76 protein-coding genes, 4 tRNA genes, 3 pseudogenes and 1 CRISPR repeat array (1 of these 84 running past the window's edge) are annotated in these 115,343 nt (G+C 61.9%); of the genes and pseudogenes, 63 read left to right on the top strand and 20 right to left on the bottom strand.

The genetic code is table 11. The features are described 5' to 3' along the window. The 5 genes from gatA to QRX41_RS02420 all read left to right on the top strand — a co-directional run. Positions 1-958: the 3' portion of an Asp-tRNA(Asn)/Glu-tRNA(Gln) amidotransferase subunit GatA gene (gatA, locus tag QRX41_RS02440; RefSeq protein ID WP_313838460.1), read on the top strand. Its footprint begins 596 nt before the window's first position; only the last 958 of its 1,554 coding nucleotides appear in the window; the start codon falls outside the window, past its left edge; its stop codon occupies positions 956-958. Between the two features lie 24 nt (positions 959-982). Next, complete coding sequence (gatB, locus tag QRX41_RS02435; protein ID WP_024626926.1) at positions 983-2,485, top strand: Asp-tRNA(Asn)/Glu-tRNA(Gln) amidotransferase subunit GatB; 1,503 nt, start codon at positions 983-985, stop codon at positions 2,483-2,485. Between the two features lie 245 nt (positions 2,486-2,730). Then, entirely contained in the window at positions 2,731-3,783 is a 1,053-nt protein-coding gene (locus QRX41_RS02430) for a GNAT family N-acetyltransferase (protein ID WP_253269556.1), read from the top strand. Beyond that, entirely contained in the window at positions 3,780-4,094 is a 315-nt protein-coding gene (locus QRX41_RS02425) for a DUF2469 domain-containing protein (protein WP_015022511.1), read from the top strand. Before QRX41_RS02430 ends, QRX41_RS02425 begins: the two co-directional genes overlap by 4 nt. Positions 4,095-4,232: 138 nt before the next feature. Continuing rightward, the gene (locus tag QRX41_RS02420; RefSeq protein WP_313838457.1) at positions 4,233-5,822 is read left to right on the top strand and encodes an NAD(P)/FAD-dependent oxidoreductase; all 1,590 of its coding nucleotides are present in this window, start codon (positions 4,233-4,235) and stop codon (positions 5,820-5,822) included. Between the two features lie 61 nt (positions 5,823-5,883). Here the strand turns inward: QRX41_RS02420 and QRX41_RS02415 are convergent, their stop codons facing one another. Further along, positions 5,884-6,546, bottom strand: coding sequence for a TetR/AcrR family transcriptional regulator (locus tag QRX41_RS02415; protein ID WP_313838455.1), 663 nt, complete (start codon positions 6,544-6,546; stop codon positions 5,884-5,886). 222 nt (positions 6,547-6,768) lie between these two features. On the opposite strand from QRX41_RS02415, the gene rho reads away from it, so the two are divergent. Next, the gene (gene rho, locus QRX41_RS02410; RefSeq protein ID WP_449495100.1) at positions 6,769-8,634 is read left to right on the top strand and encodes a transcription termination factor Rho; all 1,866 of its coding nucleotides are present in this window, start codon (positions 6,769-6,771) and stop codon (positions 8,632-8,634) included. Positions 8,635-8,795: 161 nt separating this feature from the next. Here the strand turns inward: rho and QRX41_RS02405 are convergent, their stop codons facing one another. Beyond that, complete coding sequence (locus QRX41_RS02405; RefSeq protein ID WP_313838705.1) at positions 8,796-12,335, bottom strand: RCC1 domain-containing protein; 3,540 nt, start codon at positions 12,333-12,335, stop codon at positions 8,796-8,798. 382 nt (positions 12,336-12,717) lie between these two features. Here QRX41_RS02405 and QRX41_RS02400 point away from each other — a divergent pair, with 382 nt between their 5' ends. Beyond that, positions 12,718-13,074 carry a chorismate mutase gene (locus QRX41_RS02400; protein WP_313838451.1) on the top strand — a complete coding sequence of 119 codons (357 nt, stop codon included), beginning with the start codon at positions 12,718-12,720 and terminating at the stop codon, positions 13,072-13,074. A 65-nt stretch (positions 13,075-13,139) separates the two neighbouring features. Here the strand turns inward: QRX41_RS02400 and QRX41_RS02395 are convergent, their stop codons facing one another. The 5 genes from QRX41_RS02395 to QRX41_RS02375 all read right to left on the bottom strand — a co-directional run bounded on the left by QRX41_RS02395 (position 13,140) and on the right by QRX41_RS02375 (position 24,812). Then, positions 13,140-18,623 carry an RCC1 domain-containing protein gene (locus QRX41_RS02395; protein ID WP_313838449.1) on the bottom strand — a complete coding sequence of 1,828 codons (5,484 nt, stop codon included), beginning with the start codon at positions 18,621-18,623 and terminating at the stop codon, positions 13,140-13,142. 320 nt (positions 18,624-18,943) lie between these two features. Continuing rightward, entirely contained in the window at positions 18,944-21,685 is a 2,742-nt protein-coding gene (gene valS, locus QRX41_RS02390; protein ID WP_313838447.1) for a valine--tRNA ligase, read from the bottom strand. Between the two features lie 44 nt (positions 21,686-21,729). Next, entirely contained in the window at positions 21,730-23,262 is a 1,533-nt protein-coding gene (locus QRX41_RS02385; RefSeq protein WP_313838445.1) for an ABC transporter substrate-binding protein, read from the bottom strand. Positions 23,263-23,272: 10 nt separating this feature from the next. After that, positions 23,273-23,920, bottom strand: a complete 648-nt coding sequence (gene nth / locus QRX41_RS02380) for an endonuclease III (protein WP_045925156.1) — start codon at positions 23,918-23,920, stop codon at positions 23,273-23,275. Between the two features lie 61 nt (positions 23,921-23,981). Next, positions 23,982-24,812 (bottom strand): winged helix-turn-helix transcriptional regulator, encoded by an 831-nt coding sequence (locus tag QRX41_RS02375; RefSeq protein WP_313838443.1) that lies wholly within the window; start codon positions 24,810-24,812, stop codon positions 23,982-23,984. Between the two features lie 160 nt (positions 24,813-24,972). Here QRX41_RS02375 and QRX41_RS02370 point away from each other — a divergent pair, with 160 nt between their 5' ends. Continuing rightward, positions 24,973-25,635 carry a hypothetical protein gene (locus QRX41_RS02370; RefSeq protein WP_313838441.1) on the top strand — a complete coding sequence of 221 codons (663 nt, stop codon included), beginning with the start codon at positions 24,973-24,975 and terminating at the stop codon, positions 25,633-25,635. Between the two features lies 1 nt (position 25,636). On the opposite strand, the gene QRX41_RS02365 is transcribed toward QRX41_RS02370, so the two are convergent. The 6 genes from QRX41_RS02365 to QRX41_RS02340 form a co-directional block, all read right to left on the bottom strand. Then, positions 25,637-26,200 (bottom strand): manganese efflux pump MntP, encoded by a 564-nt coding sequence (locus QRX41_RS02365; RefSeq protein ID WP_313838439.1) that lies wholly within the window; start codon positions 26,198-26,200, stop codon positions 25,637-25,639. A gap of 217 nt (positions 26,201-26,417) precedes the next feature. Next, positions 26,418-26,732 carry an addiction module antidote protein gene (locus QRX41_RS02360; RefSeq protein WP_101432916.1) on the bottom strand — a complete coding sequence of 105 codons (315 nt, stop codon included), beginning with the start codon at positions 26,730-26,732 and terminating at the stop codon, positions 26,418-26,420. 48 nt (positions 26,733-26,780) lie between these two features. Continuing rightward, positions 26,781-27,098, bottom strand: coding sequence for a type II toxin-antitoxin system RelE/ParE family toxin (locus tag QRX41_RS02355; RefSeq protein ID WP_313838436.1), 318 nt, complete (start codon positions 27,096-27,098; stop codon positions 26,781-26,783). A gap of 140 nt (positions 27,099-27,238) precedes the next feature. Further along, complete coding sequence (locus QRX41_RS02350) at positions 27,239-27,883, bottom strand: DUF421 domain-containing protein (RefSeq protein WP_313838434.1); 645 nt, start codon at positions 27,881-27,883, stop codon at positions 27,239-27,241. 3 nt (positions 27,884-27,886) lie between these two features. Then, positions 27,887-28,333, bottom strand: coding sequence for a DUF3290 family protein (locus QRX41_RS02345; protein ID WP_015022498.1), 447 nt, complete (start codon positions 28,331-28,333; stop codon positions 27,887-27,889). Positions 28,334-28,483: 150 nt separating this feature from the next. After that, the gene (locus tag QRX41_RS02340; protein WP_045924895.1) at positions 28,484-28,975 is read right to left on the bottom strand and encodes an inorganic diphosphatase; all 492 of its coding nucleotides are present in this window, start codon (positions 28,973-28,975) and stop codon (positions 28,484-28,486) included. 157 nt (positions 28,976-29,132) lie between these two features. On the opposite strand from QRX41_RS02340, the gene QRX41_RS02335 reads away from it, so the two are divergent. After that, positions 29,133-33,026 carry an LPXTG cell wall anchor domain-containing protein gene (locus QRX41_RS02335; RefSeq protein WP_313838430.1) on the top strand — a complete coding sequence of 1,298 codons (3,894 nt, stop codon included), beginning with the start codon at positions 29,133-29,135 and terminating at the stop codon, positions 33,024-33,026. Positions 33,027-33,811: 785 nt separating this feature from the next. On the opposite strand, the pseudogene QRX41_RS08465 reads toward QRX41_RS02335, so the two are convergent. Then, positions 33,812-34,088: pseudogene (locus QRX41_RS08465) on the bottom strand (aldo/keto reductase); the annotation flags it as partial. A gap of 1,156 nt (positions 34,089-35,244) precedes the next feature. Between QRX41_RS08465 and QRX41_RS02330 the strand changes: the two are divergent. Continuing rightward, on the top strand, positions 35,245-36,771 hold the full coding sequence (locus QRX41_RS02330) for a DUF2130 domain-containing protein (RefSeq protein ID WP_313838428.1): 1,527 nt from the start codon (positions 35,245-35,247) through the stop codon (positions 36,769-36,771). Between the two features lie 188 nt (positions 36,772-36,959). Here the strand turns inward: QRX41_RS02330 and QRX41_RS02325 are convergent. After that, positions 36,960-37,036 (bottom strand) — tRNA-Met (locus QRX41_RS02325). Positions 37,037-37,131: 95 nt separating this feature from the next. Between QRX41_RS02325 and QRX41_RS02320 the strand changes: the two genes are divergently transcribed. The 15 genes from QRX41_RS02320 to QRX41_RS02250 all read left to right on the top strand — a co-directional run bounded on the left by QRX41_RS02320 (position 37,132) and on the right by QRX41_RS02250 (position 50,351). Continuing rightward, complete coding sequence (locus QRX41_RS02320; RefSeq protein WP_313838426.1) at positions 37,132-38,178, top strand: homoserine O-succinyltransferase; 1,047 nt, start codon at positions 37,132-37,134, stop codon at positions 38,176-38,178. A 191-nt stretch (positions 38,179-38,369) separates the two neighbouring features. Further along, a complete protein-coding gene (gene atpB / locus QRX41_RS02315) occupies positions 38,370-39,185 on the top strand; it encodes a F0F1 ATP synthase subunit A (RefSeq protein WP_101432903.1) in 816 nt (271 codons plus the stop codon). A 130-nt stretch (positions 39,186-39,315) separates the two neighbouring features. After that, positions 39,316-39,543, top strand: coding sequence for an ATP synthase F0 subunit C (gene atpE / locus QRX41_RS02310; protein WP_015022486.1), 228 nt, complete (start codon positions 39,316-39,318; stop codon positions 39,541-39,543). Positions 39,544-39,593: 50 nt separating this feature from the next. After that, on the top strand, positions 39,594-40,136 hold the full coding sequence (locus QRX41_RS02305; protein ID WP_024626881.1) for a F0F1 ATP synthase subunit B: 543 nt from the start codon (positions 39,594-39,596) through the stop codon (positions 40,134-40,136). 51 nt (positions 40,137-40,187) lie between these two features. Beyond that, positions 40,188-41,015: a F0F1 ATP synthase subunit delta gene (locus QRX41_RS02300; RefSeq protein WP_198199621.1), complete on the top strand. Its 828-nt coding sequence runs from the start codon at positions 40,188-40,190 to the stop codon at positions 41,013-41,015. Positions 41,016-41,061: 46 nt separating this feature from the next. Beyond that, a complete protein-coding gene (gene atpA / locus QRX41_RS02295; RefSeq protein ID WP_313838420.1) occupies positions 41,062-42,720 on the top strand; it encodes a F0F1 ATP synthase subunit alpha in 1,659 nt (552 codons plus the stop codon). 3 nt (positions 42,721-42,723) lie between these two features. Beyond that, positions 42,724-43,674 (top strand): F0F1 ATP synthase subunit gamma, encoded by a 951-nt coding sequence (locus QRX41_RS02290; RefSeq protein WP_313838418.1) that lies wholly within the window; start codon positions 42,724-42,726, stop codon positions 43,672-43,674. An 8-nt stretch (positions 43,675-43,682) separates the two neighbouring features. After that, entirely contained in the window at positions 43,683-45,167 is a 1,485-nt protein-coding gene (atpD, locus tag QRX41_RS02285) for a F0F1 ATP synthase subunit beta (RefSeq protein WP_198187914.1), read from the top strand. A gap of 2 nt (positions 45,168-45,169) precedes the next feature. Beyond that, positions 45,170-45,466, top strand: a complete 297-nt coding sequence (locus QRX41_RS02280) for a F0F1 ATP synthase subunit epsilon (RefSeq protein WP_144084977.1) — start codon at positions 45,170-45,172, stop codon at positions 45,464-45,466. An 89-nt stretch (positions 45,467-45,555) separates the two neighbouring features. Beyond that, positions 45,556-46,359 (top strand): endonuclease NucS, encoded by an 804-nt coding sequence (gene nucS, locus QRX41_RS02275; protein ID WP_313838414.1) that lies wholly within the window; start codon positions 45,556-45,558, stop codon positions 46,357-46,359. Positions 46,360-46,585: 226 nt separating this feature from the next. Beyond that, positions 46,586-46,828: a glutaredoxin-like protein NrdH gene (gene nrdH / locus QRX41_RS02270; protein ID WP_024626874.1), complete on the top strand. Its 243-nt coding sequence runs from the start codon at positions 46,586-46,588 to the stop codon at positions 46,826-46,828. 345 nt (positions 46,829-47,173) lie between these two features. Continuing rightward, a complete protein-coding gene (locus QRX41_RS02265) occupies positions 47,174-47,827 on the top strand; it encodes an amino acid ABC transporter permease (protein ID WP_313838412.1) in 654 nt (217 codons plus the stop codon). Next, positions 47,814-48,488 (top strand): amino acid ABC transporter permease, encoded by a 675-nt coding sequence (locus QRX41_RS02260; RefSeq protein ID WP_313838410.1) that lies wholly within the window; start codon positions 47,814-47,816, stop codon positions 48,486-48,488. Before QRX41_RS02265 ends, QRX41_RS02260 begins: the two co-directional genes overlap by 14 nt. Then, on the top strand, positions 48,481-49,353 hold the full coding sequence (locus tag QRX41_RS02255) for an amino acid ABC transporter ATP-binding protein (RefSeq protein ID WP_313838408.1): 873 nt from the start codon (positions 48,481-48,483) through the stop codon (positions 49,351-49,353). Before QRX41_RS02260 ends, QRX41_RS02255 begins: the two co-directional genes overlap by 8 nt. Before the next feature lie 86 nt (positions 49,354-49,439). Then, positions 49,440-50,351, top strand: coding sequence for a cysteine ABC transporter substrate-binding protein (locus tag QRX41_RS02250; protein ID WP_313838406.1), 912 nt, complete (start codon positions 49,440-49,442; stop codon positions 50,349-50,351). 88 nt (positions 50,352-50,439) lie between these two features. On the opposite strand, the gene QRX41_RS02245 is transcribed toward QRX41_RS02250, so the two are convergent. Next, positions 50,440-51,375, bottom strand: a complete 936-nt coding sequence (locus tag QRX41_RS02245) for an FKBP-type peptidyl-prolyl cis-trans isomerase (protein WP_197071182.1) — start codon at positions 51,373-51,375, stop codon at positions 50,440-50,442. 112 nt (positions 51,376-51,487) lie between these two features. Between QRX41_RS02245 and QRX41_RS02240 the strand changes: the two genes are divergently transcribed. The 3 genes from QRX41_RS02240 (at position 51,488) to QRX41_RS02230 (ending at position 54,648) form a co-directional block, all read left to right on the top strand. Then, the gene (locus tag QRX41_RS02240; RefSeq protein ID WP_313838404.1) at positions 51,488-52,534 is read left to right on the top strand and encodes a hypothetical protein; all 1,047 of its coding nucleotides are present in this window, start codon (positions 51,488-51,490) and stop codon (positions 52,532-52,534) included. Continuing rightward, a complete protein-coding gene (locus tag QRX41_RS02235) occupies positions 52,534-53,565 on the top strand; it encodes a hypothetical protein (RefSeq protein WP_313838402.1) in 1,032 nt (343 codons plus the stop codon). The genes QRX41_RS02240 and QRX41_RS02235 overlap by 1 nt, the downstream gene beginning before the upstream one ends. A 117-nt stretch (positions 53,566-53,682) precedes the next feature. Next, positions 53,683-54,648, top strand: a complete 966-nt coding sequence (locus QRX41_RS02230) for a co-chaperone YbbN (protein ID WP_313838400.1) — start codon at positions 53,683-53,685, stop codon at positions 54,646-54,648. An 18-nt stretch (positions 54,649-54,666) separates the two neighbouring features. On the opposite strand, the gene QRX41_RS02225 is transcribed toward QRX41_RS02230, so the two are convergent. Continuing rightward, positions 54,667-55,296 (bottom strand): CYTH domain-containing protein, encoded by a 630-nt coding sequence (locus QRX41_RS02225; RefSeq protein WP_313838702.1) that lies wholly within the window; start codon positions 55,294-55,296, stop codon positions 54,667-54,669. A 364-nt stretch (positions 55,297-55,660) separates the two neighbouring features. Here QRX41_RS02225 and QRX41_RS02220 point away from each other — a divergent pair. The 8 genes from QRX41_RS02220 (at position 55,661) to QRX41_RS02185 (ending at position 65,520) form a co-directional block, all read left to right on the top strand. After that, positions 55,661-55,736, top strand: a tRNA-Arg gene (locus QRX41_RS02220). A 290-nt stretch (positions 55,737-56,026) separates the two neighbouring features. Beyond that, complete coding sequence (gene spxB / locus QRX41_RS02215; RefSeq protein ID WP_045924872.1) at positions 56,027-57,781, top strand: pyruvate oxidase; 1,755 nt, start codon at positions 56,027-56,029, stop codon at positions 57,779-57,781. Between the two features lie 104 nt (positions 57,782-57,885). Further along, complete coding sequence (locus QRX41_RS02210) at positions 57,886-58,275, top strand: Rid family detoxifying hydrolase (RefSeq protein WP_313838398.1); 390 nt, start codon at positions 57,886-57,888, stop codon at positions 58,273-58,275. A 43-nt stretch (positions 58,276-58,318) separates the two neighbouring features. Continuing rightward, on the top strand, positions 58,319-60,076 hold the full coding sequence (gene argS, locus QRX41_RS02205; protein WP_313838397.1) for an arginine--tRNA ligase: 1,758 nt from the start codon (positions 58,319-58,321) through the stop codon (positions 60,074-60,076). Between the two features lie 27 nt (positions 60,077-60,103). Beyond that, positions 60,104-61,675, top strand: coding sequence for a diaminopimelate decarboxylase family protein (locus tag QRX41_RS02200; RefSeq protein WP_396176777.1), 1,572 nt, complete (start codon positions 60,104-60,106; stop codon positions 61,673-61,675). A gap of 113 nt (positions 61,676-61,788) precedes the next feature. Further along, entirely contained in the window at positions 61,789-63,129 is a 1,341-nt protein-coding gene (locus QRX41_RS02195; protein ID WP_313838395.1) for a homoserine dehydrogenase, read from the top strand. Then, positions 63,129-64,181 carry a homoserine kinase gene (gene thrB / locus QRX41_RS02190; RefSeq protein WP_313838393.1) on the top strand — a complete coding sequence of 351 codons (1,053 nt, stop codon included), beginning with the start codon at positions 63,129-63,131 and terminating at the stop codon, positions 64,179-64,181. The genes QRX41_RS02195 and thrB overlap by 1 nt, the downstream gene beginning before the upstream one ends. Beyond that, positions 64,171-65,520 (top strand): Maf family nucleotide pyrophosphatase, encoded by a 1,350-nt coding sequence (locus QRX41_RS02185; protein WP_313838391.1) that lies wholly within the window; start codon positions 64,171-64,173, stop codon positions 65,518-65,520. Before thrB ends, QRX41_RS02185 begins: the two co-directional genes overlap by 11 nt. A gap of 22 nt (positions 65,521-65,542) precedes the next feature. On the opposite strand, the gene QRX41_RS02180 is transcribed toward QRX41_RS02185, so the two are convergent. Continuing rightward, entirely contained in the window at positions 65,543-66,487 is a 945-nt protein-coding gene (locus QRX41_RS02180) for an AEC family transporter (protein ID WP_313836355.1), read from the bottom strand. Between the two features lie 143 nt (positions 66,488-66,630). Here QRX41_RS02180 and dapE point away from each other — a divergent pair, with 143 nt between their 5' ends. The 12 genes from dapE to rplA all read left to right on the top strand — a co-directional run bounded on the left by dapE (position 66,631) and on the right by rplA (position 78,331). Next, positions 66,631-67,860 (top strand): succinyl-diaminopimelate desuccinylase, encoded by a 1,230-nt coding sequence (dapE, locus tag QRX41_RS02175; protein ID WP_313838389.1) that lies wholly within the window; start codon positions 66,631-66,633, stop codon positions 67,858-67,860. Between the two features lie 236 nt (positions 67,861-68,096). After that, the gene (locus QRX41_RS02170; RefSeq protein WP_313838387.1) at positions 68,097-70,742 is read left to right on the top strand and encodes an Rne/Rng family ribonuclease; all 2,646 of its coding nucleotides are present in this window, start codon (positions 68,097-68,099) and stop codon (positions 70,740-70,742) included. Positions 70,743-70,897: 155 nt separating this feature from the next. Next, the gene (gene rplU / locus QRX41_RS02165; protein WP_024626855.1) at positions 70,898-71,206 is read left to right on the top strand and encodes a 50S ribosomal protein L21; all 309 of its coding nucleotides are present in this window, start codon (positions 70,898-70,900) and stop codon (positions 71,204-71,206) included. A 32-nt stretch (positions 71,207-71,238) separates the two neighbouring features. After that, the gene (gene rpmA / locus QRX41_RS02160; RefSeq protein ID WP_015022457.1) at positions 71,239-71,490 is read left to right on the top strand and encodes a 50S ribosomal protein L27; all 252 of its coding nucleotides are present in this window, start codon (positions 71,239-71,241) and stop codon (positions 71,488-71,490) included. 129 nt (positions 71,491-71,619) lie between these two features. Next, positions 71,620-73,278 (top strand): GTPase ObgE, encoded by a 1,659-nt coding sequence (gene obgE / locus QRX41_RS02155; protein WP_313838385.1) that lies wholly within the window; start codon positions 71,620-71,622, stop codon positions 73,276-73,278. Next, complete coding sequence (gene proB, locus QRX41_RS02150) at positions 73,275-74,417, top strand: glutamate 5-kinase (RefSeq protein WP_313838383.1); 1,143 nt, start codon at positions 73,275-73,277, stop codon at positions 74,415-74,417. Before obgE ends, proB begins: the two co-directional genes overlap by 4 nt. Before the next feature lie 43 nt (positions 74,418-74,460). Next, positions 74,461-75,669, top strand: a complete 1,209-nt coding sequence (locus tag QRX41_RS02145; RefSeq protein ID WP_313838698.1) for a pyridoxal phosphate-dependent aminotransferase — start codon at positions 74,461-74,463, stop codon at positions 75,667-75,669. A gap of 120 nt (positions 75,670-75,789) precedes the next feature. Next, positions 75,790-75,865: transfer RNA gene (locus QRX41_RS02140), tRNA-Trp, on the top strand. A gap of 44 nt (positions 75,866-75,909) precedes the next feature. Then, complete coding sequence (secE, locus tag QRX41_RS02135) at positions 75,910-76,134, top strand: preprotein translocase subunit SecE (protein ID WP_024626851.1); 225 nt, start codon at positions 75,910-75,912, stop codon at positions 76,132-76,134. 30 nt (positions 76,135-76,164) lie between these two features. Continuing rightward, on the top strand, positions 76,165-77,007 hold the full coding sequence (gene nusG, locus QRX41_RS02130) for a transcription termination/antitermination protein NusG (protein WP_313838381.1): 843 nt from the start codon (positions 76,165-76,167) through the stop codon (positions 77,005-77,007). A gap of 138 nt (positions 77,008-77,145) precedes the next feature. Next, positions 77,146-77,577 carry a 50S ribosomal protein L11 gene (gene rplK / locus QRX41_RS02125; protein WP_015022451.1) on the top strand — a complete coding sequence of 144 codons (432 nt, stop codon included), beginning with the start codon at positions 77,146-77,148 and terminating at the stop codon, positions 77,575-77,577. Positions 77,578-77,641: 64 nt separating this feature from the next. Next, entirely contained in the window at positions 77,642-78,331 is a 690-nt protein-coding gene (gene rplA, locus QRX41_RS02120; RefSeq protein WP_029678147.1) for a 50S ribosomal protein L1, read from the top strand. Between the two features lie 90 nt (positions 78,332-78,421). On the opposite strand, the gene QRX41_RS02115 is transcribed toward rplA, so the two are convergent. Both QRX41_RS02115 and QRX41_RS02110 read right to left on the bottom strand, forming a co-directional pair. Beyond that, on the bottom strand, positions 78,422-79,654 hold the full coding sequence (locus tag QRX41_RS02115; protein WP_313838379.1) for a PucR family transcriptional regulator: 1,233 nt from the start codon (positions 79,652-79,654) through the stop codon (positions 78,422-78,424). After that, a complete protein-coding gene (locus QRX41_RS02110) occupies positions 79,651-81,543 on the bottom strand; it encodes a DUF6020 family protein (protein ID WP_313838378.1) in 1,893 nt (630 codons plus the stop codon). The genes QRX41_RS02115 and QRX41_RS02110 overlap by 4 nt, the downstream gene beginning before the upstream one ends. Positions 81,544-82,065: 522 nt before the next feature. On the opposite strand from QRX41_RS02110, the gene QRX41_RS02105 reads away from it, so the two are divergent. From QRX41_RS02105 to cas2e, 15 genes and pseudogenes are all read left to right on the top strand, one after another. Beyond that, positions 82,066-82,827, top strand: a complete 762-nt coding sequence (locus QRX41_RS02105; protein ID WP_313838377.1) for a biotin--[acetyl-CoA-carboxylase] ligase — start codon at positions 82,066-82,068, stop codon at positions 82,825-82,827. 64 nt (positions 82,828-82,891) lie between these two features. Next, on the top strand, positions 82,892-84,727 hold the full coding sequence (locus QRX41_RS02100) for an acetyl/propionyl/methylcrotonyl-CoA carboxylase subunit alpha (RefSeq protein WP_313838375.1): 1,836 nt from the start codon (positions 82,892-82,894) through the stop codon (positions 84,725-84,727). After that, the gene (locus tag QRX41_RS02095; protein WP_313838373.1) at positions 84,724-86,295 is read left to right on the top strand and encodes an acyl-CoA carboxylase subunit beta; all 1,572 of its coding nucleotides are present in this window, start codon (positions 84,724-84,726) and stop codon (positions 86,293-86,295) included. Before QRX41_RS02100 ends, QRX41_RS02095 begins: the two co-directional genes overlap by 4 nt. A gap of 51 nt (positions 86,296-86,346) precedes the next feature. Beyond that, positions 86,347-89,343, top strand: a pseudogene (locus tag QRX41_RS08460) (fatty acid synthase subunit beta domain-containing protein); the annotation flags it as partial. A gap of 606 nt (positions 89,344-89,949) precedes the next feature. Further along, positions 89,950-95,694: pseudogene (locus tag QRX41_RS08525) on the top strand (acyltransferase domain-containing protein); the annotation flags it as partial. A gap of 2,268 nt (positions 95,695-97,962) precedes the next feature. Further along, positions 97,963-98,036 (top strand) — tRNA-Gly (locus QRX41_RS02085). Between the two features lie 338 nt (positions 98,037-98,374). Then, positions 98,375-98,866: a holo-ACP synthase gene (locus QRX41_RS02080; RefSeq protein WP_313838369.1), complete on the top strand. Its 492-nt coding sequence runs from the start codon at positions 98,375-98,377 to the stop codon at positions 98,864-98,866. Positions 98,867-99,279: 413 nt separating this feature from the next. Then, positions 99,280-102,447 carry a CRISPR-associated helicase Cas3' gene (cas3, locus tag QRX41_RS02075; RefSeq protein WP_313838368.1) on the top strand — a complete coding sequence of 1,056 codons (3,168 nt, stop codon included), beginning with the start codon at positions 99,280-99,282 and terminating at the stop codon, positions 102,445-102,447. A 73-nt stretch (positions 102,448-102,520) separates the two neighbouring features. Then, complete coding sequence (gene casA, locus QRX41_RS02070; protein ID WP_313838366.1) at positions 102,521-104,278, top strand: type I-E CRISPR-associated protein Cse1/CasA; 1,758 nt, start codon at positions 102,521-102,523, stop codon at positions 104,276-104,278. Beyond that, a complete protein-coding gene (casB, locus tag QRX41_RS02065; protein WP_313838364.1) occupies positions 104,275-105,000 on the top strand; it encodes a type I-E CRISPR-associated protein Cse2/CasB in 726 nt (241 codons plus the stop codon). Before casA ends, casB begins: the two co-directional genes overlap by 4 nt. A 128-nt stretch (positions 105,001-105,128) precedes the next feature. After that, a complete protein-coding gene (gene cas7e, locus QRX41_RS02060) occupies positions 105,129-106,259 on the top strand; it encodes a type I-E CRISPR-associated protein Cas7/Cse4/CasC (RefSeq protein WP_313838363.1) in 1,131 nt (376 codons plus the stop codon). Positions 106,260-106,261: 2 nt separating this feature from the next. Next, on the top strand, positions 106,262-106,975 hold the full coding sequence (gene cas5e / locus QRX41_RS02055; RefSeq protein ID WP_313838361.1) for a type I-E CRISPR-associated protein Cas5/CasD: 714 nt from the start codon (positions 106,262-106,264) through the stop codon (positions 106,973-106,975). 9 nt (positions 106,976-106,984) lie between these two features. Then, on the top strand, positions 106,985-107,674 hold the full coding sequence (gene cas6e, locus QRX41_RS02050; protein WP_313838359.1) for a type I-E CRISPR-associated protein Cas6/Cse3/CasE: 690 nt from the start codon (positions 106,985-106,987) through the stop codon (positions 107,672-107,674). Next, the gene (gene cas1e, locus QRX41_RS02045) at positions 107,671-108,657 is read left to right on the top strand and encodes a type I-E CRISPR-associated endonuclease Cas1e (RefSeq protein ID WP_313838357.1); all 987 of its coding nucleotides are present in this window, start codon (positions 107,671-107,673) and stop codon (positions 108,655-108,657) included. The genes cas6e and cas1e overlap by 4 nt, the downstream gene beginning before the upstream one ends. Continuing rightward, a complete protein-coding gene (cas2e, locus tag QRX41_RS02040) occupies positions 108,657-109,040 on the top strand; it encodes a type I-E CRISPR-associated endoribonuclease Cas2e (RefSeq protein ID WP_313838355.1) in 384 nt (127 codons plus the stop codon). Before cas1e ends, cas2e begins: the two co-directional genes overlap by 1 nt. A 207-nt stretch (positions 109,041-109,247) precedes the next feature. After that, positions 109,248-114,831: a CRISPR direct-repeat array (repeat unit 28 nt; unit sequence GTGCTCCCCGCATCTGCGGGGATGATCC). Positions 114,832-115,343: the final 512 nt, after the last annotated feature.

The following is a 115,343-nucleotide window of genomic DNA, read 5'->3' as shown; positions in this document are numbered from 1 at the left end:
CACCTATGGCGGCGTCTCCAGGTTCGGGGCCATCGCCATGGCCTCCTCCCTGGATCAGATCGGTCCGGTCTCGAGATCAGTGCTGGACGCGGCCCTGCTGCAGGAGGTCATCGGCGGCTATGACCGCCGAGACTCCACCTCCATTCCCAAGCCGGTTCCCCCTCTGGCACAGGCTGCTCGTCAGGGCCAGAAGCGCGATCTGAAAGGCCTCAAGGTGGGTCTGGTCAAGGAGCTGGGCGGCGAGGGCTATCAGCCCGGCGTCGAGGCTCGCTTCAACGAGGCCGTCTCGCTGCTGGAATCCATGGGCGCCGAGGTGGTCCAGGTCTCTTGCCCGCACTTCCCCTACGCGCTGGCCGCCTACTACATCATTATGCCTTCCGAGGTCTCCTCCAACCTGGCTCGTTACGACGGCATGCGCTACGGCCTGCGGGTCATGCCCCCCGAGGGCGTCCCCCAGACGGCTGCCAACATGATGGCTGCCACCCGTGAAGCCGGGTTCGGCGACGAGGTCAAGCGCAGGATCATCCTGGGCATCTATGCCCTGTCTGCTGGCTACTATGACGCTTGGTACGGCTCGGCCCAGAAGGTCCGCACCCTGGTCATCCGCGACTTTGAGAAGGCCTTCGAGCAGGCCGATGTCCTGGTCTCGCCCACGTCGCCGACCACGGCCTTCCGCTTTGGCGAGAAGATGGACGACCCGTTGGCCATGTATCTGAACGACGTGGCCACCATCCCGGCCAACCTGGCTGGCACTCCGGCCATGTCGATTCCTGCCGGGCTCAGCGACGACGGGCTGCCTGTCGGCTTCCAGTTCTTCGCCCCCCAGATGCGCGACGAGGTCATGTACAGGCCTGCCGCCGCTCTTGAGGCGGTCCTGGAGGAGCAGTGGGGCGGGCCCATCTCCAAGAAGCTGTCCACCCCCTGGCTGGATGGCCTGGCTCAGGATTCGACCAAGTAGGCATCGGAAGGAAACGGAATCATAATGGCTGAAAAACTGATGAAGTACGCCGATGCCGTGGCCAAGTACGACCCGGTGTTCGGCTTGGAGGTCCATGTCGAGCTCTGCACCAACACCAAGCTCTTCTGCCCGGCTCATATCGAGTTCGGCGGCGAGCCCAACACCCAGCTGACCCCGGTCTCCCTAGGCCTGCCTGGCAGCCTGCCGGTGGTCAACAAGACCGCCATCGACTATGCGGTCAAGCTGGGCCTGGCTCTGCACTGCAAGGTCAACGAGTGGAGCCAGTTCGCCAGGAAGAACTACTTCTACCCGGACATGCCCCGCGACTATCAGATCTCCCAGTATGACAAGCCCCTGAATGGCGAGGGTTATCTGGACGTGGAGCTGGACGACGGCAGCATTTTCCGTGTGCCCATCGAGCGGGCCCATGTGGAGGACGATGCCGGCAAGAATACCCACGTAGGCGGGGCAGACGGCCGCATCGAAGGCGCCGACCACTCCCTGGTGGACTACAACCGTGCCGGTGTCCCCCTGGTCGAGATCGTGACCAAGCCCATCGAGGGCGCCGGGGCACGTACCCCCGAGGTGGCCGGGGCCTACGTGAGGGCCATCAGAGACATTGTCCGGGCCCTGGGCATCTCCCACGCCCGGATGGAGCAGGGCAACATGCGCGCTGATGTCAACGTTTCCCTGCACGCCGGGCCGGACGCCCCTCTGGGAACCCGGTCGGAGACCAAGAATGTCAACACCTTCAAGGGCATCGAGAAGACGCTGACCTACGAGATCCGCCGTCAGGCCGCCCTGCTGGAGTCCGGCGGGGAGGTGCTGCAGGAGACCCGCCACTGGGATGAGTCCACGCAGACCACTGCCGGCGGCCGGGTCAAGACCGATGCCAACGATTACCGCTACTTCCCCGACCCTGATCTGGTCATGGTCCATGTGACCAAGGACCATATCGAGGAGCTCAAGGCCCAGATGCCTGAGATGCCGCGCGAACGCCGCGCCCGTCTCAAGAAGGAGTGGGACTTCACCGACCGGCAAATGCAGGATGCGGTCAACGCCGATGCCGTGGATCTGATCGAGGACACGGTCAAGGCCGGCGCCACGGCTGCCGGAGCCCGCAAGTGGTGGCTGGGCGAGATTTCCCGCGAAGCCAACGCCCGCGGGGTCAGCCTGCAGGAGCTGCCCATCTCGGCTCAGGATGTCGCTGAAGTGGAGCAGCTGATTGCTGACGGCAAGCTCAATGACAAGCTGGCCAAGCAGACCGTCTCCGGCGTGTTGGCAGGCGAGGGCAAGCCCGCCGAGGTCGTCAAGAAGCACGGTTACCAGGTGGTTTCGGATGACGGGGCTTTGGACGCAGCCGTCGATCAGGCCCTCAAGGACAACCCGGACATCGTGGCCAAGCTCAAGGGCGGCAATATGAAGCCCATGGGCGCTATTATCGGAGCGGTCATGCGGGCTACCAAAGGTCAGGCCGATGCCAAGGCAGTCAGCAAGATCGTCATGGAGCGCATCGCTAAGTCCTGATCAGGCCCGGTCCGCCGGCCTGATTCCATCGGGCTCAGACCGGCGGACCTGCCCGGCTTCTCATGGTTTTCCCAGGGGCGAGGGATTACAATTGATTGCCATCGCAAGGTGGCGATCATGGAGGTGACGTGATGTCTATGAGCGGCAGGGGCAATGACCGACCGCAAACGCAAGCTGAGAGACCTGACGATGTGGCGAGCCGACAGCTGCCCGACCGAATCGAGATCCCCTATATCCGGGGCGAGATGTTGCACCTGCGTCCGGCGGTCATCGCCGATCTGACGGCAATGGATCAGCTGGAGGCCTTCTACAATTCCACCGGCATCACCGGTAAGGGACCGAACGCCGAACGAGCCGTCGTCAACGCCTGGGTGCGTAGGTCGGTGGCCTGGTCCAAGGGTCTGGCTGCCCGTGATTCTGGCGTGGGCGACCCCGAGTCCCGCCGCACCTTGGCCTGGGCCATGGTCACTGACGCGGACACCGACCAGGATGGCTCGCCCGATGCCGATGCCACCAAGGGAGTCATCGGCATGATCTTCCTGATCGACGTGGACGGCTGGTCGCGCTCAGCCAGGATCCAGGTGGTCCTGGGCAGGCACTTCCGCGGGCGCGGCTACTCCCGCGACGCCATGCCCAGAATCATGACCTACGGGTACGCGGCCGCTCCTACGGGTCTGGGCCTGCACCGGATCTGGGTGGCTGTGCCAGAGAAAAACACACGCTCCATCTCCGTCTACCAGTCCCTGGGATTCATGATCTCGGGCACCTCCCGTGATGCGCTCTGGGACGCCGAGAACGGCAAGTACCAGGATCAGATCGTCATGGATGCCTTGGTTGACGAGTATGATCCCATTCGTTCTCTGAATGCTTTCGGCATGCATGTCATCCGTGAAAATCCTGGCGTGGCCGAAGCCCTTGTTGCACACGGATACGCAGCGGATGAGGATGGCGGCATAAGCGAAGCCAAGTTTAAAGAGTCCACCTCGGCATCTCAGGATTCGCGGACATCAAGCGAACAGATCAGTCTGGCCCCGAAGAGTGGTTTGCATTCAGGAAAATCTGCTGATGGCCATGCGGGACCCGATGGCAGGAATGATGAGAAGGCGGGCCCTGGTCAGACGGACGCTGAGGATGCGGGGGAGGAGTCCGGTTCCGAAGAGTCTGTTGCCGGGCAGTCCGACGAGGAGCATACGGCCTCGGATTGGGCCTATGGGTCGGCTGAGGCCAAACGATCCAAACGCGCCTGGTGGCGTACGCTTGGCCATGGCCGTGATCGCGCGAATGGAGGTAGCCGATGAGTGCTGAGGATCTCGACAACTACGAGACCAACGCCGAACTGGCCCTGTACCGCGAGTACCGGGACGTGATCAAGCTGTTCACCTACGTAGTCGAGACCGAGCGGCGATTCTACCTGGCCAACAAGGTGGACTTCAACGTCCGATCCGCTGGTCAGGACGTCTACTTCGATGTCCGGCTGACCGATGCCTGGGTCTGGGATGTCTACCGGTCCAGCCGGTTCGTCAAGAACGTCCGGATCGTCACCTTCAAGGATGTCAATGTGGAGGAAGTGCAGAAGACAGACATCGATATCCCTGATTCGTTGGGTTAAGCGTCGCGCAAGGGCGAGCATCATCACGTTTGTTCCACGCAATGGCGGGAATTCGTGAGGGAAGTCCTTCAGCAGCTTCTGACTGGGGACGATCCGGATACAGTGGTGATGATTTTATATGGTTTTCAGGAGGTTGGCATGGAGCGCAAGCAGTCCGTGATCGTCATCGGCGGAGGGCCCGCCGGCTTGACAGCGGCATGGGAACTGGTCAAGGACGGCGGTGACGAGCGCTATGACGTCACTGTGCTGGAGGCCACTAACGCCTTTGGCGGCATCTCACGCACGGTTCGGCACAACGGCAACCGCATGGATATCGGCGGCCACCGGTTCTTCTCCAAGGATGACCGGATCATGGACTGGTGGAAGGAGGTCCTGCCCCTGCAGGGCGCGCCCTCCTATGATGATAAAAAACTGGGCCGCCACCATGATCTGGAGCCCGGCGGCCCCGACCCGGAGAAGACGGACCGGGTCATGCTCAAGCGTCATCGCGTCTCCAGGATTTACTGGAACCACCACTTCTTCGACTATCCCATCTCCTTGACGCCCAACACACTCAAGGCCATGGGCTTCAAGCTGACCATGCAGGCCGGGTTCAGCTATCTGAAGTCCGTCGTCCACAAGCTGCCTGAGGACAACCTGGAGAACTTCTATATCAACCGCTTCGGTCGCAAGCTCTATTCCATGTTCTTCGAGGGCTACACCGAAAAGCTCTGGGGCCGCCATCCCCGTGAGATCAGCGCCGACTGGGGCGCCCAGCGGGTCAAGGGGCTCAGCATCATGGGCGTGCTCAAGAACGCCTTCCAAAAGCTGCTGCCCAAGAAGCGCGACGCCCATCAGGTCGAGACCAGCCTGATCGAGGAGTTCTGGTACCCCAAGCTGGGTCCAGGCCAGCTTTGGGAGACCGTGGAGCGTCGCAATGTCGAGCACGGGGTCCACGTGATCACCGATGCGCGTGTGATCGGACTGACCCAGAGCGAGGGCCACATGACCGGAGTGATCTATCGCAACGCTGATGGCAAGGAAGTGACTCTGCAAGCTGACCAGATCATCTCCTCCATGCCCATCAAGGACCTGGTCGAGGCCATCGCCCACGAGGAGCCCTCCACCGACAAGGAAATGGTCAGGGTGGCTCAGGGCCTGCCCTACCGCGACTTCGTGACCGTTGGCCTTTTGGTCCGCCACCTGCGCATCCGCAACACCACCTCCATCAAGACCTTGGGCGATCCGCCCATCGTCCCCGACTGCTGGATCTATGTGCAGGACCCTGGCTACAAGATGGGCCGCATCCAGATCTTCAACAACTGGAGCCCCTACATGGTCAAAAATGTGGATGGCACTGTCTGGATCGGTCTGGAGTACTTCTGCAAGGAGGGCGACGACTTCTGGAGCATGAGCGATCAGGAGACCACTGACTTCGCCATCAAGGAGCTGACCCGGATGGGCATCATCAACGGTCCTGCCGATGTGCTGGACTCGCACCGGGAGCGGGTGGTCAAAGCCTATCCGGCCTACTTCGATACCTATGCCCAGATGCCAGAGCTGGTCAAATGGCTGGATTCCTTCGGCAACCTCTACTGCGTGGGCCGCAACGGTCAGCACCACTACAACAACCAGGATCACTCCATGGCTACATCCATGGAAGCCGTGGCCAACATCAAATCGGGACGCGCCGACAAGACCAACGTCTGGAATGTCAACACCGAGAAGTCCTACCACGAGGAGAAGTAAGCAAACCTCAGCCTTCGTTTTCCTCCAAGCCTCCGACTGCAGGGTCGGGGGCTTGGTCATTTTATGACAGGGCGATGGCTGGGGGCTTCAAGGGCAGGCCGAGAAGCTGCGAGAAGAAGGCTACGCTCTCGCGGACACGTTGGCGGACCACTTCTCTGATCTGCGGGTGGCCGGCGGGTCCTCTGCCGTTGCTGACGATGGACGAGAGTCCGTCGGCCATCAGCCAGGCCACAGTGCGGGTGCTGGCTATTTGGATCAGCTGGGTCTGCGGCAGGTCGCCCCGATCCAGCCAGCGGTCCAGGGCCTTGGTCAAAGGGTCGATGATCTGCCTGACGAAGCCCTCCATCACATTGCTGTTGGTGCTCAGGTAGTTGTACCAGTTGGCCTTGTCCGCGAAGATAACGTCCATCTTCCAGATGGCCCGTATCAGATGCGGGCAGATGTCGTCCAGCGCCTCTTGGACGCTCAGGTCGGAATCCTGCAGAATGTCAACCACATGGTCCACGTAGGAGGCCAGATAGGTGCGCACGCAGGCATCTATCAGGTCGTCCTTGGATGTGAAATAGTAATAGAAAACGCTCATGCCCACGCCCTTGCCGTGGTTCATGGCGTGGATTACGTCGCGCAGGGAGGTGTTTGCAGCGCCTTTCCGGTCGAAGACCCGCATGGCGGTGGTTACGAATTCGCTCCGCCGTTGTTCACGCAGAGATGATCGGTCATTCATATGCCCAGTCTAGAGGCTTATCCATGAATTGTTGGACACGCAGGCTGTTCCTTGCACCGGTCGGGCACTCGTTGTAGGCTTATGGAAGTTCGATAAGCCGAGTCGGCATCGAATTTTCATGAGCGGTACCCCCGCACTATTCTCAAGCTATTTGCCTAGCCTAATTAGGCATAGCGAAGGAAAGGCAATACAACAGTGGCAACAAGCCAAGATATTCATTCCATGAAGCTGCCCGAACTCAAGGAACTTGCCAGGCAGCTGGGGTTGCGCGGTATTTCCGGCATGCGCAAGCCTGTCCTGATCGAGACGATCGAGGCGGCGCGCTCGGGCGGCAAGGCCCCTGAGGGAGTAACCGTGGGCAAGCCCAAGGCTGCGGCCGCCGTGGCCAAGGGAGGCCAGGCCGCCGATCAGCAGCAGCCGACGAACCAGGAGGCGAAGTCCTCCGCGGAAGGCGGACAGGAGTCCACGGAGACCAAGGAATCCAAGGATGATCGTCCTGTCGGAGACCTCTTCGATGTTTTGGGCATTGACGATCATAAGAGCGGTCATACCGAGCATAGGAACCGCTTCCCCCATACCGTGGCCGACGAGGAGAACGTGGTCATATCCCGGCGGCGTCACCGCAACACGGATTCATCCCGGGGCTCCCATACCAACCGTGGCCGGAACGAGCGTGAGCATGGCGAGGAGCGCGAAGGCTCCGGCTCCGGTTCAGTGCGAAATTTGGACGACATTCTGGCAGCATTGCCCTCACGCAATGACCGTCCTCGTCGGCGAAGCTACGAGGATCGCGGCGAGGAGGGGCGTGACTACCGGCACAACGGCTATGATCGTCGAAACCGGGGCGATCGCAATGACCGCAATGACCGCAACGATCGACGCAATCGCAACAACCACCGCAGCAGCAACCGGGATCGTGACTATGAGCCCAGGGAGACCTTCAAGCCCGAGGATCTGGTCCCCGTGGCAGGCATTGTGGATGTGCTGGACTCCTACGCATTCGTGCGCACCTCCGGTTACCTGCCTGGTCCCAACGACGTTTACATCTCCATGGGTCAGGTCAAGAAGTACGGCTTGCGCAAGGGCGATGCCGTGCACGGATCCATCCGTCCCCCTCGCGAGGGCGAGCATCGCAATCAGCGCCAGAAATTCGTTCCCCTGCAGGCCATCGACACCATCAACGGCATGAGCGTGGAGGATGCAGCAGGACGCCCTCACTTCAACAAGCTGACCCCCCTCTACCCGCAGGAGCGCATGCGGATGGAGACCCAGCCCAAGAACATCACCGGTCGTCTGATCGACATCGTCGCCCCCATTGGCAAGGGCCAGCGCGGTCTGATCGTTTCGCCGCCCAAGGCCGGCAAGACCCTGACCCTGCAGTCCATCGCCAACTCCATCACCGCCAACAACCCCGAGGTTCATCTGATGGTGGTCCTGGTGGATGAGCGGCCCGAGGAGGTCACCGACATGGAGCGCACGGTCCAGGGCGAGGTCATCTCCTCCACCTTCGACCGTCCGGCCAGCGATCACACCACCGTGGCCGAGCTGGCCATCGAACGGGCCAAGCGCCTGGTGGAGCTGGGGCAGGATGTGGTGGTCCTGCTGGACTCCATGACCCGTCTGGCCCGCGCCTACAACATCTCGGCTCCCGCCTCCGGCCGCATCCTCTCCGGCGGTGTGGACGCTCAGGCCCTCTATCCGCCCAAGCGCTTCTTCGGCGCCGCCCGCAACATCGAGAACGGCGGCTCCCTGACCATCATCTCATCGGCCTTGGTGGAAACCGGGTCCAAGATGGACGAGGTCATCTTCGAGGAGTTCAAGGGCACCGGCAACATGGAGCTGAGGCTGACCAGGGACCTGGCCGACAAGCGCATGTTCCCAGCTATTGACATCAACGCTTCCGGCACCCGGCGCGAGGAGCTGATCACCGCGCCCGAGGAGCTGGCTGTGGTCTACCGGCTGCGTCGCCTCCTGGGCGGCATGGAGACCGAGCAGGCCTACCAGACTCTGGTGCCCAGGCTGAAGAAGACGGCCACTAACCGGGACTTCCTGTCGGCTATCAACCAGTCCATGCTGGCTCAGAAGTGACTCGGGCCTGACGCCTGACATGTTTATTGGGCCCTATCCGCGATTCAGTTCGTGGATAGGGCCCAATGCATAAGCAGTGGCGAAACAAGACAGCTGTTTAGGGCGATGATCTATTCGAAGCCTGTCAGCCCAGATTTTTCATAGTGTCGTCCCTGCCCCTGTCATGCTGTCATCTTGTTCTCCCGCCGCTGGTATCTGGCAGCCATGGCGGCTCCCATGCCCAGCAGGCCAGCTACGATCAGCAGAATCACGCCAGTGCTGCCGGTCAGGGGCAGGACGGCCAACTGGTCGTAGGTGTAGGGCAGGGTCTGATCCTTTTGATCCACGCCTACCAGGCTCCATTGAATGACGGTATCCACCTGCCCGGGCCTGTAACGAGGAGTGATTGCCAACCAGGTGCCGTTCTGATACTGCGGGGTTCCCTCTGTAGCCAGTCCGGCGAAGGTGACCGTCTTAACCAGGCTTCTGATCACAACAGCCTGTGGAGTCTTGCTGTTCAGGTCCGGTCCGGATTGGTCGTCGCCCAGCTGGCCGGCATCGTCGGCACCCCATCCGTAGGCCAGGCCGTCGGAGCCTAGGGCCAATGAGCTCGGGTCGCCCGTGCTGACGGCTGTGAAATTGAAATCTGCAGGTGTGTCCTCGGGCTTGGCCAAGGATGTTGGGTCTGAGCCTTCTGCGGCATTGCTCCAGGTCAGGATCTTTCCATCGGAGCCCAGGGCGGAGGATGATCCGGTGCCGGCGCTGATCTGCGTGATGGCAAACCCTGTCGGCAGTCCGTCGGGAAGGGTCAATAGGGCAGGGGTTTTCTTGTTCTCGCCCTTGACCTGTCCCCAGGTCCAGATGCGTCCTTGGGAATCCAGGGCCAGAGCCTGGTGGTCTCCGGCGCTGATGGCGCTCATCTCGCCCGTCAATCCCTGAACGGCAGACGGCGTGGGGTTGGCGCCGCCAGCGCTCACTGGCAGGGAGGGGTCGCCCAGCTGGCCGGAATCATTGGTGCCCCAGGCGTAGACTTGTCCATCCACGGTCATCGCTAGTGAATACCGGCTTCCGGCGCTTATTGCCGTTGTAGTAGCCGGGATTCCGGTCACCATGGCAGGGCTGGTTCGCCCGTCTGGCGAGACGGTATCGCCGCCGGCGTTATCCAGGCCCAGCTGGCCGTATTGGTTGGCGCCCCAGGACCAGACTCGTCCCTGGGAATCCAGAGCCAAGGCATGTCCACCGCCGGCGCTGATGGACTGGATCTTGGCCGGCAGACCCGGTACCGGATGGGGCCGGCCCTGGGCATTCAGGGTGGAGTCGCCCAGCTGGCCGACATCGTTGTTGCCCCAGGCGTAGGCCTTTCCATCGGAGCCTAGAGCAAGGCCATAGTCCCGGCCCGCGCTGACCTGGGTGAAGACGAAGTTGGCCTCCGCCTTCTCGGGCATATCCACTCGGACCGGCATGGTGCTGGTGCCGCCCTTGGCGATGTTCGCATTGCCCAGCTGGCCGCTGTCGTTCTTGCCCCAGGCGTAGGCCTTCCCGTCGGATCCCAGGGCCAGGGACCAGTGGGAACCGGCACTGACCTGGCTGAAGCGAATGCCCCGCAGGGCTGGCGGCGTCAGGGTGACCTTCGTCCCGCCCATCTCGGTTCCATGGTCCGGGGTCATGCTCCAGTTCTGATTCTCAGGGCTCCAGTGGGCTTTGAGCGTCATGGAGCTGGTGACTGGCTTGGAGAAGTCGTAGGCGGTCTTGCCTAGGAACCAGCCATCGAAGCGGCAGCCGGCCTTGGTCGGATCAGCGCTGGGGCGGACTGCCCGCTCTCCCGCTTCCAGACTCTGGCTGGGTGGCGCCGGTGAATCGCTCTCCGACTGGAAGGTTACGGTCACACCGTTCGACAGATAGCGGAAGGGCAGGTGGACCTGGGTCTGTTCTTGGTCGTTCAAAGTCCACGCCAGGGCCACATCCACCAGCCCTGGTGCGTGCGGCGGGGTGGTAGCCGTCCAGGTCCCGTCCTTTTGCGCCTTCATTCCGGTGGTGATATCTGTTGTGTCAAATTGGAGTCCGGTCAGTTTTGCCGGCCAGGGGAAAGCGACCGCAGAGGGCCGGCTATGGCCGGCATCACCGCTGGTGCCTTGACCCAGCTGGCCCTCGTCGTCACGTCCCCAGCTGTAGGTCTGGCCGTCGTCCCCGATAGCCAGGTTAAAATCTTCGCCAGCGCTGATGCTGATCCAGTGCCGACCGGCAAGCTTTGGATCTTCCAAGCGTTCCGGAGTGGTCTGGGGGCTGTCTGCTGCAGAGGTCTTGCCGTCGCCCATTTGTCCGTAGCTGTTGTCGCCCCAGGTCCAGATATTGCCATCTGAATCCAGAGCTATGGCGTGATTGGAACCGTAATGGTGGCCACCAGCGATGGCGGTAATTCTGGTCCCTTGGGGGAAGCTGACCTGAACGGGGTCTTTGAACACCTCGGTCTTGCTGGCGCTTGACCCGTTGCCGATCTGGCCGTTTTCGTTCATTCCCCAGGTCCAGACCCTTCCCTGGTCATCCAGGGCCAGGGTGTTCTCAAAGCCATCTGCGATGGCCACCACATGGACCTTGTCAAGGCCGTGGATCTTGATCGGCGTATAGTTTCCTACGACCGCGCCGGCGGATGGATCCAACTGGTGGTAAAGGTTGCTTCCCCATGACCATACCGTGCCAGCGTCGTCCAGAGCTGTTGAGTAGTTCATTCCTGCCTGCACAGCTATGATTTTGTGGTTCTTATCGAATCCCTGGATGAGGCTGGGCGTGGAGTCGCATATGCCGTCGCACTTATGGCGGCCGGTTTCTCCTTCACTGCAGGTTCCCCAGCCATAGACGTTGCCATCCGATCCTATGGCCAGGGTGTGATTGTGACTACCGGTGACGGCCTTGTAGGTGAATCCGGCCGGCACTCCTTCAGGCAGCATCACCTTGACCAGGTATTCCGAATAGTTATGCATGCCGCTGTCAGCCACATTCGGGTTGCCCAAGGTCTTCAGATAGTTGTACCCCCAGGACCAGAGGGTGCCATGGTTGTCCAGGGCCATGCTGAAGAACCGACCAGCGTTGACACTGACAAACCGAAAATCCTTGTCATTGCGGGCTTCTTCGGGCCGGGGCACCCTTATGGGCGTAGACCTGTTGACAATAGTGCCATCACCTAGCTGACCAGCACGGTTAAAGCCCCAGGCGTAGACGTTGCCATCCGATCCCAAAGCCAGCGAGAACCGGGTGCCTGCACTAACCTGGCTGAAACGGACACCGGAGGGCGGGGGCGGGGTAAGTGTCACCCCGGTACCTCCTGATTCGGGTCCCTCTTGCGGTTGCATGGTCCAGGTCTGGTCGGCGCGGGCCCACTTGGCTTTCAGGGTCAGGTCCGCGTGCACAGGAGCCGAGAAGTCATAGGCGACCTTGCCTGCGAACCATCCTTCGAGAACGAACCCTCGGCGGGTGGGTTCAGGACTGGGGCGCGCAACCTGGGCGCCATCGGCCACAATCGAAGTTGTCGGAGGCGCGGACTGCATGTTGTAGTCGAATGTGACTGTGTGGCTGGTGACATTCGATGGGGAAGAGGCGGTTGAGGTCGGTTCCGAGGAACCTGCTGTACCGGGCGAAGGCGAGGACGGGGAGGTGGGCGATGTACTGGCGGCAGGCGCTGATTGTCCTGTTGCCGCTGCACCAGAGCCACTGGACAGGGTGGGCATGCCCGACGGCGATGATGAGGGACCGGGGGAAACCGAAGGAATCTGTCCGGGAGTATTGGTTCCAGTACCAAGTGTTCCAGTTCCCTGAGTTGCGACTGTGGTCTCATTGGACTCCGGCGCTGCTTGACCGAATTGCAGGCCGAACATGCTGCAGACAACCAAGACGCAGCATAGGCTGACGAGCAGTGTGACGCGACGACTACGTACCATCTTCATGTGAAGGCATCCTCCCCCATGCGTCCGGCACTTGTATAGGCAGGTGTAGACGAACGAGACTCTCTCCCCAAGAGTCAATAATCCCATCCACTACAATAACACCAGTGTCACAGTGGTGGCAGGGCTTGGCGTAGTCGCCTAGGGCGCTTGATTAGACTGGTATTTTATGAGCGATGCGAAGATGGAAACAGTGATCGATGACCAGGCGCAGAGCGGGGGTCCACAGGCCCAGGCCGCCCGCCAGGTGGAGGAACTGCGTGCCGATGTGGACACCATCGATGCCGCCATTGTCGCCATGCTGGCCGAACGGTTCAGAGTGACCCGCCGCATTGGGCTGCTCAAGGCCCAGGCAGGATTCGCCTCGGCGGATATGCACCGGGAGAGCGCACAAATAGCTGCCTTGCGAGACAAGGCTGATGATTACGGGCTGAACCCTGATCTGGCTGAGGCCTATCTGCATCTGGTAGCCGATGCCGCCAAGCGTGACCATGAACGGCTAGCCAGCCAAGTCAATCCGCGCTGAGCAAATTCATCGTATGGTCATGGCCGACGGCTCGGATCAATTCCTATGCCGTCGGCCACAAAGTATCAGCGAGTGCTGGCTAGAGTCTGGCGGGCCATTTCCAAGTAATGCTGTCTTGCTGCCAGGACAGTCACCGTTATGAAAAGTCCGACAAGCAGCACGATGAGCAGACCCTGGCTACCGGTCAGAGGCAGAATATCCCTGTAGGTAAAGGGCAGATTCTCGGTTTGAGGGTTGCCTTGGCCCACATTCCAGGTGATGTTGACTGTTGTCCGGCCCGCCTTGAAGGCTGGGGTATAGAAGGTCCAGGTATTCCATGATCCCCATGCGTCGGCTGTGCCGCTCCGGGTCAGTTCAAGAACTGCGGCAGTATCCGGATCCGTGCCGACTGTGACCGAGCTGATGGTCAATTGCGGAGGGCAGACCAAGGTGGCTGCCTTGACGGAAGTGCTGTCCAAATTGGTTCCTAGCTGTCTGCTGCTGTTGTCGCCCCAGCCATAGGCCATGTCGTTGGAGTCGATGGCCAGGACTTGGCGCTCGCCTGCACTGATCTGTGTGGTGCTGCCGTCTTTGCTCACCAGAACGGGGGATGCGCTGATGGATCCCGTGATGGAGACATTGCCCAGGGCGTTTTGACCGTTGTTTCCCCAGGTGTATATCTTCCCTTTGTTGTCGATTCCTGCGCAGAACCATCCTCCGGCGCTGATCTCGGTGGGTTTGAATCCATCGCTGCCTCCGTCGGGATCGGCCACCAGGGTTGGTATTGCGGCATCATTGGTGTCTCCGGTGCCCAGTCGCCCGTCGGTATTCGCACCCCAGGCGTAGGCTTTGCCGTCTCTGCCAATGGCCAGGGAGTGCGAGCCTCCCGCGCTGACCTGGGTGGCGAAGAATCCTATTGATCCGTCCTCGTACTGCACGGGTGACGATACCGGCACAGGAGTGGCCTGTGAGGCTTTGGCATTGTTGCCCAGTCTGCCGCTGGCGCCGTATCCCCATGCGTAGGTTTGCCCGCTTATACCGATGATCAGAGAGTGCTGATATCCAGCGCTGACCTGTCTGGCCTGGAATCCAGGACTGGTGGCGCTTGCGTTGACGGCTACAGGAGCAGGGGCGTTCCCGGTCGTGTTCCCGTCGCCCACCTGTCCGCCGTTGCTCCTGTCCCCCCAGGCATAGGCCTGATGATCCTTACCGACGGCCAGGGAATGATAGCCTCCTGCGCTTACCTGGGTGTAGGCGAAGTCAGTGCCTGCACCGGAGGGCTTTTTCACTTGGACGGGCGTCGTATTGGTGCCGTCTGCAGCGCCCTTGCCAAGCTGCCCCCTGCCGTTGTCTCCCCAGGCGTAGGCATTACCGTCACTTCCGAGGGCCAACGAGAATCCATATCCTGCGCTTACCTGGGTGTAGGCGAAGTCGGTACCTGCACCGGAGGGCTTTTTCACTTGGACGGGCGTCTTGCTGCTATCCTTGCTGCCGTTGCCGAGCTGTCCCGTGCTGTTGTTTCCCCAGGCGTAGGCGTTGCCGTCACTGCCGACAGCCAGGGTATGGTTTTTGCCTGTACTGACCTGGGCGAAGCGGATGCCGCGCTGCGAGGGCGGAGTGATGGTGACCTGGTATCCGCCAGTGGATGGACTGACGGTTGGGTCGACAGTAGTTGGAGCCGAAGGCGTCCAGTGCGCGACCAGGGTCAACGGGTCCGTGACTGGCTTGCCGAAGTCGTAGGCCACATTGGAACTGCCGTCATCCGCTTTGACGAACCACCCGTCAAAGAGGAAGCCCGTCTTGGCCAGGGTCTGTCGGGGTACCAATTCACCTTCCTCGATGTCCTTGCTTGTCCATGCGGCTCCAGTACCTCCCTCAGGGTCAAGCGTTATGCGCTTCTTGGTTCGATCGAAGGTGTAGTCGAACTGCTGTGTCTGCTTTGAGTCTCCGGAGTCGTCGGCGATAGTCCATGTGATGGTGAAACTGGATGGGCCGTATGGGTACGCGGGCGTGACGAAGGTCCAATCCCGGTTTTCATCCCAGGTGTCTTTGCCTGTCTGGGTCAGATTCGTGGCTGGCTCGGTGCTGCTGGCCATGGTGCCGAAGACGACCTTGGCCAGGGTGATCTGCGGCGGCTGTGTGGCGCCGGGTCTTAATGCCGATACGCTTTGTCCCAGCTGGTTGTAGTAGTTGTATCCCCAGGTGTAGAGCAATCCGTCTGACCCGATGGCCGTCTGGTGATGGCCGGAGGTGGCTACCGCGCAGGCCTTCACCGATTGGGCCAGAGTGATGGCTTTCGGATTGGTCTGCCATGCATCACTATTGCCGTTGCCTAGCTGGCCGTAACCCTGATTGCCCCAGGTGTAGATTCTTCCGTTGGTGTCTATGGCTTCGGATCCATCGTCGCCTGCACTGATGGCGGTGATGTTGACAGCCTCGTCTCCGAAGCTGATCTTAGTGGATCCTTTCGTGCTGACATTGGTATCGGTAGTGGAGCCGATGGCGGTGCCGGAACCCCATCCATAGAGGTCATGATCCGTATCCAGCGCCAGCACGTGCTGGTAGCCCGCGCTGATGGCGATATAGAACCGGGCATCAGGCTGTCCGGTGTCCAGGTCTTGGACGCGTGTCGGCGTCGGATTGTCACCAAGGGCGCCGTTGCCGAGCTGTCCCTTGCTGTTCTCGCCCCAGGCCCAGGCGTGGCCTTGACTGTCCAGGGCCGTGCCTGTGGTGAACCCTGCGCTGATGGCGGTTATGTTGGACAGCGCCGTGACCTTGGCAGGGGAGGAATGGCTGTTCTTGTCTGAGCTGCCGTTGCCGAGCTGGCCTTGAACGTTGTTGCCCCAGGTGTAGACTGTACCGTCCGAGGCCAGGGCCATGGCGTATGCCCGTCCCGCGCTGATTGCGGTGATTTTGGCATCGCCTGTCTGTGCCTTTACTGGTTCGTTGGAATTATCGGTAGTGCCGTTGCCGAGCTGTCCCTTACTGTTGCTACCCCAGGTGTAGACCGTGCCGTCCGAGGCCAGAGCCATGGAATAAGCGTCGCCGGCGCTGACGGCTATGAAGATTTTTCCTTTTATGGCATCATTTTCGGTAATCCGCACAGGTGTCGTCGCCGTGCCTGAGCTTTTGCTGTTCCCCAGTCCGCCGCTAGCCTGATTTCCCCAGGCGTAGACGTGTCCGTCAGAACCCACAGCCAGGGTGTGGTAGCGCCCGGCGCTGGCCTGGGCAAACCTCACTGCTCTGGGCTTGGGGGGAGTCAGGGTGATTTTGGAGCCCCCGGTGTCGTCGCCATGGAGGGCATCCGAGGTCTTCCATTTCATGTCTGACGAAGACCAATGCGCTTTCAGATTCAGCGGCCCGGTGACAGGACTGCTGAAGTCGTAGGCCACATTGGAGCTGCCGTCCGCCTCCTTGATGAACCAGCCGTCGAAGAGGAAACCTGCCTTGGTGACGGTGGGGCGCGAAGCCTGCTTGCCTGCGGTGACGAACTGGTCCGAGGCTGATGAGCCTCCGTCCGAATCAAAAGTGATCTTCTGGGCAGTGGGTGTGAATGTATAGTTGCCGATGCTTTGCCCCTGCTGTGCGGCGCCGCCAATGGACCATTGACCGTCATTGATTCTGATCTTGGTGGTTCCGTAGGTGTGGTGCGGGGTGGTGACCGCCCATGGGGTATTGGCGCTCCAGGCGTCGTCGCCTGCTGAGGTTCGGCTGATCGGGCTGTTGCTGTCGGTCTTGGCTACATCCGTCCTGCCGAAGGTCACCTTGGCCAGATCTATCTGGGGCGGGATGACCGCTGCAGGCTTGGTCTGCGAACCGCTTTGAGGTCCCTTGCTGCCTTGTCCCAGCTTGCCGCTTTTTGCTTCCCCCCAGCTGTAGGGGAGCCCGTCCGAGCCGATGGCCAGGCTGTGCCGGCAGACATCGAATGCGGTGACTGTGACGCCTGTCAGGCTCACCTTGGTCATAGTTGATTTGGGGCTTGTGGTGCCGTCGCCCAGCTGGCCGCTGGAATTGCTGCCGAACATATACAGGCTGCCCGCAGAGTCGACTACCGCAGAGGAGTAGTCCCCGGCGCTGGCTGAAACAGGCGTCGCCGCTCCCGTGGGCAGGCTTACCGGACTGGGGTAGAAGGAGTGGACGCTGTCGGCATTGGCGTCATTGCCCTTGGTCAGGGGATAACCCCAGTAGTACACCTTGTCTGTATTGCTCAGTGCAAGGACGTGCAGGTACCCTGCATCGATGTCGGTGTAGACAGTGCTGTCTGGGTTGCCGGTCGAGTCGCCGTAAATGCGCGATGGAGTGTAGACATTGGAACCACTGCTGGTGCCGTCCATGGTGCCGATGCTGAGCTGGCCGCCCTGGTTGCGTCCCCAGGCGTAGGCATGTCCTTGGCTGTCCAGCGCCGTTTGAAAATCGTATCCGGCGCTGATGGTGGTGAAGGTGACGCCGGATGAAGAGACCGCTGCTGGTGAAGCGTTGACGTTGACACCCGTGTGCCCGTTGCCGAGCTGGCCGTATTCGTTGTCTCCCCATGTGTAGATCGTCCCGCTCGAGGACAGGGCCATGGCATGCCAGTATCCGGCGCTGATGGCAGTGATGTTGGCGGTGAGATTCGCCTTTACCGGTACTGAAGAATTCGTGGTGGACCCGTTGCCGAGTTCGCCGCGACTGTTGTCGCCCCAGGTGTAGACGGTGCCGTCCGAGGCTAGGGCCATGGAGAATGTGGTTCCCGCGCTGACGGATATGAAGGTCTTTCCCTTGATGGCCTCGTTTTCGGTAATCCGCACTGGCGTGTTTTTGTTGATTGTGGTGCTGTCGCCAAGCTCGCCCTTGCTGTTGTCGCCCCAGGCGTAGACGTGGCCGTCCGAACCTACGGCCAGGGTGTGGTCGTGGCCGGCGCTGACCTGTGCAAATCTCACTCCTCTGGGCTTGGGGGGAGTCAGGGTGATTGCGGAGCCCCCGGTGTCGCCACTGCTGACGTCGGCTGTCGTCCACTGGGCGTCGTTGACCGACGACCAATGGGCCGTCAGCGACTGCGCGCTGGTGACCGGCTTGCCGAAGTCATAGGCCACATCGGAGCCTTTGAGGAACCATCCGTCAAACAGGTAGCCTGATTTGGTGACGGTAGGAGGGGATGCCAGATGACCTGAGGTTACTGTCTGGCTCAGGGCTGGCGAGCCGGATACCAGCGAGCCCCCGTCAGGCTCGAAAGTGAGGGTATATGAGGATGAATCCCTGGTCTGGGGTGACTTGTCTCTCGGTGAGCTGTCCCTGAACGGTCTGTCCGCCCTTTTGCTGTTGAATGGTTGGACGGCCTTGAATGGTGAAGGATTGTTGCTGGCCAACGGTGACGGTGAGGCGGTCGGGGCAGCGGCTCCAGCCTGTGCCCCGCTGCCTGCCCGGAGCAATGGACTTGCGCTGCTGTCAGGATTGGGCGAGGGCGATTCTGTGGCAGATGCAGGTGTCATGTCGCCGGTGGTTGCGTATGCGCCTGTTGATGCTCCGATCAGCGCCAGCCCAATCATGGCTGTCAACGTCACCAGTCTGCGGATGCCATGAGCATTCCCCATTCGTCTCTTCCTCCCCAAGCGTGCCGATTCCCCAGGTTGTGGCCCCAAAATCTGCGTCGACGCACACTAAAATAAAGTCCCTCTATAACTTTTACTGTAGCATTGCAATCTTTGTGCGGTTTAGAGTGTTGTGGTTAGGGTGTTGCAGGACAAATTCACTGCAAGAGGCATGCTGTTGATTATGGAAGCTGTACTTTTTGCATGAACGACGATGGCTTGACTGGCATTGCAGATTGTCATTGTCACCAGTGACACGGATAAGAAAACCGAGGCGGTGCCTATGGCCGAACCGCCTCGGTTGTATTGGGGAATTGTGGAGCCTACTTGCGAGGCTTCTTGGCCGGGGGCTCGCCCAGCTGGCTGGCTGTCACTCGGATGCCCGCTTCATCCTCGCCGGCTCCCTCGGTCTCGGGCTGGGTGGTCTCCTCGACCAGATTCAGATCTCCGGTGACCCTGCCCGCTTCGGCTATGTCGTCCAAGGCGGCCTTGACGGCTTCCAGGCCCTCCGGCGCCACGCTCAAGGAGGCGGAGAGGATAGGGGTCTTCATGGAGACCTTGGCCTCGGACTTGATCCGCCGCAGTGAAGCCAAGGCCGTGCCTGCCCAGGTCAAAAGAGCTGGATCCTGTCCCTGGGCAGCTGCCCGGTAGGATTCTGAACGTGGCCAGGAGGCCCGGTGAACCGATCCGTCCCCCTGGTGCATCCACTGCCATGCTTCCTCGGTGGCGAAGGGCAGGAATGGGGCCAGAAGACGGTCGAGAGCGTCAAGGACCAGTCCCAGGGTCGTGCGGGCACTGAGCACCTGGGCCTCGTCAGGGGTCCTGCCGGTGGCATCAGGAGTTCCGTAGGCCCGGTTCTTGGCCAGCTCGATGTAGTTGTCACAGAAGTCCCAGAAGAAGGACTCGGTTACCTCCAGGGCCTTGGAGTGCTCGTAGGATTCCAGGGCCTTGGTGGCCTGATCGATCACCTGGGCGAGGCCGGCCAGGACCGCCCGGTCCAGCGGGACCGTGACGTCAGCGGGGTTCCAGGTGGCTTCCGCTGCCCGGGTGACCTTATGATTCTCGTCCTCACGCCCGATGGCCAGGGCGAATTTGACGGCGTTGAGGAGCTTGACGGCCAGACGGCGGCCGATCTTCATCTGCCCCTCATCGTAGGTGGCGTCCAGGCCCAACCGGGCGCAGGATGCCCAGTAGCGCACAGCGTCGGCTCCATACTTCTTGATGGGTTCGTCCGGCACCACCACATTGCCCTTGGACTTGCTCATTTTCTTGTGGTCCGGATCCAGGATCCACCCCGACAGAGTGGTGTCGCTCCAAGGCAGGCAGCCGTTCTCCAGATGGGCCCGGTCCATGGAGCTGAAGAGCCAGGTGCGGATGATGTCCTGGCCCTGGGGGCGCAGGTCCATGGGGAAGGTGGCCTTGAAGAGGGCCTGGTCATCCTCGCCTGGTTCTGCCCAGTGGGTCACGATCTGAGGGGTCAGGGAGCTGGTGGCCCAGGTGTCCATGATGTCCTTCTCGGCTGTGAAGCCGCCGGGCTGGTCGCGCTGGGATTCCTCGAAGCCCTCGGGCACATCGCTGCTGGGGTCGATGGGAAGCCTGTCCTCGGCCGGGGTGATGGGATGGGCGTAGTCGGTCTCGCCGTTCTCCTTGACCGGGTACCAGAGAGGGAAGGGAACGCCGAAGAAGCGCTGGCGGGAAATCAGCCAGTCGCCGTTCAGGCCCTCGACCCAGTTGTTGTAGCGCACCCGCATGAAGTCCGGGTGGAAGTGGAGTTCCTTGCCGCGCTCCAGCAGCTCCTGGTTCAGTTTCTGGTCGGTGCCGCCGTTGCGCAGGTACCACTGGCGGGAGGTGACGATCTCCAGGGGCTTGTCGCCCTTCTCATAGAAGTTGGTCATGCGCTTGGTGGGCTTGGGCTCGCCGTCCAGGTCGCCGGATTCGCGCAGGGCGTCCACGATGATCTTGCGGGCTGAGAAGGTGGTCTTGCCCTCGGTCTGCTCGAAGATGCGCCGTCCGCCCTCATCGGTGATCCAATTCGGCACGTCCATGATGATTCGTCCGTTGCGCTGGATGATGGACCTGGTGGGCAGGTTCAGATCCCGCCACCACTGCACGTCGGTCACGTCGCCGAAGGTGCAGCACATGGCGATGCCGGCGCCCTTGTCCATCTCGGCGGCGGGATGGGCCAGGATGGGCACCTCCACCTTGAACAAGGGGGAGTAGACCTTCTGACCGAAATACTTCTGGTAGCGCTTGTCGTCCGGGTGGGCGATCAGTGCGCCACAGGCCGCTAAAAGCTCAGGCCTGGTGGTCTCGATGTATATTGGCGTGCCGTCCGCGAACCGGAAGGCCACCCGGTGATAGAAGCCGTCATACTCGCGCGACTCCAGCTCGGCCTGGGCCACGGCGGTCTGGAAGGTCACGTCCCAGAGCCCCGGGGCCTCCTTCTGGTAGGCCTCGCCCCGGGCCAGATTCCGAAGGAAGGCCTTCTGCGCCACCCGGCGGGGATGTTCGCCGATGGTGTGGTAGGTCTGCGACCAGTCCACCGACAGGCCCAGCGACCGCCAGAGCTGCTCGAAGAGCTTCTCGTCCTCTGCGGTCAGTTCCTCGCACAGTTCGATGAAGTTCTGCCGGGAGACGGGCACCTGGTCCTTGGCGCTGATCTTCTTGCCCTTGGTCCCGTGGAAGGGGGGCTTGAAGTCCGGATCGTACTTGAGCGAGGTGTCCACGCGAACCCCGTAGTAGTTCTGGACCCGCCGCTCGGTGGGCAGGCCGTTGTCGTCCCAGCCCATGGGGTAGAAGACGTCGTAGCCCTGCATCCGCTTGAACCGGGCGATCACGTCGGTATGGGTGTATGAGAAGACGTGCCCCACATGCAAATGCCCCGAGACGGTGGGCGGCGGGGTGTCGATGGAGTAGACGCCGGAGCGCTCGCGGGTGTTGCGGAAGCGGTAGACGCCGGACTCATCCCAGTCGCGGCACCACTTTTCCTCCAGGCCATCCACGCCCACCCTGTCAGGCAGGGGGGTCAGATGGGCATTGACGATTCCTTGGTGTTCAGCAGACATACCAGCATTTTATGGACGAACAGTGACAAGGAGCGCCGGCCTTTTCAGCCCTGGATGCGCAGGTTCCACAGGGGCAGGTAGCGATCCAACAGAGAGCTGGGCATGCCCTGGAGACGGGGAGTGCTCAGGACCAAGGGCGTGCGCTCATACAGCCAGTCGCTGGGGGAGAGGTCGCTGACCTGTCGGGCGAAAGCCCGCAGTCGCTCGGCATAGGTGTTCTGGTCGGTGCTGGCCTTGACCTGCTTCCAGGATTCCTGGACCTCGGTGTTGTCGAAGAGCATGGTGGCGTTGGGGTCGGCGAAGCGGCCGATGTCGTCATTGTCCATGACCAGCAGGGCCATGTCGTAGTCGTGACGGGTGAGCACCTGATCGCGGAATGCGGCCTGATCCACCATGGCGACCTGGGTGGGGATGCCCACCGCCTCCAGCTGCGCGCGGATCAGATCGCCCACCTGGCTGCCGAATTCCTGGGGGTAGACCAGACGCAGACCACCGTGATAGTAGGACGGGGCGTAGTAGGAGGCTCGACCAGCCGCTTGGACACGGTCGAAGGGGAAGGCCTGCAGACCGGGATCGTAGCCTGGGCTCAGCGGGTTGAGCGGTCCGCCCAAGGCCTTGGCTCCGCCGCCTTCCAGATCGGCCAGCGCTTGGCGGTCCAGGGCATAGCGGACAGCCTCGCGCATATGCTGGTCGGACAGGAGGCTGGATGCCTGGTTGTTGAAGGCCAGGACCACATTGTCTGTGCTGGGTGTAGCTGTGGGAGCCTTGCCGGCCTGCTTGGCGGTGGCCGGATCCATGTCCACTACAGCGTCCAGACGTCCCTGGTTCAGATCTTTTACGGTCTGCTCGGGGCTGCCGGCATAGCTGAAGACGACCTTGTGGATGGCGGCCTTGTCCGGGCCCCGGTAGGACTTGTTGGCGGTCAGGGTCAGGCTGGCTCCCGGCTGCCAGTCATCCACTTGATATGGGCCTGATCCGGCCGATTGGGTGGAGTAGTTGACGCGGGCCTGGCGATCGTAGACAATACCGGCCCGACCGCTCAAAGCGGTCAGCAGATGGGCATCCGGGCTCTTCAGCCTGATCACCAGGGTGGCTTCATCCGGGTTGGTGACCCTGGCCAGGTCATCCAGGTCTTGGTGGCCCTGATACTGATGATTGAGGATCTGCCGCAGGGACCAGAGGGCATCCTCTGAGGTCAGCTGGCGTCCGTCGGCGAAGCGGGCATCATTGCGTAGATGAAAGGTGTAGAGCAGACCATCGGCGGAGATCTCCCAGTTCTGGGCCAGTCCAGGAGTCGGCCGACCTTGGGCGTCGGGCCTGGTCAGGGTCTGGTAGACGTTGCCCATCAGGGCCTGGTCGGTGGCCCGGCCGGGCTCGGTGCGGATGTCCAGGGAGACGGGGGCCTGGCGGGCCCGGATGCGCACTGCCTGGCCCGAGCCTCCAAGGTTCCAGGGCAGCCTCCAGCCTCCTCGGCCAGTCAACAACGGCCAGGCCATGTAAGTGCCCGCGGTCAGGACCGCCAGTACCAGGATGAAGATGATTCCGGAGCTGATTCCTCTGTGTCTGCCGCGTGCCATGGTCTTGATTCTACCGAGAGGCCGGTCCGGCCAGGAGCTCGGCGCTGGGGCATGTCTCGGCCAGCGGGCAGTGCAGGCAGTCGGGCTTGCGGGCGTGGCAGGTGGCCCGGCCGTGGAGGATCAGCCTGTGCGATAGATTGGTCCAGTCCTCGGGTGGGAAGCAGTCGCAGATCTCATGCTCGATCTTCACCGGATCGGGATGGGTGCTGCGCCAGTCGGTTCGCCAACGAAGGCGGCCGGTGACCCGGGTGACGTGGGTGTCCACAGGGAATCCTGGAATGTTGAAAGCGTTGCCCAGGACCACGTTGGCGGTCTTGCGTCCCACGCCAGGCAGACTGGTCAATTCCTCCATGGTCTGGGGGACTTGTCCGCCATAGTCCTCGGTCAGCATCAGTGAGAGCCCCAGCAGGTGGCGGGCCTTGGCGTGGTAGAAGCCCACCGGGTGGATGATGGCCTCCAGCTCGGCCGGCTGGGCCTGGGCCATGGCTGCAGGGTCTGGATAGCGCTCGAAGAGTTCAGGGGTCACCGAGTTGACCCGCTTGTCGGTGGTCTGGGCGCTCAGGACAGTGGCCACCAGCAGTTCGAAGGGGTTGCGGAAGTGCAGGGCGCAGACCGCCTCGGGAAAGACCTGGCAGAGGATGCGGTACTCCTCGTGCATGCGGGTCAGGCGCCGGGCCTTGCTCTCCCTGCCTTGGCGGTGCTTTCGATTGGATGATGCATCAGTCACTATGATCGGTTTTCTTCTTCTTGGCATCTTTGGATTGTTTGGACTGGCTGTCGTTTTGACCGGCGGCATCCGGTTCGCTTCCTGCCTCTGTCGTGGCCTTGGGAGCCTGGGCCGTTCGCGCCGATGAGGGCGGGTCGAACCGGTAGCCCACGTTGCGGACCGTGCCGATCAGGTGCTCGTACTCGCTGCCCAGCTTGGACCTAAGCCGCCGCACGTGCACGTCCACCGTCCTGGTGCCGCCGTAGTAGTCATAGCCCCAGACCTCCTGGAGGAGCTGCGCCCTGGTGAAGACCCTGCCTGGATGCTGAACCAGGTATTTGAGCAGCTCGAACTCCTTGTAGGCCAGGTTGATGGGACGGCCGTGGATTCGGGCCGTGTAGCTTTCGGTGTCCACAACCAGGTCACCCGAGCGGACCTGACCGGTGGGCACCTGGTCCTCCGTCTCTTCCGGCTGGGCATCCGGCTTGCGTGTCGGTGTCACGCGCTGACAGACCAAGCGCAACCGGGCCTCGACCTCGGCGGGTGATGCGGACTGAATGATCACGTCGGCCACACCCCAGCTGGCGTTGACCACGGTGAAGCCGCCCTCGCTCAGAATCAGGATGATGGGCGTGGACAGGCCCGAGGCTCGGGTCAGGCTGCAGAGGGTCTTGGCCTCGGCCAGGTCGTCGCTGGCATCGATCAGCAGCACGGTGTCCTCAGGCATTCTTACCAGGGAGGCGGCATCCAGAGGAAGAACGCGCACTCGATGGGAGAGCAGGGCCAAGGCGGGCAGAACCGATGCCGGGTCCTCGGCGCAGGTCATCAGGGTCAGATCCGTCACGGGGGTACCTTCTTCCCTGTCCGTTCGTCCATAGCGGTGGATTCCTTGAACAGTCGTCATCATTGTACAATCGGGCCGTCACAGGGGCTCCGAGTTCACAGGACGGCCTTGCCCTAGGATGTGACGTATGGCTCCCCGACGGGGACAGGCAGGAGGACCCATGGCGCAGACCGGAAAAGAAACCCAGGATGGGCGCGCGCCCGCCCTGACGCAGCTGCTGGCCTTGGCGGCCCTGATTGTGCCGGGCCTGGCGACGGGCTTGCTGGCCGGGCCCCGGGTCGCTCGATGGGTGCAGATCGTCCTGGTCCTGGTGCTGGCATTGGCCCTGTTGGCCGCTTGGCCCCTGGTGGGCAAAGGCATCCGACCTGGTCCTGACCGAGCCATGTCTGGTCTGCTGACCTTGGTCGCTCTGGCGCCGGCCCTGGTCGTGCAGGGGCCCGGTGCCTTCTGGGCATGGCTGTCGACTGCGGCATTCCTGCTGGCCCTCCTGGCCGTGTTTATGTTTGTTCGGCAGATGCTGCGTCGGGACAGGCGGATGGTCATTCGTGGCATTTCTGCAACCGCCATGGGCGGGGTGACCGCCGTCGCCGCCTCGGGGTGGGTCTTCCTGCCAGAGCTGATCAGAGGCCTGCGACCTGACCTGACGCCGATCCTGGTGGTGCTTGTGGCCTTGCTGCTGCTGGTCGGGCTCATGACCTCGGGCTATCGCTGGGCCCAGGAGGCAGCTGATCGGCGTGGGGCCCTTGGTCTGGCGCTGATGTCGGTCCTTCTGGCCGGATCCATCGTGGTTCTGGCCGTCATGGTCTTGCAGACGACGTTCTGATCTAGGCATTCATCAGGTGGTCCAGAAGGATCTGGATGCCCATGACGATCAGAATGATCCCGCCGGCGATTCTGGCAGGCTTGCGCCAGCGGGACCCGACGGCGTATCCGATGCGCAGCCCCAGAATGGAGGCGGCGGCTGTCACCAGCCCGATGACCAGTGCGGACAGCCAGATGTTGATGCCCAGCAGGGCCAGGCCCGCGCCCACGCCGAATGAGTCGATGCTGGTGGCGATGGCTGCAGGAAGCATCTGTCGCCAGGAGAAATTCTCCTCGCCGTTCGCTCCCTCCTCTTCGCCGTAGACGCCCTCGCGGATCATGTTGACCCCGATGGCTGAAAGGATGCCGAAGATAATCCAGTGATCCACGGCGGCCAGGGAGTCCTGCAGCATGGAGGCGGCGAAGTATCCTAGCAGGGGCAGCAGAGTCTGGAATCCGCCGAACCAAAGTCCGACCAGCCAATGATGGCGCGCCCGCAGTCGGTCCACGGACAGTCCCTTGCTGATGGAGACAGCGAAGGCATCAGAGGATACACCTAAAGCGATAAACAGCAATCTTAAGAACACGGCATTCCTTGAAAGGGTTCATCCCTGGTGGGATGGGCCTCGACCAGGTCTCCTCAAACCCGCCTACGCCTCGGGAGCGTCAAGCGCGGAACTGCCGATTGGAGTCGGCTTTGAATTCGTTGAATGCCGTTCACATGCTACGCCATAACTATATGGACACAGATTTTACTTATCAGCGCTGTGATAATCAAGCATGACAGGCTATTCGATCGGCCCGTTAGCGAGCCATGGTCACAGTCAGACTGCCCCCTGCCGCATGGACGGCGCTGATGACCGTGCTCAGCGCCGGATCCCCCTGATTGCTCAGGGCCTTGTAGATGCCCGACCGGGATCGGTCAGCATCAGAGGCGATGGCGCTCATATGCCTCTGTGCTCGTGCCACCTCGCCGAGTGCATCTGCGATGATTGCAGCCCCCTGCCGAGAGGTTTCGGCCTTGTCGGCCTCCTCCATGGCAACCTGCAGGTAGCGGACGGCTGTTTGTTCGGTATGTATATGGTCGCCTGCATGGAATTCCCTAATCTTCAACGTCATCACGACTCTGTCCTTAATGTGGTCCGTTTGTTGCCCATCTGGATGCCGTCAGCTCTCCAGATATGACCTCCACAGATGTTTTGCCCGGTCTATGTCCCTCTTCTGGTGAGTCTTGCTGCCGCCGCAAAGCAGCAACACGACCTGTTTGTTCTTCAGTCCGAAGTAGGTGCGGTAACCCGGACCATTGCGAAAACGCATTTCAAATACGCCTTCTCCCACAGTCTTCCAGTCGCCTAAAAGGTGTCCGGATCGTTTTATTTGTTCCCATCGGTGTAGGATGCGGGCCGCCGACTGAGTGTCTTTCAACTCATCAATCCACCGGCTGAATTCCTCAGTCTCCAGTACCTCAATGATGGATAAGGGCATGGTGTCGCTTTCCCCTCTTATTTCGAGAAGATGCGTCCCATTCCCCACAAGAAAGTGTACACTACAGTGTACATTGCAACAATTGCTAATGATCCCTGGGTGTGGATTGACTCGTTAATTCTGTAGCCAGTTTTCGAGTGCTACTGGTCCTGGTAGGTGACGGCGTAGAATTCGCCGTTCTGGAAGCGGGCCATGTACACATCGCTGACCTTGTCTATGCCCTGCTTGGCCAGCTGCGAGTTGAGCCAGTCCTCGTCCCGTCCCATGGTATCCAGCACGTCCGGATTGACCCGTCCGTCCATGACCACCGGATAGCGCACGTCCTTGTCACCCTCGGAGATGATGGTCAGGCTGCCGTTCTGCTCGACGATGCCCCGCTTGACGTCGCGGATGTCGTTGATGCCCTTGGTGCGCAGCTTGAAGTCCACCTCCTTGGCCGTCAGGTTGACCTTGAGGCAGTTCTGGACCAGCAGCTTGCCGTTTTTGATGATGGTGACCGGTTCGCCGTCGATGTACTTGCCCACCGCGTGGATATGGGTCTTGGCATATCGGGTGATGAGGATCAGCGCCGCCCAGATCAGCAGGATGACAATGTACTGGGCCATGGAGATGCTGTCGCTGTAGATGACCCCGCCGATGATGCCGCCCAGGACGTAGTTCTGCAGCTGGTCCATGGGCGAGGTGGGCGCCAGGTTCCCCTTGCCGGTCACATTGATGAGCAGGGTGATGAAGAGCAGCCCGACGATCAGCTTCAGGGCCACGTTGACGTAGAAATTGATATCCATGGGTCACTCTCCGATCACGGTGATGTCTGGGTGGTACAGGTCGGCGCGCTGCAGCAGGAACTCAGAGCCGGAGCTGTTGAATACCAGGGTGTAGTAGCCCTTGGGGGTCTTGATGATCATGTCATTGTTGCGCGAGGTGTCGTTGATGCTGATCTGCTCAGGGTTGACCTTGAGCTTGGCGGCGGACTTGTCGATGACCGTGGTCAGCTGTCCGCTCTGCAGGCTGGCCGTGCGCAGATTGGTGTAGTCGCTGTACTGGATGGCCGCAGCCAAGAGGAGCAGGGTGGCCAGGATGATGGACAGATCCTTGTACTTGTGGTTCCAGCGATGGCGGGAGTACATGAACAGGAAGAAGAGAAAGGCCAGGGCCAGAACGACGACCACGATGATCCTGATCATGGTCCAGTTGGTCTGCCCGCCCTTGAGGTATTGGTATGTATAGAAAGTCATAGCCGCTCCTGCCCTTGCGCGCGCACCCGCAATTCGCAATCGTAGACGGCCGGACGCGTTTTGGGAGGATTTGGGCATGCAAAACCCCGGTTCGGGCGCTCGATTGGGCCCTTGCCGGGGTGGCTGTGACCGCTGGGCGGCCTTGAGGGGTCAGTGCTGGGCGGCCAGGCGCTGGCGTGCAGCCTTGATCTGGGTCTCGGCGGCCTCCGCGTTGGTCCAGTAGTCGCCGGGCATGACCTCCTTGCCTGGCTCCAGGGCCTTGTACTGCTCGAAGAAGTGCTTGATCTCCTGCTTGTGGAAGTCGGAGACGTCGTCGATGTCCTTGATGGCGTCGAAGCGCACATCGGCGGGCACGCAGAGGACCTTGTCATCCCCGCCAGCCTCGTCGACCATGTGGTAGAGACCCACGGCGCGGCATTCGACGATGCAGCCCGGGAAGACCGAATCGGGAATCATGACCAGGGCATCCAGGGGATCGCCGTCCTCGCCCAGGGTGCCGTCGATGTAGCCGTAATCGTCGGGGTAGCCCATGGAGGTGAAGAGGGTGCGGTCCAGCCTGATGTGGCCGCTGTCGTGGTCCATCTCATACTTGTTGCGGGAGCCCCGGGGGATCTCGACCAACACGTCGAATGTCTCTGCCATTGTCCTGTCTCCTTTTCGGTCTGGACGGCATAGGTATGTCTCATACACAGCATAACCGTCCCGGGGCACATTCGACCACAGTGCTTCGCTGACGCTCACGCCTGCTCGGCGGCCGCTCATACTCGATTCATGGGGTGGGCGAAGAGTGAGGACAAGTATGAACAAGCGCAGATGGACGGGTCTGCTGGCGGCCTTGGCTGCACTGGCGACCCTTGTCGGCCCAGCGGCCCCAGCCATGGCTGGCGGCGGATCGGGGCATTCCGGCGGTGGTGCTGAAGGCAATGGCCGGTTTTGGCAGGGCTGGACCTACAAGGATGACGATCAGGGCTCCTTCGGTGGCTATGAGATAGGCAGCATCGACAGGGCCTTCTCCAAGATGGGGATTGTGGATGGCGGCAATGCCACCACTGCTCGGGTCAAACGCCAGGCTCTGGATGAGGCCAACGGCAACTGCCAGGCACGCTTTAACGAGGCCCATGCCGACGAATCCGGACAAAGCCACTGCCGGGTGACCGGCGTGGGTGTGGTCACGGGCTACCGTGGCTCTCAGCGGGTCTTCGATGGGGTCAGCATGGCCATCCATAGCATATGGATGGACAACTGGCGAAGTCAGGTGGCCAGCCGCACCTTCAGCAACCGAGGGGTGACCTATCGGACCGGCGAACCTTTTTGGGACCAGCCTGGAGACAGCCTGGACAAGTTCGCCGACATGTATGCCGGCAACGAGCACAGCATCTCCCTGGTGGTCTTCATGCTCAATGACTATGAACCCAAACCGGCCGATCTGCCGCCGAATCCACCCGACAAGAAAGTGGATCCTGGCACCAGTGCGGATGGGATGACCAACCGCACCCGCATCGAGACTGGAACGGGTCGGGGCGGCCGCGAGCTGACCTTCAGCGATGTCTTTGATCCCCAAGGCAAGCAGTACCATGTCGGCGGGCAGAAGGTCAAAGACCTGACCAGCGGTGAGGATCTGACCAGCAAATTCGCTTTCAACACCGCCGATGGGAGCCGACCGCCCGGCAATAGGGCCACAGCCACCTGGAAGGGCGGGGCTCTTCCCGAGGAGCATCAATGGGCATGGCAGCTGGACGTGACCGTCGAGCAGCCGGACATTGGGGTCATTCTGGACTCTGGAAAAGTGGATTGGAAGGGCAGCGTCCGTCAGGTTGACCAGTCGACCCCTGAGCGCCGCACTCCCACATGGAAGCCCAGTCCCGACAAATCCTGGATTCTGCGCGATCCTGCTACCGGGCTCTGGAAGGCAGTCGTCGACCCTCAGTGGACCAACAAAACCGGTGCGGATGGACATGCCTTTCTGGACGGCGACAGAGTGGGGTCGGTGGTCAACGCCACTGTTGAAGCCCATCTGATCGAAGCGCCTAAGGTTTTCGCTTTGGCTGACGACTGGAGCGCTGCCGACTATCTGGTTGATCAGGATGGCGCTCGGGCTATTCGCATCTTCGAGGCCAGGGCCAAGGCGGATGCAGATGGGCACTACCGCCGCAGCAGCATCGAGGACATTGTGGACAAGGGCAGGGATGTGACCGACCGTTTCGAGATCAGCGTGACCGGCACTCGGGCGCGGGCACAGGCCAAAAGCGGATGGCTGAACGGTCTCAAGGGGATGGAGGACCCCAGGCAGGTCACCATGCTGGTTCCTTTTACGGTTCGCTTTGCCAACGGTGGTGGTGCAGCCAAGGTTCGCAAGGATCTGGGCGGAACACCTGACCAGGAACTGACTTTCTGCAAGGCCCCGAACGGCCATGGCAGCCAGGGCGGGGCGCTGACCAACTCGGGTTCCCAGACTGTCAACACGCAGAGCGTACAGACCAACAAGCCGGGCATCTGTGGATATCTGCCTCCGGTGCGCAAGGATGTCATCTCGGAGGCAGGCCAAGGCGGGGAGCAGGCCAGTGTTGACGGCAAGGTGGTCTTTCCTGGCCAGCGGCTGGAGTATCAGCTGGATACCCAGCCCAGCCTGCCCGACAACCTGGCCTATCCTGTCAAATCAGTCATTCTGACGGATGTCTACGACCGCTGGTTTTTGCCCGACAAGCAGACTCTTGAGGTTACTGATCTGCAGAGCGGCGACGTCATCGCCAAGACCGGATACGCCACAAAGTGGAAGGACAAGGAGCACAGCCTGCGGGTGACCATCACCGACCCCGCCCGGATCAGCCAGTGGCGTGCCGGGGGCAACCCCAGAATCCGCCTGCGCTTTGAGGGCAGGGTTGATCCCAAGGCTCCAACGGATCATCGTGTAGACAACCAGTGGGCACTGACGCTGAACAACTCGTTGACCCCCTCCAACCAGGTAAGCAATCCGCCGGTCGACTTCCATCCCTCAAAGAACGATGTCAGCGCACATGATCCAGGCATCAGCATCGATGGCAAGGTGCTTTTTGCGGGTGACCGCGGGGCCTACCGGATCAGTCTGGACGCCCGCCGCAAAGACAACGCCTATCCGGTCTGGCGGCTGGGCATGACGGATGCCTATGACGCTCGTCACCTGGATATCAATCCCAAGAGCATCGAGGTTCTGGGTTCCGACGGCCGGGATTACACTAAGTCTTTCAATATTCAGGTAAAAAACGGCGTAGTCTTGGTCTTCGCCAGAACCGTGGACACCTATGTTCCGGCCACAGGCGTGACCCTTAAAGGGGATCCCCAGCCAGCTGATCTGGCTGCCTATGCTGCTGCACGAGGTCATAACCCCCTCAGAGAGCCGGCTATTGACCAAGGGCTCCTAGGGCGCACCTACGATGTGGTTCTGCCTTACACGGTCATCCGCGCAGAATCAGGTCACGTAGTACGTAACCAAGCGACCCAGATCGTCAACGACCTACATAAAGCGACCAACGTGGTTACCAATCCGGTCAAGCTGCTCAATCCCGCCAAGGATGTGGTGGTCGCCGTGGGCGGGAAAAGCGCACATGGCGGCAGCATCTACCGCGATCGGCTCTTCCTCTATCGCCTGGACTCCAGTCTGTTGCCGGCCGGAAGGGCTTACCCGCAAGTGAAAACCTGGCGGATCGAGGATCGGCTGGATCCCACGGTGGATCAGTTCACTGGCCATTGGGCCGTCTACGCTACCCAGGATCTCTACGAGAACGGGCACATCCTGATTCATCATGGACAGATTATGGCTGGTTCGGATATGTCTGCAGATATCCATGGCGGTCCCTTGTTTACTATGACCGCTGACCCTGCAGGTCTGGTCAAAGTGGAAGCCACACCTCGATATTTGGCCTTGGTCAGCGCTTCAGGCGACCGCCCGGTCGGCTGGAGGGCCTACCTGCAATGCAGGCGGCTGAAGAACGTGGAACGTCATGAGAACCGATTCACCGAGTTCTATCAGGACAAGACCCTGGTCTCCAACACAGTCTGGACTAGAACGCCCGATATGACCCCGGCTCTGCATATCGAGAAATTCGATCAGGCTGGCGGCATGCCCAAGGGTGATCGGGATCAGCCGGAGCAGGCTCTCCGAACTCATGACGACGTCGCCATTGTCTTCCGGATCACCAATGATTCTCCTCGCGATCCCAGCGATGGGACCGGAGCCATTTTCCCCGCCCGGCAACTGCACTTGGAGGACCAGACAGTCGTCGGTCAGGGGCGGGTGACCGGAATCCACTATCCTGACAACTGGTCGACCCTGATGCTTCGACCTGGTCAGTCTGTCGATGTGCATGCCACAGTGACAGGCATATCAGGTAGGCACACCGACAGGGCTCGGGTGGTAGGTAGTCCTCTGGTGCCCTGTCCAGTGGAGGATCAGACCTCCCTGCCTCAACTGGAGAATGGCCAAAAAATCTCAGACCGAGCGGATTCTCGCGGAGCGGTGGTCGATGGCCGTCTGCTCTGTGCCGATCAAGCTGTTGAATCCAACAGTGATGACTGGAACGCTCTGAAAGACGCACTGCCTGAGACCGGAGCCGCGGTGGTGCTTCCATTAGCGCTCGCCACTGCAGCGGTCATGACCGGGTTTGTCATATTCCGCTTGGTCAGACAGATGTCCGCCAAAAACCGCGAGAGGCAGTGATCCTGGAACAGGTACACAGTCAGGTGTGCGCATTTTGGTCTGTCGATTGACGTAACAAGGCCAGTCTTAGATCCAAGGGCGTTCTCGGCCAGCTGCAGGGCAGTCGAGCTGTGCGATGCGCATACCGGCCTGTTCCGGTTCCAAAGTAAGAGCTTGTTGACAAAAAATTTCTGGGTATCCGCAGCCGTTGGAAGCGTTGAATACGCCGGCTGATTCTGAAGTTGCTGAGGCCTCGGATGTTTCGACTGTTCCGAGAGTCGTCGAAGATGCGGATCATTCAGCAGCAAGTGATTAGGTCTAACCTACCTGCGCTCCTGACTATGGACACCAAGCCATAAGGAAGTGCGCTAATTCTCCTCCGATTTCAATGGCAACACAGCCTGGGGTGGATTGCTGTCAATGGCTCCCGCGGTCTCATGCGGCAGGTAGGGCTCCTCCTTGGAGGAGCCCTTCTGAGGTGTGAGCTCCAAATCTAGCGCAGCCGCCGCACCGTCGAGATGCCGGGCTTTGGTGGCCGCCAATGATCGGTGAAGCAACGTCTTTGGCCCGCTGCCAGGCTATGGCTGGGCCATTGGAACGTTGTGTCGCTCTGCCGTTTTCTGTACGGGGTCAATGATGGCTAGGTCTGTCTTCGGCTAGGTCCTTCTCGTCCTCCCGGTAGAGCAGGTTGTAGTGGTTCTCCATGGCGCTGAAGTGGTTCCATCCATTGTCCTGGGAGACCTTCTGCATGTCCTGAAACTGGCGGCATGCATGGCTGAGGCTCCCAGCGCTGGCACATTGCCTGCTTTGACAAGGTCGTTCGGTGCTTCCATGGTTTCTTCGATTGGCGTTTCATAGTCGAATCTGTGGATGATGTAGAAGTCCAGGTAGTCGGTGACCAGTCGCCTGAGCATCCCATCGATCTCGCGATGGATGGCCTTGGATGAAAGGTCGCCCCTCATTGAAGTAGACCTTGGAGGTGATGACCACCTGGTCGCGGCTTATATGCTTTCTAAGTGCCTTTCCCGGATATTCCTCACTGGTCCCGGCCGAGTAGACGTTGGCTGTATCGAAGAAAGTGATGCCCGGATCCAGTGCGTGCGCAACGACCGCGTCGGTCCCTTCCTCACTCAGTGCTCAATCGTGCACGGTGCCTGGTTTGCCGAAGCTCATGCACCCCACGCAGATCTTTGATATGTTGATGCCTGTTTCGCCCTGTTGCGTGTACTGCATTTAAGCTCCCTTGAACTTCCTCAGCGCAGATGCAATCATGCTAGCAAGTTCGGGTCTGTGAAATTCTACTTCTTTGGCTTATGAAGCGAACAATAATATTTGTAGTAGGCATTGTCTTCTTATCGCTCTTTGTCAAAGATGTGAGGCTTTTATGGCATGCCCTGTTGCTGTGTTCAGTTCCTCAGAATGTGTCGATACCAGTGGCGTTATTTCCCGTGAGTTATTTGGAGTCGGTCAGTTCTTAACCTAGAAGCCCCGAGTCTTGTCAATGGTGATATTGGATACCTGATATAACAGCCAGACAGGGTATGCCTAATGTTTATTGATGTACGTGTGCCGTATACGTACTTTGTTCTGTGAAATGGACGCGATCCGAGCAATGCGGCTTGGCTAGTTGCCAACTGGACATGCCATTATTGTTTGCTGATACAATTGACGTAAAAGTTGAAGTTAACCTTTAATGAAGAGGGTTCATGTGGCAGGCAGAAATGATATGAGTTGCCTTGCTTTTTCGCGTTTGTTGCGTTTCAAGCGCTCGCATTACCCGTATTCCGATAAGTACATTCGCGAGGTCGGCAATTCGCCGGATACGCATGCAAGAACAGAAAACAGCATATGGTGCAGTGGTTTGCAGCTAACGCAACCCATGGATCGGGCGCCTACTCCCGGCAGAAGCCGAATAACAGTGCAAAGAATTGTTATAACAAATTGGAGAACGCTGCGTCGCTGCTGTGGATTGCCGAGGCGGTCGGCATTGAAGAGCCGACCGTAGCAGCAGCTTTCGAGGCTGCAAGGCAGGCGAGAGACTATCGCCGGGCTTGTGGCGCGATCCGCAAGATTATCAGCTGGTCCATGATTATTGAATCCTTGAAATGGTATCGACGTAGATCAAATATAGTTTTCATTAAGTGTCGTATGTGCTCAGCTGTTATGTACTCGGTTTTCAGCACAGACAGCTTGGAGCAGGGGTAGTTTTTAACGCAGGTTTGGAAAGAAAGGGTTGCATATGCCCGAGATTGTTTGTCCCAATTGCAAAACCGCATTCACTATTGACGAGGCCGGATATGCCGATATTTTGAAGCAGGTTCGTGACAAGGATTTTGACAGGCAGCTTCATGAACGGCTTGAACAGGCTGAGCGTGAGAATAGCAAGATTCGTGAACTGGACCAGGCACAGGCCGAGCAGACCTTGCAGAAGACCAAAAGCGCAAAGGATGCCCAGATACAGGAGCTGCAGGCAAAGCTGGAATCCGAACAGGCTGCAAAGGAATTGGCTGTTTCAGAAGCCTTGAGGAAGGTCGAGAAGGAGAAAGATGATCTGAGCGCCAAGCTGGACAAGGCCGAGTCGGAGAAGCAGCAGGCGCTTGATCTGGCAGAGGCCAACTCCAAGAGCGAGCTACAGAAGGCAGCTGCGGACAAAGATGCCGAGATCGTCAAATTGCAGAATCAGTTGGATGCCTTTGAGTTGCAGAAGAAGCAGGAGCTTGCCCAGGCTTTGGGTCCGGTGCAGAAGGAGCGTGATGATTTCAAGGGCAGGCTTGAGAGGCTGCAGCTCGAGAAGGAGTCGGAGGAGAAGCTCTCCAAGGAGCAGCTGAAGTCGCAGCTGCAGGAGGTCGTCGCGGACAAGGATTCCGAGATAGCGGAGCTGAAGAGCAACCTTGACAAGGCTGAGCTGCAGAGCAAGATCGAGGCCAAGTCCCTCAAGGAGCGCTATGAGGTCCAGATCCAGGATCGTGACGAGCAGATTGAGCGGCTGCGTGACCTGAAGGCGAAGCTGTCCACCAAGATGGTGGGGGAGACGCTTGAGCAGCATTGCCAGATCGAGTTCAACAAGCTGCGGTCCACGGCCTTCCCCAATGCCTACTTCGAGAAGGACAACGATGCCAGGACGGGCAGCAAGGGCGACTTCATCTTCCGCGACAAGGACGATTCGGGCACGGAGATCGTGTCCATCATGTTCGAGATGAAGAACGAGACGGACACCGCCTCCACCAAGCACAAGAACGAGGACTTTTTCAAGGAGCTCGACAAGGACAGGCGGGAAAAGGACTGCGAGTATGCCATCATGGTCTCCCTGCTGGAGCCTGACAGCGACCTGTACAACACGGGTATCGTGGATGTCTCCTATCGCTACCCGAAAATGTATGTCGTCCGTCCGCAGTTCTTCATTCCGATAATCACCCTGCTCCGGGACGCTGCCAAGAACTCTCTGCAATACAAGAATGAACTTGAAGAGGAGAGGGCGCAGAATATCGATATAACGCATTTTGAGGAAGAGCTGGACTCCTTTAAGAGTGCTTTTGGCCGCAATTACGAAATCGCCTCGAAAAAGTTCAAGAGTGCGGTAGAGGAGATCGACAAATCTATCAACCACCTGAACAAGATCAAGGACGCCTTGCTGGGTTCCGAGAACCAGCTTCGACTGGCCAACAACAAGGCGCAGGACGTGACCATACGAAGACTGACCAGAAACAACGAGACCATGAAGGCCAAGTTCGACGAAGTAAAGAAGTCCAAAGCCATAGGAGACTGAGAACGTGAACGGTGCAGTCATGTGAAGGGATGGATGTAGACGGCTTTCTCTGATTTTGCGATTGGGCCGTCCGCCCGTATCTGACTGCACCATACTGGCCAGTGTTCCGGTCTGCTCCAAGTACGCTGAGACAGAACAACAAGATAGAAAAAACAAAGGCTCAGAATCCAAACGATTCCGAGCCTTACTGGTAGCGGGGTCAGGATTTGAACCTGAGACCTCTGGGTTATGAGCCCAGCGAGCTACCGAACTGCTCCACCCCGCGTCGGCTGTTCAACACAGCAGTTATCTATATTACGGATTCCAGCGCGCTTGTCAAGTCCGTGTGTGGGCGGGCTCTACTTGGGAGATAATGGAGCCATGCCTATCACCATCCCCACCGGATTGCCGGCCAGATCCATCCTGGATTCGGAGCGCATCTTCGCCCTGGAAAGCCACGAGGCGGAGCGCCAGGAGATGCGTCCGCTCAAGCTGGTCATCCTCAACCTGATGCCCACCAAGGTGGAGACCGAGACCCAGCTGCTGCGGCTGATCTCCAAGTCGCCGCTCCAGGTGGAGATCGACTTCATGAAGACTTCCACCCATCAGGCCGTGCACACCAGCATGGATCATCTGGTCAAGTTCTACGAGAATCTGGAGTCCTTCGAGGACAACTGTTATGACGGTCTGGTCGTGACTGGCGCCCCGGTAGAGCAGATGGACTTCGAGCAGGTCGACTACTGGCAGGAACTGACCCGCATTCTGGACTGGGCGTCTACCCACGTCTTCTCTACTATGTATCTGTGCTGGGGGGCCATGGCTGGGCTCTATTACCGCCACGGCATCGCCAAGCGCAACCTGGATCGCAAGGTCTTCGGGGTCTTTCCCCAGTATCTGCAGGACGAGTACTGCTTCATCACCAATGGCTTCGACGAGATTGCCCTGCAGCCACACTCCCGCTGGGCCGGGGTGGACGAGGACCAGGTGCGGGCCTGTCCTGATCTGCAGGTGCTGACCTGGGGTCCACAGTCCGGTCCCGGGCTTATCAGCACCCAGGATTTCTCAGAGATCTTCGTGTTGGGCCACTGGGAGTACGACCGTGACACCCTGGCCCACGAGTACCAGCGCGACATGGCCAAGGGCCTGGACCAGGTGCCTTTCCCGGTCAACTACTATCCTCATGACGATCCGGCATTGGAGCCGGTCTTCTCCTGGCGTGCCCATGCCAACCTGCTCTGGCGCAACTGGCTGAACTGGGTTTATGAGACCACTCCCTACGACCTGAGCCAGGTGCCGACTCTGCGGGCAACGGGCCGACTGGGTACCGACCGATCCATCAGACACGCTCCCGGAGGCCCGCGCGCTGACGGATATCAGCCTTTGGCGGGTGACGGGTACGGGCTTATTCCGGGCGCTGTTAAGCCTTGATGACGATTGCATTACCTTCGTCAACAACCTGTCCACGCCGCGGTTCGGATTCGACCTGCGGCCACTATCTGTGACACACTAGAGGAATCTATGGTTACCGTGGCTCTTGGTGTGGGCTACACTACCCATACGGTGCAGCCATGAGTCGCGTGCGCGCTATAGTGTTCACTGTGTCGTTCAGGAGGCGATAGATGCTAGAGGCAATGGGAAGTGAAGCTTTCAGTCTGGCCATGGCCAAGCCAAGCGAGCTACCCACCATCGAAGATTTCCTGCCTCCTGAGATTCTTTTCCAGGGAACGCCCTTCGCCATGAACCGGATCATCCTGATCAGGTTCGTAGCCATGGTCATCATCCTTCTGGTGCTGGGAATTACTGCTGCAAGGGCCAAGCTGATCCCCTCCCGCTGGCAGGGGGCCATCGAGTGGGTCATCGAGTTCATCCGCGACTCGGTCGTCTATGACACCCTGGGCGAGATTCGGGGCAAGCGCTACGTGCCCATGATCACGACCATCTTCCTGACCATCTTGGTCTTCAACCTCTGCGGCATCATACCAGGCATGAACATCGCGGCCACGGCCACCATCACCATGCCCTTGGTTTTTGCCATCTGGACTTTCTGCCAATATATGGTCACGGGATTCCGTGAGCAGGGCGTCTGGGGCTATTTCAAGTCTGAGCTCTTCCCGGCTGGAGTGCCTTGGCCTCTCTATATCATTCTGACGCCCATCCAGCTGCTGGAGATGGTCATCGTCAAGCCGGCCTCCCTGACCATTCGACTCTTTGCCAACATGATCGCAGGCCATCTGCTGGTGGCGGTCAGCCTGGCCTTCACACAGTTCTACATCATCGAGGCCAGCAACAAGCTCTTGGCCTTGGCTGGCGTAGGCTGGTTCGTTCTGGGCTTCGCCCTGACGGCCTTTGAAATCTTCGTGGCGGCCCTCCAGGCCTACATCTTCGCCATCCTGACCACGGTCTACATCTCCATGAGTTACCCTGAAGAAGGTTGAGCGAAAAGAACAGCCGCGGTCGACGCTTCAGGCGGTCGCAGCCCACATATTCGTCGGTTCCGGCCGGTAGACGGGGGTCGGGGCCGAACCACAATCCAAGAACCGGCAACGGTGGAGGAAAGGAAAATAAATGGACATCATCACACTTGCTGAGGTCTCCGGCAATCTGAGCATCCTGGGATACGGCATCGCAGCTCTCGGCCCCGCACTGGGTCTGGGCATCGCCGTTGGCAAGACCGTCGAGAGCATGGCTCGCCAGCCCGAGATCAGCGGACAGCTGCGGACCACCATGTTCATCGGTTTGGCTCTGATCGAGGTGCTGGCCCTGCTGGGCTTCGTGGCGCTCTTCATCGCCTGAGCCGTGCGATTCCTGCATGATCCGGCTTCGATAAGGGAAAGGAGGAGCCAATGTACGCTCTAGCGGCAGGCAAGGGGATCCAGCTATTTATCCCCCAGCTCTATGACATTGTGTGGTCGCTGGTCATCCTGGTCATCCTGGCCGTCTTCTTCTACAAGTTCTTCATGCCCAAGTTCCAGGCCATCTTCGATGAGCGCTCGGCCAAGATCGAGGGCAATATTCAGAAGGCCGCCAAGGCTCGTGAAGAGGCGGATCAGGCCCGCAAGCAGTATCAGGATCAGCTGGGCAAGGCTCGTGTTGAGGCTTCCCAGATCCGGGATGACGCCCGCGCTGAGGCCTCCAGGATCGTGGCGGATGCCAGGACCCGGGCCGAGACCGAGGCCAACCAGATCACCGAGAACGCCCAGCGATCCCTCAAGTCCCAGCAGCAGCAGGCGCTGGTCTCGCTCAAGGGCGAGGTGGGCACGCTGGCTACGGCTCTTGCCGGCAAAATCCTGGGCTCGCAGCTTCAGGATGATGCCGTACAGTCCTCCATGATCGACTCGATCATCGCGGACCAAGGCGGGCAGTCCTCGGACAAGCGGCAGGCATAATGACAGATTGGCGGATGACGGGAACGTTGATTCCGCGAAAGGGGAGGTGACATGCGAGGAGAGACTTCGCTGAGCTCCGACAAGGAGACCAGGGCCAAGTATGCCCCCTTGCTGAAGAGCAAGGGGAATGATGCCCTCCGCGTGGCCATGGAGCTCTATACCTTCGTGACCCTGCTCGATGCCAACAGGCCCCTGGAGCGTGCGCTGACCGACCCCTCCCGTCCGGCTGAGGACAAGTGGCAGGTGATTGACACCATCCTGGCTGACAAGGCCGATCCGCTGACCGTGGACATCCTTCATGATTTGACTGATCATCAGTGGAGCCGTGTGGTGCACATTGCCAACGCGGCTGAGGACATGTCGGTGGATGCCATCGCTTATTACGCCGATGCTCTGGGCATCACCAACCAGGTGGCAGGCGAGCTGGCTGAGATCCATTCGGCCCTGCTGGGCATGCCGCTGGTGCTCTTCAGGCTCTCGGACGAGTACAGTGATTCCACAGCGCGGGCCGACCTGCTCAGGGCGCTCCTGGTTGGGCAGCATATGCATCCGGTCACCGAGCAGATGGCCCTGAACGCCACCATCGATCTGCGTGGACGTCGCTTCCCTGACACCATCATTTGGTTGGTGGACCGCTTCTCTGAGCATATGGACCAGGTCATGGTCACCGTCACCACAGCGGTCTCCATGAATGACCAGCAGGTCAGCCGCCTGCAGGAGGTCTACGGGCGCAAGCTGGGCAAGCCGGTCCACATCAACTCGGTGGTCGATCCCTCGGTCCTGGGCGGTATGAAAGTCCAGTACGGCTCGGTCTCCACAGACGGCACGGTGGCTACGCAACTGAAGCATCTGAAGCGGCGGATGGCCGTGGCAGGATGAGCGAAGAACCGACAGACTTGAACAAGAACAGAAATAAGGAGTGATCATGGCAGAAATGACCATTGATCCCGCTGTGGTGCGCAAGGCGCTCGACCAGTTCGTCGAGTCCTACAAGCCGACGGACACCCCCACCCAGGAGGTGGGCTATGTCCGCACGGCCGGTGACGGCATTGCGCATGTGGAGGGACTGCCTGGTTGCATGGCCAACGAGCTGCTGACCTTCGAGGACGGCACGCTGGGTCTGGCTTTCAACCTGGACGCCCGAGAGATCGGCGTGGTCATCCTGGGCGACTTCGCAGGTGTCGAAGAGGGCCAGGAAGTCCACAGGACCGGCGAGGTGCTTTCGGTGCCCGTCGGCGACGGTTATCTGGGGCGTACAGTCAACCCTCTGGGCGAGCCCATCGACGGTTTGGGTGAAATCAAGAGCGAGGGCCGCAGAATCCTGGAGGCGCAGGCTCCCGATGTCATGCACCGGCATCCCGTCGACGAGCCCCTGGCCACTGGCATCAAGGCCATCGACGCCATGACTCCCATCGGCCGCGGTCAGCGTCAGCTGATCATCGGCGACCGGCAGACCGGCAAGACGGCCATCGCCATCGACACCATCATCAACCAGAAGCGCAACTGGGAGTCCGGAGACCCCAAGAAGCAGGTGCGGTGCATCTACGTGGCCATCGGCCAGAAGGGCACCACCATCGCCTCGGTCCGTTCCTCTCTGGAAGAGGCCGGCGCCATGGAGTACACCACCATTGTGGCCTCCCCGGCTTCTGATTCCGCAGGCTTCAAGTACATAGCCCCCTACACCGGTTCGGCCATCGGCCAGCACTGGATGTACGGCGGCAAGCACGTCCTGATCGTCTTCGACGACCTGAGCAAGCAGGCCGAGGCCTACCGGTCCATCTCCCTGCTGCTGCGTCGTCCGCCGGGGCGCGAGGCCTATCCTGGCGACGTCTTCTACCTGCATTCGCGTCTGCTGGAGCGCTGCGCCAAGCTCTCCGATGACCTGGGCGGCGGATCCATGACCGGTCTGCCCATCATCGAGACCAAGGCCAACGACGTCTCGGCCTACATTCCGACCAACGTGATCTCCATCACCGACGGTCAGATATTCCTGCAGTCCGATCTGTTCAATGCCAACCAGCGTCCCGCCGTGGACGTGGGCATCTCCGTCTCCCGCGTGGGCGGCGCCGCACAGACCAAGGCTCTGAAGAAGGTCTCCTCGACCCTGAAGATCTCCTTGGCCCAGTATCGTTCGCTCCAGTCCTTCGCCATGTTCGCCTCGGATCTGGATGCGGCCTCCAAGGCCCAGCTGACCCGTGGCGCCAGGCTGACCGAGCTGCTCAAGCAGCCCCAGTTCACGCCCTATTCCATGGAGAAGCAGGTTGTCTCGGTCTGGGTGGGCACCCACGGCAAGCTGGATGATTTGGACCTGGAGGACGTGCTGCCTTTCGAGTCCGGGCTCCTGGACTACCTGGACCACAACACGGACATCCTCAAGACCATCCGCGATACGGAGGACTTTACCGACGATACCGAAAAGGCTCTTGACCAGGCCGTGGACGAGTTCGCCAAGACCTTCGTGACCCACAAGGGCCAGACCCTGGACGGTCACAAGGCCGACCAGGAGCAGGAGCAGCCGGTGGCCGTCCAGCAGGAGAAGCTGGTGGCCGACGGCAAGAGCGGCAGCAAGGCCGGGAAGCGGTAGACCATGGCCTCACAACTCGCATTCAAGTCAAGGATCGCCTCCACCTCGGCGTTGGAGAAAATCTTCAATGCCCAGGAGATGATAGCCTCCTCGCATATCGCCAAGGCCAGGACCGTGGCCCTGGAAGCGAAGCCTTACTCCGATGCGATCTTCGATGCAGTCCAGGCACTGGTGGCCCACACGGATGATATACGCCACCCCATTGTCAGGAAGGACGAGAAGAACCCGCGCGTGGCTGTGCTGGCGCTGACGGCCGACCGCGGCATGGCCGGGGCCTATACCTCCTCGGTCATCCGCGAGACGGAGTCTCTGCTGGCCCGCCTGGACGAGCAGGGCCGACAGCCTCAGCTCTTCGTCTACGGTCGTCGCGGTGTCTCCTACTATCGTTACCGCAACCGCAGCATCGTCAAGACCTGGGAGGGTCACAGCGATCGGCCCGGTGTGGATGTAGCCAGGGAGATCTCCCAGGCACTGCTGGATACCTATATGACTCCAGCGGCCAAGGGGGGCGTCTCCGAGCTCTACATCGTCTTCACCGAATTCATCAACATGGTGGTGCAGAAGGTTCGGGTGCTGCGCATGCTGCCCCTGGAGCTGATCAGGCCTGACCAGGAGCAGCCTGAGGAGGCCATCGATACCCCCGTGCCGGACGACGGGCATGGCCGCCAGAGCGACCGCTATGCGGCCCTCTACGACTTTGAGCCCAGCTCTCAGGAGGTCTTGGATGCCGTTCTGCCCAAGTACATTCAGTCGCGCATCCATGAATGCCTGCTCACCTCGGCCGCCTCGGAGACCGCCAGCAGGCAGAACGCCATGCATACCGCCACTGACAACGCCAAGGGACTGATCGACGACCTGACCCGCCGGCTCAACGCCAGCCGTCAGGCGGCCATCACGCAGGAACTTACCGAGATCGTCGGCAGCGCCGATGCGCTCAACAAAGAGGAAGAGTAGGAACGCCAATGGTTGCACAGCAAGAACAGCCGACCACAGCGAGCCGCAAGCCGGATTCGGCCTCCAAGGGGCGCGTCACCCGAGTCCAGGGTTCGGTCATCGATGTGGAGTTCCCGGCAGGTCACCTGCCGGACATCTACAATGCCCTGACCGTGAATCTGAGCCAGTCCTCGAACACCGAGGGCGAGTCGCTGACCACCATCATGCTGGAGGTGGAGCAGCACCTGGGCGATTCCACGGTTCGCACCGTGGCCCTGAAGCCCACCGACGGCCTGGTCCGCGGCGCCACCGTCACCGATACGGGCGGGCCCATCATGGTGCCCGTGGGCGACGTGACCAAGGGGCACGTCTTCGACGTGGCCGGCAACATCCTCAACAAGAAGGAGGGTGAGCAGATCAAGGTCACCGAACGGTGGCCCATCCATCGCAACCCGCCCGCCTTCGATCAGCTGGAGTCCAAGACCCAGATGTTCGAAACCGGCATCAAGGTCATCGACCTGCTGACCCCTTACGTGGAGGGCGGCAAGATCGGCCTGTTCGGCGGCGCAGGCGTGGGCAAGACCGTGCTCATCCAGGAGATGATCCAGCGCGTGGCGCAGAACCACGGCGGCGTCTCCGTCTTCGCGGGCGTGGGAGAGCGTACCCGTGAGGGCAACGACCTGATCGGCGAGATGGACGAGGCCGGCGTGCTGGAGAAGACCGCACTGGTCTTCGGCCAGATGGACGAGCCCCCGGGGACCCGTCTGCGCGTGCCACTGACCGCCCTGACCATGTCGGAGTATTTCCGCGACGTGGAGAACCAGGATGTGCTGCTCTTCATCGACAACATCTTCCGGTTTACCCAGGCCGGCTCCGAGGTCTCCACCCTGCTGGGCCGCATGCCATCGGCCGTGGGCTACCAGCCCAACCTGGCCGACGAGATGGGCGCCCTGCAGGAGAGGATCACCTCGACTCGTGGCCATTCGATCACCTCCCTGCAGGCCATCTACGTGCCGGCCGATGATTACACCGACCCGGCGCCTGCGACCACCTTCGCCCACCTGGACGCCACCACCGAGCTCAGCCGTGACATCGCCTCCCAGGGCATCTACCCGGCTGTGGATCCGCTGGCATCCACCTCCAGGATTCTGGACCCGCGCTATGTGGGGCAGGCCCACTATGACTGCGCCAACCGGGTCAAGGCCATCCTGCAGAGGAACAAGGAGCTCCAGGACATCATCGCCCTGATCGGCATCGATGAGCTGGGCGAAGAGGACAAGACCACCGTCAACCGCGCCCGCAAGATCGAGCAGTTCCTGGGCCAGAACTTCTACGTGGCTGAGAAGTTCACCGGTCGCAAGGGCTCCTACGTGCCTGCCGACGAGACCATCGAGGCCTTCACCCGCATCTGCGACGGTGCCTACGACGACGTGCCCGAGCAGGCATTCTCCGGCATCGGCGGCATCGACGACCTTGAGCACAAGTGGCACGATATGCAGAAGGAATACCGGTAGTCATGGCGGATACAGGCAAGGCCTCCATGCAGGTCAACATCGTCTCGGCGGACAGGCCCATCTGGTCGGGTCAGGCGCGGTCGGTCACCGTGCCCGGCACCCAGGGGTCCATGGGCATCATGCCTGACCACGAGCCGGTGCTGGCCCTGCTGCAGGAGGGCAACATCCGGGTTCAGGCCACCGATGGCGGTCGTCAGTCCTTCCATGTGGACAGCGGATTCGCCTCCTTCGACAGCAACAAGCTGACTGTGGCTGTGGATCACTATCTGGAGGACGCTGGTCAGGGACAGCAGTCCTGACTCCCTTCCTCTTCCGCCCGGCTGGTGCTCTTGCATCGGCTGGGCTTTTTTCTTCCTCGCCCGGGACAGCGGCTGATATATTGGCATCTGTGCGAATCATTGTTGCCGACTGCTCAGCCGAATACTCCGGGCGTCTCAACGCCAGCCTGCCGCCGGCCAGGCGTGTCCTGCTGATCAAGGCCGACATGAGCTGCCTGATCTTTTCGGAGCTGGGCTCCTACAAGCCCCTGAACTGGATGTGCGCCCCCTGCACCATCAGGGAGATCGAACCCGAGGAAACGAACAAAGACGGCGCAGGCGCCAAGGCTGATTCCGTGGACGGGACTGGGCCGGATGAGGTAGCCGAAGCTGCTGCGCCCGATGCGCTGATCGCTCAGGAGCAGGATCAGGACCAGTGTCGGCCTGTACGCAAGGTTCTGCGTGTTTCGGCCGTCAAATCCAGCGATGTGCTCACCATCAGGCTCTACCAGGTCTATGCCGACGACAGCTACGACCTGGGGACGGATCCGGGATTGGTCAAGGACGGCGTGGAAGCACATCTGCAGCGTTATCTGGCTGAACAGATCGACCGCATCGGCCCGGGGGCCACCTTGGTGCGCCGGGAGTATCCGACGCCCATCGGGCCAGTGGACATCATGGCCGTCGACGGCCAGGGACGGCATGTAGCCATCGAGATCAAGCGGCATGGCGGCATTGACGGGGTGGAACAGCTGACCCGCTACTGCCGCCTGCTCAACCGCGACCCCCTGCTGGCCCCTGTCCGCGGGATCTTCGCGGCCCAGACCATAACCCCCCAGGCCAGGGTCCTTGCCGAGGACAGGGGATTCGAGTGCCTGATTCTGGACTACGAGGCCATGAAGGGCGCCGACAGTGACGAACTGACCCTCTTCTAAGGCATTTTTCAGTCTTAAATAACATGTATGTAAGATAGCTCACATATATGCTCTCTTAGATCCACAAGACTTGAAAGGCTACTAGATATTGGGGTTGACGGCCTGACACGCCACTACAGGTGGTATTGTGCTTGAGCCTTGGAGTGTGTAGAGTGCAATCATTAGGTTCCAAGCAGAGAGCTATAGAGCTTGGAGCATCACGGCAACATGTAAGGGAGAGGCGATCATGTCCATCACGGTCTACACCAAGGCGCACTGTCCCCAGTGTGATGCCACCAAGCGTCAGTTGACTAAGCAGGGGCTGGAATTCGAGCAGGTGGATTTGACCGAGGATCAGACCTTGATCGACCAGTTCATCGCCCAGGGATTCAAGCAGACCCCCATCGTAGTCACTGACCAGGAGACGTGGAGCGGGTATCGCCCCGATCTGATCAGGAAGGCAGCACAGAGCGCCAAGGTCTTCGCCTGATCAAAGCACTCGGAGCCCGGTTCACGAATATGTGGACCGGGCTTTTTGTTAGCTTGGTGGGCAGTAGGGTTGATGAAAAACGTAGAGGCCAGGTAGCCAGGATCCGCAGGTGTCGGTCAGTCTCTGCCGTCTAGGGCCATCTCACACGCGCTGTCCAGTTGCTGCATGAATTGCTTGGCAGACCGGATGATAACGGGGTATCCGGTATTCGTATATCGAAAAGCAAAGAAAAGCGGCTCGCGTTCTCTAGGATTGTCGACTGAATGCCGCAGTCGGCGTGAAGCGGGCGAGAAGCAGTGAAGAGGAGACGATGAACAGGACGAGAGCAAGTGGGGAGGCGAGGGCATGAATTGGTCTTTCATGACGCAGAATCTGCACTTTTTCGTCAATGCGGCCTATGTAACGGTCTTCATCTCCTTCTTTGGCGTGGTGTTCTCCATGCTGATCGGGCTGGTCTGCGCCGGGTTGGAGGTCTTCAGGATCCCCCTGCTCTCGCAGGTGGCAAGAGTATACATCGAGCTGTCAAGAAACACCCCGCTCCTGGTTCAGCTCTACTTCCTCTATTTCGGCTTGCCCAAGCTTGGTGTCAACTGGAGCGCCCAGACCTGCGCCATCGTCGGGCTGGCCTTCCTGGGCGGCTCCTACATGGCCGAGGCCATGCGCGGCGGACTGGAGGCGGTGCCCCAGGTGCAGATCGAGTCGGCCCGCGTCCTGGGATTCACGCGCGGGCAGACCCTGTCGAGGATCGTGTTGCCCCAAGCCCTGAGCAGCGCCATACCGGGCGTGGTAGCCAACATCATCTTCCTGATCAAGGAGTCCTCGGTGGTCTCGGCCATCGCTTTGGCCGATGTCATGTACGTCACCAAGGATCTGATGGGCACCTCCTACGACACCTACGAGTCGTTGACTCTGCTCATCGTCACCTATCTGGTCATTCTGCTGCCCATCTCCGTCATCGGAACCGTTCTTGAGCGGAGGTTCGACTATGCACGGCGTTGAGGTGCTCTTCCAGCCAGGGGTCATGCCCAGGCTCTTCCAGGGGCTCTGGGTGACCGTCTGGATAGCCGGCGTCTCGGTCCTGCTCTCCCTGCCCTTGGGCTTGGTGGTCGGATGGCTGATGACTCTGCGCAACCGCTTGATCCGCTTCCTGATGAGGATCTATCTGGACTTCATCCGCATCATGCCCCAGCTGGCACTGCTCTTCATCGCTTTCTACGGGCTGTCCAGGGCATGGAACCTGAATCTGGACGCCACTGGCGCCTGCCTGCTGGTCTTTGTGCTCTGGGGCGGGGCCGAGCTGGGCGACCTGGTCCGCGGGGCCCTGGAGTCCATTCCCCGAACCCAGGTGGAGTCGGCCTACGTGCTCGGGCTGAGCTCCTGGCAGACTTTCTCCAGGATCATCCTTCCGCAGGCCCTGCGCCGACTGTTGCCGGCCAGCGTCAACCTGGCCACCAGGATCGTCAAGACCACCTCCCTGGCCGCCCTGCTGGGCGTCATCGAGGTCATCAAGGTCGGCCAGCAGATCATCGACGCCAACCGTTTCGTCTATCCCCAGGCGACTCTGTGGATCTACGGGGTGATCTTCTTCATGTATTTCTTCATCTGCTGGCCCCTGTCCCTGGTGGCCCGGCATCTGGAAAAGAGGTGGGCCCATGACTGAGGGGCAAACGACGGCGAACCAGCCACAGGACGAGCAGGAGGAAGGGGCGGTGCTGACCGTCGAGCACCTGGTCAAGCAGTATCCGCAGGCGCAGAGTCCTGTGCTCAATGACATCTCCTTCCAGGTGCCCAAGGGCAAGGTCTTTGTGGTCCTGGGCCCCTCGGGCTCAGGCAAGTCCACCCTGCTGCGGACCATAGCCGGGCTGGAGCCCATACAGGGTGGCCGGATTCTTCTGGATGGTCAGGCGGTGGAGATCGGTCGTCCTCTGGGCAAGCACGGCGGAGGTCCCGGCGGACTGATGTCAGGCAGTCGCAGCTCGGACCTGCGCACCAGGATCGGCATGGTCTTCCAGAGCTACGACCTCTTCCCCAACAGGACGGTTCTGGACAATGTGACCCTGGCGCCCGTCCTGGTCCAGAAGCGCAAGCGGGACCAGGCACGGCAGGAGGCTCTGGAGCTGCTGGACCGGGTGGGTCTGGCCGACCGACGTGATGCCTGGCCCAGCCAGCTCTCGGGTGGCCAGCGGCAGAGGGTGGCCATCTGCCGGGCCCTCATCCTCCATCCCGAGATCATGCTCTTCGACGAGGTGACCGCGGCTCTGGATCCGGAGATGGTTCGCGAGGTCCTCCAGGTCATTCTGGAACTGGCCGACCAGGGGCTGACCATGATGATCGTCACCCACGAGATGGCCTTCGCCAGGGGCATCGCCGACCACATCGTCCTCTTGGATGGAGGCGTCCTGGTCGAGCAGTCCGACGACCCGGAGGCCTTCTTCACCCACCCGGCCACTGACCGGGCGCAACGCTTCCTGTCCACCTTCACCTATGAGCGCAGGCGGGATCAGGACCAGGATCAGGAGTCCTGACGGGGACTCTGCATATTCGTCCGGCGGCATTCGCCGGAACCGCCCACTGGGGCGGCCATAGGAAAGATAAGAGGAAAAGAGGGATCATGACCGCAAGGGTAATGAACCGATTGATACGGGCGGCGCTGGCCACGGGGGCGACGATCGCAATGATGGCTTCCATGGCAGCCTGCGGTCCTTCGGCGGCCACCCCCAGTGATGCCGGAAACGGCTCGGGGGGCGGTTCCGGCTCCTCGGCAGCATCCGGGTCTGCACGCACGCCAGAGCAGATCACCAAGTCCGGCAAGCTCAGGGTGGCCGTCTTCACCGACAAGGCCCCCTTCGGCTACGTGGACAAGGATGGCAAGAACCAGGGCTATGACATCGTTTTTGCCGAGCGTCTGGCCAAGGATCTGGGCGTCAAGCCCGAGTACACCTCGGTTGACCCGGCCGCTCGCGTGGATGTGCTGTCCAGCAACAAGGTAGACGTGGTTCTGGCCAACTTCACCGTTACCGATGATCGCGCCCGCAAGGTGGACTTCGCCAAGCCCTACATGAAGGTCTTCCTGGGCGTGGTCTCCCCGGATTCGGCGCTGATCAAAGATGTGAAGGATCTGGAGGGCAAGACTCTGATCATCGCCAAGGGGACAACGGCCGAGCCTTACTTCGAGCAGCACTACCCTAAGGTCAAGCTGCAGAAGTACGACCAGTACGCGGATGCCTACAACGCCCTGCTGGACCACCGCGGAGACGCCATGAGCACCGACAACACCGAGGTGCTGGCCTGGGCCAAGGCCAACAAGGGCTTCTCGGTGGGCATCACCAAACTGGGGGACGAGGCGGTCATCGCCCCGGCCGTGCGCAAGGGGAACAAGCCCCTGCTGGACTACATCAACAAGGAGCTGGACAAGCTGGGCCAGGAGCGGTTCTTCCATGAGGACTACCGCAAGACCCTGGAACCGGTCTACGGCAGTGCGGCCAACCCCGACGAGATCGTAGTCGAGGGCGGCAAGGCCTGAACTGGCCGTCTGGCTTGTGACAGGGGCCCGTACCCATCCGAATGCGACTGGATGGGTACGGGCCCCTGTCTGTTGGTGGATTGACGGGTCAGTAGGCGGCCAGGATGTCGACCACGAAAATCAGGGTCGAATTGGCTGGGATCTTCTGCTGTTGCTGGCTGCCATAGCCCAGGTCAGGCGGAACTACCAGAAGAACCTGGGAGCCCACCGTCTGGCCGGCCAGACCCTGCTGCCATCCCTTGACCACCTGGTCCAGGCTGAAGTCGCTGGCCTGACCCCGGTCCCAGGAGGAATCGAACTGCTTGCCGTCGGAGGCCAGCCATCCGGTGTAGTTGGCGCTGACGCTCTGATGCTGGCCGACCTTGGCCCCCTTGCCCTTGATCAGGGGCTGGACGACCAGTCCTCCCTTGGGCTGGTACCCGTTGAGGTCCAGGGAGGGCTTGCCCTTGTCGTCCAGACTGATTTTCGGCAGGTCGCTGGGCAGGTCGGTCACCTTCTGACCCTGGGCGCGGGTCAGGTTTTTGGACCGGGAGACGAAGGTCAGGGCCATAATATAGGACTCGGTCGCCTTGCTGCTGCCGGAGCCTGACTCATCGATGCCTACGGCCACGGTGGAGTTGACCTTGAGGCCCTTGAAGGTGTCATAGTATGCCGGAATGGATTTCTTGCTGATGACAATGGAGCACTCCGGGCTGCTCTTGTCCCAGGTGGAGTTGATCACCTTGCCGGTCTTGGCATCCAAGGCCAGGCTCCTTGTGCATACGCGATCCCCGTCGCGGATGACCTCGCCGTTGCCCTCCTGGATGACCTGATGGGTCTGGTTCTCGACCTTGAAGGGGGTCTTGAAACTGATGTCGGGCTTGCTGCCAAGTTTGCCGCTGGCTGATACGCCCTGCATGGTGTCTCCTGCATGGCCGCCCCCGTCGGATTTCCCGCCGCAGGCTGACAGTCCAAGACATAGGGCCAGAGCGGTCACGGCGCCCAGCAAACGCTTGCTGCCTGATTTCTTTGCGATGATGGTCATAGAAGACCAGTTTAGGGCTTATGGGTGATTTCCCGGTGCCGGAAACCAGATCATAGGGAGCCGACGGTAGAATGTCGATAATATGGAGCAAGTACCCGAAGAACAAGATGAGATGACGCGGCCTGACAAGCCCTCGCGTCACAGCATGATCATGCGCGGCATCGTCACCCCCATCTTCGGACTGCTGGCTGTGGCGGCCATTGTGCTGGGCATCATGAACGCCACGGTCTGGAAGCCTTCGGCTCACGTGGATGCACATGCGCGCACGAAGGCATCTTATGTAGTGACCGATCCAGGTGTGCTTCCCCTGGTGGACAGCAGGGTGACCATGCGTGTGGATGCGGCCTCTGCCGGGGCCTCCGGGTCCACAGGGCACAAGTCGCAGAAGCCGACCATCTGCATGGCCCTGACCACGGCCAAAGATGCAGCTGGCTGGACGGCCGGGCATGATGTGGCACGGGTGCGTGGCCTGGATGATTGGCAGACCCTGTCCGTCGGCAGGGACACCAGCCCAGGCAAGGCCGTCAAACGTGATCAGGGCGTAGCCTTTCAGGACTCGGATATGTGGAAACAGGTCACCTGTTCTGACAGCAGCGTGTCGATGTCCCTGAAGACCGACGACCCGCAGGCCGTCCTGCTGGTGGCGGTCCCCCAGGGTTCTCCTTCCCTGGGGCTGGAGATGCTCTGGCAGCGGGACAAGCTGCCTAACTTTGCCATGCCCTTCTACTTTGCCGGCGGGCTGCTGGCCCTGCTGGCCGTTCTTTCGGCTACGGTTTTCGCCATGGATCCGGCCAAGCGCCGCAAGCAGACCGAGCCCGAGCAGGAGTCTGAGGAAACCCCCGAGGTCAGCGTGGCCCAGGCCCTGGGAAGCGCCATTCTGCCTGGCCTGGGGCAACGGCGCAGCTCGACCTCGGGCCGGCGTCGGCGTCATGCCCGCGGCCAGGCGCGACAGGGGGATCCAGGGCCCCCGCCCAGGCCGCCCGTGGTGATTGATCCGCGCAATCGGAATCTGGTCGCCGACCAGCAGGAAGACAGTGACGGCCGCACCGTCAGCGGCGATCGGGGAGCCGACGATGTGTCGTCCACCAGGGTCATCAGCAGTCAGGAGATGGCCTCCTACCTGGCCAGGCTTGCCCACGAAGGGGAGGAGGAGCGCTGATGAGTAAGAACAAGCCGATGAACAAGGTGGCGGCTGCAGCGGCTCTGGCCTTATCCCTGGCCCTCCTGCCGGGACTGTCTGCCTGCGAGGGGCAGGTCCCCCAAGCTCGCCGGACCGAGCCTCAGAGCACCGCAACCACCGCTCCTGCGCCCAATCTGACCCCTGCCCAGGAGGCCCGCATACGCAAGAGCATCGGGGCGGTTCTGGATCAGGCCAACGAGGCCAAGGATCCGGCCGGGCTGGGCCAGCGGGTCAGCGGCCCCCAGCTGGAGATCCGCACCAGCGAGCTGACCATTGCCCAGGCCACCGGGCAGCTGGATCCTAAGACAACCATTCCTGCCACCATCGCCCAGACGGTCATCCCCGGCGATCCGGGCTGGCCGCGCTCGGTCTTTTCGATTACCACCACCACGCAGGATCAGCAGTCCAAACGCCTCTTGGTTCTGGAACAGGAGTCCGCCCATGAGAACTACAAACTCTGGGGGGTGGCCCGGCTCTTCCAGGGGGCCCAGCTGCCCAAGTTCCCGGTGGCCACCATCGGCGCCAGAATGGGGGAGGGCGACGATCAGGGTCTCAAGGCTACGCCGGTGGAGGCCGTGCGCCGCTATGCCGACCTCCTGCAGAATCCCCAGGGCAGCAAGTTTGCCAAGGAGTTCGCCCAGGATGACTTCCGCACCTCCTTGGGCACGCTGACCCAGGTGGTCCAGCAGGGGATCGAAGCCAACAAGGGCAGCCAGTCGCAGACCTTCACCCCGGCGCAGGGGCAGCTGCGGGTCATGCACTCCTCCGATGGAGGCGATCTGGTCGTGGCCCGGATTGATTCGGTCTGGACCAGGCAGGCGGGTGAGGGCCGCGAGTCCTCGCCGGCCTCGGATGCCGAGAAGGCCCTCTTCGGACAGGGCAAGCCCACCAGCACCATGAAGGTCACCTATGTCAACGTGATCGCCCTGTACATACCTTCGGCGGACTCGCATGAGCCCATCAGGGCCGTGGGTGCCGAGCGTGAACCCATCAAGGTGGAAGCGGTCTGAAGGGCGGGATTGCGCTGGGTGAACGCCCGGCCCTTGGACTAGATTGGCTTCCAGGAGTATGCAATCGAGGGCGGGCTGAAGCTGCAGTCGGCGGTCGCGAGGTTTAGGAGGACTGACATGGCGAACAAGAACGGACAGGGGCAGCCGGGCGTCTCGCTGGCAGGGGCGGTCGACCTGGGTGCGCTCAAGCATCAGGTCGATGCCGAGCCAGGCCAGAAAGGTGGTGCACCCGCTGCCGGCGGCTACGTGATCGATACCACGGAGGCCAGTTTCCAGGCCATGGTTCAGACCTCAGCCACCTTCCCCATTTTGATCCTGCTCTGGGTGCCCACCGACGACCGCCTCTTCCCTCTGGCGACCCGTCTGGCCCAGACCGTCAATGCCCAGGAGGGGCGCATTCAGCTCTCCCGCATCGACATCGCGTCCAATCCGCAGATCGCCCAGACCTTCCAGGTGCGGGGCGCACCGGCCCTCTTTGCCCTGCTGGCGGGCCGACCCATGCCCATCCTGCAGGGGCTGCCCACCGATGAGGAAATGAACCAGATCACCGATCAGCTCATCCCACAGGTGATTCAGATGGCGCAGAAGGCCGGCATCACCGGCAGCGCCCCCTACCAGGAGACCAACGACCAGGGGCAAGAGGAGCAGGCCGGCCAGGCAGCGGCTGATGCCATCCCCCCTGCCCATCAGGAGGCCCACCGACTGGCCCAGGAGGGCGACTATGCAGCTGCGGCCGAAGCCTATGGCAAGCTGGTCCAGGCTGACGCGACCGATGATCTGGCCAAGCGTGAACAGGCCAAGTGCCTGCTGATGGCACGTTCGGCCAAGGCCGATGTCCGCAGGGTCCGTCAGGCGGCTGCCGATGCCCCTGACGACCTGCAGGCCCAGTTGGATGTGGCCGATGTGGACATGATCGGCGGTCAGATCCAGGATGCCTTCGATCGTCTGCTGGACTTTCTGGCCGGGCACCGGGATCAGACCGATCCCATCCGCCGCCGTCTGCTGGAGTACTTCGTCATTCCTGAGCCGACCGATCCTCGGCTAGCCAAGGCCCGTCGCCGTCTGTCCACACTGATGTACTGATCAGTTGCCGACTTTGGGTCAGGAATCTCGGTTCTCGTCGAAGTTGGTGAGGAAGCGCGGTCCGCTGGCTTTCAGCTCCCGGTCAAAGTCGGCAGCCCAGTCGCCGAAGGGATGGCCGGCCAGCCCATCGTTGGAGAACCGCGGGTCGTCGGTGATCTCCGTGGCGCAAAAATCAGGGATGGTCAGGTCGGTCACCGGCCCGGTCCGCTCCACCTCGGCCACCACCAGGGGGGCGTTGCCGTCCCCGAAGACATCCAGGTTCCACCAGTCCTCGTCCAGCCAGACTCCATACCGGTTCTTGACGATGGGAATGCCGCCGCGCAGGATCAGCTCCAGGGCGATGCCCGGGTCGATGGCCCGTTCGGCCTCGTAGCGGGTGCCGCCGACGGAGGGCCCCTTGGCCGTCATTGAGGCAGCCTCGAAGTGGTCGCCTTCCTCAAGCAGGGTGTGGAGGGCATCGGTCCGGGCCGTCATGGGCACCATCGGGTCCACCTGCCCTTGAAGGCGAACCCGCAGGGCGAAGTTGTTCTCATGCACGTAGTAGCTCTGCACAATCAGGGTCGGCCGACTCTCCCCGAGCAGCTCCCGGGGGAGGTCCCGGCAGAAGAATCTGCGCTCGAACTCGAAATCGTCCTCGTCCTCATTCATGGCCATGCATCCCATGGTACGGTAGGCCGGTTGCGGCCACCATTTCCTGTCCACAGCCCGCTTCGGAGTCCAGGTATGTGAAGGTCGCTTGTGATGGCCGGGTGAAGGAACTAGAGTATAGATTATCCCGAGAGAAGATCATCCGGGAATGTTGGCGGCTTCGCGCCACCGCATGAGGATGCAATGGCGCAACCGGGGCGGTGGCACGAAGCCTTGCCATCACAATAACTACGAAACGCCTGAAATCTTGCGGCAACACGCCGAGAGTGGCTGGAGCCGGACCGACACGTCAGGACGCGCATGGGTGCGAAAATGCGCAAAGTGTCCTAGTATGGTCTCTGTTGTCCACTGGAAAGTGGCTGTCGGGTTCGTAGCTCAGCGGATAGAGCGTCTGTCTCCGGAACAGAAGGTCGAGGGTTCGAATCCCTTCGAGCCCACCAAGATGAAATCCCTGCAGCCAGGAAGAGCGTGGGGGGTTTTCTTTATACGACTCCCGTCCGTCATTACGCCCGGGATTATGATCATGGCGCTTGCTGGATGAAATAAGCGCACGCGATGCGTCACGATATGTGTGGTGAATCACTAAGCTTTTGAGGAACATGGCCCTTGGCCCGCTCGTGTCCTCATTTTCAGGTGCCATAGTGAAAGAGTAAGACCGAACGTCGGGGAGGATCGACGCTTCCGCGTTGTGGCGGAGCCTCCTTTCCCCCGGTGAAGCAAAGGAGTTCACATGGCCAATCGAATCAATGCAGGGGATGCTGTCCTTCACGTCCTGGAGCAGTGGGGGGTGCCGCGCATCTATGGCCTGCCCGGCGGTTCCTTCGACTCCATGATGAACGCCATCCACAACGAGCGCGAGCGCATCGACTTTATCCAGGTCCGTCATGAGGAGGCCGGAGCTCTGGCTGCCGCCGGCGAGGCCAAGCTGACTGGCCGGATCGGCGTCTGCTTCGGTTCGTCTGGCCCTGGTGCGGTCCACCTGCTCAATGGCCTCTATGATGCCCGTGAGGACGGCGTGCCGGTGCTGGCCCTGGTGGGCGAGGTGCCCCAGGCCTTTATGAACATGGACTTCTTCCAGGCCATGGACGAGGTGCCTATCTTTACCGATGTGGCCGTATTCGCCCGGGCCGCCACCAACGCCCAGGGGCTGCCGGCCCTGGTGGACGAGGCCATCCGCCGCGCCTATGCCAGCCACGGGGTCTCCGTGGTCATCATCCCCAAGGACCTGGCCTGGGCCGAGATCGACGACCGCCCGGTGGCTTCTGCGCCTAACTTCCGCAAGCCGGAGCCTCTGAAGCCTGCGGCCGACCAGGTCAGCAAGGCGGTGGAGATCATCCAGTCCGCCAAGGCCCCGCTGCTCTACTTCGGCCAGGGCGCTGCCGGCGCTCGCGATGAGCTGGTCGCCATGTCCGAGCGTTTCAAGATGCCCATGGTCTCCACCTTCCCGGCCAAGGGGATTGTGGAGGACACCTATCCTGCCTACCTGCAGTCGGCCGGCCGCGTGGCCACCAAGACCGCCACGGAGGCCATCTACACTTCCGATCTGACGGTCTGGGTGGGTTCGGACAACCCCTTCGGGTCCATGTTCGTCACCCCCAACACCAAGGTCATCCAGATCGATCTGAACCCGGTCAAGCTGGGCAAGCGCTTCCAGGCCAACGTGGTCCTGGCCATCCAGGCCGATGCCCGCGAGGCCCTCAAGGCCATAACCGCCGCCGGCCAGGATCAGGAGGAGTCCGTCTTCTACAGGGCCTGCCTGCGCAGCAAGGAGAACTGGGACCAGTGGGTGGCCTCCTTTAACGAAGACACTCGCACGCCCCTGCGGCCCGAGCCCGTCTACCACGTCATCGATCAGCAGCTTGAGGACAATGACATCGTCATCCCCGACGTGGGCAATGTGGATATTGACTTCCTGCGTCTGCTGCATCTGAAGCCCACCAACCGCTGGACCGTCTCCGGCAAGCATGCCACCATGGGCTACGCCGTGCCGGCCGCTTTGGCTGCCAAGCTGGAGCATCCGGAATCGACCGTCTACTCCCTGAGCGGCGACGGCGGGTTCGCCATGCTCGGCGAGGAGGTGCTGGCCCAGCTCAAGTACCATGCACCGGTCATCAACGTGGTCTTCTCGAACCGTTCCCTGGGCTACATCGAGGCCGAGCAGCGCGACGACAGCCATCAGCCTCTGAGCGGAGTGGACCTGCCCGACACCGACTGGGCCAAGGTCGGCGAGGGCATGGGCGCCCTGGGCTTCACCGTGCGTACGGTGGCCGATGCCCGCCACGCCTTCTCCGAGGCTCGCAAGGCCGACAGGTCTTCGGTCATCGACGTCAAGCTGACAGGAGCCAGCCCTCTGGACACCCGCTATATGCGGTTCCCGGAGACCTGCTCGGATCCGGACCAGGTCGAGAAATTCGTCAAGACCTACGAGGCCGGCGATCTGCGCTCCCTGGCCTACTGGATGGGTCAGGAGGCTCGCAAGGGCTGAGACTGATGCCGCTTGCGCCGGGCGGGCACTCCTATAGTGGACGGTGTCCGCCCGGGGCTTCGGCCCTGCATGGGTGCGGCGGACCTGAAGGAAAGGACGGACTCATGGAAGATGGACCGGAAGAGATCGGCACGCCATATGCGCCCCAGGCCTTGGGGGCTTACAGTCAGGCTGTGAAGGCCGGGGGCTTTGTCTTTGTCTCCGGACAGTTGGGCATCGACCCGGACACCGGCGAGCTGGTGGAGGGCACTGCGGCTGACCAGGCCACCCAGGCCCTGAAGAACGTCAAGAACATCCTGGATGCAGCCGGCAGCGGCATGGAGAAGGTGGTCAAGGCCACTATTCTTATGCGGCGGGTTGAGGATTTCACCCAGGTGGACCAGGCCTACTCCCAGGTTTTCATCGGCTCGGTGCGGCCGGCCCGTATGGCTTTCGGCGGCGCGGACATCCCCAAGGGGGCCCTGGTCGAGATCGAGGTCGTGGCTCTGGCCTGAGACAGGACGGCTGCTGGTCGCCGCCGTCGCTAGACTTGAGGGCATGAGTCCTGAAGCACTTGCCCGTATCATCTCTTCGACCGCCGTCAAGATGGCCCAGTCAGGCCGCCTGGGGAGTCTGGAGCCCGACATGGTTCCTGATGCCGACCATCTGGCGGTCATGCGTCCCAAGGACCGCTCCCACGGGGATTGGTCCACCAACATCGCCATGCAGCTGGCCAAGAAGGCCGGCATGAGGCCTGCGGAACTGGGGCAGGCCTTGGCTGAGGCTCTGCGGGAGGACGACGGGATCGCCCAGGTGGATGTGGCCGGTCCCGGCTTCATCAATATAACCTTGGATTCGGCCTCGGCGGCCGCTGTGGTCGATGCGGTCCTGGAGGCGGGCTCCGCCTATGGGAGCAACGATCACCTGAGCGGGCGCACGCTCAATCTGGAATTCGTCTCGGCCAATCCCACGGGTCCCATCCATATCGGCGGCACACGCTGGGCGGCTGTGGGCGACTCCATGGCCCGGGTTCTGGAGGCCAACGGTGCCAAGGTGGTCAGGGAGTATTACTTCAATGATCACGGCACGCAGATCGACCGCTTCTCCCGCTCACTGGTGGCGGCGGCCCACGGCGAGCCCGTGCCTGCTGACGGCTACAAGGGCTCCTACATTGATGAGATCGCTTCGCGGGTGGTCAAGGAGGCCGCCGACGAAGGACAGGACATCCTGGCCATGCCCAGGGTGCGTGACGAGGACGGCGCCGAGGGGGACAGTCCCCAGCGCGAGGCCTTCCGCACTCGGGCCGTGCCCATGATGTTCGCCGAGATCCAGCAGTCAATGCGTGACTTCCGGGTCAATTTCGATGTCTGGTTCCATGAGAACAGCCTCTATGAGTCCGGCCAGGTGGACCGGGCCATTGACGAGCTGCGGGCCAAGGGCGACATCTTCGAGAAGGACGGGGCTACCTGGTTCCGCTCCACCACCTACGGCGACGACAAGGACCGGGTGATCATCAAGTCCGACGGGCACGCAGCCTACGTGGCGGCCGACATCGCCTACTACCTGAACAAGCGTCGCAGGTCCAAGGATCCCTGCGACGAGGCCATCTACATGCTGGGTGCCGACCATCATGGCTACATCGGCCGAATGATGGCCATCTGCGCGGCCTTTGGGGACACTCCCGGCGTGAACATGCAGATCCTGATCGGCCAGATGGTCAATGTCATCAAGGACGGCCAGGCCGTGCGCATGAGCAAGCGGGCAGGCAACGTGGTCACCATCGACGATCTGGTGGATGCCGTGGGGGTGGATGCCGCCCGGTATTCCCTGGCCCGCACCGACTACAACCAGAGCGTGGACATCGACCTGGACCTGCTGGCCTCGCACACCAACGACAATCCTGTTTACTATGTGCAGTACGCGCACGCCCGCTCTAAAAACGTGGATCGGAACGCGTCCCAGGCGGGCATCAACCGTTCCGGAGCCGATCTGTCCCTGCTGGACACTGCTGCTGACAACGATGTTCTGGGCGTCCTGGCCCTCTATCCCAATGTGATCCAGACTGCAGGCGACCAGAAGGCCCCCCACCGGGTGGCCCACTACCTGGAGCAGTTGGCTGGGGTCTATCACCGTTGGTACAACCTGGAGCGCGTGGTGCCCATGGAGCCGACCGGCCGGGCGGATCTGGACCAGGACGAGGACAGGAATCCACAGCCGGCCCGTGCGGCGGCGCGTCTGCGGCTCAATGACGCCGTGCAGCAGGTCATCGCCAACGGTCTGGGGCTGCTGGGCGTCCAGGCCCCGGACCGTATGTAAGCCCTCAAGGTCACTGGGAGGTCGTTGATGGAAACAGGGATGTGCGGGCTGGGGCCTGACGGGTTCTGGCCCGGGGCTTTGCAGCGGGACCGTCAGGGCATGCTGACCATGCATGGGTGCCCCATGGAGGACCTGGCCAAGCGTTACGGCACCCCCATGTATCTGATGGACACCGCGATGATGGCGGAACGGGCCTCGGCCTTCCGCCAGGCGGCCCTGCGGGACCTGGGTGGTGCGACCACCAGGGTCAGCTACGCGGGCAAGGCCTTCCTCAGCAAGGAGACCGTGCGGATCATGCTGCGCCAGGGGCTGGATATCGACACCTGCTCCCTGGGCGAGATGCTGATCGCCCAGGCTGCTGGTGCCCCTGGCCGTCGTCTGGTCCTGCATGGCAACAACAAGTCCGACCAGGAGATTGATCTGGCTGTGAAGGAGGGCTACCGGGCCATCGTCATCGATGCGCCCGACGAGCCTGCGCGAATCGCCGCTGCTGCGAGGGCCCAGGGGCGTCGCGCCAAGGTCATGCTCCGGGTGACCGTGGGTGTGCACGCCGGCGGCCACGAGTACATTTCCACTGCCCACGAGGATCAGAAGTTCGGCATCCCCCTGCTGCCCCAGGGCACCGACGTGGGCCTGCTGGACCTCGGGCCTGAGCCTGGATCCTCCGGACAGGCTGGGGCAGCGGCTTCGGCGGCCACAAAGAATGACGCCTCCTTGGCTCCTGGCGATTCCGTGGTCTCCCCGTCGTCTTCAGCCCTGTATTCGGCCGCCAACGGGCCCGCTGAACCTGCTGATCCCGCCCGGATCAAAGCCATGTCCGCCCTGGCTGACGGACCGGCTATCGCCCTGCTCAAGGAGATTCGCTCCCACGAGAAGGAACTGGAGCTGGTGGGCATCCATACCCATATCGGCTCCCAGATCCATGACTCTTCGGCCTTCATCGAGGCCGCCCGGCGCATGATGCTGCTGCGGCACACCTTCTGGGCCACCGACGGATACCTGATGCCCGAGGTGGACCTGGGCGGCGGCTTCTCCGTGCCCTACACCCCGGATGAGGATCGGATGGACCTGGACCAGACCCTGACCAGCCTGGGGGCTGACATGGTCGCCATCAACCGTCGCCTGGGCATGCCCATGCCGGTCATCGCCTTCGAGCCCGGCCGCTGGATCGTGGCACCCTGCGGCATGAGCCTGTATCGGGTGGGCACCGTCAAGCCCGTCCCCCTGTCTGACGGAAGCGTGCGCACCTACGTTTCGGTTGACGGCGGCATGAGCGACAACATTCGTCCGGCCCTCTACGAAGCTCAATACACGGCTGTCCTGGCCAACCGGGATGGCAGCGGGGACCGTATCCAGGCCCGTGTGGTCGGCAAGCACTGTGAATCGGGGGATATCCTGGTGCAGGATGTGGCCCTGCCAGCGGACATTCGCCGGGGTGATCTGCTTTTGGTGCCGGTGACTGGCGCCTACGGGCGGACCATGGCCAGCAATTACAACCAGGCTCTGATTCCCGCTGTGGTAGGTCTGGACCAGTCCGGTGCCCATTTGATGCTGCGGCGGCAGACCATGGATGACCTGCTGGCCTTGGATCAGGGATGATGCGCTCCGTCTTGGCGGAAGCAGGCGCCGGGGTGGATGCGGGTGTCGGATTGGCTTTCTAAGATGGAGCAACACCCTGCGACAGGCCCCGATGGGGCGGATGGAGGATCCATATGCCTGAACGCATGCAGCAGCAGGAGGCCGTCAGGCCCATCCGCATAGCACTTCTGGGGGCTGGGACCGTGGGTTCCCAGACCGCCCGCCTCCTGGTGGAGCAGAGCCAGGACCTGGCCAGTCGAGTGGGCCGTCCCCTGCAGCTGGTGGGCATCGCCGTCCTTCATCCTGACAAGGTCAAGGCTGATTGGATCGATCCGTCCCTGCTGACCACAGACTCAGCCGACCTGGTCACCCGGGCGGACATCGTCATCGAGCTGATCGGCGGCATCGAGCCGGCCCGCACCCTGCTGCTCAAGGCCATCGAGTCCGGCGCCAGCGTGGTCACCGCCAACAAGGCCCTCCTGGCCCAGCACGGCCCTGAGCTCTACCGGGCTGCCGAAGAGCGGGGCGTCGACATCTACTTCGAGGCGGCCGTGGGCGGGGCCATCCCCATCGTGCGGCCCCTGCGCGAGTCCCTGGTGGGCGACGGCATCACCAGCCTGGTGGGCATCGTCAATGGGACCACCAACTACATTCTGGATGAGATGACCACCAAGGGTCTTCAATTCGACCAGGCCCTGCGCGACGCCCAGGCCAAGGGCTACGCTGAGGCGGACCCCACCGCCGATGTGGACGGGCTGGATGCAGCCGCCAAGGCCGCCATCATGGCCACGCTGGCCTTCCACACTGATGTGCGCATGGATGATGTACCCGTGGAGGGCATCCGCACCATCACCGCCGACGATATAGCGGCCGCACAGACCGAGCACCGGGTCATCAAGCTTCTGGCCGTGGCTGAGCGCGGCGAACAGGGCATCTCCGCCCGGGTCTACCCGGCGCTGATTCCCGACAGCCACCCCCTGGCCTCGGTCCATGGCAGCTTCAACGCCGTCTTCGTCACCGCCAAGGCCGCCGACGACCTCATGTTCTACGGCCGGGGTGCCGGCGGGGCGCCCACCGCATCAGCCGTTCTGGGGGACGTGGTCACCGAGGCCCGCCACATCGTCCAGCATGGCATGGGTCCGGGGATCCCCATGTACGCCAACATCCCCATGGCCCCTCTGGATTCATCCCGAGCCGCCTTTGCCGTCCGTTTCCTCATTCACGACAAGCCTGGCGTGCTGGCGGCCATCGCCCAGGTCTTTTCCGAGGCGGGCATCTCCATCAACGGAGTCAACCAGGACATCAAGCCCACCCTGCATGACCCGGGCTACAGCGGCGAGATCCAGCAGCTGCGCGTGGTCACCCACCTGTGCGACGAGGTGACCCTGCGGCAGGTCGTCGAGCGGATCTCCACCTTCGACTCGGTCACTGGGCAGGCCTCTATCCTTCGCGTCTTTGATCGGCAGGCCCAATGATGGCCGCTGCCACAGAGGGTCCGTCTACTGTGCGGGTGCGCGTGCCGGCCACCAGCGCCAACCTGGGTTCAGGTTTCGATGCGGTCGGCCTGGCGCTGGACTACCATGACGAGATCGTCTTCACCCGTTCCGTGGACCCGGGCGACACCACCGCCTATGTGGTCATCAAGGGCGAGGGGGAGCGGACCCTGCCCCGAGACGAGACCCATCTGGTCGTCTCCACCTTCCGGCGGGCCTGCCAGGTCTTCGGACTGCCAAGGTTCGGCTTCATCATGCGCGCGGTCAACCGAATCCCCCAGGCCAGGGGATTGGGATCCAGCGCCGAGGCCATCGTGGCCGGAATCGCGGCGGCTGCGGCCTTCGCTCACACTGGCCCACTGCGCCGTGATGCCGTCTTCGCACTGGCCGCCCAGATCGAGGGGCATCCCGACAACGTGGCGCCTGCTGTCTACGGGGGGCTGACCGTCTCCTATGATCTGGCCACTGGCGAGGGCGTGGGTTCCCTGCCCATAGCCGGGGGCGCGCCCCTGGAGGGCGGCTACCACACCCTGCGTTACCAGGTGGATCCGGCCATCAAAGCCACGGTTTTCGTTCCCGGCGCCCATCTGTCCACACAGAAGGCCCGACAGGCCCTGCCCAACCGGGTGCCTTACGCGGATGCCGTTCACAACCTGTCAAGGGCGGCCCTGATTCCTGGCGCTCTGAACCCCGAGTCCTTGGATGACTTGGAGACAGAGGCAGCCGAGCAGTCTGCCAGAGCCAACGCCCTGCTCTTCGTCGCCACCGAGGACCGGCTCCATCAGCCATACCGGGCCGGGCTCATGCCTTCCTCAACCAAGCTCCTGCAGCTCCTGCGCGGTCGGGGCTACGCGGCGGCCGTCTCTGGAGCCGGTCCCTGCATCATCGTCCTGCATTACGGTGATGCCGAAAATGAGCTGCGGACCATTGCCAAGGACTATCTGGATTCCGGCCGCTGGCGGATTCTGCCCTTGGACGTGGACTGCCGGGGGGTCCAGGTGGAACGGGACCAGGAAGGCAATCGTGAACACTGAAGACAGGCATATCCCGTTCATTCTGGCATCATCCTCCCCCTCCCGGCGGCGGCTCCTGGTCCAGGCGGGCATTGACCCTATCATCCGACCCTCAAAGGTGGATGAGCCGGCCGTCCTGGCTGAACAGGCCCGTAAACTGGGCCGCCACCTGGAGGACCTGGATGCGCGCGAGCGGGTCGCTGTCTTGGCTGAGGCCAAGGCTTCGGCTGTCCAAGCGACCATGGATGCCGTCAAGGATGCCGAAAGGCGCTCGCGGGGCGACCTGGTCACGTTCAGGCCTCTGAGCCAGGGTGATCCGGATGCATCCTCCAGGGATTCCATGAGCCAGGTCATCGGAGCCTGGGGCGGGATGCTCGGAGCCGGGCGTGGGCCCCTCCTGCTGGGGTGCGACTCGCTGTTCAGCGTGGACGGCGCCGTCATGGGCAAGCCTCACCAGCCGGAGCGTGCTCTGGAGCGGTTGATGGCCATGCGCGGCCGAACAGGCACCCTGGTCACCGGCCACTGTCTGATCGAACTGGCCACCGGCCGACGGGTTCGAGCGGTCAGCAGCGCCCAGGTGACCTTCGGAGACTATGACCGGGCCTCCATGCAGGCCTATGTGGCCACCGGCGAACCCTTGGAGGTGGCCGGCTCCTTCACCTTGGAGGGATTGGGCAGCGCTTTCATCCAGGGCATCCAGGGCGATCCCAGCGGAGTGATGGGATTGAGCATGCCCACCCTGCGCGCCCTGGCCCAGGAGCTGGGCGTCTCCTGGCCTGACCTGTGGGCCCAACGGGCCCAGCCTGAGCATCAGCAGGCAGACGGATCGACGCATGGTGCTGAGGGACTGGTCGCCCCTGTGGAGAACGTCCACCAGCCTGGCGACGGGTGGGTGAACTGTGCCTGCGGCAAGCGGCACTGGGGGCTCAACGGGGCTGCCGGCGTCTTGCTGGCCCGGCGCGATGCCCGCACGGGCGCGCTGATCAGCGTGCTTCTGCAACACCGGGCCCGCTGGAGCGCCGAGGGCGGTACCTGGGGTGTGCCGGGCGGCGCCATCTCGGACGGGGAGAACCCCCTGGAGGGCGGCCTGCGCGAAAGCTATGAGGAGGCCAACATCCGTCCGGAGGACATCCAGGTGGTGGGCTCCTACCTGGAGGACCACGGCCCCTGGGGCTATACGACCATCCTGGCCTTCGAGCGCCCCGGCCACCAGGTCGAGCCCCGCATGAATGACGATGAGAGCATTGCCCTGGAATGGGTGGACCTGGACAAGGTCGCGGACCTGCCCCTCCTGAAGGCCTTCGGACAGGACTGGCCGCACTTCCTGCAGCGCTTGAAGGCCCTGGCAGCCGAAGGCTGAGCAGAAGGCCCGGTCTGACCAGTCAGCTCAGGAGCAGGGCGACCAGGGCGATGATCACGGGCGAGCTGATCGTGCTCAGCAGGATGCCGTCCCTGGCGAAGGTGGTTCCCACCTCGTAGCGGGCCGCGTAGTTGTAGACGTTCTGACCGGTGGGCAGGGCCGCCAGAACCACGCACCCGTACAGCTCCGCCCCGCTGAAGCCCATCATGAACCGGGCCAGCAGGTAGGCGATTATGGGCATGACCAGATTCTTCAGGATCACCGCGCACAGGGTGGCACGACGGTCGGTGCCCTGGCCCATGGGCCGCGAACCCCGCAGGGACATGCCGAAGGCCATGAGGATCATGGGCACGGCCGACTGCCCGATCATGTCGATGGGCTTGTAGACGAAGTCGGGGATGATGAAATGGCCGGCCCGGGCGCTGATGGCCGAAATCACTATGCCGCCTATGGAGCCGATCAGGATGGGCTGCTTCAGGGGCTGTTTGAGGATGGTCTTGATCGAGAGCTTGCCAGAGGTGGTCGCGTCCAGAACGGTCAATCCAATAGGGGTGAACAGGGCCTGTTGCATGACCAGGATGGGTGCCACCAGTGTGGGATTGCCCAGAATATAAGTGGCTACAGGCAGCCCGATGTTGTTGGAGTTCAAATACAAGGAGTCGAGAGCGCCGATGGTGGCTTCGGCAGCCGGCAGGTGAAAGCTGGTTGCGTTCAGGGCTACGAAGAGCAGGCCTACAGCCGCTGCCGACAGGAAGGCCACGATGATGCTGGGGTGGAAGATGACCGACAGCTTCTGCTTGGAGAGGATGGCGAACATCAGGCAGGGCGTCGAGACGAAGAAGGAGTACTTGTTGAGCACCAGCTGGGCCGTTGGACCGCCTACATGGAAGCGGGCGGCCACATACCCCACGGCGATGACCACGCCGATGATGAAGAACCCTTCCATGGCACTGAGCAGTCCAGGCACTCCGGCATCCTCCTCGTCTCGCATGGTGGACGGCGGCCTCCCAGGCGGAGTGCCACCGCTTCTGTCGTCCCCATTGTGCCACCCGGGCCTCATGCTTGCGGCTGCAAGTCCACCTGCGATTCCCGGCCCGCTAGCATGGCACTATGGCCAAGAACACACAGACCGATATTGATCTTCTCGCCGGCGCCCGAGGGGCTGAACCCGCCCAGGCCCTGGCAAGGATACTGGAGTCCATGACCGCCCTGAACTCGGTCAGCGGCCAGGAGGGCGCCCTGGCTGATGCCGTCCAGAGGGCCCTGTCGTCAAGGGCTGACCTCTTGGTCCGACGGTTGGGCGACACGGTCGTGGCCTCCACCCAGCTGGGCCGTCCCCACCGCATCGTCCTTGCCGGTCATCTGGACACCGTGCCCGTGGATAGGAACCTGCCCCCGCGCTGGCTGGAGCCCGGCGACCCGGACATCCGCGCCGACCTGGCCGCCGCCCACCCTGGATCCCGGGTGCTGTACGGCCGGGGCGCCGCCGACATGAAGGCCTCTGACGCCGTTTTTCTCCACCTGGCGCTCACCCTGCAGGAGCCGGTCTATGACCTGACCTTCGTCTTCTACGACCATGAGGAGGTCCAGGCCGATCTGAACGGGCTGGGCCGGGTGGTGGCTGCCCATCCTGATTGGGTGCGAGGGGATTTCGCCATCATCGGCGAGCCCACCGACTGCGCCATTGAGGCCGGCTGCAACGGAACCATGCGCTTCGATCTGATCACCCACGGCACGACGGCCCACTCCGCCCGGGCCTGGATGGGCAGCAACGCCATCCACGCTGCCGCGCCCATTCTGAACCGGCTGGAGCGGTACCGTCCGGCCACGGTGAAGGTGGATGGCCTGGACTATCGGGAGGGGCTCAACGCCACCATGATCGAGGGCGGTCTGGGCACCAACGTCATTCCTGACCGATGCCGGGTGCACGTCAATTACCGGTTCGCCCCCGACAAGAGCCTGTCCCAGGCCAAGGAGCTGATGATGGGCCAGGGGACGGGCGCCGAGCTCGGCAATGGCGAGCATGTGGCCCTGGGCGGAGTCTTCCAGGGATTTTCGGTGCGCATGTGCGACGAATCGCCCGCGGCCCGTCCTGGTCTGGACTCGCCTTGGGCTCGTTCGCTGGCGGACCTGGTTGCCCAGACCACGGGTCAGCAGCCTCGCGCCAAGCTGGGATGGACTGATGTGGCGCGGTTTTCAGCCCTTGGCCTACCAGCCGTCAATTTGGGGGCGGGGGACCCCCTGCTGGCCCACAAGGCCGACGAACAGGTGCCCCTGGATGACCTGGTTCGGTTGGAAGCCATACTGGTCGAGTGGCTCAATGGACCTGATGGCCGCTGATCTGTGACATACTAGAGGACGGTGGTTCTGCCTGACCACTTGCAGCGTAGGCGTTGATCCCCCTGGACGGAGACCCAGTGATCCGTACGGGCGTCGGTGTCCGCCTGCGTCAGGAAGACTTTTTGCCAAGGCGTTTCGATCGGGCGCACGCAGGTGCGCGGCTGCAGTGAGAGTGCAGCGTGAGGACGGATCGGAACCGTGAGAGCGGCGCGAGGCGGCGTGCCGCAAGGAGCATTGTGCCCGAAAAAACGAATACTGAGGATACCCAGGATAATAGGTCCGCCACCAGGGATGGGCAGGAACAGCAGGTCGAGCAGACCGCTGGCTCCGGCACCCGTCGCCGTGCTGGACGGCGTGTGGTCAGAGTGGCCGGCGCCGCCGGCGCCGACGTGCCCGTGAAGGTCGAGGCCGAGAAGCGCAAGGCCTCTCGCAAGGCCAAGGAGGAGGACGACGAGTCCAAGCCCTCCGCCACCCGTCGCCGTCGCACCCGCAAGCCCAAGGAGGATCAGGCGGCCGATCAGGACGTCCAGGTGGATGAGAGCGAGTCCAAGCCGACCAGGACGACCACTCGTCGTCGCACCCGCACTGCTGCCCGCCGACGCGATGAGGAGCATGCCCAGGAGGGTGAACCTGATCAGGAGCGTCAGGAGCGTGCCATTGAGGCTGTGGAGGCACTGACCTCGGGCCGCAGCCAGAGGGCAGGCCGGAAGGCCGAGGAGCAGGATGAGCGCCCGCGCGCCTCCCGTCCCCGTCCTATGACATCCCTGCTCTTCCAGGAGCCCGTCATACCCGCCTCCCGGCCCGAGCATGATGAGCGCGAAGAACGGGATGATGAGGACGAGGATGCCGAGCACTCGCCCAAGAGCTCTCGCCGCAGCAGGTCCAGGAACACTTCGGAGGGCGGTTCACGCCGTTCCCGCAGGCTCAACGCCGAGGAGCGCAGGGCCGCCGACGAGGTGGAGCGCATCGAGGAGGATCTGGATCACGAGGGCATCACCTTCGTGGTCGACGAGGACCAGGAGCAGGACGAGGAACCGCAGGAGTCCGGCACCCGCACCCGTCGTCGCCGCCGTGCCAAGAGCGACGAGGAGGACGCTGAGAAGTCCGTTTCCACGCGTCGTCGCCATCGCGGGCACGAGCAGGAGAAGGACAAGGATGATGAGGACGAGGCCCCGCTGACCCGTCGTCGCCGTCGTCGCAGGGGTGCCAAGTCCGCTGAGGGCGAGCCGGAGGTGTCCGGCACCCGCCGTTCCCGCAAGCAGCAATATATTGACGAAATCACTGATGTGGAGGGCTCTACCCGCCTGGAGGCCAAGAAGCAGCGTCGACGGGACAACCGCCGCGAGCGCTCCCGTCAGTCCCAGCTGGTCGAGCAGGACTTCCTGGCCCGCCGTGAAAACGTCAAGCGTCTGATGGTGGTGCGCGAGAAGGAGCACCACACCCAGATCTCGGTCATCGAGGACGACATCCTGGTCGAGCACTACGTCTCCGACATCCAGGAGGTCTCCACTGTCGGCAACATCTACCTGGGCCGGGTCCAGAACGTCCTGCCCAGCATGGAGGCCGCCTTCGTGGACATAGGCCAGGCCCGCAACGGCGTGCTCTACGCAGGCGAGGTCAACTGGGACTCCACCCGCCTGGAGGGCCAGCCCCGCCGGATCGAGCTGGCCTTCAAGTCCGGCGACCCCGTGCTGGTCCAGGTCACCAAGGATCCCATCGGCCATAAGGGCGCCCGGCTGACCTCGCAGGTCACGCTGGCCGGCCGCTTCCTGGTCCTGGTGCCCTCGGGCGGCATGACCGGCGTCAGCCGCAAGCTGCCCGACCGCGAGCGTTCCCGCCTCAAGAGCATCGTCTCCAGGGTGGCTCCCAAGGACATGGGCGTCATCATCCGCACCGCGGCCGAGGGGGCCAGCGAGGAGGCCCTGACCAAGGACCTGGAGAACCTGCAGCGTCAGTGGAGCAAGATCGAGGACAAGCGCAAGGAGTTCCTGCACGGCAAGCGCCCCAAGCTCCTGCAGGGCGAGCCGGACGTGGCCATCCGCGTGGTCCGCGACATCTTCAACGATGATTTCGCCAAGCTGGTGGTCCAGGGGGAAGGGGTCTACGAGCGGGTCCGCAACTACCTGGAGACCATGGCCCCCGACCTGGAGGAGAAGCTTGAGCACTGGGACCCTGCCGAACACCAGGGCAAGGATGTCTTCGACCGCTGGAGCATCGACAGCCAGCTGCGCAAGGGCATGGAACGTCAGGTCTACCTGCCCTCCGGCGGCTCCCTGGTCATCGACCGCACCGAGGCCATGACCACCATCGATGTGAACACGGGCCGCTTCATCGGCAAGGGCAAGTCCCTGGAGGAGACGGTGACCCGCTGCAACCTGGAGGCCTCCGAGGAGATCGCCCGGCAGCTGCGCCTGCGCGACATCGGCGGCATGATCATGATCGACTATGTGGATATGGTCATGCCGGCCAACCGCGACCTGGTCCTGCGCCGCCTGGTGGAGTGCCTGGCCCGGGACCGCACCAAGCATCAGGTGGCCGAGGTCACCTCCCTGGGGCTGGTCCAGATGACCCGCAAGCGGGTGGGGCAGGGTCTGGTCGAGGCCTTCTCCGAGGAGTGCCCCACCTGCCATGGGCGAGGCTTCATCCTCCACGACAAGCCGACCATCTCCGCCTCCTATGCCGACCCCTATGCGGTCAAGGGCGGCGACCCCTTCGTCAAGACCAACAAGCATGGGCATGGCTCTTCCTCCAAGGAGACCCTGTCCACAGGCTCGACTCCTGCAGTCAAGGCCAAGCTGGCCAGGATCGCTGCGGCGGCCCAGGCGGCGTCGGACGAGGACGATGCCCAGGCTGAGACGGCGGATGTCGCCAAGGAGTCATAAACTGAATTTCGTTTTGTCGGCGGGGCAGGCACATTTGACGATGCGGTGTGTTTGCTTCTATACTGGTTAGCTGGTGTCTGGACGGGTTCGTCAATTGCATGGCAGGACTCGGATGCCGGGCGCATACAGCTTTGGACAACAGGCAAGGTAGGGCTATGTACGCGATTGTGAAGGCCGGAGGCCATCAGGAGAAGGTCGAGGTCGGTGACCAGATCACGGTCAACCGTCTGGCTGCCAGAAAGGGCGAGTCGGTCGAGTTTCCGGTCGCGCTGGTCGTCGACGGATCCAAGGTGACCATGGCCGCCAAGGATCTGGCCAAGATCTCCGTCAAGGGCGAGGTCGTGGACGACGAGGCCAAGGGCCCCAAGATCAACATCCAGAAGTTCAAGAACAAGACCGGCGTGGCGCGCCGCAAGGGTCACCGCCAGAAGCAGACCGTGGTCAAGATCACGGCCATCGCCTGAGGGCCTAGGTCGAGGTAGGAAAGGAACCAGACATGGCACATAAGAAGGGCGCGTCCAGCTCACGCAACGGGCGCGATTCGAATGCTCAGTACCTGGGCGTCAAGAAGTTCGGCGGCGAGGCCGTAGTGGCCGGCAACATCATCGTTCGCCAGCGTGGCACCAAGTTCCATCCCGGCCAGAACGTCGGTCTGGGCAAGGACCACACCCTCTTCGCCCTGACAGACGGAACCGTTCGGTTCGCCAACCGGCGCGACCGCAAGGTTGTTGACGTGCTTACCGCCTGATTGCCCTGTATCGGCATCGGCCCAAGGTCATCCCTGTCATGGGGTGGCCTTTTTGCATATGTATGGAGATGCCGGGCATTCAGCTCTCAGGGGCCGCATGTCAGGCCGGATTGAGTACCATGGGCCCCTATGAGCGCATTTGTGGATCAGGTCACCGTCCATGTCAAGGGTGGCGACGGCGGCAATGGGGCGTCCTCCATCCGTCGCGAGAAGTACAAGCCCCTGGCCGGGCCCGATGGGGGCGACGGCGGCCAGGGCGGCTCGGTCATTCTTCAGGCCGACGCCAACGCCACCAGCCTGCTGGACTACCGCTTCCTGCCGCACCGCCAGGCCGAATCGGGCACCATGGGTCTGGGCGGTGACAAGGATGGCAGCCGCGGCCAGGATCTGATCCTGCCAGTGCCGGTGGGTACTGTGGTCTTCACAGCCAAGGGCGGCCAAGGCGAGCGCAAGCAGCCTGGCGAGCGCCTGGCCGACCTGGCCCATGCGGGGGATCGGTTCGTGGCGGCCCAGGGCGGCGTGGGCGGCCTGGGCAATCGCTCCCTGGCCACCAAGGCCAGGCGGGCTCCCGGCTTCGCCCTGCTGGGGGATCCGGGGCAGGAGCGTGACCTGGTGCTGGAGCTCAAATCCATCGCCGACGTGGCCCTGGTCGGTTTCCCCAGCGCAGGCAAGTCCAGCCTGGTGGCGGCCATGAGCGCGGCCCGGCCCAAGATCGCCGACTATCCATTCACTACTTTGGTGCCCAACCTGGGCGTGGTCCAGGCAGGGGAGAGCCGCTTCACCATGGCCGACGTGCCAGGGCTGATCCCGGGAGCCTCCCAGGGCAAGGGCCTGGGGCTGGAGTTTCTGCGGCACATCGAGCGCACCGAGATCATCGCCCACGTCATCGATTGCGCCACCCTGGAGCCTGATCGGGATCCCATGAGCGACTATCGGGCCCTGGAAGAGGAGCTTTCCCGCTATGCCGACCGCCTGGAGCTTCCGCTGGGGGTCATCCCCATGGCGGAGCGGCCCAGGGTGATCATCCTCAACAAGGCCGATCTGTCGGAGGCGCGCGAACTGGCCGAATTCGTCCGTCCCGACTTCGAAGCCCTGGGCCTCAAGGTCTTCATAGTCTCCACAGCCTCGCATCAGGGGCTCAAGGAACTGGGCTACTACCTGGCCGGTCTGGTGGATCGTCTGCGCAGGCAGCTGCGGGAGCAGCAGGAGGCCAGGCAGGAGGAGCGCGTGGTCATCCGCCCCCTGGAGCGGCGGCGCAGGAGCGGCGACCAGTCCGGGGACTTCACCCTTGAGCGGCATCAGACCCGGTCCGGGCAGACCTGGTTCAGGGTCTGCGGAGCCAAGCCCGAGCGCTGGGTTCGCCAAACCAACTTCGACAACGAGGAGGCCGTGGGCTATCTGGCCGACTGCCTGGCCCGAATGGGTGTGGAGGATGCCCTGCGCAAGGCCGGAGCCAGACCTGGGGACGAGGTTCGCATCGGTCCTGGCGACGATGCGGTGGCCTTCGACTGGGACCCGAGCGTGGCGGCCGGTGCCGAAATGCTGGATGGCACCCCCCAGGTGGCCCGGGGCCGCGACCTGCGGCTGGAGGAGAGCCAGGGGCTCAACCGCCGCCGCACCAACAGCGAACGCCGCCGCCAGTACCACCAGATGATGGACGCCAGGCAGGTGGTGCGTCAGGTCATGGAGCAGGAGCGGCGCCAGGGGCACTGGGCCGACCCCTCCGTGGATGACGATCCCCATGACAGGCAGGGCCTGCTGGGGCGCTCGGAGGAGGCTGGGCAATGACCGACGGGGAGGAATCCGACCAGGCCGCGGTCCGTTCCCGTGTGGCCCAGGCCCGCACCATGGTGGTCAAGGTAGGATCCAGCTCCCTGACCGATCCCCATGGGCACCTGGATCTTGGCCGCCTGCGTTCGTTGGTAGGCGCCCTGGCCTCGGCTGCTGTGGATGGCGCCCGCCTGGTCCTGGTCACCTCCGGGGCCATCGCGGCCGGCTTCGGCACCCTGGGGTTTGACCAACGCCCCGGTGACGTGGCCACCCAGCAGGCTACGGCCTCGGTGGGCCAGGGTCTGCTCATGGCCCAGTACGAGACTGCCTTCGCCCGTTATGGCCTGCGTGTGGGCCAGATCCTGATCACCGCCCGTGACACCACCCATGCCGTCCAGTACCGCAACGCCCGGCGCACCCTCTGCCGTCTGCTGGATCTGGGGGTCATCCCCATCGTCAATGAGAACGATGCCCTGGCCAGCAACGAGATCCGTTTCGGCGACAACGACCACCTTTCGGCCCTGATCGCCAACATCGTCAGCGCCGATGCCCTGGTCCTGCTGACTGACGTGGATGCCCTCTACTCCGAACCCCCATCCCGGCCAGGGGCCCGCAGAATCGGCTTCGTGCCCGATGTGGCGGCCATCATGGACCAGGTGGATGCCCAGGGGTCCGTCTCCGGGCTGGGGACCGGGGGCATGTCCACCAAGCTGGAGGCGGCGCGGATTGCTGCGGCCTCCGGCATGCCTGTGGTGCTGACCCGCGCCGACCTTGCAGGCCCTGCCCTGGCCGGCGACAGGGTGGGCACCCTCTTCGCCCCCATCCGTCCGCGGGGCTCCTCGCATCGGCTCTGGATCAAGTTCGCCTCCCGTCCCCGGGGCGGCTATCTGGTGGATCAGGGGGCTGTCAAAGCCCTGCGCGGCGGTCGGGCCAGCCTGCTGGCGGCTGGTGCCAGATCTGTCCAGGGCGAGTTCTCGGCCGGGGATCCGGTCTGGATCCACGATGAGTCCGGTCATCAGGTGGCCAAGGGCCTGTCCGGCTACGATTCCGAGGAGGCCCAGGACATGCTGGGCCTGAACACCAAGGAGCTCCGCCGCCGATTGGGCGCCCACTACGCCCACCCGCTGGTGCATCGGGACTCTCTGGTCCTGGTCTGAGCACAGCCCTGGGGGTGCTGGGCGGTAGCATGGCAGCATGACTATGGCGCAATGGCAGACCCTGAGCAGACGCATAGACGCAGTGGCCCCCAGTGCCACTCTGGCAGTGGATTCAAAAGCCAAGGCCATGAAGGCCCAGGGCATGAATGTGATCAGCTTCGGCGCCGGCGAACCCAACTTTCCCACGCCTGACCACATCGTGCAGGCGGCGGCCCGCGCCTGTCTGGATCCGCGCAACCACCGCTATACGCCCACGGCGGGTCTGCCCCGATTGAAGCAGGCCATCGCCGACAAGACCCTGCGCGATTCGGGCTATCAAATCGACCCGGATCAGGTGGTGGTCACCAACGGCGGCAAGCAGGCCGTCTACGAGACCTTCCAGATCCTCTTGAACCCCGGCGATGAGGTCATCATCCCCGCTCCCTACTGGACCAGCTATCCTCAGATGGTTCTGCTGGCTGGCGGTCGGCCGGTTCCGGTGCTCAGCGGAGCCGACCAGGGCTATATCCCCAGCCTGGAGCAGCTGGAGGCGGCCCGAACCGAGCGCACCCGTGCCATCATCCTCAACCTGCCCGCCAACCCAACCGGGGCGATCTGGGACGCCGGCCTGGTGGCTGCCGTGGATCGCTGGGCCATCGAACACCAGATCTGGGTGATCAGCGACGAAATCTATGAGCACCTGACCTACCAGGGGGCGCATACCCCCTATCCGGGCGCTCTGGTGCCTCAGGTACGCGATCAGCTGATCGTGGTCAACGGCGTGGCCAAAACCTATGCCATGACAGGCTGGCGGGTGGGCTGGCTGGTCGCCCCCCTGCCGGTGGCCCAGGCGGCTGCCAAGCTTCAGGGGCACATGACCTCCAACGTGGCCAACGTCTCCCAGCAGGCTGCTCTGGCCGCCCTGACCGGCGGTCTGGAGGACGTGGAAGCCATGCGGTCGGCCTTTGCCCTGCGGCGACGGGCCATTGTGGATGCCCTGAACGCCATGGAGGGGGTGACCTGCCCTGAGCCTCTGGGCGCCTTCTACGCCTTTGCCGACGTGACCGGTCTGCTGAATCGGCCAGTGGGCCCGCAAGGCACGGTCTGCGCCACCTCGGGTGAGCTGGCCGAGGTCATCCTGGAGCAGATCCAGGTGGCGGCCGTGCCGGGTGAGGCCTTCGGCGCGCCCGGCTGCCTGCGTTTCTCCTACGCGCTGGCCGACGATGACCTGGCCGAGGGCATGAGGCGCCTTGGGGCCTGGGTCAGCGCCTGATCCGGCTCCTGGGCGAAATGCTGTGGAGGCAACACGGTTGGACGCAATCCGCCCTTTAGGCTAAACTTGCGATTTGGCGGTTTTTCCTCCCGGTCGAGTAGGCTGGTGGGAAGTTCCGATAGGGAAGTGGCGCAATTGGTAGCGCAACGGTCTCCAAAACCGTAGGTTGTGGGTTCGAGTCCCGCCTTCCCTGCCAAGGCTTGCAGCAGATGATGCAGAACAAACGAAGGACGGATGACCATGGCACAGAAGGATGGGGCTGAGGAAGCCAGGCCGAACTTCTTCATGCGTATCGGGCTCTTCATCAAGCAGGTCATCGATGAGATCCGCAAGGTGGTGACTCCCACAGGCAAGGAGCTGGTGGGATGGTCCGTGGCCGTTTTCATCTTTGTGCTGCTGCTGATGATCTTCGTGACCGTGATGGACTTCGGGCTGGGCAAACTGGCTTTCCTGATATTTGGCTGAGCCGTGACAAGGTAGAAGGTGGAGTGATCCATGAGTGATGATCTGACCAGAGAGGGATTGGACCCCGATCAGGCCGCTGAGTCGGCCCCGTCGGCATCCAATGATGCCCCCACGCAGGAGGATGCCCAGGTCCAGGATCAGCAGCTCGGAACCTCATCGGAGCAGGCCGAGCAGGACAGCACACCCGCCGAATCCGCCCAGGCCAAGGACACCCAGGACGATTCCTCTGATTCCGACGATCAGACCGACCAGGAGGATCCCGGTCAGCGTGCCGTGGACGAGTTCTCCAAGAAGCTGCGCACCCTTGAGGGCAAGTGGTACGTTCTGCACACCTACTCCGGCTACGAGAAGCGCGTCAAGGCCAACGTGGAGTCCCGTGTGGCCTCCTTCGGCTTGGAGGACAAGGTCTTCCAGGTGGAGATTCCCATGGAGGAGGTTGAGAAGCACACCGACAAGGGCAAGAAGGTCGTCACCCGGGTTCGTGTGCCGGGCTACGTGCTGATCCGCATGTGGCCAGACGAGAACGCCCGCCGCATCATTCGCGACACCGAGGGCGTCACCGGGTTCGTCGGCCCCAGCAAGGAGCCGGCCCCGCTGACCCGCAAGGAGGTCGTCCAGATGATGGCCCCCATGATCGCCTCCGAGGCCCTGAAGGCCGCTGGCGACAAGCCCGAGGCCGCCAAGAAGCGCACGGTGGAGGTCTCCTACGCCGTTGGCGATCAGGTCACCGTCACCGAAGGGCCTTTCGCCACCATGGCTGCCGTGGTCTCCGACGTGGAGCCCACCACCCAGAAGCTGACCGTTCTGGTCTCCATCTTCGGCAGGGACACCCCTGTGGAGCTGGGCTTTGACCAGGTCGAAAAGATCGCCTGAAAGCCTTCGGTCGGTCCTCGGTTGATGCGATAATCATCAAGCTTGTGCTCTCCTGTGGAGCGCATTTGGAAAGAACAGGTTGCGGGAGGGGATCCATGGTCTCCGACATCACCGCTTCGTAGAAAGAAGAACCAGCATATGGCTGCAAAGAAGAAAGTCACCGCGCTGATCAAGGTGCAGATAGAGGCCGGCAAGGCCAACCCCGCGCCCCCGCTGGGCCCCGCACTGGGCTCCCACGGCGTGAACATCATGGACTTCTGCAAGCAGTACAACGATGCCACCAAGGACAAGATGGGCCAGGTCATCCCCTGCATCATCACCGTCTACGAGGATCGTTCCTTCACCTTCATCACCAAGACTCCGCCGGCAGCCGATCTGCTGCGCAAGGCGGCCGGTGTCTCCAAGGGTGCCGGCAACCCGCTGACCACCAAGGTGGGTTCCGTCACCAAGGCCCAGGTCCGCGAGATCGCCCAGACCAAGATGGAGGATCTGTCGGCCCGTGACGTCGAGGCCGGGATGAAGATCATCGAAGGCACCGCCCGTTCCATGGGCATCACCGTCACCGACTGAAATTTTCGTTGTGAGCGGTAGGGCATACGCTTGCCCGCACCGCGACTGCTGATAGGAGAAGCAGATGACCAAGCGTTCCAAGAAGTATCGCGAGGCGGCCGAGAAGGTCGATCGCACCAACCTGTACACCCCGGAGGAGGGCATCGCCCTGCTCAAGAGCATGCCCAAGCGCGGGTTTGACGAGACCGTGGAGGCTGTCTACCGCCTGAACGTGGACCCCCGCAAGGCCGACCAGCTGGTCCGCGGCACCGTCAGCCTGCCCAACGGCACCGGCAAGACCGTGCGCGTCCTGGTCTTCGCCCGTGGTCCCCAGGCGACCGCAGCCGCTGAGGCCGGAGCCGACGAGGTGGGCGACGACGAGCTGGTGACCAGGGTCGCCGGCGGCTATCTGGACTTCGATGCCGTGGTGGCCACCCCCGACATGATGGGCAAGGTCGGCCGCCTGGGCCGCGTGCTGGGCCCCCGTGGCCTCATGCCCAACCCCAAGACCGGCACCGTGACCATGGACGTGGCCAAGGCGGTCACCGAGATCAAGGCTGGACGTATCGAGTTCCGTGTGGACAAGAACGGCAACCTGAGCTTCCCCGTGGGCAAGGTCTCCTTCGAGCAGCAGGCTCTGGAGGAGAACTTCCATGCGGTCGACGAGGAGATCAAGCGCCTGAAGCCGGCCACGGTCAAGGGCCGCTACATCACCAAGGCCACCGTCACCACCACCATGGGCCCGGGCGTTCCCCTGGACATCGCGGTGCTCTGAGCGGGTTCGGCTCCATATTTCAAGGGCGGGAGACCTTCGGGTCCCCGCTCTTTTCATATCTTGGCCAGGCAGCAGCTGGTATGGCGCCAGTCAGTCGGCGCCCGGATGCGACCTGCGGATTCTGCCGATGATCAGGGCTGCCTGGAGGACGAAGGACTCTCGCGGGTCCATGGCGTCCCAGCCGGTCACCTCCACGCAGCGCCTGAGCCGGTAGCGCACGGTGTTGGGATGGATGCCCAGCTTCTTGGCGGTGACCTCAAGCGAGTTGCCCGAGCGCAGGAAGGTGAGCAGGGTGGTCGGCAGGGGCCCGTCCGGATCCTGGCCTGCCAGGCTCAGATAGACCTCCTGGTAGAGCTGGTCGGCAGCGTCCCCGTCCCCGTTCAGGGCTCGTTCGGGCAGCAGGTCGTCGGCGTGCAGTGGCCTGGGCAGGGCGGCGGTGATGGGGTCAGCCACTGCCGGGGCTGCCGCATGCGTGCTCAGGGCGGCTCGGATGGAGGCTCCCGCACCGGAGATTCCATGGTGGAAAGGTCCCAGGCAGACAGCTGACTCGTCGGCGAAGAAGCGCAGGATGGATGCGCAGAAGTCGGCCGGGGTGCCCGACCGGTTGGGATCGATCAGAACCACCATGAGCCCTTCGTTCTCGCCCACCAGCGCCCTGCCGCCTTGACGGGCCACCGTGGTGTGGATAGGTTGGCGGGCGTTCTCCATGCCCTGTCCCTCATCGTTGCCTTGGGCCTCGCCTACGACGGCGAAGCAGTCGAATTCGGTCGGCCAGCCCAGCCGGGCCAGATCGTCAACGGTCCGTGTATCCGCCGTTTGCTCAATCAAATGCCGGATGATCCTGGACTCCGTTGTGGCCTTGCGTCCGTTTCTTGCCTCGGCCAGGTCGGCATAGAGAGCGGCTGCTGCGGTGGCGGCATGACGGGTGTAGACCAGCGTGGACCGTTCCCCCTCGGCTCCCATGGTCCGGCCGGCCTCCTCAAGCATGTCCAGAATGACCTGGGTCAGCTCCATGGCCCGGTGGGGGCCCAGGCTCCGGGAGAGCTCTGCTGGCACGGGGGAGGGGACTTCGCTGTCTTCCGCGCCTTGGTCGTCAAGTCGGGAGCGCAGGTCGTCCAGGGCTGTTCGAACGGCCCCTTCCAAGGTTCTGCGTCCATCGGAGGGCAGGGACCTGGTCCAGGGCAGCGCCTCATCCAGATGATCCAGCGTCTTCAGGAGAATCTGCTCCATGGCGGCACCGGAGGCGGCAGGTACCTGGCGAGCCTGCTGCGCCTCGGCAGGGCCTTCGTCCGGCGGTCTGGACCGTTTCGACTTGCCGATCATGATGGCCGGTCCATCAGTTCACCGGCGCGGGCGCGGCGGCTCTGCCGGACCATGTCCAGGATCAGGAAGGGCACCACCATGTCCACCGGCAGCATGTGCCGTTCGAAGTTGTTGGCCGGGGCGGTGATCATGACCCCCATGATCAGCAGGAGGGGGAACCAGCACAGGACCCCGCGCCAGTGACCGGCCGCCAGGCGGGCGACGATCAGCAGCAGGGCGGCCACCACCCAGAAGTTGGCCCGTGCCACCAGGCCCAGCAGGGGGGTGTCGGCCCAGGTCCTGACGAATCCGGTCACCCCGTTGCGCCAGTCGTGGCACCAGGCCGCCAGCCAGGAGCCCGAGTTCTGCACGTAGCCGTTGTTGAGGTAGTAGGACATGGCCACGTAGGCAGGGTCGCCGGGGTCGAAGTAGCCGTAGGCCTCGGCCATGAAGGCGTCCAGGTAGATCACCGGATTGCGCAGTCCCACCTGGAGCCAGGCCCGGTTGAGCCGGGACATCTGCTCGGGCGTGACGGTCCTCCAGCGGTAGACGATCAGTTTGGGCTGGTTGCCGGAGGACTTGACCCGGTCGGCCTCCCAGGGGGTGTATTGGATGGCGGCATTGTCCAGGTCCATGATGGGCTCAAGATCAGCCCTTGCCTGGGCCGGAATCCCCTGGGGGTTGCGCTGGGCCACCCGGGCGATCTGCTGCAGCTGGATGCTGCGGCTCTCCACAGGGTCACCTTGGATGACCGTCCCCGTGGCTGTCAGGGCCCCGGTCACCCCTGTGAACAGAACCAGGGGCAGCAGGAGTCCTATCAGGATGGTGGCCCATTGGCGACGGCGGATGATCAGGGCCAGGACCAACTGGACCAGAACGATGTAGAGGGCGTACTTGGCGCTGATCAGCATGATCAGGGTGCTCAAGGCGAGGCCGGGCCGCAACTTTGCCGCCTGGCTGGCGTAGAGCGGCGAGTCCTTGTCCCCTGACTCCAGCTGGCGCCAGATGCCGAACCACCAGATGAAGGCGAAGGCGAAGAGGGGGGACTTGGTCAGGCTGAAGGTGCTGAAGACCACGAAGGGGGAGAAGAGGAAGAAGAGCATGACCAGGGTGCGGGCCAGGGCACCGACGTGTTCGGTTCCGCTGCCGCGCAGGAAGCGGTCGGCGGTGACGGCGCAGCAGAAGGCCGCAAAGATCACCTGCAGCCCTGCCAGGAGCACGATGCCCGCGTCATAGGATCCGGTCAGATGGTTGGAGGCCATGATGGTCATTCCGTAGACCAGAGTCAGCACCATGTTGTGCTGGTCGGTCAGGAAGACCGGGTGCCCTGGCAGCAGATAGTGGCCGATGGGGTAGACGTCCATCTGGGTGAAGGCATTGCCGCCGTAGGGGGGCTGATCGCCCTGCAGCTGGGCCAGGAAGTTGGCGCATTCCTGGGCCTGGGCGTACAGGTCGGCCCCATAGGCGGCCAGCAGGGTGAGAAAGGCCCAGGCCCAGCCCAGCAGAAGCAGGCGCATGATGGGCCGCCAGCCGCTGGTTTGCCGGGTGATGAAGACCGCGTAGGCACGCATCCGTGGGCGCTGCGCCAGGGCGGTCAGCCGCTGTGGCATTCGTAGGGGTTCGCTACCCAGCAGAATCCGGCGGCAGGCCAGAACCAGAGCCAAACAGACGGCCAGGGTTCCCAGCATGATCAGCACATGGGGCAGGCCCACCTCTGTTATCGAACCTTCCTGACGGTAGATGGGGCCCAAACCAGTGCAGAAAGCGATCCAGAGGCAGGCCAGCAGGGCCAGGACCAGGCCGACGGTCCGGGATGCACGGGAACCAGGCCTTCCGGTCTGCAAGGCCGAAGTCTGCACAGGTTGTTCGCCCGCCTCTCTCGGTTGCGTCCTTCCGCTGTCTGCGCTCAAAAGAACCCCTTTCGCGGGTCGTGCCTGGTCTACGGCTTCCCCATTTTATCCAGTGCCCATCCGAGGATGCGCTCAAAGCTGTCCAAGGGTCTCCTGTGAAAAGATACAAAAACCGGCCGCCGCTTTTGTGGATGGTTCGCTACCGGGGCTGACCCCTTGTGCCGTATAGTGGAACGCGTGCCTCATCAGAATATCAAGTGGCAGCCATCGGCATCGCTGGACAGTGGCGTACTCTCCTCGATCGTGGTGTTCGACACCGTCGATTCGACCAATACGCTCGTGGCTCATGCTCTGGAAGCCTCGACGTATTCGGATGCGCGCGACCGGGTCGAGCGGCTGTTTGGGGGCGGTGAATCGACAACGAGCACGGAGACCGCGAAGGGACTGGCCTCTGGCACAAGGGGAAAAGCCGAAGATACGCCTCGAAAAAACGCCCGTCAGGGTGTTTCTACGACTACACGGTACGAGGGAAGAGTCGCAAGTAAAGGTATTCGGCGATGGCCGGGCGCCGGGGGGAGCACCATGCCGCTGAGCGTAGCGGTTGCCGATGCGCAGTCCCGGTGCCGCGGTCGTCTTGCCCGAACCTGGGTCAATCAGCCCCGATGCTCCCTGCTGGCTACTTGGGCCTTGCCGCTGCCCACTGGACTGCTGACTGGGCCCTTTGGCGGATGGATGCCTATGGTGGCGGGACTGGCCGCTCTGGAAGGCCTGCAGGATGTGCTTGAGTACCACGGCTGCCGGCTGGCCGACGGCGGCGCTCCTGAACGGGTTCTGACCCTCAAGTGGCCCAACGATCTGTTCTGTCGCGGGGCCAAGCTGGGCGGCATCCTCTGCGAGCTGGTCCGGGTAGATCAAGACTGGTCGGCCCTGGCTGTCGGCATCGGCATCAACCTCTTGCTGCCCCGGCAGGCGCTTCCTATTGCGGAGTCCACCTCCCTGCAGTTCCACTACCGGGACCTGCCCGACTACCAGACCCTGCGCGACGACCTGGTCGATGCCATCAGCTGGCACCTGAGCGGGGAGATGGCCCCCCTTGGCATTGACGGGTCGCTGGACAGGGCCTTGAACGAGCCGCAGGGGCTGCGCTCGCGGATTGCCGCACTCAGCTGGACGCTGGGCAGGCAGGTGAGGGTCGTTCCCGTGGCCGGTGAGCCCATAGAGGGCCGTGCCCTGGAGATCAATCCGGATGCCTCCCTGCGGGTGCGGTTGCCCGACGGCAGCCAGGTTGACGTGTCCACGGCCGATGTAGGCGTCCTGCCTGAAGTGGCCGTTGTGGGAGCCTAATTCCTACCTTGTTCATGCTTTTCGTCAGTCCAATCGCCCTTGATCAACCAGTGAGGAGAGGGGAATGAAAAAACTGCTGATTGCCAACCGCGGCGAAATAGCCTTGCGGGTCGTGCGCACCGCCCAGGAGATGGGCATCGCCACCGTGGCCGTCTATGCCGACCAGGATCGGGACGCCCCCTATGCCCAGATGGCGGACGAGGCCTACCTCTTGCCTGGGGACACCAATATGGAGACTTATCTGAACGAGGACCTGATCGTCTCCATCGCCCGACGGTCAGGCGCTGACGCCCTCCACCCGGGCTATGGCTTTCTGTCTGAGTTCTCCTCCTTCGCCCGCAAGGTGATCGAGGCGGGCATCACCTGGGTGGGGCCGGATCCCGAGGTCCTGGACGAGCTGGGCGACAAGATCACCGCCTGCAAGGTGGCCGAGCGGGCCAGGGTGCCCGTGGTGCCAGGCCTGAGCGAGCCCGTCACCGACATGCGCCCTTTGCTGGACTTCGCCGACGAGCACGGCTATCCGGTCATGATGAAGAAGGCTGACGGCGGCGGCGGCCGGGGGATCACCCTGATCAACGACAGCGACGAGCTGCGCACCTTTTACATGAACCATGATGCCCTTCAGGGCGGCGACCTGGGCGACTACTTCATCGAGAAATTCGTGGATCGGGCCCGGCATGTGGAGACCCAGTCCGGCAGGGACAGCCACGGTCAATTCACCGTCTACTCCACCAGGGACTGCTCGGTCCAGCGCCGCAACCAGAAGCTGGTGGAGGAGGCTCCGGCCCCCTTCCTGTCCGACGACGTGATCGCCCAGCTGGAGGGGTTCTCCCGCCGCCTGTTTGACACGGTGGGCTACGTGGGCCTGGGCACCTGCGAGTTTCTGGTCACCCCCAGGGACGATGTCTACTTCATGGAGGTCAACCCCCGGCTGCAGGTGGAGCATACGGTCAGCGAGCAGGTCTGCGGACTGGACCTGGTCCGCGAGCAGCTGCGGATCGCCGACGGCGGCTCCTTGAACGTGGCGCCCCCGCCCCGCGGCCACAGCTTCGAGCTGCGCATCACCAGCGAGGATCCGGCCACCAACCTGACCCCCAGCTCAGGGACCATCGAGTCGATTCAGTGGCCCTCCGGCCCCGGCATTCGCGTGGATTCGGGCGTCGAGGTGGGCGACACGGTCTCGCCCAGGGACGACTCCATGATGGGCAAGCTGATCGTGACCGCCCAGGACCGTCCGGCGGCCGTGGCCAGGGTTCGTAGGGCCCTGCGCGAGATGAGCATCAGCGGGGTCCCCACCCCGGCCGGCCTCTTCCAGAAGATCTTCACCAACCCCGAGTTCACCGCCGAGGACGGGCACTCCTTCGACGTGTCCACCAAGTGGCTGGAAAGGGTCTACCTGAACGTGGAGCCTGCCTCCAACGGGAGCGGCCAGCCCGCCTCGGTCTCCGGCGCTTCGGCCCAGGAACAGGACCGGGACAGCGATCCCATGGAGACCTACAACGTGGAGATCGACGACAAGCGGGTCAGGCTTGCTCTGCCCCAGTCGCTGCTGGGCGGCATGGGCGGCGTCGGCGGCCACGGCGGTATTGCCCGGCCTAGGCAGCCCTTGCGTGGGCGCGGGCTGCGGGATCAGGAGCCCGGCGTACCCCGGCAGGATGCGGCCCGGTCCGGCGTCATCGTGGCCACCATGCAGGCGGTGGTCACCCGCATCAACGTGGCCCCCGACCAGGAGGTCGACAAGGGCGACCTGCTGGTGGTGCTGGAGTCCATGAAGATGGAGAACTACGTCTATGCCCCGGCCAAGGGCCGCGTGAAGACCATCGATGTGGCCGTGGCACAAGGGGTGGATCCGGGACAGACCCTGGTCACCCTGGATCTGGGCGGGGAGGAGCAGGCATGATCGTCACCGAATCCACCTTGGGCTCCCAGCCGGTGCGCCAGGGCATCCATCGGGCCGCCGCTCTGGCCAAACAGGCCGAGGAGCACGCCCGCGACCGGCAGCATGCCAAGGGCAAGCAGACCGCCCGTGAGCGCCTGGATCTGCTCTTCGACAAGGACACCTTCGAGGAGGTGGGACGCTTCGCCGGCGGTGACATCGCCGGGGACCGGGCGGGCTCTGCGGTCATCACCGGCTTCGGCCTGGTCTACGGGCGCAAGGTCGGCGTCTACGCCCAGGACTTCTCCGTTCGCGGCGGCACCCTGGGCCGGGCCGAGGGCGAGAAGATCTGCCGGCTCATGGACATGGCCCTGCGGATCAAGGTCCCCATCGTGGCCATGATCGACTCGGGCGGCGCCCGCATCCAGGAGGGTGTGGCCGCTCTGACCCAGTACGGCCGCATCTTCCGCAAGACCTGCCAGGCCAGCGGCTTCGTCCCGCAGATCTCCCTGATCCTGGGCCCTTGCGCAGGCGGTGCCGTCTACTGCCCGGCCCTGACCGACCTGATCATCATGACCAAGGAGAACTCGGACATGTTCGTCACCGGTCCCGACGTGGTCAAGGCGGCCACCGGCGAGACCATCAGCATGGACCAGCTGGGCGGCGGCTACGTGCATAACACCCGTTCCGGCGTGGCCCACTATCTGGGCGAGGACGAGGCCGACGCCATCGACTACGCCCGGACCGTCCTGGCCTACCTGCCTGCCAACAGCGACCAGGAGCCTCCCCGGTACGCCTTCATCTCCGGCCATGCCGAGCGCCAGGCCGCGAAACGTTTGGCCACGGTCATTCCCGAGAACGACCGGCAGCCCTACGACGTGCTGGACGTCATCCACGCCATCGTCGACTACGGCGAGCTGGTCCAGGTCCAGGAGCTCTACGCCCGGTCCATCGTGGTGGGCTTCGCCTGCCTGGAGGGCCGGCCGGTGGGGATCGTGGCCAACCAGCCCATGGTGGACGCGGGCAGCCTGGATGTGGAGTCATCCGAGAAGCTGGCCCGATTTGTCCGCCTCTGCGACGCCTTCAACCTGCCGGTCATCACCCTGGTGGACACCCCTGGCTACAAGCCGGGCTCGGACCAGGAGCACGCCGGCATCATCCGTCGTGGGGCCAAGGTCATCTATGCCTACGCCAACGCCCAGGTGCCCATGGTCACCATCGTGCTGCGCAAGGCCTTCGGCGGCTCCTACATCGTCATGGGCTCCAAGGCCATCGGCGCGGACCTCAACTACGCCTGGCCCTCCTCGCAGATAGCCGTGCTGGGGGCCCAGGGCGCGGTCAACATCATCCACCGGCGCGACCTGCAGGAGGCCAAGGAGGCCGGCCGGGACGTGGATGAGCTGCGAAACAAGCTGGCCCGGGAGTATGAAACCAGCACCGTCAACGCCAATCTCTCCCTGGAGATGGGCGAGCTGGACGGCATGATCGACCCGGAGCAGACCAGACCGGTCCTGGTCCAGGCCATGGACCTTCTGGCAGACAAGCAGCGCGTCAGGGTCAACGACAAGCACCACGGCAACCAGCCTCTATGAGCTTCCCCTCGTCACTATCAGCAATCCCCAACTCTCTATGAATAGGACATCATGACCAGTACATTCTTCATCAATCGTCTCGCCGAGCAGCCGCACGCGCTCATGTTCGCCGGCCAGTCCAACCCCTGGACCGTGGCCCTGGCCGATCTGCAGGGCGATCCCGACATCGACAAGGCCCTGAGGGAGCGGATGGCGGCGGCCACCGACCTGCTCAGGGCGGTCAAACCCGACCTGCTGGCCACCAACGGCCGTCAGCTGGACCTGTTCGGCTACAAGCCCGACCCGGTCAGACTGGGACCGGCCGCCGACGCGGCTGTCAGCGTGCCCGGCATCGCCCTGGTGCAGCTGGGCGCCCTTATGGACATGGACCAGCTGGGCTACGATGCGGCCCAGGCCCGTCCGGTGGCCCTGCTGGGACACTCCCAGGGCATCATCGGCGTCCACATGGTCCAGGAGATCCAGGCGGCTGGGTCCCTCAAGGCCGCCCAGGGTGCCATCGACCAGATCCTGGCCACTGCTATGCTGATCGGCGCGGCCGGCACCCGCCAGGCCCGTCGTCTGGGCATCCACCGCCAGGGTGAGGCCACCCCTATGCTCTCGGTGCGCGGCGCCACCCGCCATCAGGTCGAGGTTCTGGTCGACCGGGTGCCTGGCGCTCGCGGCCCCATCAGCGTGGCTGTGACCAACTCGGATCGCAACCTGGTCCTGTCCGGCTATCCGGAGGATCTGGCCGCCTTCGCCATCGAGGCAGGCAAGGAGAGCGAGCACCAGCGCCAACTGCGCGAGGACAAGGTCCGTGGCGGAACCGCCTTCTCGCCGGTTCTGGAGTACCTGGATGTGACCCTGCCCTTCCACTCGCCGCTCATGAAGGAGGCTGTGGATCTGAGCGTGGACTGGGCCTCCCGCTGCGGTCTGGACACCGAGCGTGCCCGGGTCCTTGCCGAAGAGGTCCTGCTCAACCATGCCGACTGGGCCGGCCGGATCGCCGAGGTCATGGACCAGCAGGATGCCGCCTCCCTCTGGCTGGTGGATCTGGGCCCGGGCGAGACCCTGGGCAAGCTGGTGGACAACCTGGTCCAAGGCACCGGAGTAGGCGTGGTCGAGGCCTCCAACCAGGCCCGGCGCGCGCAGCTGTCCACCATGGAGGAGGATCCGGCCAGGACCCAGGACTGGTCCAAGCTGGCCCCTCGTCTGCTTGAGACCCCGGCTGGACCCCGGGTGGAGACGGCCTTCAGCCGGTTGACCGGCAAGCCCCCGGTCATGCTGGCCGGCATGACCCCGACCACTGTGGAGCCCGAGATCGTGGCCGCAGCCGCCAATGCCGGCTACTGGGCCGAGCTGGCCGGCGGCGGCCAGGTGACCGCCGAGGTCTTCGACCGCCATGTGTCCCAGCTGGAGGACCAGCTGCAGGAGGGCCGCACGGTCGAGTTCAACGCCATGTTCATGGACCGCTACCTGTGGAACCTCCAGTTCGGCAGTCAGCATATCGTGCCCAAGAAGCGCGCCTCCGGCACCCCCATCGACGGGGTGGTCATCTCTGCCGGCATCCCTGAGCTGGACGAGGCCGTGACCCTGATCCGTCAGCTCAACGAGGAGGGCTTCCCCTACGTGGCCTTCAAGCCCGGCACGGTGGACCAGATCCGCCAGGTCGTGGCCATCGCCCGCAAGGTCGCCCCCACCCACATTCTCATGGAGGTCGAAGGCGGAGCCGCCGGCGGTCACCACTCCTGGGAGTCCCTGGACGACCTGCTCTCGACCACCTACGCCGAGGTCCGTGCCTGCCCCAACATCGTTCTGGTGGCCGGCGGCGGCATTGGCACCCCTGAGCGGGCGGCCGACTACATCAGCGGCCAGTGGTCCCGCGCCTACCACCTGCCGGACATGCCCGTGGACGGCGTCATGATCGGCACAGCGGCCATGACCGCCAAGGAGGCCCACACCAATCCCGAGATCAAGCGGGCTCTGGTGGCCACCCCCGGCATCGACAGTTCCACCCCCGATCCGGACCCCTTCGCCCCCATGGGCGAGAAGTGGGTGCCCAGCGGCAAGTCGGTGGGAGGCGTGGGCTCCGGTCTGAGCCATCTGCATGCCGACATCTACGAGATGGAGAACTCCTCCGCCGAGTGCGGCCGTCTGCTGGTCCGGGTCATGAAGCACCCCGAGGAGCTGGAGACCCGCCGCGGGGAGATCATCGAAGCCCTGAACAAGACCGCCAAGCCCTACTTCGGCGATCTGGAGACCATGACCTACCAGGACTGGGCCCAGCGTTTCGCCGACCTGGCCTACCCCTGGGCCGACGACACCTACATCGACCGCTTCCTGCACCTGCTGCGGCGCATTGAGGCCCGTGTCTGCGAGCGTCAGAGCGGCGAGTTCGACTCCATCTTCGCCTCCAGGCAGGATGTGGCCGAGCCCGAGCAGGCGCTTCGCCGACTGCATGAGGCTTACCCCCAGGCAGCCGAGCTCAAGGTGGTGCCCACCGACGTGGCCTGGTTCCCCGTCCTGGTGCGCGAGTACCCCAAGCCCATGCCCTTCGTGCCGGTCATCGACAACGACCTGCTGCGCTGGTGGGGCCAGGATCAGCTCTGGCAGTCCGAAGATCCCCGCTACGGCGCCGACTCGGTCAGGGCCATCCCCGGACCCATCTCCGTGGCAGGCATCACCACGGTGGACGAGCCGGTGGCCTCCATTCTGGGACGGTTCGAGCAGGCGGCCATAGACCGGGTGCGCGACCTGGGCAGCGGTCCCGCCAAGGCCTACAGCCAGCTGGCAGGCGCTGCTGATGCGCAGGAGTTCATCCGCCGCAGCCCCAACATCTCCTGGGTGGGCCATCTGATGGCCAATCCGGCCTACGGGACGGCCATGGACGACCCCAACTACACCATCACCGCCACCGGCCAGGACGACCTGGGCGAGCACTACGACCTGGACATCCACCTGGATACCTACTGGGACGACGACCCTGACGGCGGTCTGGACCGGCATGCGGTGCGCGACATCGTCGTGCCGCTGACCATCAAGAGCGACCAGGTCGGCCTCTTCCCGGTGGTCGACCGCACCCGCCTGCCCAAGGATGTCTACGCCCTGCTGGCCGATACGGCCGGCATCGGCAACACCTCCATCACCGGCGAGAAGCTGGAGGCCATGCCTGCCATCGAGAAGGACGATGACGACCCTGAGCATCCCTTCGGCCTGGCCCACAGCGGCTACACCCTGGCATCCAACCTGGGCTTCGACCATGAGGCGGCCACCGGAGGCGCCCTGCCCGATGCGCTGATCCCCTCCGGCTTCGCCCCCGATGCGCTGGTGGGTCCGGCCTGGCCGGCCATCTACGCAGCCCTGGGATCCGTCTATGTGGATGACTTCCCCATCATCGAGGGACTGCTCAACGCGGTCCATCTGGACCATCTGATCGAGCTGGAGGTCAGCGAGAAGCGCCTGCTGGAGCATACCGGCCAGCGGATCGAGCTGACCAGCTGGGCCGAGCCTTACCAGGAATCTTCCTCCGGCCGGGTGGTGACCATCCATGTGGTCCACGCCGCCCAGGACGGGACTGTGCTGGCCCGCGAGGTCGAGCGCTTCGCCATCCGCGGCCGCGCCTACAGCGACCAGCTGCCCCAGGAGGCTCCCGAGTACGGCGGCATCCGCGCCGACACGGTGGACACGCCGCGCAGGCTGCTGCGTCGCGTCACCGTCACTGCCCCCAAGGACATGACTGCCTTCGCCCGCACCTCAGGGGACTTCAACCCCATCCACACCTCCAAGCGAGGTGCCGCGGTCTCCGGCCTGTCTGCGCCTCTGGTGCACGGCATGTGGCTGTCGGCCACCGCCCAATACGCGGCCCAGGCCACCGACGAGCAGGGCGTCCACTACGAGATCGCCGGATGGACCTACAACATGTACGGCATGGTCCAGCTGGGCGACAAGGTGGAGATCAGCCTGGAGCGCGTGGGCAAGGTCCGCCATGGCGGCCTGGTCCTGGAGGTCACCTGCAGGATCGACGGCCAGCTGGTCTCCCGCGGCACGGCGATTGCGCGCGCACCACGGACCGCCTACGTCTACCCCGGCCAGGGGATTCAGCAGCAGGGCATGGTCCTGGACGAGCGGGCCAAGTCCTCGGCCGCCCGCGAGACCTGGGAACGGGCCGATGCCCTGACCCGCAGCAAGCTGGGGTTCTCCATCCTGGCTGTGGTGCGTGACAACCCGCACACTCTGACGGCCAAGGGGGTCACCTACCACCATCCGGAGGGTCTGCTGAATCTGACCCAGTTCACCCAGGTGGCTCTGGCCACCGTGGCCTTCGCCCAGACCGCCCGCCTGCGCGAGTCCGGCATGGACATCTGGCCCGCCTACTTCGCCGGCCACTCCCTGGGCGAGTACAACGCCCTGAGCTCCTTCGCCGGGGTCATGTCCCTGGAGACGGTTCTGGAGCTGGTCTTCCACCGCGGTTCCACCATGCATTCCCTGATCGAACGCGACGAGCAGGGGCGCAGCAACTACCGGATGGGCGCCCTGCGTCCCAACCAGTTCGGCGTGGGCGACTCCGGGGTCAAGCAGTATGTGGAGTCCGTATCCAAGGAATGCGGCGAATTCCTGGAGATCGTCAACTACAACCTGGCCGGCCAGCAGTACGCTGTGGCCGGGACCATCGCTGGTCTGGAGTATCTGCGAGCCGACGCCAACCGCCGGGCCAAGGAGGCGGGCGGCAAGCCGGCCTTCATGTACGTGCCCGGCATCGACGTGCCCTTCCACTCCACACTGCTGCGCAAGGGGGTGCCCGAGTTCCGCGACACCCTGGACGCCCTGCTGCCCGAGCACATCGACTACTCCCGCCTGGAGGGTCGCTACATACCGAACCTGGTTGCACGTCCCTTCCAGATGACCAAGGAGTTCGCGGCTTCCATCCTGGAGGTGGTCCCCTCCGAACGCATCAAGCAGGCGCTGGACGATCCCCAGGTCTGGGACCAGTATGCGGCCGACGACCAGAAACTGGGCCGTCTGCTGCTGACCGAGCTGCTCTCCTGGCAGTTCGCCTCTCCTGTGCGCTGGATCGAGACCCAGGCGATCATGTTTGATGCCCCCGAGCAGGGCGGCCTGGGCGTGGAGCAGCTGATCGAGGTAGGGCTGGGCCATTCACCCACCCTGGCCAACCTGGGCACCAAGACCCTGAAGTTGCCCGACTTCCGCGAACGTCACGTGAGCGTCTACAACCTGGGCAGGGACGAGAGCCGGGTCTATCTGACCGACACTGATCCCATGGCCCCGGTGGAGGAGGAGCCCGCAGCTCCGGTCCAGGAATCCAGCCCTGAACCTACTCAGGCTGCTGCGCCCGCACCTGCATCGGCTCCGGCCCCTGCCCCTGCAGCAGCCGAGGACTCGGCCCCCGCTCCGGCCCCGGCGACCGGCGGCCCATCGGGTGCCGATGTGGCCGACCTGCCCTTCAAGGCCTCGGATGCCATCGCCGTCCTGCTGGCCTACTCCACCAAGATTCGTCCCGAGCAGATCGGGCAGACCGACACCACCGACACCCTGACCAACGGCGTCTCCTCCAGGCGCAACCAGCTGCTGATGGACATCAGCTCCGAGCTGGGCGTGGCCAGCGTGGACGGCGCCGCCGAGGCCAGCATGACCGACCTGAGCGCCCTAGTGAACAAGGTGGCCCCCAACTATCGGCCCTTCGGCCCGGTGCTCTCCGACATTGTGCGTGAACGCATCCGCGACCTCTTCGGCCCCTCCGGCCTCAAGCTGCAGCAGGTGGAGCAGCGGGTCTCCAACGTCTGGCAGCTGGGTGCTGGCTGGGTCTCGGCCACCGTGGCCAGCCTGGTCCTGGACACCCGTGAGGGTGCATCCTCGCGGGGCGGCGACCTGGCACTCCTGCCCACCGAAGCCGTCTCCACTGTGCCTGCAGCCAATGCGCTGATCGACCAGGCCGTTCAGCAGGTGGCCCAGCGTCACGGCGTCACGGTCTCCATGCCCTCTGCAGGCGGTGCCGCCGGCGGTGCCGTAGTCGACTCCGCCGCCCTGGATGCCTTCGCAGCCCAGGTGACCGGCTCTGAGGGTGTGCTGGCCTCCACGGCCCGCTTCCTCCTGGACAAGCTGGGGCTTGAACCCCCGGCCGTCCAGCCTGGCGAGAATGAGGATGCTGCCGTCGTGGCTGCCGTCGATGCCGAACTGGGCAGCGACTGGCCCGAGCAGGTGGCGCCACGGTTCGAGGCCTCGCGCGCCGTCCTCTTCGACGACCGCTGGGCCAGCGCCCGTGAGGATCTGGCTCACATCTACCACGAGCATGATGATGACCGCAGCCGCCTGAGCTTCGTAGGAGCCGGACGCGAGGTGCACGATCAGGCCGTCTGGTATGCCGAGCAGGCGCGCAACCGCGGCGAGCAGGATCTGGCACGGGTCTTCAGCGGCATAGCCGACCAGGCCATGACCCCAGCCGATTCGGACCAGGCCGCCGCACGGTTCGCCAAGGACGTGGCCGTGGTCACCGGCGTGGCCCCCAAGTCCATCGCGGGATCGCTGACTGCGGGCCTCCTGGAGGGTGGGGCGACGGTCATCGCCGTCTGCCACTCCCTGAAGCCGCAGACCGTCATCTGGGCTCGCGACCTCTATCGCCGTCATGCCGTGGGCGGTGCTCGTCTCTGGATCGTGCCTGCCAACCTGTCCAGCTACCGGGATGTGGATGCCCTGGTCGACTGGGTCGGCAACGAGCAGCGCAAGACCACGGGGGCCACGACCACCGTGCTCAAGCCTGCTTACGAGCCCACCCTGCTGCTGCCCTTCGCAGCCCCCGCCATGCACGGGACCATGGCCGACTCGGGCCGGCTCTTCGAGTCCCAGGCCCGGCTCATGCTCTGGAGCCTGGAACGCCAGATCGCCGGGTTCGCCGGCATCGGGGCGGACACGGACGTCGACCACCGTCTGCATGTTGTCCTGCCTGGCTCTCCCAACCGCGGCATGTTCGGCGGCGATGGAGCCTACGGGGAGGTCAAGGCCGCCCTGGACGCCATCGTCAACCGGTCCCGCCCCGAGCAGGACTGGTCCGGCCGCGTCACCTTCGCCCACCCGCTGATCGGCTGGGTCCGTGGCACCGGGCTCATGGGCGGCAACGATCCACTGGTCCGGGCGGTGGAGCGCCACGGCATCCACACCTACTCCACCGGGCAGATGGCTGATTCCCTGCTGGAGCTTTGCACTGTAGAGGCACGTCAGCAGGCTCTTCAGGCCCCGATTAAGGCCGACCTGACCGGTGGATTGGGCTCCAGCCCGCTGGACCTCAAGGCCCTGAAGGCTGAGGCTGCCCAGGACGACGATCCGTCGACGCCGGCTCCAGCCGGAAAGCCCGGGGATGCGCCCGCAGATGCCGACAAGGATCCAGACCGGGTCATCAAGGCCCTGCCTACACCCCGGGTGCCCGCCCAGGCCCCGGTGGATCTGCAGGATTGGCAGGGCGTGACTGCTCGGCCCGAGGATCAGATCGTCATTGTCTCCATCGGCGAGATGGGTCCCTGGGGTTCTGGCCGCACCCGCTTCGAGGCCGAGATGGGCATCCACTCGGATGGCCAGGTCGACCTGAGTGCCGCCGCCGTGCTCGAACTGGCCTGGAACATGGGTCTGGTCGAGTGGCAGGACAGCCCCAAGCCGGGCTGGTACGACACGGACGGCGAGCTGGTCCCCGAGCAGGACATCGCCGAGCGCTACCACGACCAGGTGGTGGCCCGCTCCGGCATCCGTCCCTTCGACGACGGCATGGGCTCCGACTACCGCCAGGGCACCAATGAAGAGGAGGTGGACGTCTTCCTGGATCACGACGTGGCCTTCTCGGTGCCCACCAAGGACATGGCTCAGGAGTACGTGGCCCAGGATCCGGACCACACCAGCATCGCCCGCGACGAGCAGTCCGGCGAGTGGACCGTCACCCGTCTGCCGGGCTCCCGCATCCGCGTGCCGCGCCGGGCCACCATGTCCAGGACCGTAGGCGGCCAGTTCCCCAAGGGCTTCGACCCGGTCAAGTGGGGCATTCCCGCCTCCATGGTCGGGGACGTGGATCAGATCGCCCTCTGGAACATCGTGACCACCGTGGACGCCTACCTGTCGGCCGGATTCACCCCGGTGGAGATCCTACAGGCCGTGCACCCCTCCAAGGTGGCCTCCACCCAGGGGACCGGCTTCGGCGGCATGGCCTCCATGCGCAAGCTCTACCTGGACCGCTTCCTGGGCAAGGAGATCCCCACGGACATCCTTCAGGAGGCCCTGCCCAACGTGGTGGCCGCGCACGTCATGCAGTCCTACATCGGCGGATACGGCAACATGGTCCAGCCGGTCTCGGCCTGCGCCACGGCTGCGGTCTCCCTCGAGGAGGGCGCCGACAAGATCGCCCTGGGCAAGGCGGACTTCGTGGTCACGGGCGCCATCGACGACATCGGCGTGGAGTCGGTCATCGGCTTCGGCAACATGAACGCCACCGCCGATTCCGCCGAGATGTACGCCAAGGGCATCCAGCCCCGGTTCTTCTCCCGGGCCAACGACCGTCGGCGGGGCGGCTTCCTGGAATCCCAGGGCGGCGGGACCATCCTGCTGACCCGAGGCGACATCGCCCTGCGCATGGGTCTGCCCGTGGCTGGCGTGGTCGGGTACATCCACTCCTTCGCGGATGGCGCCCACACCTCCATCCCCGCACCCGGGCTGGGGGCTCTGGCCGCCGGCATGGGCGGCAAGGACTCGGACCTGGTGCGCTCGCTGGCCAAGCTGGGGGTGGACCCCGACGATATCGCCGTGGTCTCCAAGCATGACACCTCCACCAACGCCAACGACCCCAACGAGTCCGAGCTGCACAACACCCTGGCCCATGCCATCGGGCGGACAGATGGCAACCCGCTCTACGTCATCTCCCAGAAGAGCCTGACCGGCCATGCCAAGGGCGGCGCCTGCATCTTCCAGATCAACGGGCTCACCCAGCTCTTCCGGTCCGGGGTCATCCCGGCCAATGCCTCCCTGGACTGCGTGGATCCGGTCCTGAGGCGCGACGACCATCTGGTCTGGCTGGAACAGCCCCTGAAGGTGGGCAGGATCAAGGCTGGGCTGGTTACCTCCCTGGGCTTCGGCCATGTCTCCGGCATCGGGGTCATCGTCAGCCCCGGAGCCTTTGAGGCAGCCGTGCTCCAAACCTCCGGCCAGGAGGCCCTTGATGAGTGGCGTTGCCGGGCCAACGACCGTCTGGCCGCTGGTCAGCGCCATCTGGAGGAGGGCCGCATGGGTCGGGCCCCGCTCTATGAGCCCATCGACAACCGCCGTTTCCATGAGGACGGCCACGGGTATGTGGGTCACGAGATTGAGAAGGCTATGCTGCTGGATCCCCAGGCTCGACTGGGTGCCGACGGCTACTACGACCGGGGATGAGAGCAGTGTGAACCAGCTGGGCTTCCGTCTGAAGCAATAGATGGAAGTCCGGTGAGGGAACAGTCATTGCGATGATCGGGGAGGTGGGCCAGACGGCTTGCCTCCCTTATTGTCTTACCATTGGGTGCGGCTGTCCCTTGTCTTCATGCCTTATGTACAAGGACTCCCTTGCAGGTATGCGAGCTATCTGGTCGTCAGGACTTATTGGTCATTGGAGCTGTTGTAATGGCTGTGCATAAGGGATTTTGTCCGAATATTGCCCGTATGTTGCTCAACCGGCGGTGTGCTATTGCCAGGCTGCGATTGGAGCCTTTTCACAAAAAGGTATAAAAAGTAGATGGGTGACCCAGATTTTACTTGGGATTATTGCTGGGCCACCCAAATGGCCGAACTCGTCTTGGGGGAGTGTCCGGCCTCTTACTCGTGCGAAGTTTTAGTGCTAGTGATCGCTGTAATGGAATTCCTACTGCTGAGGTTTGCTGCCATAATACTCATGGCAAGAAGCCCGATTATCATAGCCACGCCGATATTTTCCCCTTCAGCTGTGGGCTGGACGCCTGCAGACAGGGAGAGTCGCTGGTTGTTGATGTCGCCGGATCGGTCGATCGAATTGAACGTTTAGCGGACGGCCACTATCACCATAATTGGTTGTATGCGGGGGTTGGGGTGACATTCCAGGTGCCATCGCCGTTTTGTTTCAGTCAGGTTTTCTGTTTCTGCCAAGGATCACCTCAGCGGGCACACCACTTGTAGGGAAAGGCATCTCGGCGGTACGACGATTGACTGCATTGAGGGGATTGCCTGTTTTCAGCGGTCTATTCGGGTTGATTTCCTGGACATGAGTCCTTATGTCTGGAGCAAGGCCCTGGGAATGGAAGGCACCTATGCTGCATGAAGTGATTTGTAAGGAGTACCGTCTTATTATTTGGAACAAAGGCAGGCAAACCCCGCGTGTGCACGATGCTGTCGCCCAGCTCTCACTAATTATTGACGCCACACGGATAGGCGTCCCTCATAGGAAGCGGCAGCCAGTGAATAAGGGTAACTCGTACTGACCGAGCGTTTCCGCTTAGGAACCACACTCATCGGTGCTCACTGCGCTCGCGTGCATAGTCATATTGCAGCAAGTTATCGTTCATGTCTAAGGGAATACAAGGAACATCGCGACACCGAAAGCGACACCGCACAATGCGAATATCGTAGCTCCAGCGAGTCGCTTCATGTAGTCCGGCTTGCCCCAATTGTTTTTGAGGTCATCCGAACATGCTGACAGACAATGTTTAATCACCGATATCATTTCATTCCCTTTCTTAAGAAGGAGCTGCAAGATGCAAGACTGTCAAAATAGGTAGGGTCAATCCCGTCGATGTTGAAGCAGAACAAGTTGTCGTATAGGCTATGGTGCTAGCTGTGCATCAGCAAGTAGCATCCGACCTTATCTGCAAACAAATTTCATCTCTTCGTTAGTCAAAGCAGAAGAGCCTGGCTAACTTCTTGTCAATTATATTCGGCTATAGTTCCCTTCTGAACTGTGATCAACTACTTGTTTCCCGCCGTTCTCGTTTTTGAGAACCGCGTAATAGATATCTACTGATGTTGCTGTAAATGCTATCAGAAGAATTGATGCTCATACTGTTATCGCCAGCATGAATTCAACTTTTGTGATCGATGCTCGGGCATAGTGGAACTCCCGTTCTCGAAAGATAAAGTTGTTGTGTGTGGAGAATTTGTCGATGCCAATGTCAACTATCTCTGATTATCATTCTCTAACATCGGATGGCAGCACGTTACCAGTCTGATTCCCCCTTGCTCTGTAAGAATGAATAATCTTGCGGAAATCTGTCAGCCAAGTTCCGCGTAGAACATTTATTCTTTCCATCCATATCATCCGACAAGGAGTGGTCACCGTGTGAGCATGGACGATCCCGCAGTACTCCGGCAGTCGCTGGAACGGACGAGGTGTTCCTTGGATCCACGGGATTGATCCATGGATACGCAGAGAAGCGATACTGGCAACGGCGCGATCTCTTATTCAGGGTGGATGAACCGCCTGAGACTAGTCCACAGCCGCCAGGGATCAGAATTTCTGTACGGATCTTCACGATTATCCGCAGAGGAGGGGTAATCAGCGCCGGTTTCCATGGCGCCGAGGGGTTCTCCCCAGTGATGTATACGTACGTTTATTGCCAAGTTCCACCGGGCGATGACCGATGTACTGCATGTTCCGGCCGGCCCATGTGCTATGCTCTGTACCGAGCCAACGGCTTTGCGGGCGTAGCTCAATGGTAGAGCCTCAGTCTTCCAAACTGATTACGCGGGTTCGATTCCCGTCGCCCGCTCCACGATAATCGCTGGTATTCCGCCATTCTTGATGGTTTCTCCAGTCACTCGGAGCGGTCAGTATCAAGCCTGACTGAGTGAGATTTTTCCCCAGTAATCGGCGATTTAGGGCTCAATGGGTACACGATAGGGTACACGTGGAGGCTCTGGATGGCATTGGCTACAGGGCTGTCCAACAGCGTCATGCCAGCGTTGTGGCTCCTGCTGCTGATACGGCGAAACCTCCCTTATTCTTTGCTCTCCTTTTTACGGTCGCTCACACAGGAATAGAGCTATCAATGACGCAGTTGGGGAGTGCGAAGTACTCAATTTCCGACTGGGTGATTTGCTGCATTGGCCGATGAGGGGCATACTCGGGCCTATGGATGATGCCGGGTTCGGACAGGTGCTGGGGTTGGGACATGATCTGGTCGATCTGGAGAAGTTTGGCCGACAGCTGGCTATGCCAGGCACGCGCATGACAAGCTTATTCTCGCCAAGGGAGCGACGGCAGGCCGAGCAGCGCGCCCTGCTCAAGCATGACGACACAGCGGTACACTTGGCGGTGCGCTGGGCCGGTAAGGAGTCGGTGCTCAAAGCCTGGTCGCAGGCGCTGGGGCCAGAGCCATCACCCTATGGTTTGGATGATTTTCCCTGGAGCGGGGTAGAGATCCTGGACGACGGCCGGGGTCGGCCGAGTGTCAATCTAGAGTCCTCTGTGGAATCCAGGCTTTATGATTCCTTGCCTCTAACCGGTGGTCAGGCCAATCGAGTGCAGTTGTGCTGGCACATCGCTCTCAGCCATGATGGTCCAGTAGCTTCGGCGGTTGTGCTTTTGTGCAGGTGCGTCTGAAATTAGACTAAGACGTGGGCGTTCGGTGAATTTGTAACTGGCTCGTTAACCTATCCAAAACAGCAAGTTTGGCAGACGCGATGATACTTTGATCTCGTTGGAGTTGCTTCGGATACTCAAGGTCTCATACATGGTAGGTGGCGTGCAGCACATGCGGCGTTCTAAGGGTTGACCGTGGCTACCGTGTAGACTACATACAGCCTCTTCTTGAGGTGTGTTCCCCGCGTGGGTGGGGATGATCCCTTGTGTCATTAGGATTTTATGTGTTCCCTGAATAGTCAGGGCTAATAAAGTAACTTGTGGCATTATGAAATTATAAATTTGGTAATTTCTAGTTCTCTGTGCTATGCTTAAAAATTGTTACAACGAAGTTGTCCAATTAACAGGGTTGCTGAGTTGAGAACGGGGGAACAATGAACGGAGTGATACCAACAGACTTAGGTCTGGGCGCTAAAGCCATGTCCCTGTGGGGCAAAACAAATCTGCATGACGAGAATGATTGGCAGGGAGATTTCACGCATCTGAGTGATTCCGCTGCAGTGGCTGGGTATTTATGGCGCGACTGGGTGCCTAGGGGTACTCGAGAGATCATCATCCGCGATGTTGGTGATCCGGAGCTGGCTCGCAAAGTCTGCATGTTTATCACCGGTGTCCATGATATCGGCAAGGCAACCCCGGTTTTCCAAAGCAAGCCGCTGACGCATGCACTAGGGATGCAGAACCTTTCCTTGCAATGGAAGCCCAAGCAGGCTGGTCTGCGGTTCCCTGATGTTCCAATTACGGATACGAATTACCCTACGCATCCTATAGCGGGCCAACGGATTCTGGAGTCTTACCTGACTCAGGTACAGCATTGGAGCAAGCCAGTGGCCGAATCCTATGCTTGTATTGTTGGAGGGCATCATGGTCAGCCTCCTACCCGTCAGGCCCTGAGCAAGTCCGATATGGATGTGCGCATGGGTACCGCTCGTGGTTATGAGGACTGGACTAAAGCCCAGCGCGAATTAATTGAATTCGTGGCCCAACAGTGTGAACTCAATGACGATGACTTCGCTCGATTGAGTGGGAAGCGGCTGAACATATACGCCGAATCGGTGTTGGAGGGGCTGGTCATTATGGCCGACTGGATTGCCAGCAACAGCGACGACGATCTTTTTCCCTTGGTGCCGCTCAACCCCCCGATTTATGACGAGCAGACCTGGAACCGAATGAATTCAGTACGTACAAGAGCAGGTCTTAGGGCTCGACAGGAGCGCGGATGGCGTAACCTCGGCCTGTCTCCGAAGTGGCAGCCGATTCGTGAACAGATCAGTATAGGGGAGCGTTTCGCTTCTAGGTTCGATCTGCCGGCGGGCGCGAAGCCCAGGCCAGTCCAGGAGCAGGCTGTACATCTAGTAGAAACGACCCCGGACCCGGGCATTATGGTCATTGAAGCGCCCATGGGCGAAGGCAAGACTGAAGTAGCCCTGGCCTGTGCGGAAATTCTGGCGGAACGAACAGGTAGGGGAGGAGTCTGCGTAGCCCTGCCAACAATGGCTACCACCGATGCCATGTTTTCGCGTTGCAAGAGCTGGATCGATAGATTGCCTCAGCCTGAGGGACGCTCTGAGAAATCCACTTCTCTTAGACATGGCAAAGCCGCTCTCAACAGGGAATTCATGTCAATGGTGGCTTCAGCTAAGGGTTCGGTCACATCATCAGTCTTCGATGAGGATGTCCCTCAAGGCTCTGGTGCGCAAAAGGCGGCCTATCCAGAGGCAGTTGCGAACGACTGGCTGCGAGGCAGAAAGAAAGGAGTGTTGGCTAATTTCCTGGTCTGTACTATCGATCAGGTGCTCATGGCTGCTCTGCAGATGAAGCACGTCAGTCTGCGTCAACTGGCGCTGGCCAACAAAGTCGTCATCATTGATGAATGCCACGCTTATGACACCTACATGCGTGAATACTTAAAGCGAACCTTGGAATGGCTGGGAGGATTCCACAACCCAGTTATCCTGCTGTCGGCAACCCTGCCTGCATCGCTGCGGCGTGAGCTGGTAGACGCTTATATTAAAGGGTATGCCTCGGTGCTTGGCGGATCGGACAGTCAGATGGGGCAACCCGCCGAAGTTGCACCGCGTCGTTTTGCAAGCATGGAAGCATTTACTGATTGCTACTCAAAGCAACGTACTGATAAAGCCCTTGCGTCTTCACAGTCCGGTGACAAGCAGCCCTCTCAAGAGGCGAATGACTCTGACAACCTGCATGCTTATCCGCTGATTACTTACACGTCTGGAACGACCTGCCGGACTAGCTCGGTGCAGCCGTCGGGTCGTGCGGTGGACATTGATTGTCAAGTCATCGACGACGATCTTGAACATCTATCAGACTTGCTGCAAGAGCGGCTGGCTGAAGGTGGCTGCGCCGCTGTGATCTGCGACACCGTAGACCGTGCTCAGCAAACTGCTGCAGCTTTGACCAATGTATTTGGCGCGGAACAGGTCAGACTGACACATTCACGCTTCATCGACCTGGATCGTATGGATAATGAACGAGAACTTCGAGAACGCCTTGGACCGGATGCAACTCTAGCCAATGGTGGACGTCCTCAACGGTTGATTGTCGTGGGCACACAGGTTCTGGAGCAGTCCCTGGATATTGATTTCGACCTTATGGTCACCGATATAGCTCCGGTCGATCTGTTGCTACAACGTATGGGTCGTCTACATCGACATCGCCGTGGACAAGGTGAGAGCGATCGCCCAGCTGGTTTGCGGAATGCGACCTGTTACTTGCGGGGCATAGCCTCCTGGGGTACGGATGGTCCAGTATTTCCTGACTATATAGACAGCGTCTATCCGTCGGCATCCCTGCTTGAAGCTCTTGCTGTGCTTTGTCTGCGAGGTGATAGTGCCCATCGTTTGCTGCAACTTCCTGATGATATAGCTCCACTGGTCCGCACGGCTTACGACGCTGATGCAGTTTCACTGCTAATACCCAAAGCCTGGCGAGGACGGTATCGGCTGGATGCACACAAGCGTGCCGAAAAGGATACGGAAGAGATCGACAAGGCCCAAGTCTATTTGATGAAAGATTCAGCCCGTCTGCTGCGCCAGTCTCACACCTTGGTGGACCTATTTACAAGTACTGTGGATGCCAGGTCGGAAGCCAAAGCCAGACAGGCCGTCAGAGATACTCAAGATTCGGTGGAGGTGGTGCTTCTGCGCCGGTGCAGGGATGAGTATGCGCTTCTGCCCTGGATCGGAGGCGATACGGTACCCTGCGGGGCTCCTGTGCCCACAAAAGCCGAACCCGAGAACAGGCTAGCGCAAGTGGTGCTGCGTTGTGCGGTAAATCTGCCGGATCGTATCTGTTATGACATTGATCCTCTGATCAACGAACTGGAGCTCCGGGCAAGTGACTGTGTTGATGCCTGGCATCAATCTCCTTGGTTGGATGGCTGTTTGCCGCTGGTTTTGGATGAGGAGGAATCCAATTCGGATTGCCGAAGATTCGTTACCACTGTGCATGGTTTCCTTATCGGATACACCCGTGAGGGTGGGCTGACTTGCGTGAAAGCTGACAAGGGCGAAAAGAGCTGAGCTTTGTGGCGTCTTGCTATTTGCAGACATTTTTCACTGATGAATAACCGAACAAGCAGAAAGGACAATGATAATGAATGATGTTGGAGCGACCGGCGGAGGTCGGCCGTCGTTCAATCTCTTGGAGCAGCCTTGGATCAGGGTTACCTACTTAGAAGGACGCGTCGGCCTGGTTTCCTTGCGTAACCTTTTGGTTGAGGCGCATCGAATCCATGAGATTTCCAGTGACATGCCTCAACAGACCTTGCCCACATTGAGGATGGCCGAAGCTGTGCTCTACCAGGCATACGCTCAGCGGTATCGCCCAATGATCGGGGATGATAATCCGACGGCCTTGCTGCAGCTGTGGTGGACGCTCTGGCAGACCGGGCAGTTTGACCCTCAAGTAATTGATGACTACCTTGAGCGCTATCACGACCGGTTTGATTTGTTCGATGCTGAGCATCCGTTTTATCAGACGCCCGGATTGACCTATTCGTCCGAGGATAAAGAGTATGACAGCATTGGAGAACTTCAAGCTGACGTGCCTAAGCCCAAGAAGTTTCTCTTCTCCATGCGCGCCAAGAACGACCTGGACTCGCTTACCTTGCCTGAGGCAGCCCGATGGCTGGTCTTTCTTCAGGCCTATGACCCTGCAGGCATCAAATCGCCGGTGGACGGAGAGACCCATGTGCGGAACAATAAGGTTTATCCGCCCAAGTCCAAGGTGGGAACCGGCTGGTTGGGTGCTCTGGGCAACGTTTATTTGGAACAGGACAACTTGTTCTCCACCCTGATGCTCAACTGGTGCTTGCTCAATCCTCGAGGCCGTGGGGATGATGATATCTGGTTCGGCAAGCCTGGTGATTTGGCGCCCTGGGAGCGTGAGCCGGCCGGTCCTGACATGAATCCTGACTATCAGCCTACGGGCATTGTGGATATGCTCACTCTGCAATCACGCAGGGTGAAGCTGGTGCCCGATAGTTCGGGTTCCCGTGTGGTCGGTATCATCGTCTGCTACGGCGATGTCATCAGCGCCGACAACATGGACGCTTATGAACCCATGACGGCATGGCGTTACGGCAGCGAGAACCTACGAAAGAAACTGGGACTGCCGACGGCTCCTCGCATGCCAGTCACATTCACTTCCGACAAGGCCATCTGGCGGCAGCTGCAGCCTTTGATCAGTGCGGGAAGCAACGGTGCATGTCAGACTGACGACACCCGTCCTGGTGTTATTCGGTGGGTTGAGACTCTACTGAATTGGAATCAGGATGAAGCCGGGTTCGGAAAAGTGATGCAGATGGCTCGCATCCATACCCAGAGCATGATCTATGGTCCGCAGAACAGTTTCTTTTCGGATGCTATTGATGATTCGCTCGACGCAAACCTTCAACTGCTTCATTTGGATGCCGCTGCCGTGGATGTGGTGGTTCAGGTTGTTGAGCGTACTGAGGATTCCGTCAAGGCATTGGACTCCATGGTTGCCCAATTAAACCAATCCGCAGGCGATAAAGCGCAGAAGGACCGCTTCTATGCTGCAGTAGCCCGCGTCAAGGAACGTGCATATGCTTCCCTGGATCAGCTGTTCAGACAGCGGATTGCGGAGTTCGGTCCTTCAGAAGACGTCGAACGTTACCGGAATGACTGGTTCCAGGCCATTCATCGGGATCTGATCGGCATAGCCGGTGAGTACCGCGATCAGTCTCCGGCGCCGTCTTTCCTGCCCAAGGCCAATGGCGCTCGATCTGCTGAGCCAATCTTCGATAGATTCCTAAGCCAATTGAATAAATATCTAGGTCCTCTTCCCTCGCGTGAGGGTGAGACCGTGAATGAAAAGGAGGTTCAATGATGACTGCAGCCACCATGGTAAACAATCATGGCTTGTCGGTCGACGACCGCAAACAGACCGTCGGGCGGTACGCCAACTATCGGATCGGGAAATTGCAGTATGCATACACGGTTCAGGTCAGCAGTGTGGCCAGGGCTCATCTGGCTCTGCTGCGCCGCGGCATTGACGATGGCAGAGTGCGGTGGATGAATGTCGGGTTTGATTTATATGAGGATTGGCCGCAGGATACTCTGGGAAACCCGGCGCTCGACAATGACCCCAATATCGTCACGGAAACACGCGCTATTGCCACTGCCCTGCAGATGTATGCGCTTCATCAGCAGTCGAAATCTCAAGGTATGGCCTGGATGCCTGAACATAAGAGTACAGGGAATAACACAGAAGCTAAGCAGCTGGCGCGATCCGAGCGCTCCCGCTACAGTTTCGGCCACGCATGCCGCGTGATTGACGCCAATCAGGACGGTTCTAAGGCCACCCCGGTTCTTCGAAGACTGCAAATCATGGAGGATGTTCCTGATTTCGATGGCATCCGGCATCAGCTGTATTCGTTGATAAGGATGATGAGGAATCAGGATGTGCAGTTGGACTATCAGGCTTTCGCCCAGGATCTTTATCTTCTGCAGCTACCTGGTTGGAGGGCCTCTGTCTTTCACCGTTGGGCTCGGCAGTATTACACCGTGCGCAAGGCCGTGGAGGCGAAAGAGGGCGAGGAAGACCAATAGAACAGCTGAGGTGTAGCAGACCGGTTGATGATGACAGTCGCCTCGACTGATTCGTCATTGGCCAGATACAAAGATACAAGAACATCGATTTTTCAAAAAATAAATATTAAGGAGAATATGCCATGTTCATGGATATTTACGCAGTTCAGAACGTCCCTCCGAGCAACATCAATCGGGACGAGACAGGTAATCCTAAGACCGCTCAGTATGGTGGTGTCTTGCGCTCGCGAGTCTCCAGCCAGGCCTGGAAGCGGGCCATGCGCGAGACTTTCAAGTCCTTGCTGGACAAGAAGCACTTGGGGGTGCGGACAAAGAATGCAGTCGAGCTGATCGTGCAGGCTATGGTCGACCAACGGCCTGAATCGGCGGACCAGGCTGAGAGCTACGCTTCCATGGTCTTGCAGGCCACCGGTGTTAAGGTCGTCGCTTCCACTCGTGCAGGAGAAGCCAGTGGCAAGCCGGTCACTCAGTATCTGATTTTCATCGGTAACACCGAAATCGGCAAGCTGGCTGCTATTGCACTGGAATGGATGGATCAGGGAAAGGATCTGGCCAAGGCTCCGGATTCGGCTATGAAGAAGGAGGTATCGGCGGTCTTCCACGGTGAGCAGGCGGTCGACATCGCCCTATTCGGCCGTATGCTGGCTGACGCCCCTGACTTGAATACGGATGCCAGCGCTCAGGTGGCCCACGCCATCTCCGTGGATGCCATCAAGCCCGAGTATGACTATTTCACCGCCGCTGATGACTTTACGGCAGCGGACAACGCCGGTGCAGCCATGATCGACTCTGTCGGCTTCAACTCATCCACACTGTATCGCTACGCGACCGTGAACTTGGATGCGCTGCAGGGGCAGATCGGCAATGCGGAGGCTACGGCAAGAGTGGCTTCGGTCTTTGTGGAAGCTTTCATCCGGTCCATGCCGACCGGCAAGCAGAATTCCTATGCCAACAGGACTCTGCCCGAAACCTGTATCGTGGCCTTCCGCGACAGCCAGCCTATTAATGCCGTGGAAGCCTTCGAGCGTCCTGTTGTGGCTGAGGATGACCAGCCTATTTCACAAGTTGCTGGCCGCAGGTTGGTTGAGGAGTTGCGCAGGATTCAGGATGCCTATGATGAGCAGCCAGTACATGCTTGGGCGATCAGCACAGATTTGTCAGCGCAGGACTTGGCTCCGGTAGCTGAGTCCGTTGGTCTCAAGGATCTGACCAGCAAGGTGGATGCTGAGACTATGCGCGTGCTGGGTCAGCAGGAGTAACCATGAGCATACTGCTGTTGCGATTGTCGGGGCCTTTGCAGTCCTGGGGGAGCTCCTCGCGTTTTACGATTCGAACCACGCAACGGGAGCCTACCAAGAGCGCGGTGATTGGCCTGCTTGCTTCGGCGCAAGGGCGCCAACGCGGTGACGACATTGAGGACCTGCTGCATCTCAGCTTCGGTGTCCGCATCGATCAACCGGGCATCTTGGTCAATGACATGCAAACAGAGCATGGTGCCAATGTCAAAGCCATGCCATTGACCACACGGTACTACCTATCCGATGCAAAATTCCTGGTGGCTTTAGGTGCTGATTCTGCGCTTCTGGAAGGTCTGGATCAGGCTCTGCGTCATCCCCGGTGGCCATTATATTTGGGTCGCCGTGCTTGCCCGCCGGATTACCCGGTCACGCTTGGGTTGGTCCAGGAGGACTGTGTGGATCAGGCTCTGCGCACCCATCCTTGGATGGCTGCTTCTTGGTACAAGAGGCGCCATCAGGGCTGTCGACTGGAGGTGGTCTGTGATGCGGACTGCGCCAAGGACGAAGACAACGGGATTGTCTCTTCTCAGGCAGATGCTCCGCTGAGTTTCGGTGCTGCTCGCCGTTATGCGGTTAGGACGGTTAGCCGATACAGAATCCCCAACCCGGATGGTCCCGGTCCTGACGAGCGGCGGACTAAAGCCGTTCCGGATCATGATCCCATGTCGTTCTTCTAGGAGGCAAGCATGTATATATCCAGAATGCCGCTGAATACTGCGCGGTATGCGGCCAAGCAACTGATTGCCTCGCCTTACCGGCTTCATGCCGCCGTGGAGAAGTCCTTCCCCCCGGGTGCTGTACGCAGTGGCGATGGAGGACGCATCCTGTGGCGATTGGATTTCTCCCGTGACGGAGATTCGACCTGGCTCTATGTGGTGAGTCCCGAGCGTCCTGACTTCACCCATATCGTTGAGCAGGCTGGTTGGCCGACCCATGCTGAGTGGGAGGTGAAGGACTACGAGCCCTTGATCACGCATATAGCCAAGGGACAGGAGTGGGCCTTCAGGCTCCGGGCCAATCCTGCCAGACAGGTCTATGTCGACAAGGGGCGGCGGTCCAATCATGCAGTAGTCGGCAAGGTGATGGGTCATGTCACTGCGGATTATCAGTTATCTTGGCTGGAGAAGCACAGTGAACGCAACGGGTTTGTCCTCCTGGGCAGCTCGGATGAGAGCCATGGGCCGTCCTGCCTTGTTTCCCAGCGCCGCAAGGAGCAGTTCGACCATGGAGGCAGCAAAGTCACCTTGGTTACAGCCCAGTTTGATGGACAGCTCCGTGTCACCGATGCGCAAGCTTTTCAACGTTGCCTAAGGCAGGGCATCGGCAGGGCCAAGAGCTTCGGCTGCGGGTTGTTGACGGTGGCTCCGATCCGATGACTAGGGACCAGTCCAAAGGTTCTGCCGGGAGAACTGAGATTCCCGGCAGTCCCCCTCCTGAATTGGGTGATCTGGTGCGGGCCGAGGATAGGCTTTCGTTCGCTTATTTCGAGCACTGCGTTATCACCCGCGAGGACAATGCCATAGCGGTCACCAGAGATACCGGGACTATACGGCTGCCTGCCGCCAATCTAGGTGTGCTCATGCTGGGTCCCGGTACCACCGTCAGTCATCAAGCCATGGTGGTTATCGGTGACAACGGTGCCAGCGTGGTATGGGTGGGGGAGCGCGGTGTGAGGATGTACGCGTTTGGCCGTCCTCTGACGCACTCGGCTGACCTCCTACAAAGGCAGGCGGCTTTGGTATCCAACACCCGTAAGCGTTTGGCTGTGGCGAGGGCCATGTATCAGATGCGCTTCCTTAACGAAGATGTCAGCTCTTGTACCATGCAGCAGCTGCGTGGGCGTGAAGGTGCCCGAGTTCGACAGGTCTACCGTCACTGGTCGGAACTGACTGGCGTAGCTTGGGATAAGCGAACCTATGATCATGAGGATTTCGATGCCGGCAATGAGATCAACAAGGCTCTGTCAGCTGCTCATACCTGCTTGTACGGAATCGCTCACTCGGTGATCGTAGCGCTTGGATGTTCGCCAGGTTTGGGTTTCGTCCATGTAGGCCATGAGCGTTCCTTTGTCTATGACGTGGCAGATCTGTACAAGGCCGAGATATCGATTCCTGTAGCTTTTAAAACTGCTGCAAAGCAACCTGATGACATCGGGTCGGCTACCCGGCATGCCATGCGTGATGCTGTCTATGACCTCTCGCTCATGCGACGGATGGCTCGCGATATTCCACGGCTGCTTGGGGCACCTGTTTCTTCCTCTTCCGATGAAGATGGTGGGACCTTGGAGTTCTGGGATGAGAAGGTCGGCGGCGTCCCAGCCGGGAGATCCTATGCAGGTGAAGAGGAGGAGATGAGCTGATGGTGGTCGTCGTTTTGACGGCATGCCCGGTGGGTCTGCGCGGGGATTTGACCCGATGGCTCCTAGAGATAGCTTCTGGAGTTTTCGTTGGTCATGTCACCGCTAGGGTCCGGGACCGGCTTTGGGAACGCATCACAAGGCAAATCCGAACCGGAAAGGCCATTATGGTCTATTCAGCCCGCAATGAGCAGCATCTGAGTTTCAAGGTGCATCGCTCGGATTGGAACCCAGTTGACTGTGAAGGATTGGCTCTTATGGAGAAGCCTGCTGATGGTGGCGATGGCAGATCTGCAGGTGGTGGAAACCGATACCGTCGGACTGGTTGGAGCAATGCCAGCAAGTACAGACGTGCGGCAAGGTTCCGTCGCTCGCGTTCCAGCTGAGCGCAACCGGACCTGTGTACTTTTCAGATGAGCTTTACCGATGAGTGCTGAGCGCTGATTACTGGGTGAGTGCATGGCTAAGGAGCTCAGTGTAGATGGTCTGAATTGCAGCGGCTGAGACGGAAATAGAGAGGGTTTGAAATGCAAACTCATTAAAAATTAGAGATCTTGTCTATTATATTGTTGGGATTGCAAGGATTTCTAAGTGTGCTCCCCGCATCTGCGGGGATGATCCATTTTGGACATGTTAGCGCAACAGTTGACGGGTCGTGCTCCCCGCATCTGCGGGGATGATCCGCCGACAGCGGAACATCATATACAAAGAATGAAGTGCTCCCCGCATCTGCGGGGATGATCCCTTGATTACCATGTATGAGATAAGTTCGGCAACGTGCTCCCCGCATCTGCGGGGATGATCCCAGACTTTATCCATGATTTCGGCACATGCCTGTGTGCTCCCCGCATCTGCGGGGATGATCCTAGTCACCCATGGGGCGAGACACCATCCGCATAGTGCTCCCCGCATCTGCGGGGATGATCCTTTCTCCGCGCCAGTACTCCGCGATCGGGTCACGTGCTCCCCGCATCTGCGGGGATGATCCCCATGGCAGATGAAGACACCACAGAGGAGACCAGTGCTCCCCGCATCTGCGGGGATGATCCCCGTGATCGGCATCGCCACTCCCGTGGCCCACGGTGCTCCCCGCATCTGCGGGGATGATCCGCAAGCCCGATTTTCAAATTCGTTTGCAGAAGTGTGCTCCCCGCATCTGCGGGGATGATCCCGTCTTGTGTGGCGTGAATCGTGTATTATACCAGTGCTCCCCGCATCTGCGGGGATGATCCTTAGTAAATACAGCGCTATAAACAAAAAGTAAAGTGCTCCCCGCATCTGCGGGGATGATCCTTTCTGCCGTTCGGTCCGCCTGAACCATATGATGTGCTCCCCGCATCTGCGGGGATGATCCCAGGCCGTTCCTTCAACAAATTCAGATTGCCGCGTGCTCCCCGCATCTGCGGGGATGATCCCCCTGGGTTCGTAACAAATTTGGACTTCAGCCCGTGCTCCCCGCATCTGCGGGGATGATCCCCGTGAGGTTCGAGGCTGGGCGAACATTTTCCAGTGCTCCCCGCATCTGCGGGGATGATCCTATAGGCTGCCCTTGGACCTCAAGCCGGACGCGGTGCTCCCCGCATCTGCGGGGATGATCCCGCCGTGGACGTCAACTGGTGGTATGGGGACGCGTGCTCCCCGCATCTGCGGGGATGATCCCACGCTCCCGATCAAGCCGAGCACGCGGTATAAGTGCTCCCCGCATCTGCGGGGATGATCCTGGTCCGCTGCCGGGCCCGCCTTTCTTGCCGGCGTGCTCCCCGCATCTGCGGGGATGATCCTACGCCAACGCTTTTAAACGGGTCTACAAGCCCGTGCTCCCCGCATCTGCGGGGATGATCCCTTCAAACGGCTATGCCAGCAGTATGGCCAAGGGTGCTCCCCGCATCTGCGGGGATGATCCAGCCCCGGAATTGCGCCGGGGCTTTATTGTTACGTGCTCCCCGCATCTGCGGGGATGATCCCCACCCCTCCTACATCCCCGCCTCAGACTCCGAGTGCTCCCCGCATCTGCGGGGATGATCCCATTGAAGATGATCCGCAAAGCAAAGAAGACCCGTGCTCCCCGCATCTGCGGGGATGATCCTGTCCACACATTGTTCGTAGTCTCCCGGTAGGGGTGCTCCCCGCATCTGCGGGGATGATCCCTTGGGGAAACCGAGTGCATTCAAAAGCAGAGAGTGCTCCCCGCATCTGCGGGGATGATCCCGTGACGCGCGGTGATATCGTACAGGTCGTATCGTGCTCCCCGCATCTGCGGGGATGATCCCTGGATCAGGGATAGGGCACAAGAGGGAACACAGTGCTCCCCGCATCTGCGGGGATGATCCCGGCATGTATTCAAGCATTCTTAGAGATGAATTGTGCTCCCCGCATCTGCGGGGATGATCCGGCCGTCATGGACAGCGGCGCAGTGGTCAAAGGGTGCTCCCCGCATCTGCGGGGATGATCCCGGGTTCACGCCGATGGCCTCCCTATGCACCAGGTGCTCCCCGCATCTGCGGGGATGATCCGTGCGAGATTCGACGACACCAACGCTAGGATAGGTGCTCCCCGCATCTGCGGGGATGATCCATGCGCCTCGTCCTGCCGCAGGTTCACCAGCAGGTGCTCCCCGCATCTGCGGGGATGATCCTGGATCTTCTGCCCAAAACGCTTCTCAAAATAAGTGCTCCCCGCATCTGCGGGGATGATCCCGGCGCATCGAGCACGTCAAATTTGGCGCTCGCGTGCTCCCCGCATCTGCGGGGATGATCCCGACGGAAGCGGGATGCGCACGAGCGGCTCATCGTGCTCCCCGCATCTGCGGGGATGATCCTTTCATAAAAATTACGACCCGCACGGGAACGCTGTGCTCCCCGCATCTGCGGGGATGATCCCTAGCCCGATCCATCCAGCCGATGTCGGACATCGTGCTCCCCGCATCTGCGGGGATGATCCTGGGATCTGGACGGGCTGCTCATCTGCGACAAGGTGCTCCCCGCATCTGCGGGGATGATCCTTCGGCCTGAAAGGCAACCAGGCCAGCCATGTGGTGCTCCCCGCATCTGCGGGGATGATCCCTTCGAGCGCAACTTCATCGACAAGTACATCAAGTGCTCCCCGCATCTGCGGGGATGATCCTAATCTGGAAAGCATTACAAAACTTCAAAAAGAGTGCTCCCCGCATCTGCGGGGATGATCCCCCCCAAGTCCGGCAAGTCCCGGCCCGTGCCCCGTGCTCCCCGCATCTGCGGGGATGATCCCCAGTTTTCAGAGCTCTGGACGATGCCGCCCAAGTGCTCCCCGCATCTGCGGGGATGATCCACACTGAAAACCTTGATCTTGCCCTTATCGCTCGTGCTCCCCGCATCTGCGGGGATGATCCTTGTCGTCTGACGTTACTTATTTCGTGCGGATTGTGCTCCCCGCATCTGCGGGGATGATCCTTCGGCGGGGCTGTGGAGACCTCCCTGATCAAGGTGCTCCCCGCATCTGCGGGGATGATCCCCTGATACCGACTGCACGACCGGCTTTAGCTGGGTGCTCCCCGCATCTGCGGGGATGATCCTGATACGCCGGATGTGAAGACAGCAGAGGATACGTGCTCCCCGCATCTGCGGGGATGATCCTGCGGAACAGCAGATCATAGACTTTATGAACATGTGCTCCCCGCATCTGCGGGGATGATCCCGGGTTCCGCTTGGGCCTGCCGGTCAGCAACCGGTGCTCCCCGCATCTGCGGGGATGATCCCGAGGGCTATGCCAACGCAGCCATGGAGACCCTGTGCTCCCCGCATCTGCGGGGATGATCCGGCCGTCAATTGGGCAATATACCAGAGGAGCCAGTGCTCCCCGCATCTGCGGGGATGATCCTCATGTAGTAGGGGTGTACTGGTGCAAGTGTCTGTGCTCCCCGCATCTGCGGGGATGATCCTCAGAGGCTCAGAGCCCAGCTGGACAACGCGTCGTGCTCCCCGCATCTGCGGGGATGATCCTACGACGTGCCTTTGGAAACCTACCCTGCTGACGTGCTCCCCGTATCTGCGGGGATGATCCTCCCAGATAAGCAAACACCCCGCTCACATCCGGGTGCTCCCCGCATCTGCGGGGATGATCCCCACATGCGCACGCCGATGGCAGGGTCCATAAGGTGCTCCCCGCATCTGCGGGGATGATCCGGCGGCGGTGGGCTGCGTGGTCTGCCGCGGTAGTGCTCCCCGCATCTGCGGGGATGATCCCTTTGTCTCTCATCACCCTTGACGGGCTGTGGAGTGCTCCCCGCATCTGCGGGGATGATCCGCGCCAGCTGCTGAAGTAGTCCCTCTGCGTCAAGTGCTCCCCGCATCTGCGGGGATGATCCCTATGCCCGTAGACCTGGCACTATGGGACACCTGTGCTCCCCGCATCTGCGGGGATGATCCCGCCATCGCCGCATGGGAGCAGGGGGCCGACCTGTGCTCCCCGCATCTGCGGGGATGATCCTACGCTTAAAGGGCCGGCAGGACCCAAGGGCGAGTGCTCCCCGCATCTGCGGGGATGATCCTACTGGCTGCCCGACTGCTTGTTGGCCTCCAGCGTGCTCCCCGCATCTGCGGGGATGATCCGGACATGAAACGGCTGTTCAGGCCCCTTACTCTGTGCTCCCCGCATCTGCGGGGATGATCCCCCCCCCCCTGCGGGTGAGCAGGCGGCTCACATCCATGGTGCTCCCCGCATCTGCGGGGATGATCCCGAGGTCAAGAAGAAGCTCAAGGACGCCAGGGAGTGCTCCCCGCATCTGCGGGGATGATCCTGTGTAGTATCCCTAAAACATGTGTAAGCTATGGTGCTCCCCGCATCTGCGGGGATGATCCTTCGACTGGGACTCAAGCCGACGAGCAGACATGGTGCTCCCCGCATCTGCGGGGATGATCCCCGCCCCGACCCAGACCGGCCTGACAGCCGAACGTGCTCCCCGCATCTGCGGGGATGATCCCTGCTTTGCGAGTCCGGGAACCTTCTTGCCAGTGTGCTCCCCGCATCTGCGGGGATGATCCTGAATCTGATGGGGTAGCTTCCGATTGGACCGTGTGCTCCCCGCATCTGCGGGGATGATCCCTTGCCGCGTCCCTTCCTTGCGGCCTGCGACTGGTGCTCCCCGCATCTGCGGGGATGATCCCGCCGAAGGGAACCTGAACGTGTCCGCCTACCTGTGCTCCCCGCATCTGCGGGGATGATCCCGACAAGCAGAATGAGAATTACGGTCTGAATTAGTGCTCCCCGCATCTGAGGGGATGATCCTTGTCTTTGTTCAGCCTGGATGCAAGGGGTATGGTGCTCCCCGCATCTGCGGGGATGATCCTTTTTCCGACATTCATCCGCGAAACACGCTATCGTGCTCCCCGCATCTGCGGGGATGATCCCTCAACTGGCGTATTCGGGCTGAAGTTCAATTCGTGCTCCCCGCATCTGCGGGGATGATCCCTTGCACCGGCCGGGCGAGCAGGCGGAGCCTGGGTGCTCCCCGCATCTGCGGGGATGATCCTGGCCGGTCGGCCGTGCCCTGGTCCAGGCTTCGGTGCTCCCCGCATCTGCGGGGATGATCCCGTCTTGAGACGAACCGGATCAAGGATCCTGCGGTGCTCCCCGCATCTGCGGGGATGATCCGCACCGGATTGAGTCGTCGGCTTGCCTGTAGATGTGCTCCCCGCATCTGCGGGGATGATCCCATGCAGGATTCGAGGGGCGAGGTCAGCCCGGTGTGCTCCCCGTATCTGCGGGGATGATCCGCTGCCGGTCAGCGGCATCGCCACCAGCGGCTAGTGCTCCCCGCATCTGCGGGGATGATCCCACGGAGGATGCGATGGATGTCAAGGGCGCGGGGTGCTCCCCGCATCTGCGGGGATGATCCTCGTCGGGAATATCCCCGTAATATGAGGCCATCGTGCTCCCCGCATCTGCGGGGATGATCCTGCCGGCAAGCAAAGCAAGGAAAGCAAGACGTCGTGCTCCCCGCATCTGCGGGGATGATCCGGCTTCACAAGTCAGACGGGCGTTCTCGTTTTCGTGCTCCCCGTATCCGCGGGGATGATCCCGGGTCAAACGAGATGGGACTCAACACGTCCGCGTGCTCCCTGCATCTGCGGGGATGATCCTGACGGAGAAGTTGCTGCTCGACCACATCGAGCGTGTTCCCTGCATCCTCGGGGATGATCTTAAAGAACATCTAATGGATGCCCTCCGGTTCACCAATATGAGAGGAGGCGATCAGAAAATACTTGAGGATTTCATGAGAGAAAGGGCATCCAGGGATTGTGCCTGTACCTGTCATGACAACATTCATGAGGATCTGATCGATGGCTATCCGTCGAGACGTCCCCTCATCGAGAAATGGGTGAAACCGAACGCCTGGTCTGGGATTCGCTGGATGATGCGGACAGGAGAATGATCCAATAGGATCGCATATACTACGGTACAGGCTGCGGCGGCGGCAAAGCAGAGGTGAATTTCTATGAAGTTATCGGTATAAGGCGATTCGACTAGTTCATTCCCGGGCTCCGACATACTGTTTCAATCAGTAAAAGAATCACTATTAGGAGTGTCGGCGAAGAATCCATAACCACTTCATGGTTTGAACATGAGTATGGTTTGAAGAGGATTGTTTGATTCTCTGGAGATGATCCGGCTGTCTATTCGGCCAAGGACGAGAATGCTGTGCGCTCCCTGCA

It is taken from the genome of Bifidobacterium kimbladii, from assembly GCF_032193675.1.
Taxonomy (GTDB): domain Bacteria; phylum Actinomycetota; class Actinomycetes; order Actinomycetales; family Bifidobacteriaceae; genus Bombiscardovia; species Bombiscardovia kimbladii.
This window is presented reverse-complemented; position numbering and strand designations above follow the sequence as displayed.

What these genes read in the sequence shown, in the direction of transcription:
- atpA (WP_313838420.1), top strand. Translation starts at nt 41,062, where the DNA reads ATGGCAGAAATGACCATTGATCCCGCTGTGGTGCGCAAGGCGCTCGAC.
- cas3 (WP_313838368.1), top strand. Translation starts at nt 99,280, where the DNA reads ATGAACGGAGTGATACCAACAGACTTAGGTCTGGGCGCTAAAGCCATG.
- gatB (WP_024626926.1), top strand. Translation starts at nt 983, where the DNA reads ATGGCTGAAAAACTGATGAAGTACGCCGATGCCGTGGCCAAGTACGAC.
- QRX41_RS02245 (WP_197071182.1), bottom strand. Translation starts at nt 51,375, where the DNA reads ATGACCATCATCGCAAAGAAATCAGGCAGCAAGCGTTTGCTGGGCGCC.
- QRX41_RS02230 (WP_313838400.1), top strand. Translation starts at nt 53,683, where the DNA reads ATGGCGAACAAGAACGGACAGGGGCAGCCGGGCGTCTCGCTGGCAGGG.
- QRX41_RS02235 (WP_313838402.1), top strand. Translation starts at nt 52,534, where the DNA reads ATGAGTAAGAACAAGCCGATGAACAAGGTGGCGGCTGCAGCGGCTCTG.
- QRX41_RS02420 (WP_313838457.1), top strand. Translation starts at nt 4,233, where the DNA reads ATGGAGCGCAAGCAGTCCGTGATCGTCATCGGCGGAGGGCCCGCCGGC.
- casB (WP_313838364.1), top strand. Translation starts at nt 104,275, where the DNA reads ATGATGACTGCAGCCACCATGGTAAACAATCATGGCTTGTCGGTCGAC.
- QRX41_RS02425 (WP_015022511.1), top strand. Translation starts at nt 3,780, where the DNA reads ATGAGTGCTGAGGATCTCGACAACTACGAGACCAACGCCGAACTGGCC.
- QRX41_RS02370 (WP_313838441.1), top strand. Translation starts at nt 24,973, where the DNA reads ATGGCGCAGACCGGAAAAGAAACCCAGGATGGGCGCGCGCCCGCCCTG.
- QRX41_RS02300 (WP_198199621.1), top strand. Translation starts at nt 40,188, where the DNA reads ATGCGAGGAGAGACTTCGCTGAGCTCCGACAAGGAGACCAGGGCCAAG.
- QRX41_RS02405 (WP_313838705.1), bottom strand. Translation starts at nt 12,335, where the DNA reads ATGCCCACCCTGTCCAGTGGCTCTGGTGCAGCGGCAACAGGACAATCA.
- QRX41_RS02260 (WP_313838410.1), top strand. Translation starts at nt 47,814, where the DNA reads ATGCACGGCGTTGAGGTGCTCTTCCAGCCAGGGGTCATGCCCAGGCTC.
- obgE (WP_313838385.1), top strand. Translation starts at nt 71,620, where the DNA reads ATGAGCGCATTTGTGGATCAGGTCACCGTCCATGTCAAGGGTGGCGAC.
- QRX41_RS02210 (WP_313838398.1), top strand. Translation starts at nt 57,886, where the DNA reads ATGGAAGATGGACCGGAAGAGATCGGCACGCCATATGCGCCCCAGGCC.
- QRX41_RS02195 (WP_313838395.1), top strand. Translation starts at nt 61,789, where the DNA reads ATGCCTGAACGCATGCAGCAGCAGGAGGCCGTCAGGCCCATCCGCATA.
- QRX41_RS02305 (WP_024626881.1), top strand. Translation starts at nt 39,594, where the DNA reads ATGTACGCTCTAGCGGCAGGCAAGGGGATCCAGCTATTTATCCCCCAG.
- QRX41_RS02225 (WP_313838702.1), bottom strand. Translation starts at nt 55,296, where the DNA reads ATGAATGAGGACGAGGACGATTTCGAGTTCGAGCGCAGATTCTTCTGC.
- QRX41_RS02105 (WP_313838377.1), top strand. Translation starts at nt 82,066, where the DNA reads ATGCCGCTGAGCGTAGCGGTTGCCGATGCGCAGTCCCGGTGCCGCGGT.
- rplK (WP_015022451.1), top strand. Translation starts at nt 77,146, where the DNA reads ATGGCTGCAAAGAAGAAAGTCACCGCGCTGATCAAGGTGCAGATAGAG.
- thrB (WP_313838393.1), top strand. Translation starts at nt 63,129, where the DNA reads ATGGCCGCTGCCACAGAGGGTCCGTCTACTGTGCGGGTGCGCGTGCCG.
- QRX41_RS02115 (WP_313838379.1), bottom strand. Translation starts at nt 79,654, where the DNA reads ATGATCGGCAAGTCGAAACGGTCCAGACCGCCGGACGAAGGCCCTGCC.
- QRX41_RS02095 (WP_313838373.1), top strand. Translation starts at nt 84,724, where the DNA reads ATGATCGTCACCGAATCCACCTTGGGCTCCCAGCCGGTGCGCCAGGGC.
- atpE (WP_015022486.1), top strand. Translation starts at nt 39,316, where the DNA reads ATGGACATCATCACACTTGCTGAGGTCTCCGGCAATCTGAGCATCCTG.
- QRX41_RS02395 (WP_313838449.1), bottom strand. Translation starts at nt 18,623, where the DNA reads ATGGGGAATGCTCATGGCATCCGCAGACTGGTGACGTTGACAGCCATG.
- cas2e (WP_313838355.1), top strand. Translation starts at nt 108,657, where the DNA reads ATGGTGGTCGTCGTTTTGACGGCATGCCCGGTGGGTCTGCGCGGGGAT.
- QRX41_RS02240 (WP_313838404.1), top strand. Translation starts at nt 51,488, where the DNA reads ATGACGCGGCCTGACAAGCCCTCGCGTCACAGCATGATCATGCGCGGC.
- nth (WP_045925156.1), bottom strand. Translation starts at nt 23,920, where the DNA reads ATGCACGAGGAGTACCGCATCCTCTGCCAGGTCTTTCCCGAGGCGGTC.
- QRX41_RS02385 (WP_313838445.1), bottom strand. Translation starts at nt 23,262, where the DNA reads ATGGCACGCGGCAGACACAGAGGAATCAGCTCCGGAATCATCTTCATC.
- QRX41_RS02355 (WP_313838436.1), bottom strand. Translation starts at nt 27,098, where the DNA reads ATGCCCTTATCCATCATTGAGGTACTGGAGACTGAGGAATTCAGCCGG.
- QRX41_RS02330 (WP_313838428.1), top strand. Translation starts at nt 35,245, where the DNA reads ATGCCCGAGATTGTTTGTCCCAATTGCAAAACCGCATTCACTATTGAC.
- QRX41_RS02250 (WP_313838406.1), top strand. Translation starts at nt 49,440, where the DNA reads ATGACCGCAAGGGTAATGAACCGATTGATACGGGCGGCGCTGGCCACG.
- argS (WP_313838397.1), top strand. Translation starts at nt 58,319, where the DNA reads ATGAGTCCTGAAGCACTTGCCCGTATCATCTCTTCGACCGCCGTCAAG.
- nusG (WP_313838381.1), top strand. Translation starts at nt 76,165, where the DNA reads ATGAGTGATGATCTGACCAGAGAGGGATTGGACCCCGATCAGGCCGCT.
- atpD (WP_198187914.1), top strand. Translation starts at nt 43,683, where the DNA reads ATGGTTGCACAGCAAGAACAGCCGACCACAGCGAGCCGCAAGCCGGAT.
- rpmA (WP_015022457.1), top strand. Translation starts at nt 71,239, where the DNA reads ATGGCACATAAGAAGGGCGCGTCCAGCTCACGCAACGGGCGCGATTCG.
- cas7e (WP_313838363.1), top strand. Translation starts at nt 105,129, where the DNA reads ATGGATATTTACGCAGTTCAGAACGTCCCTCCGAGCAACATCAATCGG.
- QRX41_RS02350 (WP_313838434.1), bottom strand. Translation starts at nt 27,883, where the DNA reads ATGGATATCAATTTCTACGTCAACGTGGCCCTGAAGCTGATCGTCGGG.
- rplU (WP_024626855.1), top strand. Translation starts at nt 70,898, where the DNA reads ATGTACGCGATTGTGAAGGCCGGAGGCCATCAGGAGAAGGTCGAGGTC.
- QRX41_RS02415 (WP_313838455.1), bottom strand. Translation starts at nt 6,546, where the DNA reads ATGAATGACCGATCATCTCTGCGTGAACAACGGCGGAGCGAATTCGTA.
- secE (WP_024626851.1), top strand. Translation starts at nt 75,910, where the DNA reads ATGGCACAGAAGGATGGGGCTGAGGAAGCCAGGCCGAACTTCTTCATG.
- atpB (WP_101432903.1), top strand. Translation starts at nt 38,370, where the DNA reads ATGCTAGAGGCAATGGGAAGTGAAGCTTTCAGTCTGGCCATGGCCAAG.
- QRX41_RS02255 (WP_313838408.1), top strand. Translation starts at nt 48,481, where the DNA reads ATGACTGAGGGGCAAACGACGGCGAACCAGCCACAGGACGAGCAGGAG.
- casA (WP_313838366.1), top strand. Translation starts at nt 102,521, where the DNA reads ATGAATGATGTTGGAGCGACCGGCGGAGGTCGGCCGTCGTTCAATCTC.
- QRX41_RS02200 (WP_396176777.1), top strand. Translation starts at nt 60,104, where the DNA reads ATGGAAACAGGGATGTGCGGGCTGGGGCCTGACGGGTTCTGGCCCGGG.
- QRX41_RS02100 (WP_313838375.1), top strand. Translation starts at nt 82,892, where the DNA reads ATGAAAAAACTGCTGATTGCCAACCGCGGCGAAATAGCCTTGCGGGTC.
- QRX41_RS02340 (WP_045924895.1), bottom strand. Translation starts at nt 28,975, where the DNA reads ATGGCAGAGACATTCGACGTGTTGGTCGAGATCCCCCGGGGCTCCCGC.
- cas1e (WP_313838357.1), top strand. Translation starts at nt 107,671, where the DNA reads ATGACTAGGGACCAGTCCAAAGGTTCTGCCGGGAGAACTGAGATTCCC.
- QRX41_RS02290 (WP_313838418.1), top strand. Translation starts at nt 42,724, where the DNA reads ATGGCCTCACAACTCGCATTCAAGTCAAGGATCGCCTCCACCTCGGCG.
- spxB (WP_045924872.1), top strand. Translation starts at nt 56,027, where the DNA reads ATGGCCAATCGAATCAATGCAGGGGATGCTGTCCTTCACGTCCTGGAG.
- cas6e (WP_313838359.1), top strand. Translation starts at nt 106,985, where the DNA reads ATGTATATATCCAGAATGCCGCTGAATACTGCGCGGTATGCGGCCAAG.
- QRX41_RS02265 (WP_313838412.1), top strand. Translation starts at nt 47,174, where the DNA reads ATGAATTGGTCTTTCATGACGCAGAATCTGCACTTTTTCGTCAATGCG.
- QRX41_RS02280 (WP_144084977.1), top strand. Translation starts at nt 45,170, where the DNA reads ATGGCGGATACAGGCAAGGCCTCCATGCAGGTCAACATCGTCTCGGCG.
- dapE (WP_313838389.1), top strand. Translation starts at nt 66,631, where the DNA reads ATGGCCAAGAACACACAGACCGATATTGATCTTCTCGCCGGCGCCCGA.
- QRX41_RS02360 (WP_101432916.1), bottom strand. Translation starts at nt 26,732, where the DNA reads ATGACGTTGAAGATTAGGGAATTCCATGCAGGCGACCATATACATACC.
- QRX41_RS02345 (WP_015022498.1), bottom strand. Translation starts at nt 28,333, where the DNA reads ATGACTTTCTATACATACCAATACCTCAAGGGCGGGCAGACCAACTGG.
- nrdH (WP_024626874.1), top strand. Translation starts at nt 46,586, where the DNA reads ATGTCCATCACGGTCTACACCAAGGCGCACTGTCCCCAGTGTGATGCC.
- QRX41_RS02430 (WP_253269556.1), top strand. Translation starts at nt 2,731, where the DNA reads ATGTTGCACCTGCGTCCGGCGGTCATCGCCGATCTGACGGCAATGGAT.
- QRX41_RS02080 (WP_313838369.1), top strand. Translation starts at nt 98,375, where the DNA reads ATGAGGGGCATACTCGGGCCTATGGATGATGCCGGGTTCGGACAGGTG.
- QRX41_RS02335 (WP_313838430.1), top strand. Translation starts at nt 29,133, where the DNA reads ATGAACAAGCGCAGATGGACGGGTCTGCTGGCGGCCTTGGCTGCACTG.
- QRX41_RS02145 (WP_313838698.1), top strand. Translation starts at nt 74,461, where the DNA reads ATGGCGCAATGGCAGACCCTGAGCAGACGCATAGACGCAGTGGCCCCC.
- valS (WP_313838447.1), bottom strand. Translation starts at nt 21,685, where the DNA reads ATGTCTGCTGAACACCAAGGAATCGTCAATGCCCATCTGACCCCCCTG.
- proB (WP_313838383.1), top strand. Translation starts at nt 73,275, where the DNA reads ATGACCGACGGGGAGGAATCCGACCAGGCCGCGGTCCGTTCCCGTGTG.
- cas5e (WP_313838361.1), top strand. Translation starts at nt 106,262, where the DNA reads ATGAGCATACTGCTGTTGCGATTGTCGGGGCCTTTGCAGTCCTGGGGG.
- QRX41_RS02320 (WP_313838426.1), top strand. Translation starts at nt 37,132, where the DNA reads ATGCCTATCACCATCCCCACCGGATTGCCGGCCAGATCCATCCTGGAT.
- rplA (WP_029678147.1), top strand. Translation starts at nt 77,642, where the DNA reads ATGACCAAGCGTTCCAAGAAGTATCGCGAGGCGGCCGAGAAGGTCGAT.
- rho (WP_449495100.1), top strand. Translation starts at nt 6,769, where the DNA reads ATGAAGCTGCCCGAACTCAAGGAACTTGCCAGGCAGCTGGGGTTGCGC.
- QRX41_RS02400 (WP_313838451.1), top strand. Translation starts at nt 12,718, where the DNA reads ATGAGCGATGCGAAGATGGAAACAGTGATCGATGACCAGGCGCAGAGC.